The organism is Nitrosospira sp. TNL300 (genome assembly GCF_055385915.1).
In genome coordinates this window covers 1,210,308-1,325,650 of record NZ_AP041005.1, presented here as the reverse complement: position 1 = coordinate 1,325,650, position 115,343 = coordinate 1,210,308, and the positions used below count along the sequence as shown (strand labels likewise).

The 115,343-nt window shown below is 54.1% G+C and carries 108 protein-coding genes, 1 tRNA gene and 1 pseudogene (2 of these 110 cut by a window edge); 33 read left to right on the top strand and 77 right to left on the bottom strand.

Annotation, left to right across the window (positions count from 1 at the left end; all coding sequences use genetic code 11):
• The 6 genes from ACZ5BW_RS06045 to ACZ5BW_RS06020 form a co-directional block, all read right to left on the bottom strand.
• Nucleotides 1–644 carry the 5' portion of a Re/Si-specific NAD(P)(+) transhydrogenase subunit alpha gene (locus ACZ5BW_RS06045; RefSeq protein ID WP_464543365.1) on the bottom strand. Its footprint begins 484 nt before the window's first position, so the window shows 644 of its 1,128 coding nt (coding positions 1–644); its start codon is at nt 642–644; its stop codon lies beyond the left edge, outside the window.
• 379 nt (nt 645–1,023) lie between these two features.
• Nucleotides 1,024–4,602 carry an FAD-dependent oxidoreductase gene (locus ACZ5BW_RS06040; protein ID WP_464543364.1) on the bottom strand — a complete coding sequence of 1,193 codons (3,579 nt, stop codon included), beginning with the start codon at nt 4,600–4,602 and terminating at the stop codon, nt 1,024–1,026.
• A gap of 280 nt (nt 4,603–4,882) precedes the next feature.
• The gene (gene cysN / locus ACZ5BW_RS06035; protein ID WP_464543363.1) at nt 4,883–6,166 is read right to left on the bottom strand and encodes a sulfate adenylyltransferase subunit CysN; all 1,284 of its coding nucleotides are present in this window, start codon (nt 6,164–6,166) and stop codon (nt 4,883–4,885) included.
• A 142-nt stretch (nt 6,167–6,308) separates the two neighbouring features.
• The gene (cysD, locus tag ACZ5BW_RS06030; protein WP_464543663.1) at nt 6,309–7,244 is read right to left on the bottom strand and encodes a sulfate adenylyltransferase subunit CysD; all 936 of its coding nucleotides are present in this window, start codon (nt 7,242–7,244) and stop codon (nt 6,309–6,311) included.
• A 196-nt stretch (nt 7,245–7,440) separates the two neighbouring features.
• Nucleotides 7,441–8,175: a phosphoadenylyl-sulfate reductase gene (locus tag ACZ5BW_RS06025; protein ID WP_464543362.1), complete on the bottom strand. Its 735-nt coding sequence runs from the start codon at nt 8,173–8,175 to the stop codon at nt 7,441–7,443.
• Between the two features lie 42 nt (nt 8,176–8,217).
• A complete protein-coding gene (locus tag ACZ5BW_RS06020; RefSeq protein ID WP_464543361.1) occupies nt 8,218–10,311 on the bottom strand; it encodes a nitrite/sulfite reductase in 2,094 nt (697 codons plus the stop codon).
• A 185-nt stretch (nt 10,312–10,496) separates the two neighbouring features.
• Here ACZ5BW_RS06020 and cysB point away from each other — a divergent pair, with 185 nt between their 5' ends.
• The 8 genes from cysB to ACZ5BW_RS05980 all read left to right on the top strand — a co-directional run bounded on the left by cysB (nt 10,497) and on the right by ACZ5BW_RS05980 (nt 16,996).
• Complete coding sequence (gene cysB / locus ACZ5BW_RS06015; protein WP_464543360.1) at nt 10,497–11,423, top strand: HTH-type transcriptional regulator CysB; 927 nt, start codon at nt 10,497–10,499, stop codon at nt 11,421–11,423.
• Complete coding sequence (gene mutL / locus ACZ5BW_RS06010; protein WP_464543359.1) at nt 11,420–13,270, top strand: DNA mismatch repair endonuclease MutL; 1,851 nt, start codon at nt 11,420–11,422, stop codon at nt 13,268–13,270. The genes cysB and mutL overlap by 4 nt, the downstream gene beginning before the upstream one ends.
• Before the next feature lie 143 nt (nt 13,271–13,413).
• Nucleotides 13,414–14,550 carry a JmjC domain-containing protein gene (locus ACZ5BW_RS06005; protein WP_464543358.1) on the top strand — a complete coding sequence of 379 codons (1,137 nt, stop codon included), beginning with the start codon at nt 13,414–13,416 and terminating at the stop codon, nt 14,548–14,550.
• A 30-nt stretch (nt 14,551–14,580) separates the two neighbouring features.
• Complete coding sequence (locus ACZ5BW_RS06000; protein WP_464543357.1) at nt 14,581–15,129, top strand: efflux RND transporter permease subunit; 549 nt, start codon at nt 14,581–14,583, stop codon at nt 15,127–15,129.
• A 373-nt stretch (nt 15,130–15,502) separates the two neighbouring features.
• Nucleotides 15,503–15,727: a hypothetical protein gene (locus ACZ5BW_RS05995; RefSeq protein ID WP_074708697.1), complete on the top strand. Its 225-nt coding sequence runs from the start codon at nt 15,503–15,505 to the stop codon at nt 15,725–15,727.
• A 179-nt stretch (nt 15,728–15,906) separates the two neighbouring features.
• Entirely contained in the window at nt 15,907–16,116 is a 210-nt protein-coding gene (locus tag ACZ5BW_RS05990) for a hypothetical protein (protein WP_113066760.1), read from the top strand.
• A gap of 154 nt (nt 16,117–16,270) precedes the next feature.
• Nucleotides 16,271–16,585: a hypothetical protein gene (locus ACZ5BW_RS05985; protein ID WP_464543356.1), complete on the top strand. Its 315-nt coding sequence runs from the start codon at nt 16,271–16,273 to the stop codon at nt 16,583–16,585.
• Between the two features lie 228 nt (nt 16,586–16,813).
• On the top strand, nt 16,814–16,996 hold the full coding sequence (locus tag ACZ5BW_RS05980; RefSeq protein ID WP_464543355.1) for a hypothetical protein: 183 nt from the start codon (nt 16,814–16,816) through the stop codon (nt 16,994–16,996).
• A 108-nt stretch (nt 16,997–17,104) separates the two neighbouring features.
• Here the strand turns inward: ACZ5BW_RS05980 and ACZ5BW_RS05975 are convergent, their stop codons facing one another.
• A complete protein-coding gene (locus ACZ5BW_RS05975; protein WP_464543662.1) occupies nt 17,105–17,872 on the bottom strand; it encodes an MBL fold metallo-hydrolase in 768 nt (255 codons plus the stop codon).
• A 268-nt stretch (nt 17,873–18,140) separates the two neighbouring features.
• Complete coding sequence (locus tag ACZ5BW_RS05970) at nt 18,141–20,438, bottom strand: GGDEF/EAL domain-containing response regulator (RefSeq protein ID WP_464543354.1); 2,298 nt, start codon at nt 20,436–20,438, stop codon at nt 18,141–18,143.
• 468 nt (nt 20,439–20,906) lie between these two features.
• Here ACZ5BW_RS05970 and ACZ5BW_RS05965 point away from each other — a divergent pair, with 468 nt between their 5' ends.
• The gene (locus tag ACZ5BW_RS05965; protein WP_464543353.1) at nt 20,907–21,311 is read left to right on the top strand and encodes a phage holin family protein; all 405 of its coding nucleotides are present in this window, start codon (nt 20,907–20,909) and stop codon (nt 21,309–21,311) included.
• Between the two features lie 85 nt (nt 21,312–21,396).
• On the opposite strand, the gene bioD is transcribed toward ACZ5BW_RS05965, so the two are convergent.
• From bioD to bioB, 5 genes are all read right to left on the bottom strand, one after another.
• Entirely contained in the window at nt 21,397–22,080 is a 684-nt protein-coding gene (gene bioD / locus ACZ5BW_RS05960; protein ID WP_464543352.1) for a dethiobiotin synthase, read from the bottom strand.
• 14 nt (nt 22,081–22,094) lie between these two features.
• Nucleotides 22,095–23,018, bottom strand: a complete 924-nt coding sequence (gene bioC / locus ACZ5BW_RS05955; protein WP_464543351.1) for a malonyl-ACP O-methyltransferase BioC — start codon at nt 23,016–23,018, stop codon at nt 22,095–22,097.
• Nucleotides 23,005–23,805: a pimeloyl-ACP methyl ester esterase BioH gene (gene bioH / locus ACZ5BW_RS05950; protein WP_464543350.1), complete on the bottom strand. Its 801-nt coding sequence runs from the start codon at nt 23,803–23,805 to the stop codon at nt 23,005–23,007. The genes bioC and bioH overlap by 14 nt, the downstream gene beginning before the upstream one ends.
• An 84-nt stretch (nt 23,806–23,889) precedes the next feature.
• Nucleotides 23,890–25,080: an 8-amino-7-oxononanoate synthase gene (gene bioF / locus ACZ5BW_RS05945; protein WP_464543349.1), complete on the bottom strand. Its 1,191-nt coding sequence runs from the start codon at nt 25,078–25,080 to the stop codon at nt 23,890–23,892.
• Nucleotides 25,081–25,154: 74 nt separating this feature from the next.
• On the bottom strand, nt 25,155–26,183 hold the full coding sequence (gene bioB / locus ACZ5BW_RS05940; protein ID WP_464543348.1) for a biotin synthase BioB: 1,029 nt from the start codon (nt 26,181–26,183) through the stop codon (nt 25,155–25,157).
• Between the two features lie 178 nt (nt 26,184–26,361).
• Here bioB and ACZ5BW_RS05935 point away from each other — a divergent pair.
• From ACZ5BW_RS05935 to trmL, 3 genes and pseudogenes are all read left to right on the top strand, one after another.
• A pseudogene (locus ACZ5BW_RS05935) lies at nt 26,362–26,460 on the top strand (double zinc ribbon domain-containing protein); the annotation flags it as partial.
• Between the two features lie 96 nt (nt 26,461–26,556).
• On the top strand, nt 26,557–27,033 hold the full coding sequence (locus ACZ5BW_RS05930) for a ComF family protein (RefSeq protein WP_464543660.1): 477 nt from the start codon (nt 26,557–26,559) through the stop codon (nt 27,031–27,033).
• A gap of 22 nt (nt 27,034–27,055) precedes the next feature.
• Entirely contained in the window at nt 27,056–27,517 is a 462-nt protein-coding gene (gene trmL, locus ACZ5BW_RS05925) for a tRNA (uridine(34)/cytosine(34)/5-carboxymethylaminomethyluridine(34)-2'-O)-methyltransferase TrmL (RefSeq protein WP_464543347.1), read from the top strand.
• Between the two features lie 48 nt (nt 27,518–27,565).
• Here trmL and ACZ5BW_RS05920 read toward each other — a convergent pair whose 3' ends face one another.
• From ACZ5BW_RS05920 to ACZ5BW_RS05900, 5 genes are all read right to left on the bottom strand, one after another.
• Nucleotides 27,566–28,567 (bottom strand): NAD(P)H-dependent glycerol-3-phosphate dehydrogenase, encoded by a 1,002-nt coding sequence (locus ACZ5BW_RS05920; RefSeq protein WP_464543346.1) that lies wholly within the window; start codon nt 28,565–28,567, stop codon nt 27,566–27,568.
• Nucleotides 28,564–29,052, bottom strand: coding sequence for an SH3 domain-containing protein (locus ACZ5BW_RS05915; RefSeq protein WP_464543345.1), 489 nt, complete (start codon nt 29,050–29,052; stop codon nt 28,564–28,566). Before ACZ5BW_RS05915 ends, ACZ5BW_RS05920 begins: the two co-directional genes overlap by 4 nt.
• Nucleotides 29,053–29,059: 7 nt before the next feature.
• On the bottom strand, nt 29,060–29,539 hold the full coding sequence (gene secB, locus ACZ5BW_RS05910; protein ID WP_464543344.1) for a protein-export chaperone SecB: 480 nt from the start codon (nt 29,537–29,539) through the stop codon (nt 29,060–29,062).
• A gap of 153 nt (nt 29,540–29,692) precedes the next feature.
• Nucleotides 29,693–29,962: a glutaredoxin 3 gene (gene grxC, locus ACZ5BW_RS05905; RefSeq protein WP_464543343.1), complete on the bottom strand. Its 270-nt coding sequence runs from the start codon at nt 29,960–29,962 to the stop codon at nt 29,693–29,695.
• Nucleotides 29,959–30,390: a rhodanese-like domain-containing protein gene (locus tag ACZ5BW_RS05900; protein ID WP_464543342.1), complete on the bottom strand. Its 432-nt coding sequence runs from the start codon at nt 30,388–30,390 to the stop codon at nt 29,959–29,961. The genes grxC and ACZ5BW_RS05900 overlap by 4 nt, the downstream gene beginning before the upstream one ends.
• A gap of 380 nt (nt 30,391–30,770) precedes the next feature.
• Here ACZ5BW_RS05900 and gpmA point away from each other — a divergent pair, with 380 nt between their 5' ends.
• The 5 genes from gpmA to ACZ5BW_RS05875 all read left to right on the top strand — a co-directional run bounded on the left by gpmA (nt 30,771) and on the right by ACZ5BW_RS05875 (nt 35,866).
• The gene (gene gpmA / locus ACZ5BW_RS05895) at nt 30,771–31,526 is read left to right on the top strand and encodes a 2,3-diphosphoglycerate-dependent phosphoglycerate mutase (protein WP_464543341.1); all 756 of its coding nucleotides are present in this window, start codon (nt 30,771–30,773) and stop codon (nt 31,524–31,526) included.
• Nucleotides 31,527–31,669: 143 nt separating this feature from the next.
• Entirely contained in the window at nt 31,670–32,944 is a 1,275-nt protein-coding gene (locus ACZ5BW_RS05890) for a murein hydrolase activator EnvC family protein (RefSeq protein ID WP_464543340.1), read from the top strand.
• Between the two features lie 36 nt (nt 32,945–32,980).
• A complete protein-coding gene (locus ACZ5BW_RS05885; RefSeq protein ID WP_464543339.1) occupies nt 32,981–34,444 on the top strand; it encodes a S41 family peptidase in 1,464 nt (487 codons plus the stop codon).
• Nucleotides 34,445–34,760: 316 nt separating this feature from the next.
• The gene (locus ACZ5BW_RS05880) at nt 34,761–35,510 is read left to right on the top strand and encodes a HesA/MoeB/ThiF family protein (RefSeq protein ID WP_464543338.1); all 750 of its coding nucleotides are present in this window, start codon (nt 34,761–34,763) and stop codon (nt 35,508–35,510) included.
• Between the two features lie 155 nt (nt 35,511–35,665).
• The gene (locus ACZ5BW_RS05875; RefSeq protein WP_464543337.1) at nt 35,666–35,866 is read left to right on the top strand and encodes a type II toxin-antitoxin system mRNA interferase toxin, RelE/StbE family; all 201 of its coding nucleotides are present in this window, start codon (nt 35,666–35,668) and stop codon (nt 35,864–35,866) included.
• A gap of 38 nt (nt 35,867–35,904) precedes the next feature.
• Here ACZ5BW_RS05875 and slmA read toward each other — a convergent pair whose 3' ends face one another.
• The 5 genes from slmA to ACZ5BW_RS05850 form a co-directional block, all read right to left on the bottom strand.
• Nucleotides 35,905–36,507, bottom strand: coding sequence for a nucleoid occlusion factor SlmA (slmA, locus tag ACZ5BW_RS05870; protein ID WP_464543336.1), 603 nt, complete (start codon nt 36,505–36,507; stop codon nt 35,905–35,907).
• Nucleotides 36,508–36,712: 205 nt separating this feature from the next.
• Nucleotides 36,713–37,597, bottom strand: coding sequence for an acetylglutamate kinase (gene argB, locus ACZ5BW_RS05865; protein WP_464543659.1), 885 nt, complete (start codon nt 37,595–37,597; stop codon nt 36,713–36,715).
• 133 nt (nt 37,598–37,730) lie between these two features.
• Nucleotides 37,731–40,853 carry an efflux RND transporter permease subunit gene (locus ACZ5BW_RS05860; protein ID WP_464543335.1) on the bottom strand — a complete coding sequence of 1,041 codons (3,123 nt, stop codon included), beginning with the start codon at nt 40,851–40,853 and terminating at the stop codon, nt 37,731–37,733.
• Between the two features lie 4 nt (nt 40,854–40,857).
• A complete protein-coding gene (locus ACZ5BW_RS05855; RefSeq protein ID WP_464543334.1) occupies nt 40,858–42,009 on the bottom strand; it encodes an efflux RND transporter periplasmic adaptor subunit in 1,152 nt (383 codons plus the stop codon).
• Nucleotides 42,006–43,211 carry a TolC family protein gene (locus ACZ5BW_RS05850; protein ID WP_464543333.1) on the bottom strand — a complete coding sequence of 402 codons (1,206 nt, stop codon included), beginning with the start codon at nt 43,209–43,211 and terminating at the stop codon, nt 42,006–42,008. Before ACZ5BW_RS05850 ends, ACZ5BW_RS05855 begins: the two co-directional genes overlap by 4 nt.
• On the opposite strand from ACZ5BW_RS05850, the gene ACZ5BW_RS05845 reads away from it, so the two are divergent.
• On the top strand, nt 43,210–43,668 hold the full coding sequence (locus ACZ5BW_RS05845; protein WP_464543332.1) for a hypothetical protein: 459 nt from the start codon (nt 43,210–43,212) through the stop codon (nt 43,666–43,668). The two genes, ACZ5BW_RS05850 and ACZ5BW_RS05845, sit on opposite strands and share 2 nt — an antisense overlap.
• A gap of 92 nt (nt 43,669–43,760) precedes the next feature.
• Nucleotides 43,761–44,669: a transcriptional activator NhaR gene (gene nhaR / locus ACZ5BW_RS05840; RefSeq protein ID WP_464543331.1), complete on the top strand. Its 909-nt coding sequence runs from the start codon at nt 43,761–43,763 to the stop codon at nt 44,667–44,669.
• A gap of 54 nt (nt 44,670–44,723) precedes the next feature.
• On the opposite strand, the gene htpG is transcribed toward nhaR, so the two are convergent.
• On the bottom strand, nt 44,724–46,643 hold the full coding sequence (htpG, locus tag ACZ5BW_RS05835) for a molecular chaperone HtpG (RefSeq protein WP_464543330.1): 1,920 nt from the start codon (nt 46,641–46,643) through the stop codon (nt 44,724–44,726).
• A 174-nt stretch (nt 46,644–46,817) separates the two neighbouring features.
• On the opposite strand from htpG, the gene ACZ5BW_RS05830 reads away from it, so the two are divergent.
• Together ACZ5BW_RS05830 and ACZ5BW_RS05825 are read left to right on the top strand one after the other, a co-directional pair.
• Entirely contained in the window at nt 46,818–47,933 is a 1,116-nt protein-coding gene (locus ACZ5BW_RS05830; protein ID WP_464543329.1) for a PQQ-dependent sugar dehydrogenase, read from the top strand.
• A gap of 84 nt (nt 47,934–48,017) precedes the next feature.
• A complete protein-coding gene (locus ACZ5BW_RS05825) occupies nt 48,018–48,989 on the top strand; it encodes a serine/threonine protein kinase (protein ID WP_464543328.1) in 972 nt (323 codons plus the stop codon).
• 130 nt (nt 48,990–49,119) lie between these two features.
• Here the strand turns inward: ACZ5BW_RS05825 and ACZ5BW_RS05820 are convergent, their stop codons facing one another.
• The 39 genes from ACZ5BW_RS05820 to ACZ5BW_RS05630 form a co-directional block, all read right to left on the bottom strand.
• Entirely contained in the window at nt 49,120–49,383 is a 264-nt protein-coding gene (locus ACZ5BW_RS05820; RefSeq protein ID WP_464543327.1) for a hypothetical protein, read from the bottom strand.
• Nucleotides 49,384–49,453: 70 nt separating this feature from the next.
• Entirely contained in the window at nt 49,454–50,899 is a 1,446-nt protein-coding gene (gene nuoN / locus ACZ5BW_RS05815) for an NADH-quinone oxidoreductase subunit NuoN (protein WP_464543326.1), read from the bottom strand.
• 44 nt (nt 50,900–50,943) lie between these two features.
• Nucleotides 50,944–52,431 (bottom strand): NADH-quinone oxidoreductase subunit M, encoded by a 1,488-nt coding sequence (locus ACZ5BW_RS05810; RefSeq protein WP_464543325.1) that lies wholly within the window; start codon nt 52,429–52,431, stop codon nt 50,944–50,946.
• Nucleotides 52,432–52,515: 84 nt separating this feature from the next.
• Nucleotides 52,516–54,468 carry an NADH-quinone oxidoreductase subunit L gene (gene nuoL / locus ACZ5BW_RS05805; RefSeq protein ID WP_464543324.1) on the bottom strand — a complete coding sequence of 651 codons (1,953 nt, stop codon included), beginning with the start codon at nt 54,466–54,468 and terminating at the stop codon, nt 52,516–52,518.
• A gap of 66 nt (nt 54,469–54,534) precedes the next feature.
• A complete protein-coding gene (nuoK, locus tag ACZ5BW_RS05800; RefSeq protein WP_177171084.1) occupies nt 54,535–54,840 on the bottom strand; it encodes an NADH-quinone oxidoreductase subunit NuoK in 306 nt (101 codons plus the stop codon).
• 46 nt (nt 54,841–54,886) lie between these two features.
• Nucleotides 54,887–55,492 (bottom strand): NADH-quinone oxidoreductase subunit J, encoded by a 606-nt coding sequence (locus ACZ5BW_RS05795; protein ID WP_464543323.1) that lies wholly within the window; start codon nt 55,490–55,492, stop codon nt 54,887–54,889.
• A 10-nt stretch (nt 55,493–55,502) separates the two neighbouring features.
• Complete coding sequence (locus ACZ5BW_RS05790) at nt 55,503–55,688, bottom strand: hypothetical protein (RefSeq protein WP_464543322.1); 186 nt, start codon at nt 55,686–55,688, stop codon at nt 55,503–55,505.
• Nucleotides 55,685–56,173: an NADH-quinone oxidoreductase subunit NuoI gene (gene nuoI / locus ACZ5BW_RS05785; RefSeq protein WP_464543321.1), complete on the bottom strand. Its 489-nt coding sequence runs from the start codon at nt 56,171–56,173 to the stop codon at nt 55,685–55,687. The genes ACZ5BW_RS05790 and nuoI overlap by 4 nt, the downstream gene beginning before the upstream one ends.
• Before the next feature lie 14 nt (nt 56,174–56,187).
• A complete protein-coding gene (gene nuoH, locus ACZ5BW_RS05780) occupies nt 56,188–57,288 on the bottom strand; it encodes an NADH-quinone oxidoreductase subunit NuoH (RefSeq protein ID WP_464543320.1) in 1,101 nt (366 codons plus the stop codon).
• A 22-nt stretch (nt 57,289–57,310) separates the two neighbouring features.
• Nucleotides 57,311–59,740 carry an NADH-quinone oxidoreductase subunit NuoG gene (gene nuoG / locus ACZ5BW_RS05775; protein ID WP_464543319.1) on the bottom strand — a complete coding sequence of 810 codons (2,430 nt, stop codon included), beginning with the start codon at nt 59,738–59,740 and terminating at the stop codon, nt 57,311–57,313.
• A gap of 63 nt (nt 59,741–59,803) precedes the next feature.
• Entirely contained in the window at nt 59,804–61,081 is a 1,278-nt protein-coding gene (gene nuoF, locus ACZ5BW_RS05770) for an NADH-quinone oxidoreductase subunit NuoF (protein ID WP_464543318.1), read from the bottom strand.
• Nucleotides 61,078–61,554 carry an NADH-quinone oxidoreductase subunit NuoE gene (gene nuoE, locus ACZ5BW_RS05765; RefSeq protein WP_464543317.1) on the bottom strand — a complete coding sequence of 159 codons (477 nt, stop codon included), beginning with the start codon at nt 61,552–61,554 and terminating at the stop codon, nt 61,078–61,080. Before nuoE ends, nuoF begins: the two co-directional genes overlap by 4 nt.
• Nucleotides 61,555–61,581: 27 nt before the next feature.
• Nucleotides 61,582–62,835 carry an NADH-quinone oxidoreductase subunit D gene (locus ACZ5BW_RS05760; RefSeq protein ID WP_464543316.1) on the bottom strand — a complete coding sequence of 418 codons (1,254 nt, stop codon included), beginning with the start codon at nt 62,833–62,835 and terminating at the stop codon, nt 61,582–61,584.
• Between the two features lie 21 nt (nt 62,836–62,856).
• On the bottom strand, nt 62,857–63,474 hold the full coding sequence (locus tag ACZ5BW_RS05755; RefSeq protein WP_464543315.1) for an NADH-quinone oxidoreductase subunit C: 618 nt from the start codon (nt 63,472–63,474) through the stop codon (nt 62,857–62,859).
• An 8-nt stretch (nt 63,475–63,482) separates the two neighbouring features.
• On the bottom strand, nt 63,483–63,959 hold the full coding sequence (locus ACZ5BW_RS05750; RefSeq protein ID WP_011380436.1) for a NuoB/complex I 20 kDa subunit family protein: 477 nt from the start codon (nt 63,957–63,959) through the stop codon (nt 63,483–63,485).
• Between the two features lie 4 nt (nt 63,960–63,963).
• Complete coding sequence (locus tag ACZ5BW_RS05745) at nt 63,964–64,320, bottom strand: NADH-quinone oxidoreductase subunit A (RefSeq protein WP_074974391.1); 357 nt, start codon at nt 64,318–64,320, stop codon at nt 63,964–63,966.
• A 97-nt stretch (nt 64,321–64,417) separates the two neighbouring features.
• A tRNA-Leu gene (locus ACZ5BW_RS05740) sits at nt 64,418–64,502 on the bottom strand.
• Nucleotides 64,503–64,583: 81 nt separating this feature from the next.
• Nucleotides 64,584–64,937, bottom strand: coding sequence for a preprotein translocase subunit SecG (gene secG, locus ACZ5BW_RS05735; protein WP_464543314.1), 354 nt, complete (start codon nt 64,935–64,937; stop codon nt 64,584–64,586).
• Between the two features lie 17 nt (nt 64,938–64,954).
• Entirely contained in the window at nt 64,955–65,710 is a 756-nt protein-coding gene (gene tpiA / locus ACZ5BW_RS05730; protein ID WP_464543658.1) for a triose-phosphate isomerase, read from the bottom strand.
• 220 nt (nt 65,711–65,930) lie between these two features.
• The gene (gene pstB, locus ACZ5BW_RS05725; protein ID WP_464543313.1) at nt 65,931–66,713 is read right to left on the bottom strand and encodes a phosphate ABC transporter ATP-binding protein PstB; all 783 of its coding nucleotides are present in this window, start codon (nt 66,711–66,713) and stop codon (nt 65,931–65,933) included.
• On the bottom strand, nt 66,707–67,633 hold the full coding sequence (gene pstA, locus ACZ5BW_RS05720) for a phosphate ABC transporter permease PstA (RefSeq protein WP_464543312.1): 927 nt from the start codon (nt 67,631–67,633) through the stop codon (nt 66,707–66,709). Before pstA ends, pstB begins: the two co-directional genes overlap by 7 nt.
• Before the next feature lie 113 nt (nt 67,634–67,746).
• The gene (gene pstC / locus ACZ5BW_RS05715) at nt 67,747–68,679 is read right to left on the bottom strand and encodes a phosphate ABC transporter permease subunit PstC (protein ID WP_464543311.1); all 933 of its coding nucleotides are present in this window, start codon (nt 68,677–68,679) and stop codon (nt 67,747–67,749) included.
• A gap of 399 nt (nt 68,680–69,078) precedes the next feature.
• A complete protein-coding gene (locus ACZ5BW_RS05710) occupies nt 69,079–69,681 on the bottom strand; it encodes a NapC/NirT family cytochrome c (RefSeq protein WP_464541062.1) in 603 nt (200 codons plus the stop codon).
• Between the two features lies 1 nt (nt 69,682).
• Entirely contained in the window at nt 69,683–70,390 is a 708-nt protein-coding gene (gene cycA, locus ACZ5BW_RS05705) for a cytochrome c-550 CycA (protein ID WP_464541064.1), read from the bottom strand.
• Nucleotides 70,391–71,360: 970 nt separating this feature from the next.
• Nucleotides 71,361–72,464, bottom strand: a complete 1,104-nt coding sequence (haoB, locus tag ACZ5BW_RS05700) for a hydroxylamine oxidation protein HaoB (protein ID WP_464543310.1) — start codon at nt 72,462–72,464, stop codon at nt 71,361–71,363.
• Nucleotides 72,465–72,473: 9 nt separating this feature from the next.
• The gene (locus tag ACZ5BW_RS05695) at nt 72,474–74,189 is read right to left on the bottom strand and encodes a multiheme c-type cytochrome (protein ID WP_464541068.1); all 1,716 of its coding nucleotides are present in this window, start codon (nt 74,187–74,189) and stop codon (nt 72,474–72,476) included.
• A 298-nt stretch (nt 74,190–74,487) separates the two neighbouring features.
• Nucleotides 74,488–74,859, bottom strand: coding sequence for a hypothetical protein (locus ACZ5BW_RS05690; RefSeq protein WP_464543309.1), 372 nt, complete (start codon nt 74,857–74,859; stop codon nt 74,488–74,490).
• A gap of 61 nt (nt 74,860–74,920) precedes the next feature.
• Nucleotides 74,921–75,808 (bottom strand): succinate--CoA ligase subunit alpha, encoded by an 888-nt coding sequence (gene sucD / locus ACZ5BW_RS05685; RefSeq protein ID WP_464543308.1) that lies wholly within the window; start codon nt 75,806–75,808, stop codon nt 74,921–74,923.
• Nucleotides 75,809–76,999: a malate--CoA ligase subunit beta gene (locus tag ACZ5BW_RS05680; protein ID WP_464543307.1), complete on the bottom strand. Its 1,191-nt coding sequence runs from the start codon at nt 76,997–76,999 to the stop codon at nt 75,809–75,811.
• A gap of 228 nt (nt 77,000–77,227) precedes the next feature.
• On the bottom strand, nt 77,228–78,178 hold the full coding sequence (locus ACZ5BW_RS05675) for an HpcH/HpaI aldolase/citrate lyase family protein (RefSeq protein ID WP_464543306.1): 951 nt from the start codon (nt 78,176–78,178) through the stop codon (nt 77,228–77,230).
• A 247-nt stretch (nt 78,179–78,425) separates the two neighbouring features.
• Nucleotides 78,426–79,418: an endolytic transglycosylase MltG gene (gene mltG, locus ACZ5BW_RS05670; protein WP_464543305.1), complete on the bottom strand. Its 993-nt coding sequence runs from the start codon at nt 79,416–79,418 to the stop codon at nt 78,426–78,428.
• Nucleotides 79,419–79,428: 10 nt separating this feature from the next.
• On the bottom strand, nt 79,429–80,676 hold the full coding sequence (gene fabF, locus ACZ5BW_RS05665; RefSeq protein WP_464543304.1) for a beta-ketoacyl-ACP synthase II: 1,248 nt from the start codon (nt 80,674–80,676) through the stop codon (nt 79,429–79,431).
• Nucleotides 80,677–80,709: 33 nt separating this feature from the next.
• Nucleotides 80,710–80,946 carry an acyl carrier protein gene (gene acpP / locus ACZ5BW_RS05660; protein WP_074973287.1) on the bottom strand — a complete coding sequence of 79 codons (237 nt, stop codon included), beginning with the start codon at nt 80,944–80,946 and terminating at the stop codon, nt 80,710–80,712.
• Between the two features lie 171 nt (nt 80,947–81,117).
• On the bottom strand, nt 81,118–81,858 hold the full coding sequence (gene fabG / locus ACZ5BW_RS05655) for a 3-oxoacyl-ACP reductase FabG (RefSeq protein WP_464543303.1): 741 nt from the start codon (nt 81,856–81,858) through the stop codon (nt 81,118–81,120).
• A 63-nt stretch (nt 81,859–81,921) separates the two neighbouring features.
• The gene (gene fabD, locus ACZ5BW_RS05650; protein ID WP_464543302.1) at nt 81,922–82,872 is read right to left on the bottom strand and encodes an ACP S-malonyltransferase; all 951 of its coding nucleotides are present in this window, start codon (nt 82,870–82,872) and stop codon (nt 81,922–81,924) included.
• Between the two features lie 151 nt (nt 82,873–83,023).
• Nucleotides 83,024–83,983 carry a beta-ketoacyl-ACP synthase III gene (locus ACZ5BW_RS05645; RefSeq protein ID WP_464543301.1) on the bottom strand — a complete coding sequence of 320 codons (960 nt, stop codon included), beginning with the start codon at nt 83,981–83,983 and terminating at the stop codon, nt 83,024–83,026.
• Nucleotides 83,980–85,041 (bottom strand): phosphate acyltransferase PlsX, encoded by a 1,062-nt coding sequence (gene plsX, locus ACZ5BW_RS05640; RefSeq protein ID WP_464543300.1) that lies wholly within the window; start codon nt 85,039–85,041, stop codon nt 83,980–83,982. Before plsX ends, ACZ5BW_RS05645 begins: the two co-directional genes overlap by 4 nt.
• 54 nt (nt 85,042–85,095) lie before the next feature.
• A complete protein-coding gene (gene rpmF / locus ACZ5BW_RS05635) occupies nt 85,096–85,275 on the bottom strand; it encodes a 50S ribosomal protein L32 (protein ID WP_107762114.1) in 180 nt (59 codons plus the stop codon).
• A gap of 21 nt (nt 85,276–85,296) precedes the next feature.
• Nucleotides 85,297–85,797, bottom strand: a complete 501-nt coding sequence (locus ACZ5BW_RS05630; RefSeq protein WP_464543299.1) for a YceD family protein — start codon at nt 85,795–85,797, stop codon at nt 85,297–85,299.
• Nucleotides 85,798–86,051: 254 nt separating this feature from the next.
• On the opposite strand from ACZ5BW_RS05630, the gene ACZ5BW_RS05625 reads away from it, so the two are divergent.
• Both ACZ5BW_RS05625 and ACZ5BW_RS05620 read left to right on the top strand, forming a co-directional pair.
• A complete protein-coding gene (locus ACZ5BW_RS05625; RefSeq protein ID WP_464543298.1) occupies nt 86,052–86,648 on the top strand; it encodes a Maf family nucleotide pyrophosphatase in 597 nt (198 codons plus the stop codon).
• Nucleotides 86,645–87,367, top strand: a complete 723-nt coding sequence (locus ACZ5BW_RS05620) for an SAM-dependent methyltransferase (RefSeq protein ID WP_464543297.1) — start codon at nt 86,645–86,647, stop codon at nt 87,365–87,367. The genes ACZ5BW_RS05625 and ACZ5BW_RS05620 overlap by 4 nt, the downstream gene beginning before the upstream one ends.
• A gap of 656 nt (nt 87,368–88,023) precedes the next feature.
• On the opposite strand, the gene ACZ5BW_RS05615 is transcribed toward ACZ5BW_RS05620, so the two are convergent.
• Both ACZ5BW_RS05615 and ACZ5BW_RS05610 read right to left on the bottom strand, forming a co-directional pair.
• Nucleotides 88,024–88,974, bottom strand: a complete 951-nt coding sequence (locus ACZ5BW_RS05615; RefSeq protein ID WP_464543296.1) for a S49 family peptidase — start codon at nt 88,972–88,974, stop codon at nt 88,024–88,026.
• 156 nt (nt 88,975–89,130) lie between these two features.
• Nucleotides 89,131–90,183 carry an RluA family pseudouridine synthase gene (locus ACZ5BW_RS05610; RefSeq protein ID WP_464574218.1) on the bottom strand — a complete coding sequence of 351 codons (1,053 nt, stop codon included), beginning with the start codon at nt 90,181–90,183 and terminating at the stop codon, nt 89,131–89,133.
• A gap of 459 nt (nt 90,184–90,642) precedes the next feature.
• On the opposite strand from ACZ5BW_RS05610, the gene ACZ5BW_RS05605 reads away from it, so the two are divergent.
• The gene (locus ACZ5BW_RS05605; protein ID WP_464543294.1) at nt 90,643–93,585 is read left to right on the top strand and encodes an Rne/Rng family ribonuclease; all 2,943 of its coding nucleotides are present in this window, start codon (nt 90,643–90,645) and stop codon (nt 93,583–93,585) included.
• Between the two features lie 82 nt (nt 93,586–93,667).
• Here ACZ5BW_RS05605 and ACZ5BW_RS05600 read toward each other — a convergent pair whose 3' ends face one another.
• The 6 genes from ACZ5BW_RS05600 to glnE all read right to left on the bottom strand — a co-directional run bounded on the left by ACZ5BW_RS05600 (nt 93,668) and on the right by glnE (nt 101,529).
• Nucleotides 93,668–95,119: a tetratricopeptide repeat protein gene (locus ACZ5BW_RS05600; RefSeq protein WP_464543293.1), complete on the bottom strand. Its 1,452-nt coding sequence runs from the start codon at nt 95,117–95,119 to the stop codon at nt 93,668–93,670.
• 47 nt (nt 95,120–95,166) lie between these two features.
• Nucleotides 95,167–95,688, bottom strand: coding sequence for a low molecular weight protein-tyrosine-phosphatase (locus ACZ5BW_RS05595; RefSeq protein ID WP_464543292.1), 522 nt, complete (start codon nt 95,686–95,688; stop codon nt 95,167–95,169).
• A 91-nt stretch (nt 95,689–95,779) separates the two neighbouring features.
• Complete coding sequence (locus ACZ5BW_RS05590) at nt 95,780–97,189, bottom strand: phosphomannomutase/phosphoglucomutase (RefSeq protein WP_464543657.1); 1,410 nt, start codon at nt 97,187–97,189, stop codon at nt 95,780–95,782.
• Nucleotides 97,190–97,310: 121 nt separating this feature from the next.
• Nucleotides 97,311–97,514 (bottom strand): zinc-finger domain-containing protein, encoded by a 204-nt coding sequence (locus ACZ5BW_RS05585; RefSeq protein ID WP_464543291.1) that lies wholly within the window; start codon nt 97,512–97,514, stop codon nt 97,311–97,313.
• A gap of 54 nt (nt 97,515–97,568) precedes the next feature.
• The gene (locus ACZ5BW_RS05580) at nt 97,569–98,486 is read right to left on the bottom strand and encodes a branched-chain amino acid transaminase (RefSeq protein WP_464543290.1); all 918 of its coding nucleotides are present in this window, start codon (nt 98,484–98,486) and stop codon (nt 97,569–97,571) included.
• A gap of 262 nt (nt 98,487–98,748) precedes the next feature.
• Nucleotides 98,749–101,529 carry a bifunctional [glutamate--ammonia ligase]-adenylyl-L-tyrosine phosphorylase/[glutamate--ammonia-ligase] adenylyltransferase gene (glnE, locus tag ACZ5BW_RS05575; protein ID WP_464543289.1) on the bottom strand — a complete coding sequence of 927 codons (2,781 nt, stop codon included), beginning with the start codon at nt 101,527–101,529 and terminating at the stop codon, nt 98,749–98,751.
• 251 nt (nt 101,530–101,780) lie between these two features.
• Between glnE and ACZ5BW_RS05570 the strand changes: the two genes are divergently transcribed.
• From ACZ5BW_RS05570 to tldD, 3 genes are all read left to right on the top strand, one after another.
• The gene (locus tag ACZ5BW_RS05570) at nt 101,781–105,635 is read left to right on the top strand and encodes a YhdP family protein (RefSeq protein ID WP_464543288.1); all 3,855 of its coding nucleotides are present in this window, start codon (nt 101,781–101,783) and stop codon (nt 105,633–105,635) included.
• A gap of 183 nt (nt 105,636–105,818) precedes the next feature.
• Entirely contained in the window at nt 105,819–106,679 is an 861-nt protein-coding gene (locus ACZ5BW_RS05565) for a carbon-nitrogen hydrolase family protein (RefSeq protein WP_464543287.1), read from the top strand.
• 41 nt (nt 106,680–106,720) lie between these two features.
• On the top strand, nt 106,721–108,181 hold the full coding sequence (tldD, locus tag ACZ5BW_RS05560) for a metalloprotease TldD (protein WP_464543286.1): 1,461 nt from the start codon (nt 106,721–106,723) through the stop codon (nt 108,179–108,181).
• Between the two features lie 120 nt (nt 108,182–108,301).
• Here tldD and ACZ5BW_RS05555 read toward each other — a convergent pair whose 3' ends face one another.
• From ACZ5BW_RS05555 to ACZ5BW_RS05540, 4 genes are all read right to left on the bottom strand, one after another.
• Nucleotides 108,302–108,718, bottom strand: a complete 417-nt coding sequence (locus tag ACZ5BW_RS05555; protein WP_464543285.1) for an RDD family protein — start codon at nt 108,716–108,718, stop codon at nt 108,302–108,304.
• Between the two features lie 143 nt (nt 108,719–108,861).
• A complete protein-coding gene (locus tag ACZ5BW_RS05550; protein WP_464543284.1) occupies nt 108,862–109,227 on the bottom strand; it encodes a DUF3106 domain-containing protein in 366 nt (121 codons plus the stop codon).
• Nucleotides 109,209–109,586: a DUF3619 family protein gene (locus ACZ5BW_RS05545; protein WP_464543283.1), complete on the bottom strand. Its 378-nt coding sequence runs from the start codon at nt 109,584–109,586 to the stop codon at nt 109,209–109,211. Before ACZ5BW_RS05545 ends, ACZ5BW_RS05550 begins: the two co-directional genes overlap by 19 nt.
• Nucleotides 109,583–110,158, bottom strand: a complete 576-nt coding sequence (locus ACZ5BW_RS05540; protein WP_464543656.1) for an RNA polymerase sigma factor — start codon at nt 110,156–110,158, stop codon at nt 109,583–109,585. Before ACZ5BW_RS05540 ends, ACZ5BW_RS05545 begins: the two co-directional genes overlap by 4 nt.
• Nucleotides 110,159–110,712: 554 nt before the next feature.
• Here ACZ5BW_RS05540 and ACZ5BW_RS05535 point away from each other — a divergent pair.
• The 6 genes from ACZ5BW_RS05535 (at nt 110,713) to ACZ5BW_RS05510 (ending at nt 114,486) form a co-directional block, all read left to right on the top strand.
• Nucleotides 110,713–111,216 carry a thioredoxin domain-containing protein gene (locus ACZ5BW_RS05535; protein ID WP_464543282.1) on the top strand — a complete coding sequence of 168 codons (504 nt, stop codon included), beginning with the start codon at nt 110,713–110,715 and terminating at the stop codon, nt 111,214–111,216.
• Nucleotides 111,217–111,232: 16 nt separating this feature from the next.
• Complete coding sequence (locus ACZ5BW_RS05530; RefSeq protein WP_464543655.1) at nt 111,233–111,904, top strand: energy transducer TonB; 672 nt, start codon at nt 111,233–111,235, stop codon at nt 111,902–111,904.
• A 4-nt stretch (nt 111,905–111,908) separates the two neighbouring features.
• Entirely contained in the window at nt 111,909–112,673 is a 765-nt protein-coding gene (locus tag ACZ5BW_RS05525; RefSeq protein ID WP_464543281.1) for a MotA/TolQ/ExbB proton channel family protein, read from the top strand.
• Complete coding sequence (locus ACZ5BW_RS05520; protein WP_464543280.1) at nt 112,673–113,092, top strand: ExbD/TolR family protein; 420 nt, start codon at nt 112,673–112,675, stop codon at nt 113,090–113,092. The genes ACZ5BW_RS05525 and ACZ5BW_RS05520 overlap by 1 nt, the downstream gene beginning before the upstream one ends.
• A 101-nt stretch (nt 113,093–113,193) precedes the next feature.
• Complete coding sequence (locus tag ACZ5BW_RS05515) at nt 113,194–113,721, top strand: FecR family protein (RefSeq protein ID WP_464543279.1); 528 nt, start codon at nt 113,194–113,196, stop codon at nt 113,719–113,721.
• 60 nt (nt 113,722–113,781) lie between these two features.
• Nucleotides 113,782–114,486: a type 1 glutamine amidotransferase gene (locus ACZ5BW_RS05510; protein ID WP_464543278.1), complete on the top strand. Its 705-nt coding sequence runs from the start codon at nt 113,782–113,784 to the stop codon at nt 114,484–114,486.
• Here the strand turns inward: ACZ5BW_RS05510 and ACZ5BW_RS05505 are convergent, their stop codons facing one another.
• Together ACZ5BW_RS05505 and ACZ5BW_RS05500 are read right to left on the bottom strand one after the other, a co-directional pair.
• A complete protein-coding gene (locus ACZ5BW_RS05505) occupies nt 114,487–114,972 on the bottom strand; it encodes a YajQ family cyclic di-GMP-binding protein (protein WP_464543277.1) in 486 nt (161 codons plus the stop codon).
• A gap of 174 nt (nt 114,973–115,146) precedes the next feature.
• Nucleotides 115,147–115,343, bottom strand: the 3' portion of a protein-coding gene (locus ACZ5BW_RS05500; RefSeq protein ID WP_464543276.1) for an argininosuccinate synthase. 1,045 nt of this gene lie beyond the right edge of the window; 197 of the gene's 1,242 nt are visible here — the last part of the coding sequence; its start codon lies beyond the right edge, outside the window; it ends in the stop codon at nt 115,147–115,149.

The following is a 115,343-nucleotide window of genomic DNA, read 5'->3' as shown; positions in this document are numbered from 1 at the left end:
TCGACGAACTTGGCGCCCAGGCTTTCCACCTGCTCCTTGGCTGCGGGGCGCACATCGAATGCTTCGATTACCGCACCCAGCCGTTTGGCAGTCGCAACGGCCTGCAATCCCGCCACCCCTGCGCCCAGAACCAATACTCTCGCCGCCTTTACCGTACCGGCGGCTGTCATCAGCATAGGAAAAAATTTCTGGTAGATATTGGCTGCCATGATCACCGCCTTATATCCGGCGATGTTAGCCTGTGACGACAGTACGTCCATGCTCTGGGCACGCGAGATGCGCGGCAGTTTCTCCATCGAAAAAGCGGTTATGCCGTGAGCGGCGAGCGCCTCGATGCCCTCGGCCTGATGCGGAGAAAGCAGTCCAACCAATACGGCATCCTTGCGCATCAATGCGAGTTCAGACGCTTCGGGCGCGCGCACCTTGAGCACGATCTGAGACTGACCATACAGCTCGCCGGGATCGGTCACAATACTTGCGCCGGCAGCCTGGTATTCCTCGTCCGGTATGCTCGCACCCGCACCCGCACCAGACTGCACCAGAACGACATGCAAACCTTTGGCGGTTAATTTCTTGACCGTCTCCGGCGTGGCGGCAACCCGGGTCTCTTCCCCACGGGTCTCTGCCGGTATTCCTATATGCATGAATATCTCCCTTTATCTTTCTTGTATGCGCCACGTTCGGTGGCGAGGTGAAGAGCCTCTTGCAACTGTCGCGGAGGCCTGTTCCAACAAAAACTTTGAATTATAAATGAACCTGGGCATGATGCAGTGCTTCATCAAATGAAAACAGATTCTTTTCTACAACTTTCCGGCAGCCATTCCTGCAGAGGAGATCAGCGCGGGCATGAAATGATTCCGATTCCCCGATCCGAGCACTTCTGACTGTAACAATTCATGGAAGTGCAGAAGCGTAGGTGGGGAACTCTGCCCGATAACGTTTTCATCGTCCGGCAGAGCCGACCTACACTTATGCTGGTTTGGAAAAGGCCTGGATTCCCGCTTTCTTGAAAGGCGATGTTCCTTATTTAAGGACCGGCTCCGCAGAAGCTTCGAGTTCTGGCTGGCCCGTCTCTTTCAGGCAATGGCTGATCCAGCGGGTGGTCAGTTTCTCCTGCACGCTGTTCTGGCGTAAACGCGACGCCAGTCCACCGAAATCGACCTGATCGAGAGGTTGATCCTGGTTGAAGCACGAAAACACATACGTAATTTCTCCGGTCTTCGGATCCTTATGCGGTTGCAGGCATTGGGCACAGATTTCTTTCATCATGCACTGCATCGGCGAATTGATGGAGCCGATGGCGAAATGGTCCGTTTTCAGATAGGGTTTCAGCTTGGTATGGCGGGCAGCACCCACAGCCGCCATCATCCTGTCGGAACCAATGGCAATGATGCGGTCAGCGTCCGCCAGCCGGATTTTCTGCAGTCCCAGCGCACCCCTTCCATAAGCGGCCATTGCCTCGACGATATTCCCCACAAAACTGTAATCGCCCGGCCTGGAAGGCGTGAAGCCGGGTGCTTCGTCACAGCACCAGATCACCACGTCGGCCGCAGCCTCGATTTCGGCCACCTTGTAACGGTCGATCAGCTTCTTGTAACCGGCAAAATACAAAATTTTTGATCCCGCAGCGCGTGCTGCGGCGCCGATGGAGAACAGCACGGCGTTACCTAACCCTCCACCGACCAATACCACGGTCTCATCCGGCAGAATCTCTGTGGGCGTGCCGGTCGGGCCCATCAGAACGACAGGATCTCCCGGATTGAGCCTTGCGCATAAATCCGCGGACCCGCCCATCTCCAGTGCGATGAGCGAAACCAGGCCGCGGGAAACATCCACCGAAGCGCCGGTAAGCGCAATGCCCTCCATCGCCAGTTTGGTATCGCCTGCGGTTGTGGCAAGCGTTGCAAAATTCTGGAAGCGATAGAATTGCCCCGGATGAAAACGTTCCACTGCCATCGGCGCATGCACGACGACCTCCACGATGTTGGGCGTAAGGCGTTCGACCTTATGCACGGTTGCGCGCAGCCTGCCATTGATCTCTGCAAAAAACAGCCAGGCGGGCTTCGTCGAAGCGGGCGCCAGGCGTTCGAGCACGTGGCTGACCACGGGATAACCCTGCTTGGCACTGGACATCGCTTTCACCACGTTCCCCGAATAGGACGGATGCAGGTCGCCGAAGAAGCTGATGAAACGCCCATCCTCGTTACGGCTCAGCAGTACGGTGGGATGCTCAGGCTTGGGATTCCCGCGTGCCGGACTGGCCGGATCGCCGTTTTCATCGCATGCGGCAAAATAACGTCCATGCAGCTTGAAATGTTTATCGTCCTCCCGCGCAAGCACCGTATTGGGCTGCGTTCCCGCTGCGACCAGAACAGCGCGGGCAGGCAATACGGCTTGCCCGGTTTTCTGCCAGGAACCGGTTTCGTCGAGTGCCTGGACCGCAAAATGCACGGCCTTTGCATGCTCCCATCTATCGGTATCCACACGGAGGGGAGTGAGTCCTTCGGCAAACCATATACCCTCCTCCATGGCTTTTTCGACTTCTTCATGATTGAGCGTGTAGGAAGGGCTGTCGATGAGGCGTTTTCGATAGGCGATAGTCGCGCCTCCCCAGGATTGCAGTAGCTCCAGTATCCGCGGGACGCGTCCTTCCCTTTCCGCTTCCTTGCGCTCTGCCCGAATGGCGCGGGCATGGCTGAGAAACTCCTCGGCAATTTCGCTTTCTTCCTCATCCCAGGCTCCACGGATCGCTGCTTCGCCCTGGACGGCCGCAAGAATTTCATAGCGACGGAGGAACTTGTCCACTTGCACGGGATAGTATGCCAGTGCTTCGGTCGCAGTATCGATTGCCGTCAGCCCACCCCCGATGACTACCACCGGCAGGCGCAACTGCATGTTGGCAACCGAGTTGTTCTGAGCCGCCCCGGTCAGCTGCAATGCCATCAGGAAATCGGACGCGGCGCGAACGCCACGGGCCAGACCATTGGGCAAATCGAGCACGGTAGGACGACCTGCCCCCGCGGCGAGCGCCACATGATCGAATCCCATGGCGAAGGCATCGTCCGCAGTGAGGGTTCCGCCGAAGCGGACACCGCCAAAAAGCGCAAACTCCTCCCGCCGCTCCAGAAGCAGGCGGATCAGTTTGAGAAAGTTCTTGTCCCAGCGAACGGTGATGCCGTATTCCGCGACACCGCCGAAACCGCCAGGCATGCGCTCATCCAGATTCTCCGCCAGCTCATCGGTATTGTGGATGGCCCTGAACGGAACGTGCTCTCCCTGTTTGTTCACGCCGGAGAGTTCCGGTTCCAAAGGCTCGATCTTGAGACCATCGATTCCAACCACGGTATGGCCGTCATTCATCAAATGATGCGCCAGAGTATATCCTGCTGGCCCCATGCCCACCACCAGCACCTTGCGGCCCGTCGGTGCCTTCGGCACAGGGCGACGCAGATTGAGCGGATTCCAGCGAGTCAGGAGGCTGTAGATCTCGAATCCCCAGGGCAGTTCCAGGACATCCTTGAGGGTGCGCGTCTCGGCTTGCGGAATATCGACCGGTTCCTGCTTTTGGTAAATGCAGGATTTCATGCAGTCGTTGCAGATACGATGACCCGTGCCGGCACACATGGGATTATCGATGACAATCATCGCGAGGCCGCCTATCGCCACTCCCTGCGTCTTGAGTTTGTGAAATTCCGAGATGCGCTCTTCCAGAGGGCATCCTGTCAGCAGCACGCCAAGCTGGCTTTTTTTGAAGGTAACAGGCTCATCGGGTGCTTTTTGTTTTTCTTTCATTCCCTTGGAGCAGGAATCCTTCCCCTGTTCATGGCACCAGATGCAGTAATTTGCCTCATCCAGGGCTCCCACCAGGTCGGTTCCCCGGTCGGTGAGGGAAAATCCTTCCCGGCGGCGTATATGATGAAGCTTGTGAACGGTATAACCTGCCGACGTGTCCGTTTCCGTTGACAGCAGATGCAGGAAATCGAGCTTGGCCGGGGCCTTGAACAATACGCCAGTTGCGTTGCGCTCCCGTCCCGCAGGAGTCTTCAACGCCCAGGCGGCATACAGCAAGGCATCCTTGAGGCGGTCTTCATTCGCGCTCTCGTCCAGCAGCCACTCCGTCACTTTTGTTGCAAAAAGCAGCTCTGAGAAAGGAGTGCCGAATTCGGCCGCCAGTTTTGCTTCCAGTGCAACGCCATCCACTGCGGCAGCATCCGTCTCACTGACTTTGTTCATGGCGCGCCGCTGCACGAACAGCCTCTTGCAGGAATAAAGGGGTGCGAGCTGATGATGACGTGCGGCAAGCACTCCAGCTTCTTTCTCTATGCCGAACAGTTTGGCAATGAAATCCTCCATCCAGGGCGCGACTTCAATCAGCAACGCAGCTTCTTCCTTGCGATCGAGATGATCGGGTTGGATTCGCGCATGCTCCAGGCGAACACGTAGTCCCGGCTCTCCTTCGGAGAGAAAATCAAGGAATGCCTGATCCAGTCTCACCAGCCCTTCCCGACGATACAGGTCGGCAAAAGCCATGCCAAACCCCAGCGCCGGAGACGGAAGGTCATATGCCTGTGCCGGGTGAAGCGCCGATTGTAAACTTGTCATGATAAAGTCATTCAAAAGTTATAAGTGAATCAAAAAGAGGCAAAAATCATCAGCTATCAGAACTGATTATGTATGAAAAGTTTTATATCCCTTTTCAGTTTGTGTTTTTTCCCGCTTTAAAAACACAAAAGCGGCAAGGTCCTGTTCCCCTTATCCGCCCCTTGTCTGTCCCTGTCTGCCCACAGACCCTGTTGAGCTTTCCGGAATGCGTATTGCTGCCAGCCCTGCAGCACTAAACCGCCCGACTACTACCTGACAGCCCTCGGGCTTACCGTCAGCCCTAGCCTTTTGAAGGACAGATCATCCCTGCGGCCACAGTATTGTTCGTAACCTCATCAATCACGATGAAGCTCCCGGTCGCATGGTTACGCTGGTATGCATCCCATACCAGAGGTTGATGGACCTTGAGCGATACCCGCGCAATGTCATTCATTTTGAGAATATCGGTGGCTTCATGTTTCAGGGTATTGATATTCAGCCGATAATCTATGCGGGATATGACGGCTTTTACCAACCGTGTAGTGTGCTTGATCAGGTATTTGCGCCGGGAGTCGAGGCTCTGCTCAGACAACCAGCACAGCATCGCATCAAATTCTTTTGTAACCTGGGGAAGCTGGGAGGTTTTTACCAGCATGTCTCCCCTTGATATATCCAGATGATCTTCAATCGTCAGCGTTACTGACTGGGGCGCAATCGCATCCTCGACATTTCCTTCATAGGTAACAATCTCCCTGATGCGCGAAGTCAAGCCGGAAGGCAGAACCTGCACCTCGTCACCCACACTGATGGAACCGGATTCGATACGACCCATGTAGCCCCGGAAGTCATGCCATTCCCCCGTTTGCGGGCGGCACACCAATTGCACGGGAAAGCGAAAATCTTCAAGGTTGATGTCATGGTCAACCGGAACCTTTTCCAATAAATCCATCAACGTCATGCCTTCGTACCAGCCGAGGTTATTGCCGCGCTCGACCACCATATCGCCGTTCAGGGCAGACATCGGAATATAGGCGATGTTTTTCAGATTGAGTCCGGCAACGAAACGGTGAAATTCCTGGCAGATTCGTTCAAATACGTCTTTGGAGTAAGCCACCAGATCCATCTTGTTGACCGCCACCACCAGATGAGGAATACCGACGAGGCTGGCGAGGTAGGCATGACGGCGGGATTGCGTGAGCACACCCTTGCGCGCATCGATCAGGATAATGGCGAGGTTGGCGGTGGAAGCGCCGGTCACCATGTTGCGGGTATATTGCTCATGCCCCGGCGTGTCAGCAATGATGAACTTACGCTTGGGAGTGGCGAAGTAACGATAGGCCACATCGATGGTAATGCCTTGTTCGCGTTCTGCCTGGAGGCCATCGGTGAGCAGCGACAGATCGACAGCTTCCATCCCGCGCTTGCGCGAAGTATGAGTGATCGCACTCAACTGATCTTCAAAAATCGATTTTGAGTCGTGCAGCAAGCGGCCGATCAGTGTGCTTTTGCCGTCATCCACACTACCGGCGGTAATGAAACGCAACAACTCCGAATGATCGAAAGAAATATTTTCAATAGCTGACATTTAACACTCGTCTTGAAATTCTGCTTCTCCGTTACTTTATAAACTGAAACAAAGACGGAACAAGATTGGAGATTATCTGCTTTCCGAAGCTGTCATCTTAAAAAAGGAAAACCGGAGGCGCTCGGGAAATGGCAAAGCCGTCTCAGAAATATCCTTCTCTCTTGCGCAACTCCATGGAAGCCTCCGATGTCTGGTCGTCCATGCGCGTTGCACCCCGCTCAGTAATTCGCGTAATCGCCGTCTCTGCAATGATTTCCCCAATACCGACCGCTGCCGACTCCACCGGGCAGGTGCAGCTCATGTCACCCACCGTCCGGAAGCGCACCATGAGATTTTCAACCTTTTCCCCTTCCTTCGGCTGAACCAGGTGCGATATCGGCAAAAGACCACTGCCGCGCCGGATGACATCGCGCCTGTGGGCGAAATAGATGTGCGGCACCTCCAGTCCCTCGCGGGAAATGTATTCCCACACATCGAGTTCCGTCCAGTTGCTGATGGGAAATACGCGGATATTTTCTCCCGGATGAACTCTTGCGTTGTAAAGATCCCATAATTCCGGGCGCTGATTCTTCGGGTCCCATTGGCCGAATTCATCCCGGAAGGAAAATATGCGTTCCTTGGCCCGCGCTTTCTCCTCGTCGCGTCGCGCGCCGCCAATACAGGCATCGAAACCGTGTTCAGCGATGGCATCCAGCAGCGTTACGGATTGAAAGGGATTACGGCTCTGATTTTCAGAGCGCAGCACCACCCTTCCCTGCTTGATCGAGTCTTCCATGCTGGCAACAATTAAACGCTCACCGAGTTGTTTGACACGGCGGTCACGAAACTCGATCACTTCCGGAAAGTTATGGCCGGTATCGACATGCATCAAAGGAAATGGAAAACGTCCTGGACGGAAAGCCTTTTCCGCCAGACGCAGAAGAACAATCGAGTCCTTGCCACCGGAAAAGAGTAGAGCTGGATTGGCACACTCGGCCGCGACCTCGCGCATGATATGGATTGCTTCACTTTCCAGTGCTTCAAGGTGGCCAAGTTGCCGCGCAACACGCCGCTTGATGACCACCGGTTCATTCTTCATCACAAGACCTGCAACCGGCCCTGCAACAGGTGCAAACTCATCCATTTGATTCAAAATAACGTCCATCAAACAATCCCCATTCAGTTCAGGAGGCGCTCCATGCGATTCCCTTGTCTCTACTACTATCTGCTGTGCCCGCTGATGTCTTTTATTCCCGCTCTCCGGGCCCGCATTCAGTCTGAAACAGCCAGATCCTTTACTGCCGCGCCTGAACCGGCAATGGGGCGCTGGCGACATTATAGGTGCCGCGTTTTTTGCCGGGGTGCAAGCCACATTCCTTGATTTCCGGATCCTCCCACCACCAGCGGCCGGCGCGAACATCCTCACCAGGGGTAATAGCGCGAGTGCAAGGAGCGCAGCCGATGCTCGTGTAACCTTTGTCGTGCAGAGCGTTGTATGGCACATCGAACTGCTTGAGATACGCCCACACGTCAGCCTGGCTCCAGTCCAGCAAAGGACTGAATTTTTGCAGGCCATTCTCGGTATCGAACTCCGATTCGGCCAGATCCTGCCGGGTGGGCGCCTGATCCCGGCGCAAGCCGGTAATCCATGCGCGCTTGCCCCTCAAGGCGCGTTTCAACGGTTCGACCTTTCGGATGTGGCAGCATTTCTTGCGCAAATCCACGCTGTCGTAAAACGCATTGGGGCCGTTCTGCGCCACGTGCGCTTCCACTGCGGCAGCGTCCGGAAAATAGACTGGAATCCGGATGCCATATCGCTCGGTAACCTGCTGCATGAGGTCATAGGTTTCCTGCGGAAGCCGTCCGGTATCCAATGTGAACATTTCGATATCCGGATAATGCCGCGCAATGAGATCGGTCAGCACCATGTCCTCAGCGCCGAAACTGTTGGCGAAAGTGGCAGGCAAATAATCTTTCTGCACCTTTTCCAGCAATGTTCGCGCCTCTGCAATTTTTTGATCCAGGCTCATGTCCCCAACCAGTTATTCCCAGTCAATCATTCATCGAGTTAATCAGACAGTCGCCGATGACGGCGTCCGTCCCAGCGCGGCCTTGGCGGGAAGCGGCCTCGGCAGCGCACCCTCCAGATCGAGCCCGCGGTCGAAATCCAGGCAGAATTGCGCGATCTCCATCGTCCACGTATCCAGCTCGGCAAACCACTCGGTCAGGCGAGCATCATTCAACTCTTCCACCGGGCTCGCGAAATCCTCTGCAAATTTGGCCAATTGCCGACCCAACCGCGGCTTGGTAGGCAGCAAACGACGAAACTCCTCCGCTAAACCCGACAGGGCGTCGCGCTTCTCGCCGCCAATCAATTCCAGCGTGCCTTGTGCGAGCAAGCGTGCGATCTCCTCGGCGCACGCGACAGAATCGGCAAATTTCAGTTGAAACTTGAGCGCATCCCGATAATTGCGCTCGTGCGCCGCTTCGAAAAAGCTCGTACCGGTCCTTGTCTGGACCACGCCGGCACACTCGCCCCCGCCCAATTGCAACACCTTGAAATCAGCCTTCTGGCCATGATCGCGTAGAACAGATTCCACTTGTTCGGGTTTGACCTCCACCAGATCCGCCAGCAGATCATTGAAATAGGCTTTATCCTTCCGATGTGCCCAGGAAAAGAATGTCTCATCCGCTTCACGCGTGGCGGAAAAAGCCGATTGCACCCGTTTCACCGCCTCCTCGACGCGTGCCGTTGGCACCGATGGACCTTTGAACGCCAGCCCGCCACGCGCCATCCCGTTACCACCGAAATACATCTGGTAATGCGGCACGAGCTTGCCGTGCATGCGCTTGCCTTCACCGTAGATGCCGATATCCCCTGCCTCCGGCTGCGCGCAGCCGTTATGACATCCTGATACCCGTATCTTCAGGTCGTGTTCGCCCCCGCTCAGCTTGGGCCCCAGGATCGTGCTGGAAGTAATCCCCAAACGGCAGGTCGATGTTCCTGGACAGGCCACCACATCATCCCCTGCCTTCGGCACTCCCAGACCCAATGCAGCAAGGGCGGCGCGCAGGGGCTCGATTTTGGCTTCGGGCACGTCTGACAGGAACATGTTCTGATCCTGGCTGGTGCGGATATCGGGCAACTCGAAGGTGTCGCAGATATCGGCGAGGCCGCGCAATTGGCTTGCAGCCAGGTTGCCCATCGGCACACTGATGGGGAAAACAAAGTAGCCTGCCTGTTTCTGCGGGAAAATACAGCGCGGGGCGCCAATGCCCGGCGCTTCCCCATCCTTGCCGGGGCTCCATTCGCCTTTCGGGTAATCAATGTTTGCCAGTGCCGATTTGGTACGCACCAACTCTTCGCGATATTTTTCGACAAACCCTTCCGGACCGAATTTGTCCACCAGAAACTTGATTCGCGATTTCGCCCGTTTGGCACGATCCGAATAGCGGTTGTGCAATTGGATTACCGCTTCCATCACCGCCAGCAGGTCCTTCTCCTCGATGAATTCTTCTACGACGATAGCTTCGTGCGGCTTATGTCCGAGACCGCCACCCGCGACCACCTTGAAGCCGAAGCGGTCGCCATTGCGTACCGCGATGGCGCCGAGATCATGCATCATCCCCTGCGCGCAATCGGCCTCGCATGCCGACAGGCTGATCTTGAATTTGCGCGGCATCTGCTGCGTCAGGGGATTGCGCAGCATATGCCGCACCGTTCCCTCCAGGTGATGGGTGACGTCGGTATGCTGGCGAGGGCACACCCCGGAAAGCGGACAAGTCGTTATATTCCTTATCGTATTGCCGCAGGCTTCGCGGGTGGTCAAACCACCCTCCGCCAGGTGGCGCAAGGTTGCCGGCGTCTGCTCCAGGGGCACGTAATGCATCTGGATATCCTGGCGCGTGGTGATATGGACTACATCATGCCGGGAGAATTTCTCCAGGGCAGAGGCGATTGTTCGCAGTTTCGGAGCGGATACCCGTCCGCCGGGCAGCTTGATACGCACCATGTTGACTCCTTCCTGCCGCTGGCCGTAAATCCCCATCTGAAGGCGACCGGCAGTAAAGCGCGTAACATCCATTTTCAGATCGCGGTACTCCTGTACCGACTGATCGTACAAAGCTATTTCCCCGTCATTTGCGAGGTTATCCAGATAACCCATTTACATCCTCCACTATTCCACTATGTATGTCACATCCCATCACCTCTCCCCGCTTCGCCCACGCATGCGAGGAACAGGAAACCGCGCATAATGCATCGAAAACGCGATAATAGCAATGAACATATATATCGCGAAAGAATATTATGTTAGATTAACATAACCAAACATTATTTAGATCACGACTCATGAAATTGCAGCAATTGCGTTATCTATGCGAAGTCGCCAACCAGGGCTTGAACTTATCCAAGGCGGCGGAAATTCTCCATACCTCCCAGCCTGGCATCAGCAAGCAGATCCGCCTGCTGGAAAACGAACTGGGGGTGGATATTTTTGTACGGAACGGCAAGCGGGTGGTTGAAACCACCCCTCCCGGCCGGGCGATTCTCGAAATTGCCGAAAGAATGTTAAAAGACGCAAAAAACCTGAAGCAGGTGGGACAGGAATTTGCCAATGAAGCCAGCGGCTCTCTGACTATCGCTACGACCCATACACAGGCTCGGTATGCGCTGCCTTCCGCAATCCAGCATTTTACCGCACGCTACCCCAAGGTGCGACTGGTTTTACGCCAGGGCAATCCGACACAGATCGCTGAACTGGTCACGTCCGGAGTGGCCGATATAGCGATTGCCACGGAAGCGATCGAGCTGTTCAGCGAACTTGTCATGCTGCCCTGCTACCAGTGGAACCGCTGCATAATTGTTCCACCCAGGCATCCGCTGCTCAAACTCAAGGAATTGACACTGGAAGCGATCGCCGAGCACCCGATCATCACTTATGATTTTGCATTTACCGGCCGCTCGAAGATCAACCAGGCATTCGATGCTAAAGGCCTGGTTCCCAATGTCGTGCTCACGGCGATTGATGCAGATGTCATTAAAACTTATGTGGAACTGGGACTGGGAATCGGGATACTGGCGCAGATGGCGTTTGAGCCTTCACGCGACAGGCATTTGAGAGCCATCGACGCCAGCCACCTGTTCGAACCCAGCACGACACGCATTGGTATCAGCCGCAACAGTTATCTGCGCAAATACGTGTATGATTTCATCGAAATGTTTGCCCCACATCTTGATCGGGCAACAGTTGCGGCGGCCATGACGGAGCGGCCATGAATGCGATCCAACCCCTGCCCGATCTTCTCATCAGCCAGATTGCAGCGGGAGAAGTCGTCGAACGTCCCGCTTCGGCACTCAAGGAACTGCTGGAAAACAGCCTCGATGCAGGGGCAACCGAAGTAACGGTGCAGCTTTGCCAGGGCGGCGTCAAACTTGTGCGGGTGGCAGACAATGGAGCGGGAATTTCCGGAGAAGACCTACCCCTTGCACTTGCCCGCCATGCCACCAGCAAGATAAGGACTCTGGAGGATTTGCAGAATGTGCCAAGTCTGGGTTTTCGCGGCGAAGCGCTTGCAAGCATAGCTTCCGTTTCCCGGCTGGCTCTGGTAAGCCGCAGTGCGGGAGACAAGCACGCCTGGCGGATAGAGGCGGAAGCAGGACGACTCACCCTGCCTGAGCCTGCTGCATTCGCCAAGGGAACAGCCGTGGAAATGCGCGATCTCTACTTCAATACCCCTGCCCGGCGAAAATTTCTGAAAACAGAAGCCACCGAATTTGCGCATTGCGAGAGCGTGTTCAAGCGTATTGCCCTATCACGGCCGAGCATCGGTTTCACCTTGCAACATAACAATGTAGTACGCAGCCATTTGCGGACAACGGATGCAAGGTTGCGCATTGCGGCAGTGTTAGGAGATGAATTCAGTCAGGCCTCGGTATTCCTCGATGATCAGGCAGCAGATCTACGGTTATGGGGCATGGCCGCACTTCCTGCCTACAGCCGATCTTCCGGTGATGCCCAATATTTCTTCGTCAATGGGCGTTTCGTGCGTGACAAACTCGTTGCTCACGCCCTGCGCGAAGCCTATCGCGACATCCTCCATCTGGATCGGCATCCGGCATTTGTACTATTCCTGGAAATAAATGGCGGCGGTGTGGATGTTAACGTGCATCCAGGCAAAACAGAGGTGAGATTCCGCGATCCGCGTGCGCTCCATCAATTCATCTTCCACACGGTGGACAAGGCTCTGGCCATGCCGCACCTAACGAGTGGAGCGGCAGTAACTGTAGCCGGAAAACTTCCTGAATTCCCCCGGAAGGTAGCCGAAGAAGTGTCCGGTGCGCCTCCCGCTTATTCCCGGCAGGACGCGATTCCTTTTGCCTCGGCGCTGCCTCAGACAAAAGCGGCTCAACCGCAGGCGTTCTACCAGGTACTTTTCGGTTCCGGTTCCGAGGCCAGCGCTCGTCAAACGGGATATCAAGCTGGGTTCAATGAGCAATCTGCCTCCATGGAGCCGGAAGGGGCTATTCGGGAGCCGGAAATCCCACCATTGGGGTTCGCGCTGGCGCAGCTTCTCGGCGTCTACATCCTGTCGCAGAATGAAAGAGGCCTGCTTATCGTGGATATGCACGCTGCGCACGAGCGCATTCTGTACGAGAAACTCAAGTCGGCGCTCGACAACCATACACTCTCGATGCAGCCCTTGCTGATTCCGGCCACATTTCGGGCAGATAGCCAGGATATCGCCACGGCGGAAGAAAACAGCGCTGTTCTGCATGAGATCGGATTCGATATCTCCCCGTTCTCACCCGCAATGCTCGCTGTACGAGCTGTGCCTGCCGCGCTCAAGGATGCCGATGTGGTCACGCTCGCGCGTGACGTGTTGAACGAAATCCGGGAATTTGGAGGGAGCCATGTACTCACCGGCAGGCGAAACGAACTCCTCGCCACCATGGCCTGCCACGGAGCGGTTCGAGCCAACCGTACTCTGACCATTCCGGAAATGAATGCACTGCTGCGGGAAATGGAAATAACCGAACGTTCCGGTCAATGTAATCACGGCAGGCCGACATGGTTCGAGATCAGCCGTGTTGATCTGGACAAGATGTTCATGCGTGGCAGGTAAGAGAATGGCTTGCCTCCCGTTATCGCCTGGAAAACCGGGAAGCGTTGCACCCCATATCCCGCTGCACCTGCCTCTGCCTGTCGTGCAGTCATTGTCACCTTTACCCAGACGCTCACATCCGATCGCTCACACCCGATGATCCCATGACGAAAATCCAGCTTTTAGGCGGCCTCTTGCCAGGCGACTTCCTGCGGGATCATTGGCAGAAAAAACCTTTGCTGATACGCGAAGCCTTGCCGGATTTCAGAGGGCTGCTGGATGCGAATGAGCTTATCGACCTGGCCTGTCAGGAAGATGCGCAGTCGCGTCTGGTTACCCGCAGAAATGGCCGGTGGGAGGTGAGGCATGGCCCCTTCGCGACTCGCGCTTTTGCACGCTTGCCGAAGAAAGGCTGGACTCTGCTGGTACAGGACGTTAATCACTTCCTTCCGGCGGCGCGTGAACTGCTGCTGAAATTCAACTTCATTCCGCATTCCCGGCTCGACGATCTGATGGTCAGCTATGCCCCCGAAGACGGAGGCGTGGGACCGCACTTTGACTCCTACGACGTTTTTCTGCTGCAAGGGACAGGCCGCAGACGCTGGCGGATATCGGGCCAGAAGGACAGAACGCTGGTGGCCGCCGCGCCGCTCAAGATTCTGCAGGATTTCAGACCGGAGCAGGAATGGGTGCTGGAACCGGGCGATATGCTGTATCTGCCGCCCGGCTACGCGCACGACGGGGTGGCAGTAGAATCCTGCATGACCTACTCCATCGGCTTTCGCGCGCCAACCTATCAGGAGCTCGCGACACAGTTTCTCGTTCATCTCCAGGATAGCTGCGAAATAGCGGGTATGTACGAAGATCCGGATCTCAGAATTCAAACCCATCCGGGGCGAATCAGTTCCGCGATGCTGGACCAGGTCAGCGCGGCGCTCGACAAAATCGAGTGGGACAACGTTGAAGTGGAACGTTTTATCGGCATGTATTTAACCGAGCCCAAACCTCACGTTTTCTTTACACCTCCCCTGGAACCGATATCCGAACGGGAATTCGCGCGCCGGATGAGAAAGGGGAAACTGCAACTGGATCTGAAAAGCCGCATGCTCTTCAGGGAAAACAGGATTTTCCTGAACGGAGACGTATATGAAGTTGGAAAAACTGCACGACGGATATTAGGAGAGCTGGCCGATCGCCTTGCCTTATCCCCTGTGAGGGATATCGATGCCGAAGCACAGGCGCTGCTTTATCAGTGGTACCTCGATGGTTACGTTTATGTTGAAGATATCGAAGCAGATTGATCAGTACTGCCCTGCTGCTCTTCATTATCGGTGTTCTGTCTTTCGAGCGCCTGCCGCATTGATCGTGCCTTTTTCTCCGATTGGAGAGCTGGCGTTGCTGTTGACAGGCACTTAAGTGTATCGGCAGCGATTGGATTCATCGCTCTTTTCGGCATTGCCGTGCAAAATGGTGTTATTCCCCTATGGCAAATCAATCTGCTGGGACAGGAAGACGTTCCCATGCGGGATGCAATCCTGCAAGGTTCCCTCAGGCGGCTGCGCCCTGTGAGGATGACAGCCCTGATGGCGATGCTGGGTTTGTTGCCGGCGGCCCTGTCGACAGGCGTCGGTTCGGAGACGATCAAACCTTTTGCGGTGGTGATCATCGAGGGGACTGGTTACTGTGACACTTCTAACCTTGACCATGCTTCCCGCCCTTTATCGCACGATCGGGGAATGGCGTACGAATTGGTAAAAATTATATTTGATACCCTGATACAAGCAGCAAATACTCATCACTCCGATGCAGGAAAGGTCTATCTTATCGAGGTCAGCAAAAACGGGAGGATAAACGACGGGGCAAGCGGGAACTCGAGTTAATGCAAGAGCGGAGTCAAACGACTTTCACATCATCCGCATCATCTATGCGACCACCTCTGCCATGGATGCGGCTACCTCTGGGCATGGGGCATTTCTCCCAGGACAAAGAAATGCAATCTGCGGGCTCTCTGAGTTCCGTTCCAGTTAAAAATGGATATCTCAGCCAATCCCTTCAGTGAGAACCAAAACCATTACAGGGGAATGACGTAAGCACAACGACTAGACAATATTTCCTAATTCTGCTATTAAAGTAATGGCAATTCTGCTATTACGATAGGTGCTGCTAGATGGTGGTCCGCTCAGATTTGAATGGCCGAAACGCTCTTGTAACTTACCCATGATTTGTTATAAACCTTATAAGGAGATTAAAAAAATGAAGTACTCGCTCCTCGCTGCCGCGTTGGTAACACTGACATTTTCCGCATGTGATCAAATGAAGGAGCACAAAGCGGGAGAAGGAAAACCCGGCCAATATCCACCCAGCCTCTGGGAGAAACGTGAAGGGCAACTTAGCGATGCGGATATTGAAGCGGCCCAGAAAGAAGGTGCCGGGACGGAGACAAAGAAAGATGAACCACCGAAAGACGAGGCAAAGTAACAATACGCCTAACCAAGCGTTAAAAAAGGCCGTCCCCCGGGACGGCCTTTTTTTAATGACCTAGATCCAGGTTTCGTTGTATTTCCGTTCCAGGGAGAAAAGGATCGGAACAAGGGGATTTGAATCCTCAAACGCTTCTGTTAAACTATCGTTTTTGTACTCTATAGGATGATTGAATAATGAAATACTCACTCCTTGCCATTGTCTTGGCGGCAGTTATGCTGTCCGCTTGCGAATACAAAAAACATCCTATGGATAAACCGCCTCCCTCGGCAATGGCCGAACGCGACTCAGCGCCCGATTTCAGCGAACTTGATAAAGAAGAACCTGCTGGCAATGCACCAGCACCTGCCGGTGGTGATACCAAGCAGGAAGCTCCGGCACAATAACGGAAAATAAAAAGGCAATTTTCATCAGTCGTCGATAAGTGCAACCTGCGAACTCAGTGCTTCAAGAGGTAGGAAATTTCGATTGAATGGAAATTTTTTACTATATAATACGATTCTCGTCATACCTATTTCATTTTATTAAGGACGCTCGACAATGAAACTTTCACTTCTCGCCGCCGCTTTGATGGCAGCACTTGCTCTTTCTGCATGCAAAAGACCGGAACAGGCTTTGCCTGCGAATTCGACATCGTATGGAACCCGGACTCAAGAGGGTACTACTCTGGATCAAGAGCGTGGCGCTGGTGGCGACAAGACTTCAGCAGCTCCAGCCGGTGAGTCAACCGCTTCGGCCGCTGGCACAAGTCCGGATGATGAATATTCCGGCGAGGCTGTTCTCCCTGGGCATAAACTCGACGGCAACGGCAATCCTTTGCCAGAGGGACAAAGCGCAATACCGGCAGGGCACTAAGCCTAGATACCAGGCAAAAAAAACCATCCTTTCGGGTGGTTTTTTTTGCCCCAAATAGTCTATATCCCCGGATGACAGGAGCAGGCGAACAGCACTTGCCTGATGACCTGCTACCTCCCCGCACCGCTCATCAGCGATCCTATCCTCCTTATTCTCCTTGTCTCTTGAAGCACAAAAGCATTCCGATGTAGAATGTTGATTTCATAATCGACTATCAAGAAGGAATAAATGATAAGACTCTCGCTCCTGGCTGCCACAGTAGTGCTGACAATGACTGCTTGTGGCAAGCCGAACCAGGCGCTTCCTGAGCAGGAAAAGGAAAACCACGCGAAAATCATGTCGCAAGAATCCTCAACCCCGGATCAGCCTGTTGCCGGATCCGATACTTCTTCCGGCGAAGCTGACAAGTAAAGTAAAACGCTTTTTAACGTAATGAACAAAGCCGTCCCAGGACGGCTTTTTATTGTATTATTGGTTTTATTTTTGTTGTTTTGCTGCTTCTGATTTTTGCTGTTCCTGTCAGAACAACTGGCGCCATCCAAAGCCCTCGCTCTGGGTGGCTACGCCAATCCAGGCTGCTTCGCAGTTTAAAGCATCGCTCAGTATTCCCTGCACAAGCATAGGTGTATTGTTCTTCTGGCTCAAATGGGCTGCTATGATATGCTGCAGGCGGTTGCAATTGAGTCTGGCGAGAAGACTTGCCGAAGCAGCATTCTCAAGATGACCGAAACGCCCTCCCACCCTTCGCTTCAGGCTTTCCGGATAGTCGCTGTTTGCCAGCATCCGGGCATCATGGTTGCATTCCAGCACAAGAGCGTCACAGTCACTCAGGACCGCTTCGATATGGGGAGTCGAGCAACCTGTATCAGTCAATACGCCCAATCGCAGCGAACCGTTTCCAAACACGAATTGCGCAGGTTCCTGTGCATCATGGGGGACCGGGTAAGGTTCTACCCCAATGTCCCCGATGGAAAAACGCTGGTAACCCTCTATGATATTGACTCCTGGCAGTTTCCCGAACGCTTTCCCCGCACTGCGCAACGTGCCATGTGTCAACCAGACAGGGATGCCAAACTTGCGTGCAAACCGGGCAACACCGCAAATATGATCGCCATGCTCATGGGTTACGACAACCGCATCTATCGTGTCCGGTTCGAGACCAAGCCGGGCGAGGCGAATAACGGTTTCCCGGAGCGTAAAACCACAATCCAGCAACAACCGGGTGTTCCCTGCTTCGATTATCAGAGCGTTGCCCTGCGAACCACTTCCCAAGCAGGCAAAGCGCATGCTCATGAACAAGAGAAATTATGAGAGACAAAAAAAGTGACAGGAAGCAACAGGTACATATTTTACCCGTTCCAGAGTCCCAACAGTAATGCTCTCCGTCCTGATCCTGAATTTATTACTCCCCTTCTTCTTTTCTCCTTGCGCTCGGCTTGGGGGTGGCGGCGATCAGCGATCGTCACAGCACATTCAATGCAGATGAAGGAACTACTGAACAAATCATTTCAGGGGGAAGTGGTGGAAGAATCTGCCAGCCGCCCAGGTGTGGAGATCAAGGATTACAGGCAGATTCGCCGGCATTGGGCCGGCATGGAGCTGGTTTAAGCCGACGATTTCCGCTCAACAACAATTGGGATATTTCGTTTGCCGGGAGCGGAGGTGAAAAGTAGAAACCCTGCACTTCGTCGCAGCCTCTTTCTTTCAGAAAATCAAATTGTTCGGCAGTTTCCACACCCTCCGCTACCACTCTCACATGAAGGCTATGCGCCATATCGATGATTGCAGTCGTAATGGCGGCATCGGCGGAATTTGTAGTGATCTCCTGGATAAAAGAACGGTCGATCTTCAGCACATCTATTGGAAACCGTTTTACATATGACAGGCTTGAATAACCGGTTCCGAAATCGTCGATCGAGATCTGGATTCCGAGCACCTTCAACCTCTGCAGAATACTTACTGTCTTTTTTGCATGCGTCATCAAAGAGCTTTCCGTCAGTTCCAGTTCCAGCAGATCGGAATCGATGCTGTTTTCCCGCAATGCTCTTTCCGTCTGCAATTCGAATTCGAGCAATGCGGGCTGGATGCCGTTGGCCTGAGTTGCCCGAATAACATCCTGATTCAAGGTGCTCCGCGAAAATTGTCTTCCCGAGACATTAACCGAAACCGGGATTTCTCCTATCCCCGCATGCCGCCACTCCGCAATCTGCCTGCATACGCTCTCGATAACCCAGGCGCCCACCTGGGTTATCAACCCGGTCTGTTCGAGTGCCGGAATGAATTCCAGCGGCCCCACCACGCCATGTTCGGGCCGTTTCCATCTCAGGAGGGCTTCCATGCCGGTGACCCATCCGCTGGAAAGATCCACCTTCGGCTGATAATGCAAGACAAACTCATCCCGATCGAGCGCCTTCCGCAAAGCATTTTCCTGGTCGAGTTTCTCGATTGCGCGGACATTCATTTCCGGCGTAAAGAAGCGGTAGGTGTCTCTGCCTGCCGTCTTCGACCGGTACATCGCAGTATCTCCATTTTTTACGAGCGTATCGGCATCGATCGAATCTATCGGGTACACACTGATTCCAATGCTCGCTGTTACCGTGACCTGGTGACCCTGTAAATCGAAGGGTTGGCGCAATGCTTCCCTGATCTTGCTTGCAACCACGCCCGCATTCCCCAAACCGTCAGCGCTGACAAGAATGCAACCGAATTCATCTCCTCCGATGCGCGCGATGATATCAGTTACACGCAAGCATTCCAGCAAGCGAAGACTGAACTCACGCAGCAGTTCATCTCCCAGCACGAAACCCAGCGTGTCATTTATATTTTTGAAGTTATCAATATCGAGAAACAGTACTGAAACGATCCGGTGATTCATTTCAGATTGTTTGATTACCTTGCGGAGTGACTCATAGAACAGGACGCGGTTGGGAAGATGCGTGAGCGCGTCATAATGGGAAACCTGCAGCAACTGCTGATCAGTCTGCTTGCGCTGGGTGATGTCATCCATTACACCCACGATTCGATGCACGCCGGTTGAATCCTTGATCGGGAAAGTGCGCGAGTGGACCCAGCGTATCGACATGTCTGGTAATAGCAAGCGGTAATCATGGTCCACGCCCCCGAGCGGCAGATCTGCCGCTTCGCGCAGGACACGTTCCATGTCTTCCGGATGCACAGGTTCGAAAATCGTTTCCAGCTTATCTCCCTGGCTAACCTGCTGCCCCGTCATTTTCTCCCACTCAGGATTAATATAGCGAAAGGTTTTGTCATGGACATCCCAGATCCAGAAGACCTGGGGAAGATTGCCCGCAAGCTGATCAAACAAATCTCCAGTTTCCCAGGGAAAAATTTTCTCTCCTGGCACGACTTCACTGCGCACAGCAAATTTCTGCAGCTTTTTCTGCAATTGCCTGATTTCAAGCACGTCGTGAATATGGGTCAGCATTTGCAGACGGTCAAAAGGCTTGGTAATAAAACCTTTTGCGCCTGCCTGCAAGGCTCTCTCCTTATGCTGCGGCTGGGCAGTGATTACCAGGACGGGAAGAGCAGAACGCTCACCTTGAGATTCAACCTGAAACCCGCTTTCATATCCTGCTTCCGATTCTATTTGCGCTTCTATTTCTCTCAAACATTCCATCACCTGGAATCCATCCATTCCCGGCATCATCAGATCGAGGAGAATGAGATCGTACCGATTGGCGCGATGAAGATCGCACACTTCCCAGGGGTTCATGGTGCAGGCGATTGAAGTGTAGCCCGCGCTCGAAAGCATGCCGTGAAGGAGATCGACATTACCTTTCCGGTCGTCGACCACTAAAATCCGGGCATTAAGAATATCGGCAGAAGACGTCATCGAATTTTCCGTTTTAATACTTGTTTAACGCTGGCGCCGTCCATGGCTAATAAATTTTTGTTCCGATTCTCAACCCGATCTGTTGCTTTGCATATAGCATCGCTCGTCCGCTTGCACGCCGGATTGATTGCCCGGATTTAGCCCTTATGTGGGGCGAAGACGCCGCATCATAGTCCTGTTCACGCCACCCTACAACATCTGTGGAAGCTGGACCACAGGACAAATACCGCAGGACTCGCAATACATCAGAACCGACACCGAAATGCCGCACTTTAAAAATAAGCAGAATCTGTGCCATCCCCTTGGCCTCGCCTGACGAGCCGTTCTTTCCAAACGACAGTCAAATCGCTGTAAAATTTACCGATACCCCTGAAGGCAAATGTACTATCATGCCAAACTCCCTGCGCTCACCTGGCGGTAGCTGCTAATATACCAATTAAATATGACCCCGGAAATCAGGACTGAAAAATGCTGGATAACATGATGGCATTTCTGGCTCATTGGGGCGTCACATCGCTCTCGCTATGGATAGCGAGCCTGATGTTTCATGGGATTTCATTCAGCAGTAAAAAATCTCTGTTCATATCCGCTTTGCTGCTGGGCCTGGTCAATGCTGTCGTGAAACCAGTCATCATCATTCTGACCATCCCGCTGACATTGATCACCTTTGGCTTTTTTTTGCTGGTTATCAATGCCCTTATGATGATGCTGGTATCGGCACTCGTGTCCGGATTCAGGATTTCTGGATTCTGGACTGCCTTTTTTGCAAGTATCGTTGTCACGGTTGTCAGCCTGTTCATCGGCACGATGGTATTTCAATCCGAAAAGAATTATTTTGAGATGCCCACTCAGCAAAAAGGCGTGATGATCTGAGGGCAATAAACCAAAGTTCGCGCCTCACTCTCGTATATTGATAAAGACTCTGCGCAGATCCTCGTGGGATGCATTTTTGTATTAGTCAGGAGCCCATCATCCCGATTCTTGCAATATCCAGCAAGAGCGACAAATCCCTGGCATCATGACTCTGATCGTAAGGCAATACACCAAGCAATGGACAATCAAGCCGTCGCTCCAGGGCCAGTACGTTCTCCTCGAAAACCGCCATTTCGGGATCAATCCGGTTTGCCACCCATCCCGCCAGCGGAACTTGGGCTGCTCGAACGGCATGGGCCGTCAACAGTGCGTGGTTGATACAGCCAAGCCGCATCCCGACCACCAGCAGGACCGGTAGACCCAAAGCCTGCACCAGCGCGGCGCTGTCCTCATGGTCGTTCAATGGGACGAGAAATCCTCCTGCTCCTTCCACGATCACGACATCCGCTTTTTTTCTCAGCTCAAGGTGTGCCTGACGAATGACTTCGAGATCGATTTCAACGCCTGCCCTGCCTGCAGCAATGTGTGGAGCAATCGGAGGAACAAGCGCATAAGGATTGATATGCTCGCGTTCCACGGAAACGCTGCTTGCCGCAGCCAGTAATTCGACATCAGGCCACGTCCCGTTTTCGCATCCGGCTGCAACAGGCTTCATGCCCACCGCAGTTTTTCCCGCGGCAGCAAAGGCATGCAGCAGGGCGCAGCTCACGCGCGTTTTACCCACGCCGGTATCTGTCCCGGTGACGAAATACCCGTTTCCCATTCCCATAAAACGAAATATCCTTATTCCAAACCGATGTGGTGGCGTGTTTCCGGTGTAAGAATGGATGTTCGAGGGGCTGGCTTCCAAGCATGCCCATATACCACTTCAAAAGTCGCTGGCAATTTTCCCCCTGTACGTAGTGTCTCGTAATGGCCGATAGCTTTTTGCCACGCATTTTTTCCGGTCAGGCCGCGGAGCCGCGCTCCAGTGGCGTTATGGGCGCCGATGGCTTTGAGATCGCGCATCACATCGATTACTTCATCATAGGTCAGCGTAATATATTCCATATCCATAACCGGAGTTGCAAAGCCGCTATGCACCAGCATGTCGCCAATGTCGTGCATGTCCGTAAAGCGATTGACGTGACTGTAATCATCCGCCTGGCGAAAAGCCTGCCGCAACTCTTTCAGCGTATCGGGCCCGAAAGTGCTGAACATGAACAAGCCGCCGGTTTGCAGGATACGCCGTATCTCGTCAAAGGTTTTTTTGAGATCATTGCACCATTGCAGTGCCAGGTTGGACCAAGCGAGACCGGTGCAGGAATCTTTCAACGGTAGTTGTTCGATATCACCTGCGACATAGCGGATCCGGTTTGTCCCCTGTTTATGGCCCATCCCGAGCAGCTGGCGCCAGCGCGGGATTGTGGAATTCACTCGATGTCGAGCCTGCCAGTGCATTCCCGGTGCAATATCGATGGCAAGCATGGATGCATCCGGATAGCGTTCAAGCAGTTTACGCGTGCCATAGCCGGTGCCGCTTCCCGCATCGAGAACAACATCAGGCGTATATTTGATGTATTCAAGGCGGGACAACATCCGGTCGCACACTTCGCGCTGGAGAATTGCGGCCTGATCATATAAGGGTGCAGCCCGTTCGAACGCCTTACGCACCCGGCGCTTATCGATGAAATGGTCGTGATTCACTGCGGACTCATTTGAACTCATCTGTGAAGCGAACGATATTCGCAACGAATTTATCGGGATAGGACAGGAACGGCACATGACTGCAATCCGGTAGCATGACTAGCTCCGCATCCTGAAACTGCTGCTTCATCCATCCCGCTGCCTCGGGATAGGCAATGACGTCGTTCTCACCGTGTATCAGCAAAGCGGGTTGAACGACGTTTCGCAGCTTTCGGCGAAGGTCGTTCGCAAGCACGATCTGTAACCCCGCTTCCAATGCTTCCGGCTCCGGCACACTGCGCTCGAACAAAAGTCTTCGCATCTCGGGCAATACCTTCCCGGCATCTCCCCCTCCATTCACCTGCAGGGTAAGAAATCGCTTCATGGTGGTGCTGAAGTCTCGTTTGAGATTTTCTGCAAACGCCTTCAATGTCAATTCCTCCATTCCCCATTGCCAGTCCTCGCGTTTGACGAAGCTGGGCGTGGTGGAAGTTAATACGATTTTCTTCACGCGCGCCGGCTCGCGCAATGCGAGTTCGATTGCGAGTTGGCCGCCCAGCGACCATCCACAAATTACACAGTCGGGAGGCAGAACCTCCACCACCCTCTCGACCATGCACTCGCCGACATCGGTTTTTTCTCCCGTTTCATAAAGGGAGGCGGGCCGACTGAACCCATGGCCTGGCAAGTCGATGAGATGCACGCGGAAATGCTGCGCCAGAAATTGCGGGACTTCCCCCCACATTCCGCTATGCATGGCCCACCCATGCAGCAGAACGAGATCGGGGCCTTCACCAAGACATTCAACGTAAAGGCTCACCTGGCCCATCCACCATTCTGCACTGTATCCGCGAGCTCCGCCCTTACAAGGCGAGTGCCATATCCGGTGTAAAGGTGCTCAGTCATTCCATAGTCATTCCATATCCCGGTCGATTTCCCGCAATGCTGCGCCCAGTTGCACGACATCCTCTATATCATGTGAACTGGATAACGAGATGCGCAAGCGCGCTGTCCCCTCGGGCACGGTAGGCGGTCGAATGGCGGTTACCAGAATACCTTTCTGGCGCAACGCTTCGCTGACCTGCAGAGCCTTGGCATTCTCTCCCATGATCAGCGGCTGGATGGGAGTATCCGACGGAAGCAGTTTCCAGGGCAGGGAACGGCATTCCTGCTTGAGCAGCCTGATGAGCCGCGCCAGTTTTTCACGTCGCCACGCACCGCCTGCAATCAGTTCCAGGCTTTTCAGCAAGGCATGAGACAGGAACGGCGGAGTGGCAGTGGTATAGATGTAGCTTCGCGCACACTGAATGAGCATTTCGATGATTTCTCCCTGGGCGGCTACGAAAGCCCCAAATACACCTGCCGCTTTGCCGAGTGTTCCCATGTAGATAATGCGCGGCGAACTGATATTGAAGTGCGCCAGGATCCCCTTCCCCTGGTCGCCCAACACCCCGAACCCATGCGCATCATCGAGCAACAGCCAGGCGTCGTATCTTTCACACAACCCCAGCAAGCCTGGAAGCGGCACGACATCTCCATCCATGCTGAATACCGCATCCGATACCACGAGTTTCCGCCTGGCCTGAGATGCAGCAAGCTGCCGCTCCAGAACAGCCAGATCCAGATGTGGATAACGACTCAACCTCGCGTGCGAGAGAAGCGCCGCATCGTTGAGCGATGCATGATTGAGTTTGTCTGCGAATATGGCGTCACCCCGGTCGGTCAACGCTGTTACTACGCCTGCGTTTGCCATGTATCCCGTGGAAAACAACAATGCCCGGGGTAGCCGGGTAAAGGAGGCCAGCGCTTCCTCCAGCAGATGATGTGCCCGCGAATGGCCGCTGACGAGATGTGATGCACCTGCTCCAACACCATACTGCGTCGCGCCTTCGCAAAGCGCTGCAATCAGTTCGGGATGATTGGCAAGGCCGAGATAATCGTTACTGCAAAATGCCAGGTATTCACGACCGCTTACCGTAACCCGAGGGGCCTGAGGGCTCTCAAGTGTCAGGCGGTAACGATACAGGCTCCGGTTTTCACGGCTGCGCAGGTATTCGCGCAGGTCTTCACCCGGTTGATAGATTGAATCCGAGTCGTTGAGCATACGAGCAGAGGTTGCCCGATAAGATCATTTGCCACAGGATAGTGGAAAATAAAGGAGATCGAGGTGAAAAGCCGCTATATGGAATGCAGCCCCAGCTTGTCAAATAACGCTTTATCCCGTTCCGCTTCAGGATTGCCGGTAGTAAGCAGTTTATCGCCGTAAAAAATGGAATTGGCGCCAGCGAGAAAACACAGCGCCTGCACTACATCCGGCATTTCTCTCCTTCCGGCTGATAGCCTTACCATTGCCTTCGGCATTGTAATGCGCGCAGCTGCAATCGTGCGCACGAATTCCAGAGGATCCAGAGCTTCTGTCCCGTGAAGGGGCGTGCCTTCGACCTGCACCAGATGGTTGATGGGAACGGATTCCGGATAAGGATCGAGATTGGCCAACTGGGCGATTAGTCCGGCGCGGGCGCGGCGTGATTCACCCATGCCCACAATGCCTCCACAACACACATTGATACCCGCATGACGAACCTTTTGCAAGGTGTCGAGCCGGTCCTCGTAATCGCGGGTGGTAATGATCTCCCCGTAAAATTCGGGTGATGTATCGAGATTATGGTTGTAATAGTCCAGACCCGCCTCTTGAAGCTGTTCCGCCTGCCCTGGCTTCAACATGCCTAACGTCGTGCACGCCTCGAGTCCCAACGCTTTTACAGCCCTCACCATTTCCACCACGCTTTTCATATCCCGCTCCCTGGGACCGCGCCATGCTGCGCCCATGCAAAACCGCGTAGCCCCCTGCGCTTTGGCGGCTGCCGCTGCTGCTACCACATCTTCAACCGTTAGCATGTCCTGATTTTCCACATTCGTATGATAGCGCGCTGCCTGCGGACAATATCCGCAATCCTCGGGACAACCCCCGGTCTTGACAGAAATCAGTGTGGAAAGCTGGACCGCATTGGGATCGTGATGTTGACGGTGAACCTGTTGCGCCCGATGAATCAGATCGCTGAACGGCAGATCGAGCAGCGCTTCGATGCGACGAACGTCCCAGCGCCGAAAATCAGTGCCGATGCTGGAAAGTTTGTCAGCGAAATTGTCGACCGCTTCGCCCGAGGGCGTTTCCATGTCAACGACACCGGAAGCTGATTGGCTCATACCCTATCCTTCAATGTTTGGCAATCGATTTGTCTGAACCCCTGTTCACGACAGACGAAATGAAAGCCAAATGGCTCTCATTTTCCCGCCTCGTCTTCAGTAGCGAATGGCATAATCACAAATTGCGCCATTGTTGTCAATTTTTTCCTGGGTTTTTTTGAACTATCGATCAAAAATAGTGCAGTCGTTATTCGGGAGAAACTGCCTCCTCTGTGGAAGTGTCGCTACTGAAGACCTTTGCGCGCCTTGCCGGAACAGCCTGCCTCATCTTTCATCGCAGCATTGCCCGGCCTGTGCGTTACCGACGGAGAAAGCCCTCGTCTGCGGTGCTTGCCTTGCTCATCCTCCGGCCTTTGATCGTACGCTCGCCGCCGTGAATTATGCCTTTCCGATCGATGCGCTTCTCCACTCGCTCAAATACCGGACTAATCTTGCCCTGGCGCCGGTACTGGCAGATTTGCTTTTGGCGCAGATCGACAAGGCTGTATTACCGGATTTCATCATTCCGATGCCATTACACCCGGCACGATTGCGGGAACGCGGTTTCAACCAGGCCATTGAGATCGCCCGGCGGATATCGAAAAAATCGGGCGTTCCCCTGCTGCCCGCGCTATGCCGTCGCGTCAGGGATACAGCTTCCCAGACTGGACTTCCATGGAAGGAGCGGGAAAAAAATATTCGAGACGCATTTGACTGCGAGGGAAAATTAAACGGAAAGCGTATTGCCATCGTCGATGATGTAATGACCACGGGCGCAACGTTGAACGAACTGGCGAGGGTATTGCGTAAATGCGGCGCGGTTCATATCAGCGCGTGGGTAGTCGCACGCACGCTTCCCGGCACTCCATAAAAACATGTAAGACAGAATCGATATGTTCGATGTAATTCTGTATCAGCCCGAGATTCCACCCAATACCGGCAATATCATTCGCCTGTGCGCCAATACAGGCGCTCGCTTACATCTGGTCAAGCCCCTCGGCTTTACGCTGGAAGACAAACAACTGCTTCGTGCCGGACTGGATTACCACGAATTTGCCAGTATCAGCGTGCATGCAGACTGGGTGGAATGTATGGACGAACTCGGGGACAGGAGCAGACGCTTTTTTGCGATTTCCACCAAAGGAAAACAACGCTATGACCTTGTTACCTATTCGCCTGGCGATGCCTTTCTTTTCGGCCCTGAAAGCCGCGGCCTGCCAGCTGATCTGCTGGAAAATTTCCCTGAGCAGCACCGCCTTCGCGTACCGATGGCAGCGGGAAGCCGCAGTCTCAACCTGTCGAATGCCGTTGCGGTGATAGTCTATGAGGCGTGGCGCCAGATGGAATTCGCATAGTGCTGGATGAGTTGGGTGTACTGTCTTCTCTATTGGCTTTTGATCCGCTCAATAGATTTCTGATTTCGGTTCACGATTGAGCAGCGCTTCTACCGCCTGTCCAGCCGGAACACCGTCATCCAATATACTGCACACACCCTTTGTGATCGGCATTTCAATGCCCATCAGGTGACTTAATCGCAATACTTCCCGGGCTGTGTGGACGCCTTCGGCGATATGCCCCAGTTCCTGCAGAATGTCGGGCAGGGAGCGGCCCGCTGCAAGTGCCAGTCCAACCCGGCGATTGCGCGACAAATCCCCTGTGCAGGTCAGTATCAGATCACCCACCCCGGTCAAACCCAGGAAGGTTTCCATACGTCCCCCCAGTTTTAAACCCAATCGGGTAATTTCCGCCAGGCCCCGGGTGATCAAGGCCGCGCGGGCGTTGTACCCGAACCCCATACCGTCGCAAATACCTGCGGCAATCGATATGACGTTCTTGACTGCGCCACCCGTTTCCACACCCACTACATCGGTACAGGAATAAACGCGCAGCCGCGGAGCGTGCAATTGCGCGGCAACCTCTCGTGCGAATTCCTCATCCTCGGAGGCCAGAGTCAGGGCCGCGGGCAAGCCTTTCGCGACTTCAAGTGCAAAACTCGGTCCTGATAGGACGCCATATGGCGCTTCTCCGGCATATTCCTCCTCGGCCACCTGGTGAGGTAGCTTTGCCGATTGCGATTCAAATCCCTTGCATCCCCAAATTACAGGGACCTTTTTGCCGCTTGCTGCAATTTCCCGTAAAGTCTCGCGCAAACCCGAAACCGGCACAACGATCAGGGCGAGGTCGGCGTCCTCGACAGCCTCTTCGAGCCCTGCGGTCAACCGTAACGATGCCGGTAAAGGAAAAGCGGGAAAATAGCGGCGATTGATACGCTGTGAAACGAGATCAGCCAGATGCTGGCGCCTGCGGGTCCACAATGTCACCTGGTGGGAAGAGGCGGTGCTTGCACAAAGGCTGAGAGCCAGCGCGGTGCCCCATGCGCCGGCTCCCATCACCGCTATTCTCATGAGCCCCAGACCTGGCTGGTCCTGACGTACCCGGTTTGACCGTCACGGTGTCGCACCCTCACCCATCCGTTGGCCGGGGGCTCAAGCCACTCCAGGATTACACCTTGCTGTACCTGGAACATCAGGGGCGAATTGGTAGTTGCCACCTGATAGACGTCTGCCAGCGGCGAAGTAACGATGATATAGCGCTTCTCACTCAGGGCTTTTTCTTCTACCCAGGCAAGCGCTCCCTCACTGTCGCGAACCTTTACCCATCCGTCGACTTTTACAATAGCCTCAACTGGCAGATTCCGGCTGGCCACATATAACTTCCCCGCCTTGAGTGACGGCGCGTCATACATTATTGCGACGGTGTCATTGATCGAATAAAACTCCAGCGCCGCAATGGCGAGCGATGGAAACATCGACATCGCCATTCCGAGAATGACCAGCCCCCGGCCCAGCGAGGATGATATTTTCAGCGATGAAACGCGCACAAGCCCCATTTTTATTTTAATGCGTGATTTGCTGTGTCTCTGGAGTCTGCGGCGCTGCCGAATTCTCCGCCTGCTGCTTTCTCTGATAGTAAAGTGCCTCGAAGTTCACTGGATTCAAAATGACCGGATGAAATCCCGCGCGCGTCACAGTATCCGAAACCGCCTCGCGCAGGTAGGGGAAGAGAATATTTGGGCATGCAATACCGAGCACAAGCTCCATTTCAGCTTCCGGGACATGACGAATCTGAAAAACACCACCTTGCTGTATCTCCACCAGAAACATCGTCTTGTCCTTGACCTTTGCGGTGACGGTCGTTGTCAACACGACTTCATACAAGGTTTCATCGATGCGCTCGCTCTTGCTGTGCAGCTGGATGTTCACTTCAGGCGTCTCGCGCTCCAGGTATATTCTGGGCGCGTTTGGTATTTCAACAGAAAGATCCTTGACATAGACCTTTTCGATGCTGAAAACCGGTTGCTGCTGCTCGTTGCTCATGTCGAATTCCAAAGAATGATAAAACTGTGAATCAGGTGAACATTAATCCGAATCATAACCCCCGGAAATAAAAACTGTTCACAAAAAGGTGTTCCCATCCTGCTCAAACTTGCTGCACTCCTCCTCACTGCCCCGCCCTTTTCGAGAGGCAACTCACGTTGCGAGGAGCTTTGCCAGCCCTTCACTGCGGTCGAGCTTCGCCAGATCGTCGTAACCGCCTACATGCGTATCACCAATATAGATCTGGGGAACCGTGCGGCGTCCGGTTTTCTCCATCATCTCCACCCGGCGTGCGGGTTCAAGATCCACCCGTATCTTTTCTATTTCCTCCACGCCCCTGGCTCGCAACAACCGTTCCGCCATGACGCAATACGGGCAGAAACCGGTGGAGTACATCAATACCTTTGCAGGCCCCTCGCTCATTTTTTTACTACCGGCAAATTGGCCTGCTGCCAGGCATCGAAACCACCCGCAAGGTTGTACACGTGCTGAAAACCCTGGCCTCGCAGAAGGAAACCCGCCTTGCCGGTGGTATTAGCCCCCCCACGATGGATTAATATCACCGGCTTGTCCTTGAACTTATCCAACTCCTGCAATCGCTGCTCGAGCTTGTCGGCCGGAATATGCTTTGAATTGGAAACGTGCCCCGACTCATACTCACTGCCTTCGCGCACATCCAGGACCAGCGCGTCCTTATAATTGATGAGCTGCACCGCTGCCATCGTATCCACTTCTTTGCCGCGACGCGAAACCAGCGGCCATAACAGCAGGATACCGCTCGCCACCGCAGCAACAATCAACGTAATGTTATTCTGAAAAAATGCAATGTTATTCTGAAAGAATGATGACACACCAAGTCTCCTAAAAATCCCTTTAGTCTCTGGTTTCCGTCTCTGGTTTCCTTGACTTTCGTAACCGATTATTCTATCAGAGACAGAAGGTGTGCGGAATTCTCGCGCTTCACTCCTTTTTCAGTCTTTGTTTCGCGCGGCGGCTGCGCCCCAGAGCATGTGTGAAAGAATCCCGGGCAAGGCAAAGATGCGGGCGTCCTATAAAGCATCCTGCCGGTGGCCTGAATCAAGATATTCCGATGCGCCAACTACTTGCCCCAACCACTGCCCTAACCACTCCTTGTGGGATCTGGTCAGTTGGTCTGGCTGCTGCGGTAGTGTCGAAAATACGGTAAAATTTAAAGTTTTCCCATCGCGGAAAATATTATCTGCTCAAGAACATGAAAAAACTCGTTCTCCTGCGACATGGAGAAAGCACCTGGAACAAGGAGAATCGCTTTACGGGCTGGACGGACGTGGACTTGACTCCAAAAGGAGTGGAGGAGGCCCGCAATTCCGGACGCCTGTTGCGGGAAGCCGGATTCACTTTCGATATCGCCTACACTTCGGTACTGAAACGTGCCATTCGCACATTATGGATCGTGCTGGATGAAATGGATCAGATGTGGATTCCCGTCGAATTATCATGGCGGCTGAATGAACGTCATTATGGCGCGTTGCAAGGCCTGAACAAACTTGAAACAGCAGTTGAATATGGTGAAGAACAGGTATTGATCTGGCGGCGAAGTTACGATATTCGCCCGCCTGCGCTCACTCCCGATGATCCCCGTTATCCCGGATCCGACCCTCGCTACCGGAATTTGCCAAAGCAGGATATTCCCCTTACCGAGTGCCTGCAGGATACCGTGTCACGGTTTTTGCCCTACTGGTGTGAAAGCATTGCCCCCCAAGTCAAAAGTGACAAAAGCGTGCTCATCACCGCGCACGGAAATTCGCTGCGAGCCCTGGTCATGTATCTTGACAACCTTTCCGAACAGGAAATCATGGAGCTCAATATTCCGACCGGCATTCCGCTCGTATATGAGCTTGACGATAGCCTGAAACCGATCCGCAGCTATTACCTCGGAGACCAGGCAAAAATCGAGCAGGCCATGCAGGTTGTCGCAAATCAGGGAAAAATTCTGCCCAACCCTTAACTTTTGGTTTAATCTCTGTTTTTCCTGTTGTCGTGCTTGCCGTGCCCGTTCTTTATACGCATACTCTCTGACTTCTGATCCGGCTGCCTTTTCCTTCTCCTCCCACTGCTCGATGGCGTAGGATCTGCTCACGCTCGATACGTTTGAAAATTTCAGCCTCAATCCGTATTCATCCCTGGCTCAAGGTCTGCCGCACGCTTATCCCTGTCTGCGCGCTGTTAATCTGGCAAGCCCCTGTGGCTGCGGAGACATCCGATAGTGAAGAACTGAAACAACTGAGAAACAAGATCGAGACGCTGGAAAAGGAACTCACGGATACGGAAGGATACCGATCCGAAGCGGCGGGTGCGCTGCGTGAATCGGAAAAAGCGATCGACGCCGCTAACCGGCGGCTTACGGAACTCGCCAGGCAGCGGCGTGCGGCGAACAGCAAGCTTGGCCAACTGAAAGCACAGTCCGCCCAGATCAAGAAGGAAATAGCAGCGCAGCAATTGCAGTTGAGGAACCTGCTTTACGGGCTCTATATCGCCGGAGGTGGACGAAAAGAGTACTTGAGTCTCTTGCTGAGTCAGCGGAATCCCAATGAAATAGCCCGCAATCTCCACTACTACGAATATTTCTCACGCGCTCGCAAGGAAGGTATCGATGACCTGCGTGCGAATCTTCAGAGGCTCGAAACGCTCAGCCACGCCAGCCGGGAAAAAAGTGCGGAGATCTCGGGTGTGCACGCACGGCACGCCGAGCAGAAAGTACAGCTCGAACAACAAAAAGACGGTCATGCGAAGCTTCTGGCAGAAATATCACTGCAAGCCGAAGAGCAGCGGCGCGAAATCAACCGGCTCAGGCGCAATGAAGACCGTCTCACCAGGCTGGTGGAAAAACTTACCAGGATGCTTGCGAAGAAAAAGAAATTCGAAGCATCTGAAAAACCTTCCGAGCCAGGCGCCCCCCCTGCTCCTGCCAGCAACAGCAGTTCCCCCGATTCATCGGAGAATGCGATGCCATTCACGAATGGAACGTCCTTCTCCTCCCTCCGCGGCCACCTGAATTCACCAGTGCGCGGGGAACTTGCAAACCGCTTCGGGAGTCCACGTGCAGATGGTGGCGTTACCTGGAAAGGGTTGTTCATCCGCGCCGCTGGTGGCGAGAGTGTGAAGGCGGTTGCAAATGGACGCGTCGTATTCGCCGACTGGCTCAGAGGGTTCGGCAATCTGATGATTCTGGACCACGGCGACAGCTATATGAGTCTTTATGGAAATAATGAAGCGGTTCATAAGCGGGTGGGAGACGTGATCAATGCCGGAGAGACGATAGCCACAGTAGGCAATAGCAGTGGAAATTCCGATACCGGCCTATACTTTGAATTGCGCCATCAGGGCAAACCGTTTGACCCTTTGAACTGGGTCAGAATAAAATGATCTAAGCAACAATTTGACTTGTTTGGAGAATATTTAATGGGCGACAAAATGCGGCAGTTCGGCCTCGTCATTTTCGGTGCAATCGCCGGCGTGATGCTGAGCCTCAATTTTTCTGCTGTTGCCGATAAGGAACCGCAGGGGGTCCTGCATCCCCTTCCGGTGGAGGAACTTCGCGCCTTCACAGAAGTGTTCGGCCGGATAAAAAATGATTACGTCGAACCGGTAGAAGACAAGAAGCTCATCACCGAAGCCATCAATGGCATGCTGACAGGCCTTGATCCCCATTCCGCCTATCTGGATGCAGATGCGTTCAAGGAGCTGCAGATTGGCACGCAGGGTGAGTTCGGTGGTCTGGGCATCGAAGTGAGCATGGAAGACGGGTTTGTCAAGGTCATTTCTCCTATAGAGGATACACCTGCTTTCCGCGCCGGGATAAAACCGGGAGATCTTATCATCAAGCTGGACGATACGGCAGTCAAGGGGCTCTCGCTTACCGATGCCATCAAGCGCATGCGCGGCAAGCCTGATACTCCTATTACCCTTACCGTCGCACGCAAGGGTGAGACCAAGCCGATTGTGTTCCCGCTGGTTCGCGCCGTCATCAGGATACAAAGCGTGAAGTCGAAAATGATCGAGCCCGGCTATGGGTATATTCGTATCACCCAGTTTCAGGAACAGACAGGGGAAAATCTGGCAAAAGCGATAGATAAGCTTTTCAAGGAAAGCGCCGGATCGATGAAGGGACTGGTGCTGGACCTGCGTAATGACCCGGGCGGCCTGCTGAACGGAGCAGTGGCAGTATCTGCGGCCTTTTTACCGGAGGATTCTCTGGTTGTCTATACGGATGGCCGTAGCGAAGATGCGAAGATGAAACTCAAGGCCAGTCCTGAGTTCTATCTGCGCGATACGAAGAACAACTATGTCAAGCGGCTCCCACCGGGTATCAAGACAGTACCGATGGTGACACTCGTAAATGGCGGCTCGGCTTCAGCCTCGGAAATCGTCGCCGGCGCATTGCAGGATCATAAACGGTCGATCGTGATGGGAACGCAAACCTTCGGTAAAGGTTCGGTGCAAACCATTTTACCGCTGGGGAACAACACAGCCATCAAATTGACCACGGCGCGGTACTATACGCCAAATGGGCAATCCATCCAGGCCAAGGGAATTACGCCTGATGTCATGGACGAGTTGGCAAAGGATGAAGTCGAGCGCCTGCGTGAAGCTGATCTCGATCGTCATCTATCCAATGGCAAGGCGGAGGAGTCGAAACGGGAGACGGAAGCGAAGGTAGCGCCGGAAGCGAAGGTAGTGCCGGAAGCGAAGGTGGCGCCGAAGCCGGGAGTCAAGCCGGCCAAGCCCGAGAACGAAGAAGACAAGAGCAAGAAGCGTGAGTCACCTGCTGAATTCGGCTCCAGCGATGATCTGCTGCTGGTTCAGGCGATCAGCTATATTAAGGAAAACTCAGGCAAGCGGGCAACTGCAAAAGTAGAAAACTGAGGTAACTGCCTGAACATAAGGCAGCGAAAGAATCGAGGCGAAATGCCATAATTCTTCCGCTGCCTGCCTCCCTGCAAAGCCCACAGATGCTGTGCATAAAGTCGAGCGCGCTTCGTTTAGTGCATCGCCTCGCTTATTTGTTACGCTCCCCACCTTTCCCCTATCTCCGGGAAGTTCATATCGATACCCGCCCATCTGATTGTCTCGCATCAGTGTCCTTATGCCCCCGTATGCCTCATTTATGCCCGCTACTCCCATCTTCTGAAAAAGGGTGATATCCAGTAGCGCTCCCGGACGGCGGCGAACCATTTTCCAAATGAATGACGATCAGTTGCTGCGTTACAGCCGTCACATCCTGTTGCCAGAGATAGGAATACAGGGTCAGGAAGCCTTGATCCGGTCGCATGTACTGGTAGTCGGCGCAGGCGGCCTCGGCTCCCCTGCCGCCATGTACCTTGCTTCGAGCGGGGTGGGAAGACTCACCATCTGTGACAATGACAGAGTTGACCTGACGAACCTCCAGCGCCAGATCATTCATGGTACAGACGACATCGGCGCACCGAAAACACACTCTGCCAGAAAGACCCTTGCGAAAATTAATCCTGAAGTCGAAGTGATCGAACTGACCGAGCACATGGATGAAAAAAGATTGCTGCAACTGGTTGAGAACGCCGATGTGGTCGTGGACGCGAGCGATAACTTTCCCACCCGTTATGCCATCAACCATTCTTGCGTCCTTCGCCACAAGCCGCTCGTATCAGGCGCGGCCGTGCGTTTTGAGGGGCAAGTCGCAGTATTCGATCGCAGGCATTCGAACAGTCCGTGCTATCACTGCCTGTTTCCAGCAGGTGGCGAAGATCAGGACATGCGCTGTGCGGTGATGGGCGTGTTTGCGCCGTTGGTAGGAATCATTGGCTGCATGCAGGCTGCAGAAACACTGAAAATTCTCACCAACACCGGCCAAACCTTGAACGGCCGCCTGCTTACGCTGGACGGTCTTGCCATGAAATGGAAATCGTCCGAACTGAGAAAGGATCCAGCATGCGAGGTTTGCGGAAACCTGTAATCAGGTGTTTAGTCCCACAGTGTGATCATGGAAGCCAGCCCTGCCCGCTAGACTAGCATTCGCCTGAGCACTGGCATCTGGAGCAGCCAACCAGCCTGCACGATATCACCAGAGGGGGGAGTATCTTCCCTGCTGTGATTCCGGTTGGCTTGCTGATGCTGCCGTTTCAAACGATATTGGTAAGGGATGCGCTCTTACCGACTCGCTGTGTTGACCATGCAATAAAGGGAAGGGTAAATGGAAAGGGTACCGCGTACTGTCACATAAAACCCGACATGGTGCTCATTTACCGCAAGCGGGATGTTGATATTCTGGAACTGGTGCGTCTTGGTTCGCACAGTGAACTTGAAATTTGATGGGCTCTCCGAAAATCGAGCGTGAGCATGCTGCAGCGCTACGAAACCACCTGCCCGAAGGAATTGCTGGAAACTATCTCTCTGAACTGTGCTTCCCAATATTCCATCGGATCACGTTTGAAGCCGCTTTTGGCAAACTGGTGCCAGCGGCCCACAACATAGCATAGCAGCATATTTGCGTGAGCGGATACGTCCAGGTCCTCTACTATTTCCCGCTCGCTTACTGCAAAACGCAATGCCTGCTTGAGCGTCGCTTCCAGCCGGTCGTGCAGTTGGTTGACGCGATTTTGCAAACGCTCATTCTCGTTTATCAAGGCATCGCCGATCAACACCCTGGTCATTCCAGGATTTTTCTTTGCAAAACCAAGCAATAGGGCAAGGATGCATTCAATCTGCCTGATGCCACTTTTTTCTTCCGCTATCATCTTATTGATGAAGGTGAGCAGGGTTTTTTCTATGAATTCGATCAAATTGTCAAACATTTGTGCTTTGCTGGCAAAATGACGGTAAAGCGCGGCCTCGGAAACATCCAGTTTTGCCGCCAGCGCCGCTGTGGTAATTTTACCTGCCCTAGGCTCCTCCAGCATCTCTGCCAGAACCTGCAGAATCTGATCTTTTCTTTCACCAAGCCTGCCCGTCATTGATCCCTCGCTTCAATCCCGAATTTCAAGCTTTGCCACTTAATAACTAGCGCACGCGGCATACCAGGGGAGGCCGCAGCGCCTGAGATCATTCTGTAGAACAAGTGTATCTCCGGGATTACACTTGCTTCGTTCCGTGTACCTTGTCGGCATCTATTGATCCGGCCAGAAAACACTATGTATCTCGTCATTCAGGCCTGACCCGTCAGTTCGCCTTTATGAGTGTTCCAACTCCCTCATCCGTCAGCACTTCGAGCAATAATCCGTGCTCTACACGTCCATCGATGATGTGACACGATTTAACACCGCTTTTGACTGCATCCAGCGCAGAACTGATCTTGGGAATCATTCCTCCTGAGATGGTACCATCGGCAATTAATTCATCCACCCTCTGTGCAGTCAATCCTGTCAGCAGATTCTCTTCCCTATCCAGTACGCCTGGCGTGTTGGTAAGCAGTATGAGTTTTTCCGCGTTCAAAACCAGCGCCAGTTCCCCGGCGACCAGGTCGGCATTGATGTTATAGGATTCGCCGCGGCTGCCGACGCCGACCGGCGCGATTACCGGGATGAAATCCCGGGTTTCGAGCAACTCGATCAGGGCGGGATCGATGTCCTCTATTTCTCCAACCTGACCGAGATCGACCCATTCGTGCGCTTTCTCTTTGTCGCGCATCAGCATTTTTTTTGCGCGGATAAAGCTGCCGTCCTTGCCTGTCAGGCCGACTGCGCGGCCACCGTGCTGATTGATGAGATTGACGATTTCCTTATTGATCAACCCCAGCACCATCTCTACGACATCCATGGTTTCCGCATCGGTCACGCGCATTCCCTGAATGAAGGCGCCCTGCTTGCCGACCCGCTTCAACATATCGTTGATCTGAGGGCCTCCTCCATGAACGATTACCGGGTTCATGCCGACCACTTTCAGCAGCGCTACGTCATGAGCGAAACACTTTTTGAGATTCTCCTCAGTCATGGCGTTGCCACCATATTTGATGACAATGGTTTTCCCGTGAAAGCGCTGAATATAAGGCAACGCCTCAGCCAGAATTTTTGCTTTGTCTTTTGAGGAGGGTTGAGATGACAGCATGTCCCTATTTGAGAAAATTTTCTGCGCTATTTTACCTTGAGTAGCGTGTTGCCGGGCTTCAAAATTAGACATTCTCCGGCGACATGACAGGGCAAGAGGCCATGTCATCAGCAACAAGGGTCTTGATCCCTCCTCAGATTTCTACCGGTTTCTCGTCAAACCAGCGGTATAACGTCGGCAATACAACCAGTGTCAGCAGAGTTGAGGTGATCAATCCACCAATGACCACCACGGCGAGGGGACGCTGCACTTCCGAACCGGGACCGGTCGCGAAGAGAAACGGTATCAGGCCAAGCATCGCAACTGTTGCCGTCATCAGCACTGGACGGAAGCGTTGCTCACAGCCCTTGATGACAGATTCCGCAACGCTTGCTCCCTGCTCGCGCAGCTTCCGGATATAGGAAATCAGCACGACTCCATTGAGAACCGCAATACCCCATAACGCAATAAAACCGACGGAGGCCGGCACTGAAAGATATTCGCCGGTGACAAAAAGTCCAATGACTCCGCCGATGGAAGCAAATGGCAGCACGAGGATGATGAGCCCGGCGAGTTTGATCGAATTGAACAGCACAAACAGTAAGAAGAAAATCACAGCGATGGTAAGCGGGACTATTATTGAAAGTGTTTCCATTGCGCGTTCCATGTTCTCGAACTGCCCCCCCCAGACAAAGTAATAACCTGTCGGAAGCTGCACTTCCTTTGCGATGCGCTGCTGCACTTCTTCAACGAAGCCCCCGAGGTCGCGTTCATGCACGTTGACACCTACCACCACCCGCCGTTTCGCATATTCGCGCGATACCTGCGCCGGCCCATCGACAACGCGAATATCCGCAACGGCACTCAGCGGCACCAGGAGGCCTCCATTTGCCAGGACGCCATCCGGACCACGTACGCCCGGACGCCGCAGCAGAAGATCGCGAATCGACTCGACGTCGTCGCGAAACCGCTCCGGAAAGCGCAGAACGAGCGAGATGCGTCGTTCACGCTCGAATACGGTCGTCACCGCCTTTCCCCCGATGGCCGTCTGGATCAGTTCATTCACATCGGCAACGTTGAGGCCATGACGCGCAATCGCGTACCGGTTGATATCGATGGTCAGGGATTGCTGTCCCGACAAGCGCTCGATGCGAAGGTCGCGCGCGCCCCGTACAGACTTCAGGATGCGCGCCACCTGTTCAGACAGTTCGCGCAACTTTTCCAGATCATCGCCAAAAATTTTGACGGCAACCTCCGAACGTACACCGGTCACCATCTCGTCAACACGTTGCGCGATAGGTTGGGACAACACGATGGATACACCGGGTAAGACAGCCAGTGCCTTGCGAATGTCCTCCTCGACTTCCGCCTGGGTTCGACCGGATTCCGGATCCAGCGCAGCAATGGGATCAGACTCGTTCTGCGAAGCCGGGTCAGCAGGAGACTCCCCACGACCGAGCTTCGATACCACGGTCTTGACACCCGGCACTGCCGCAATCAGCGCCATTGCCTCCGATTCGATTTCGATAGCCTCATCCAGCGAGATCGAAGGCACCCGGATGATGACAGGCGTAATGGAGCCCTCCTGCATGGTCGGGATGAAGGATTTTCCGAGGAGCGGGAACAACGAAAACGATAATGCGAGCAGACCAATGGCAGTGACGATCGTGGTTTTCTCGTGCGCCAAGGCCGAATTCAGCAACCGATGATAAGTCGATTTGAGGAAGGCTATAATTCGAGTATCTTTATCGGCGCCCCCCTTGAGAATATAGGCACAGAGCACGGGTGAAAGCGTCAACGATACGACCAGCGACACCGCCAACGCGATCGCGATGGTGAATGCAAGCGGGCTGAAGGTCTTGCCCTCCATGCCCTGCAATGCCATGAGCGGAAGAAATACCAGAATGATAATACAGATACCGAAAATCACCGGAGTTCCTACCTCGACGACCGCATCGAGGATGGTTTGCAGTCTGGATTCGCGCGTGCCGCTCGCATGCCCGAGGCGATGATAGACATTTTCCACCACTACCACGGTAGAATCGACCATCAAACCAATGGCGATGGCAAGCCCTCCGAGCGACATCAGGTTGGCAGAAATCTCCTGCTGGTTCATCACCATAAAGGTGACCAGCGGTGTAATGATCAGCGTCGCGACAACGATCAGGCTGGAGCGGACATCTCCCAGAAAGATGAACAATACGACCACAACCAGAAAAATACCTTCCATCAGGACTTTGCTTACCGTCCACAATGCAGCATCTACCAGGTCGGTACGATCATAGAATGGAACGATCTGAAGACCGCCTGGTAACAGCTTGCGATCGTTGATTTCGGCAACTTTTGCCTTTACTCGCCCGACAATTTCCTTCGCGTTCCCACCGCGCAGCATCATCACAATACCTGCGACGGACTCGGTATATCCGCCCTTGATGCTTGCGCCCTGTCGTACTTCCGCCCCGAATTTAACCTCGGCAACGTCCCGTACGAACACAGGAACGCCGTCGACTTCTTTCATAACAATGTTTCTGATATCGTCCAGCGACTGGATCAGTCCGACGCCCCTGATCAGGTACTGCTCGGCATGAAGAGGCAATATGTTGCCACTCGAGTTGGCGTTATTGCTCGCAATCGCCCGATCCACCTGCGCCAAGGTCAGATCGTAGTGGCGCAGCCGGTTAGGGTTGACCAGCACATGGTATTGCTTGACGTAACCCCCCATCGAATTGATTTCGGCCACGCCCTGCACGGAACGCAACAATGGCCGTACTACCCAGTCCTGTATGGTGCGGCGCCGCGTCAATTCCTCCACTGAAAGCGCTTGCTTGCCGTCATCGGGATGCTCCAGGGTATATTGATAGACCTCCCCCAGGCCGGTAGTGACAGGTCCAAGTACCGGTGTAATACCAGGCGGCATCTTGCTTGCAACCCCAAGCAACCGCTCCATCACCAACTGGCGCGCAAAATAGACGTCCGTCTGGTCGGTGAAAACCAGCGTGATAAGCGATATTCCGCTTTTGTTCAGGGCACGCATTTCCACCAGTCCGGGCAGCCCGGTCATCGCAATTTCCACCGGTACAGTTACAATCCGCTCGATTTCTTCCGGGCTGCGGCCTGGCGCTTCCGTCGCGACAATTACCTGGACATTGGTCACGTCTGGAAAGGCATCCACCGACAACTTGGTTGAAGCACGCATGCCGGCAGCCACCAAACCGAGTGCCACTACCACCACTATCAGGCGTTGCTTGAGCATTGCACGAATGATTGATGCCAGCACGGGACTATTCCAGTTCGCCGAGCTTGCGCTCGTTTTCCAGGTGAAATGCGCCATCGACGACGACAGTCTGGTCGATGGAAAGTCCCTTCAGCACAGGACGCATATCGCCTACCTCCGCACCCAGTTCGACGGGAACGCGAAGGAACCGGTTGTCACCCTGGACAAGAAATACATAATCCCGATTGTTTTCGCGCACCACCCCTGTCTCCGGCACCACCAGGCTTTCAACCGGATTGTCGAGAATATGCATGCTCGCGAGCATGGCTGGCTTGAGCTTCCTCCGCGGGTTTTCTACAACGGTCCGCACCATCACTGTTCTTGTCAACGGATTCACGGTATCGGCGACAAAGATGATCAAACCGTCGAAGCTGATATTTCCCAGCGCTGGAACGTGAATCTCCACGTGCTGGCCAACCTGCACATGGCGCGCAATCTGCTCCGGTACGTCACCCACGACCCATACAGAAGAGAGATCGGCAACCTGAAACAACAGGTCAGAGGGTTGGACTACCTGCCCCATGGCGACATTCCGCTCGATAACGATACCCGGTTTGGAGCTCTTGATCGCCACTGAGGGCATGATGGTTCCGTCTTTTCCAAGCTTGTTCAGGGCTCTGCTGTCCATGCCCAACAGGCGCAATTGATCCGCCGCTGCGCCCAACTCTGCCCGCGAAACCTGCAGTTCGGACTCGCGCCGCTGCATTTCCGCAACACTGATGACGTCTGCGGCGAGCAAGTGGCGCGCACGCTCGGCCGCTTTTTCCGCCAGGGTTTCAAGGGAGAACGCCCGCAGGTAAGCCAGTTGCGCCTGAGTCAGTTCCGGACTGGAAATACGGGCGAGCTCGGCGCCCGCCTCGACGTTGTCGCCCAGCATGGCGTACACATCGATAATCCGGCCAGTGACGTTAGCCCCGACACGGACCAGCCTGTGCTCATCCACCTCGACCTGGCTCGGCGCCTGCAGCTTGTCGGCGATATTGATCAAGGTGGGTTTCCCAACCTTGACGTGATGCATCTTTTCGGGCTCCAGTGTGACGAGATTCACGTTTTCTGGCTCTTTTGCCACAACCTCCTCTTTGACTGCCGGCTTGCCGCCCCCGCACCCGGAAACAGACAATACAAGCAGGATGCCGATTAACGGCATGGTGATTTTCATTCTAAGTCTTCCTTGGGGTAATATGCCCGGAGGCGGTCAATCTCGGTAACCGCGGCCTGCAAATCGAATCGGGCCTGCAAGAAGTCCGAAAGCACTCCGCGCAGCATGCGCTGCGTATCGAGCACTTCGATCAGGCCACGTTCGCCAAAGCGGTAGGCTGCCTGCGCGATTTCCAGCGCCTTTTCAGCTTCCTTGACCAATCCGCCGTCGAACATGTCCACTCGGCGCTGGGCGATCTGCTTGGCTTGCCAGGCGGATTCCAGCAGCTGTCCTATTTCAAAGCGCCGAAACTCCAATATTCCGCGCGCCCGCTCCGAGTCCGCGACAGCCGCATTGATTTCGCCGCGTCGCTGATAGAACAATGGGATAGTCACATTCAGGCCGGCGAGATTCGAGGTGTACTGCGCCTCCTGGAAATTACTGAGCAATACCGTTAATGATGGCAGCACCGCGGCGCGTTCCTGGTCGATCCGCAGCCGCGCCCGCTTCCATTCGGCCTCCAGGCGCGTAATTTCCGGATTGACTGCCGGCACAGTTTCGCGCAACTCTTCCAGGGGAGGAAGGCTCACGGGCTGTGCGAGCGACCCCTGTATCTGGAAATCAGGCTGCAAGGCGCCAGCAGTGAGTTGCATCAGGGCAATACGCGCTCTTTGGGCATTCAAGTGCGCGGCTTCCCTACGCGAAGCCGCGGCCAGAACTTCCGTTTCGGCCCTGATCAGTTCGAAGCGTGGCGCCTCGCCCACATCCACACGCACCTTGACGCGGCGACGTATTTCCTCCATCAGATCGGAAACGCTTGCCTCCACTCGCGCCACTTCCTGACGCAGGATCAGTTCATAGGCAGCGACACGCAACTGCGCCGCTAAATCCGCCCTCACCTGTTCCAGGCCTGCATGACTGGCATTCACCCCTGCTTCTGCCGAGCCGATGCGCGCACTCCGGAGGAACGGATTCTCGATCGTCTGAGATATGGTAAATTGACGGTGGCTGTTTGAAGGTTGAGCCTGAGGAATACGGGCATGCTGGGGCCCAGCCATGAAGGTCAATTGCGGATTGGGAAAAGCGGACGCGCCAATGACGCCCGCTTCCGCAGCTTTTATTTGAAAATTCGCTGCCTGCACCAGACCATTGGCCTTCAATCCGAGCCGCTGCAACTCCTCAATGGTAAGGATCTGGGAAGGCGGTGTAGCTGACGTAGGCATGGTTGGACCAGGTGCAGCAGGAGCCAGCAAGCCAGGTAACCGTCCCGTTGCCGATCCCGGTACGGTTGGGCCGGGCGTAGTGGCCGGCGGCAGAGCGGGTGACCGGGGCGCAGGCATGACAGGTGGCGCAGGAGCAGGTGCTGGAGCCGGCGGAAGCGCCGGAGGTGCGGTAATGGCAGGAATCGTTGAAGGGTCCAAAGCCAAAGCCGGCAAAAGTGGCGAAACAAGGATCAGGGCCGGCAGAATACGGCAAAGACGTGATATAGGCATGTACTACCCGTTGATTTCTTCGAGGCGATGCCTGAGCGATCGCACCGGACGCATTAAGACTGCGGAAAAGAAGGTCTCAACAACAGCGACGGCAGCAGCTTTGCTGCCAGTTGGAACGGCGAAAGGAACAGCATATAAATATGAACGCGCGATACGCGAGACGGATGACACGGCAAAGCTCATCTAATTTAGTCTAGATGAGAAATTGCATCAAGAAAAGTAGTATCTCGCTGATGATATAATCGGTTTTCACGAAGTATCGAGTTTGTCTGCACACTGATGCTTAATTACAAGCAATTGCACTATTTTTGGGCAGTAGCCAAAGCGGGCAGCATTGTCCGCGCCAGCGAACGCTTGAACCTTACGCCCCAGACTCTGAGCGGCCAGATCGGATTGCTAGAAGATGCGCTGGGGGTAGCCCTTTTTTTACGGGTAGGAAGACGCCTCGAACTGACCGAGACGGGTCGCCACGCCCTATCGTATGCCGATGAAATCTTTCAGATTGGAAACGAACTGGAAGAAGCGCTGCGGACTCGTCCGGAACGTCACGCCCTTCCATTCCGGGTGGGCGTCGATGATGCGGTCCCCAAATCCATCGCCTACCGGTTGTTAACGCCTGCCATGGAGCTTGCTTCGCCGGTACGCATTGTCTGCCGCGAGGACAAACTGGTGCGGTTGCTGGTGGAACTGGCGATCCAGCGAGTCGATTTGATACTGGCCGACCGCCCCATGCCGGATGAAGCAAATGTGAAAGGCTACAGTCATAAGCTGGGAAACTGCGGCATTACATTTTTTGCCGCATCACGCCTTGCAAAAACGTTCAAAAAAAAGTGGCCCCATGTTCTCGATGCGGCCCCCTTGCTCATTCCCGGTAAAGACGCCGCCATACGGATACCATTGATGCGATGGTTCGACGTCCACCAACTCCGCCCCCACATCGTGGGAGAGTTCGACGACAGCGCACTGATGCAGGCATTCGGCCAGGCAGGTATCGGCATTTTCATTGCCCCATCCGTAATAGCCGACGAGGTGCGGCGTGAACATGGCGTTGTTGTTGTCGGCCGCACTGACGAGGTTACCGAACAGTTTTATGCCATCTCCCTGGAACGCCGTCTTACGCACCCTGCCGTCGTCGCCATCAACGATACAGCCCACCGGGAGCTATTCGCGACCCTGGTTGCTTCCTAGCGGGCTTCAAAGGCGTAGTCCACGCCACACATCGGATTTAAGCTGCCGGCCGTGTCATGCCGTGTTCCCGGTGCTCAGGAACAACTGATTGATACGCTTGACGAAACCAGCGGGATCATCCAGTTGCCCGCCCTCCGCCAACAGCGCCTGATCGAACAAAATGTGGCTCCAGTCGGCGAAATGAGTTTCCTCCGATTTCAGGCGCTCTACCATGGGATGATACGGATTGATTTCCAGGATAGGTTTGGTATGCGTGACCTTCTGCCCGGCAGACTTGAGCAAGCGCTCCAGGTTTCCGCTCATGTCATGGGTTTCCGCCACCAGGCAGGCGGGAGATTCGGTCAGACGCAAGGTGATCCGCACATCCTTTACCTGCTCACCGAGCACTTCTTTTATTTTCTCGGTAAGTTCCTTGTATTCACCCGCTTCTTTTTCCTGTTCCTTTTTCTCCGCCTCGTCCTCCAGTTTACCCAGATCGAGACTGCCCTTTGCTACGGACTGCAGGTGTTTGCCCTCGAACTCAGGCAGATTCGCAACCAGCCACTCGTCCACGCGATCGAACAGCAGAATGACTTCAATATCTTTCTTGCGGAAAATTTCGAGGTGCGGACTGCTTTTAGCCGCCGTGAGACTGTCGGCCGTGACATAGTAGATCTTTTCCTGCCCATCCTTCATGCGTCCTACATAATCGCTCAAGGAGACGTCCTGCTCTTCCGAATCGGAATGGGTAGAAACAAAGCGCAGCAGCTTGGCGATGCGCTCGCGGTTGGCATAGTCTTCCGCTACCCCCTCTTTCATCACCTGTCCGAATTCCTTCCAGAAGGTCTTGAATCTGGTCTTCTCGTCGTCGGTTTCGCTTTGGGCCAGGTCGTCGAGTAATCCCAGCACCTTTTTCACCGAGCCGGCGCGCATGGCTTCAATGTCCTTCGATTCCTGCAATATCTCGCGGGAAACATTCAGCGGCAGATCATTCGAATCTATTATTCCTCGTACGAAACGCAGGTAATTGGGCAGCAACTGTTTGGCATCATCCATGATGAATACTCTTCTGACATACAGTTTGATGCCGTGGCGGGATTCGCGATCATACAGATCGAACGGGGCACGGGAGGGGATATAAAGCAGTTGCGTATATTCCTGCTTGCCTTCTACCCTGGCGTGAACATACGCCAGCGGAGGTTCGAAGTCGTGCGCGACATGCTTGTAGAATTCGTTGTACTGCTCTTCGCTGATCTCGTTTTTCGGCCGCGCCCACAAGGCACTTGCCTGGTTGATGGTTTCGTCTTCCTCCGTGACGATGTTTTCATTTTTTTCCTGCGACCATTCCTCTTTTTTCATCACGATGGGAAGGGTGATATGGTCCGAGTACTTGCGGATGATGGAGCGCAGGCGCCAACCATTGAGCAGTTCATCCTCTCCTTCGCGCAAATGCAAGGTCACCTCGGTGCCGCGGCCGGGTTTCTCGACTGTCTCAAGAGTGTAATCCCCCTCACCGCCCGATTCCCAGCGCACACCATGTTCGTGCGTCAGGCCAGCGCGCCGCGTGGTAAGCGTCACTTTGTCAGCAACAATGAATGCGGAATAAAAACCCACCCCGAACTGGCCGATCAGGTGCGCATCCTTGGCCTGGTCGCCAGTTAGCGCGTCGAAGAATTCGCGTGTGCCGGACTTGGCGATAGTGCCGATATGGTCTATCACCTCCTGCCGCGACATGCCGATGCCATTGTCGGCAACAGTAATGGTGCGTTCCGCCTTATCGTAACTTACACGTATTTTCAGGTCCGAATCGGATTCGTACAGGGCCCCATCGGTCAAAGCTTCGAACCGCAGCTTGTCGGCAGCATCCGACGCGTTGGAAATCAGTTCGCGCAAGAAAATTTCCTTGTTACTATACAAGGAATGGATCATCAGCTTGAGGAGTTGCTTGACCTCGGTCTGAAAATTCAAATGTTCTTTTGTAGCTGTTGCTTCCATTGTTTTCCTCCAAAAAAATGCAATAAAGTAAATAAGGGCAAATCCGGGATTTTCAAGTTGAAAAGCTTCATACCGATAATTTTCCGCGCCATCTCTCTGTCTCTGTCCTACTCCTTCATTTGCCGCACACGCACCCGATTTGATTTCTGAATATCGTTAAACCGGAGTCTGACCATGCACATCACAAAAATTCTCATACGTTTCATGGCCGCTTACCTGCTCTTTTATGGCTTACCTGCGATGGCGGAAAGCAAAACCGGCAAGCTGCCCCTGGACAAGATCAAATTACCGGCTGGATTTTCGATCGAAGTGTGGGCCGAAGCGCCGAACGCGCGCGGACTGGCGCTGGGAAAAAACGGTACGGTGTTCGCAGGCTCGATGGATGAGGGCAATATCTACGCCATCAGGGACAAGGGGGGGGAACGTGAGGTAAAAACCATCGCCAGAGGGCTTAATCTTCCCATAGGTGTCGCCTTTCGCGATGGCGCGTTATATGCTTCATCGGTCGACCGCATCCTGCGTTTTGACGATATTGAGGAAAAACTCGATCAGCCCGGAAAACCCTACGTTGTCACCGAACGATTTCCCAACGAGAGACACCATGGGGGCAGATATATAGGTTTTGGCCCGGATGGTCTTCTGTATGTCGCGGTGGGCGCCCCATGCAATATCTGCGAAACGGAGCCGGAGAAGTTTTCGCTGATTTCCCGCATCAATCCGGATGGCTCAAATTATGAGGTCTTCGCGTACGGGGTACGAAACTCGGTAGGATTCGATTGGCATCCCGAAACAAAGGAACTGTGGTTTACCGATAACGGCCGGGACTGGATGGGCGACAACTTGCCGCCGGACGAGCTCAACCGTGCACCAAAAAAGGGAATGCATTTCGGCTACCCTTACTGCCATTCCGACGACATCCTTGACCCGAAGTACGGTGCAAAGCGGGATTGCCGCAAGCTCGTTTCACCCGCAGCAAAACTTCCCCCGCACGCAGGCACCCTGGGGATGCGCTTCTATACAGGGACCATGTTTCCTCCTCAATATCGCAATAGCGTCTTTATAGCCGAACATGGCTCATGGAACCGGCGCAATAAAATCGGCTACCGCATCGAACTCGCGAAGATAAAGAACAACAAGGTGGTAAAGCAGGAAGTGTTTGCCGAAGGTTGGCTGGAAAATGAAAAAAATTGGGGAAGGCCCGTGGATGTGCTGGTGATGCCGGACGGGGCACTGCTCGTGTCGGATGATTTTGCCGGGGTAATTTATCGGATCAGTTATAAGAAACCTTGAGCAGACTGAGCGATGCAAAACGAGCGCAACCAACAATTCAGGAGCAGCCTTCATTTAAGTGACCGGTGTGGGAACAGCGATAATTTGACTTCAATTGATTTTTCCACGCTTTCCCCTGAACGCGTGTTGGACGCTCTGGAAAGCTTGGGTTTCCGCAGCGACGGCCGGCTGCTGGCACTCAACAGCTACGAGAACCGCGTCTACCAAATCGGCCTCGAAAACGGTGCGCCAGTCGTAGCAAAATTCTACCGCCCGGAACGCTGGACGAACAATGCCATTCTTGAGGAACACGCGTTCGTGCAGGAACTGGCCAAACACGAAATTCCTGTCGTACCCCCGTTGGTGCTGCAAGGAACATCGCTGCATTATTTTGAGGGATTTCGTTTCACTGTTTTTCCAAGGCACGGCGGCCGCGCGCCGGAACTGGAAGATCACCACACGCTGGAATGGATGGGTCGCTTCCTTGCACGTATCCATGCTGTTGGTGCGCTCAACCCCTTTCATGAACGCCCCGAACTGAATATCGCCAGCTTCGGCGAACAACCGCGCGACTATCTGCTGGGGCATGGATTCGTTCCACCTGATCTTGAGGCTGCTTATCGCAGCGCTGTGAATCAGGCATTGGAGGGTGCGCGGCACTGTTTTGCGCGTGCAGGGGAAGTGCGCGCGTTACGCCTGCACGGCGACTGCCATGCAGGCAATGTTTTGTGGACTGACGATGGTCCGCATTTCGTCGATTTTGACGACAGCCGCATGGGACCAGCAGTACAGGACTTGTGGATGCTGTTATCCGGCGAACGGGCCGACATGAGGAAGCAGTTGGACAGCGTGCTGGCCGGGTATGAGAACTTCTTCGATTTCGACGAGAGGGAATTGCATCTGGTCGAGGCATTACGCACTCTGCGCTTGATCCACTACGCGGCATGGCTTGCGCAGCGGTGGGACGATCCTGCTTTCAGGCGAGCCTTTCCCTGGTTCAACACCCAACGCTACTGGCAGGATCGCGTTCTCGAATTGCGGGAACAGATCGCCCTCATGGATGAACCGCCGCTATGACAGGATTAACAGGCATATTGATATCCTCCCCGGCATGAATGCCGGAGATTCCTACGGCGCTCAGGCGCGGCATTGGGCCACTCCTGAATCGCTTCGGTGAGTTCTTGGGCTGAGTGCCTTACTGTGCGACTCATGTCTCCGCAAGCGTTACTTTCCGCCTATCCTCTTCCTGCGGAAGAGACTGCTCCGCCCTTTGCCCGGCGCCCCATAGCACTACAATAAAGCCTGAGCAGGTAGACAACAGTGTCGGTGGTATCAACAAGAGGTGGGCGCCGTCAGCCTGCTTCGGGGTCGCATCTTCCTGCGGAAGAAACTGCTCCGCCCTTTGCCCGGCGCCCCATAGCGCTACAATAAAGCCTGAGCAGGTAGACAACAGTGTCGGTGGTATCAACAAGAGGTGGGCGCCGTCAGCCTGCTTCGGGGTCGCATCTTCCTGCGGAAGAGACTGCTCCGCCCTTTGCAGGCTAAGTCGAGTGTTGTATCGCGTAGGAGCAGAGGGCGATAAGTGATTGGGGGAAGATGCCGAATGCGAGTATTGCGATTCCGTTGGCGCTCAACAATACTTTTACGTCGCCTTTCGGCGCGATGACCACATCGGTTTCAGATTCGTCGAAATACATGAGCTTGACGATACGCAGGTAATAGAATACCCCGATCAGCGAAAGGAGCACAGCCAGCACGGCGAGCCAGGTGTACCCTGCGTTCAGCACGGCCTGAAGCACTGACAGCTTGGCATAAATGCCCACAGTGGGTGGTATGCCGGCCATGGAGAACATCAGCAGCAGCATGATAAAAGCATACCATGGATTGCGCCGGTTGAGCCCTTTGTAATCATCCAGTCTATCCGCTTCAAAGCCCGCGCGTGAGAGAAGCATGATAATGCCGAATGTACCCATTGTCATGAGTACGTAGACCACCACGTAAAACATTGCGGCACTGTAGCCGTTTTCATTCGCGCCGATAATGCCAAGCAGCATGAACCCCATGTGCGAGATGGTGGAATAGGCCAGCATGCGCTTGATGTTGCTCTGGGCGATAGCGGCAATATTGCCGATCACCATTGACGTGATTGCAAGTATGATCAGCATGCCCTGCCAATCGCCGGACATCGCACCCAGACCCTCCACCAGCAGGCGCATGACAAAACCGAATGCCGCGAGTTTCGGCGCCGAACCGATAAACAGCACCACTGCTGAAGACGCCCCTTCATAAACATCGGGCGCCCACATATGGAAAGGCGCCGCACTCAGCTTGAAACTGATGCCGGCCACAATGAAAACCAGGCCGACAACCAGCACACCCTGGCTGATTACTCCACCTTCGATCACTTCCGTCACACTGGCGATATGGAGCGAGCCGGTGGCGCCATAAATCATTGACATGCCATACAGCAGAAAGCCGGACGCCAGGGCACCCAGGACAAAAAACTTTATTGCCGCCTCGGTGGCTCCTGCCGAGTCGCGCCTCAACGCAACCATCGCATAGAGGGACAAGGAAAGGAGTTCCAGCCCCAGGTAGAGTGTCATGAAGTGGCTGGCGGAAATCATGACCATCATTCCGAGGGTCGCGAACAGCGCGAGGCTGAAGAATTCTCCGCTGAGTATTCCCCGATCCGAAATATAAGTACGGGAATAAACCAGCACTACGGATACGGTGACATAAACCAGCATCTTGAGAATGTCGGCTAGCGTGTCATCGACAAACATGCCGGAAAACGTATGGACGGCGTCAGGCCCCGCGGTACCGAAGGTGATCAGCATACAGCCGAACAGCGTCAGTTGGGCTAAAAGATAGGCAGTGCCGGGCTTCTTGTCGCCCCATGCAAGATCAGCCATTAATACTCCGCACACCATTACCAGAAGGAATATTTCCGGATAGGCTGGCGCGAAATCAGGCAGCATAAAATTCATTTATCATCCTTAGCCGAGTCGGGGCGCGCTTCGCTCACTGCAATTCACTGCAATTTGCTGCGAGCAACATGCGCAAGTAAATCATCAACGGTGGTATGCATGACTTCCGTCAAGGGGAGCGGATACAGCCCCATCCCCAATACTGCCGCCGCGAGTACGGCCAATACAAGAATCTCGCGTACGCCGATATCTTTCATTTCCTCCACTGCCGGGTGCACAACGGCACCGAATATCACGCGCTTATACATCCAGAGGGTATAAGCGGCGCCTGTGATGAGTGTCGTGGCGGCCAGAAACGCGTACCAGAAATTCACCTTCATTGAGGCCATGATGACCATGAATTCGCCGACGAAACCGCTGGTTCCGGGCAATCCGGAGTTGGCCATGGCAAACAGCATGAAAAAAGCGGCAAAGACAGGCATACGGTGCGCCACCCCCCCATAGTCCACGATCTGACGGGAATGCAGTCTGTCATACATGACGCCGATGCAAAGAAACATTGCAGCCGAAATAAAGCCATGTGAAATCATCTGGACCATGGCGCCTTCAAGGCCGTAATTATTGAACAGGAAAAAACCGAGGGTGACAAAACCCATATGCGCCACCGATGAGTAGGCAATCAGCTTTTTCATGTCCGCCTGCACCAGAGCAACCAGGCCGATATAGACGACCGCGATCAGCGACAATGCGATCATCATGCCCGCGAGCTGATGGCTTGCGTCCGGCAGGATCGGCAGCGAAAACCGCAGGAACCCGTAGCCTCCCATTTTCAGCAGGATGGCGGCAAGTACTACGGAACCCCCGGTCGGCGCTTCCACGTGTGCGTCGGGCAGCCACGTATGGACGGGCCACATGGGAACCTTGACTGCGAAAGCCAGCAGGAAGGCGATGAATATCAGGACCTGCGATGCCATCGACAAAGGCAGTTTATGATATTCAAGTATCGAGAAGCTGCCTTCGGAAACCTGGTAAAGATAGATGAATGCCACCAGCATCAGCAGTGAACCGAGCAGCGTATAAAGGAAAAACTTGATTGCCGCATAAACCCGGTTGGGTCCACCCCAGATGCCAATGATGAGAAACATCGGAATGAGCGAAGCTTCCCAGAAGACATAGAAGAGAATTGCATCCAGCGACGAAAAAACACCGTTGACGATGCCGGACATGATGAGAAAGGCGCCCATGTACTGCGATACGCGCCTGGTAATCACTTCCCATCCCGCGATCACTACCAGGGGGGTGGTAAAAGCATTCAGCAGTATCAGGGGCATGGCGATTCCATCCACCCCGAGGTGATAGTGAACGTTGAAGCGTTCGATCCACACATGTTTCTCGACGAACTGCATGGTGCTCGCCAACGGATCGAAGCTGGTATAAAGCGGAATCGCCACCAGAAAACCCGCAACCGATCCGACGAGTGCGATCATGCGCGCCAGCGGAGCATTACGATCGCCACCGGTAGCGAGTACAGCAACACCGGCAAGAATAGGCAGCCAGATAACCAGACTTAACAGGGGGAAACCAAACAACATGTCTATTCCATTTTTTTCATTAGCGTGCAGCGGATGCGGGATAGTCCCACAACTAACATTTTTATTATATTTTTCGTTGTCCCATTACCAGAACAACCACAAACTCATCAATATAAACACGCCAACGATCATGGTGAACGCGTAGTGATAGATGTAGCCCGTCTGGAAGCGGCGCATCAATGTGGAGGCTCCGGCTACTAACCCCGCCGTGCCATTCACAAAGAATCCGTCAATTACCTTGACATCCCCGAACTTCCACAATACCCGGCCAAGCAGGCGTGCGCCGCCCGCAAACAGCCAGGAATAGAGTTCGTCTATGAAGTATTTGCGCTCGAGCAGCGTTGCAAACGGTCCGGCCGCCCACTTGATTTTTGCGGGCAGATCGGGTTTTGCGATATAGAGATACCAGGCGGCAAAGATACTGGCAACGGATAACCAGAAAGGAACAGTGGAAAGCGCATGGCTCATCATTCCTGGGATGCCGTGAAACTCCGCTGCCATTTTCGCCATTGCTTCGTGTTGAGGCGCAATCTGTATCGTATTGGCAAAGTAATCGCCAAACAGCATCGGACCTATCAGCCAGCCTGCGCCAATGCTCGGTATGGCGAGGGCAACCAGGGGCAGGGTCACTACCCAGGGAGATTCATGCAAATGCTCTTCGGTGTGATGATCCATGCGCGGCTGGCCGTGGAACGTCATGAACAACAGGCGAAAGGTATAAAACCCTGTTACCAGGACAGTAGCCACGGTACAGAAATAGGCAAAGCCGGCACCGGGAATATCGGCAAAATGCACCGCTTCTATGATCGCATCCTTCGAGAAGAAACCTGAAAAGCCGAGGACGCCGGCATTGGCGAGTGCTGCAACAAACATGGTCCAGTAGGTAATGGGCATGTACTTCTTGAGTCCACCCATCTTGCGCATGTCCTGTTCATGATGCATGGCAATAATCACGGAACCTGCGCCAAGGAACAGCACTGCCTTGAAAAAGGCATGCGTCATGAGGTGAAAAATTGCGGCCGGATAAGCGGATGCGCCGAGCGCCACCGTCATGTAGCCGAGTTGCGACAGGGTCGAGTATGCCACGACGCGCTTGATGTCGTACTGGACGATCGCCACCAGCGCCATGAACAGGGTCGTGATGCTGCCTATCACCAGAACCACGGAGAGCGCGGTCTCGGTCAGTTCGAACAGGGGTGACATGCGCGCCACCATGAAAATACCGGCAGTGACCATGGTTGCAGCATGGATCAGTGCTGAAATGGGCGTGGGGCCTTCCATCGAATCCGGCAGCCATACATGTAGCGGAAACTGGGCCGATTTACCCATGGCGCCGACGAAAAGCAGGATACAGATGACGGTCAGCACTGCCCAGGGCGAACCGGAAGTGATTTCGATCGTCTCAGCCGCGACGTTGGGGGCCTGGGCGAACACGGCAGCATAATCCAGCGTGCCGAAATACGCCAATACCAGACCAATGCCGAGGAGAAAACCGAAGTCACCGACGCGATTGACCATGAACGCCTTCAGGTTCGCGTAAATGGCCGTCGGACGCGTGTACCAGAAGCCGATCAGGAGATATGAAACCAGCCCTACCGCCTCCCATCCGAAGAACAACTGGAGAAAATTGTTGGACATCACCAGCATCAGCATGGAGAAGGTAAAAAGCGAGATATAGCTGAAAAAACGCTGGTAACCAGGGTCGTCATGCATATAGCCGATGGTATAGATATGCACCATCAGCGATACGAAACTCACCACGACCATCGTGGTCGCGGAAAGCTGATCGATCAGAAATCCTACTTCGAAACGCACGCCACCCGATGTCAGCCAGGTATAAACCGTGCCGTTGTATACGTTCCCTTTCAGCACATCGAGGAACACGGCAATCGACGCTGCCACGCAGACGAACATAAGGGCAATGGTGACGCGATGGCTTGCTGCAGCACCAATCACACGTCCAAGCAGGCCGGCTATAAGCGCCCCCGCCAGCGGTGCCAGGGGCACCAACAGGTATAGATTTTGCATCTCAGTCATGAAATTCAGCTTTTTGTTTTTGAACCAGCGATACCGACTCCGAACTATTGAACCTGGCGATTAGCCTCAGCCTTTGAGCCTGTCCAGGTCATCGACATCGATGGTGCGCAGGCTGCGAAACAGCACAACCAGTATCGCAAGCCCGATGGCAGACTCCGCTGCAGCAACGGTAAGGATGAAAAACACGAACACTTGACCGGATGCGTCCTGGAGATAATGCGAAAAAGCAACAAAATTCATGTTTACCGCCAATAGCATCAGCTCAATGGCCATCAACAGGATGATCACGTTCTTTCTGTTGAGGAAGATACCGACAATGCTGATGGCAAACAGAATCGCACCGATAACAAGATAATGGGATAACGAAACCACTACGCCCCCTTTCATGGCGGCGTAAAAACGCCGCAATATATTACTTTTATTCTTTCTTCTCGGATGCCATCGACACGATGCGGATGCGGTCTTCACGCTTCACCGCTACCTGCTTGGCGACGTCCATGGATTTGCTCCCGCTGCGCTGGCGCAAGGTCAGCGCGATTGCAGCCACAATCGCGACCAGCAGAATCACCGCAGCGAGTTCAAAGGCATAAACGTATTCGGTGTAGATCAGGCGCCCCAGTTCCTTGGTGTTGCTGTAGTCGGCCGCCCGCGCCGCCGGGGCGGGGAGCTCGCCGGCACCGAACTGCTTGCCCGTCAGGACCATGGCCATCTCGATCGACATCAGCAGGCCGAGCAGTAATCCGAATGGAAACCATTTCCAGAAGCCTTCCCTGAGCCGGGCAAGATTGATGTCGAGCATCATCACGACGAACAGGAACAGCACCATCACTGCTCCCACGTAGACCAGCACCAGGGTAATGGCAAGAAATTCCGCCTCCAGCAGCAGCCATAATCCGGCGGAGGCAAAAAAGGCCAGCACCAGCAACAATGCCGAGTGCACCGGATTGCGCGCGGTGATGACCCCGAGGGCCGAGGCTACCAGTACCGCGGAAAAAAAGTAGAAGATTATATCTGCAAAACTCATATGGGTACTTCTAGAAATCCGGGAGTCTGGAAGGGTTCACGTAAGATAAAAATGAGCTCATGAAAATGTCTTCCGCTTGTTTCTGCGGGTAAGCGTGACGAGCGCGATAATCCAGCGCTCCCGTAACGAAGGCAGTGGATGCCTCGACCTGATGAAAATATCCACTGCCAATATTGACGAGCCAGGCGCGATTCATCGGTAACCTGCATCGGCTGCCCGATCCTGTGCTATCTGTTCCTCATACCGATCCCCCACCGCCAGCAGCATCTGCTTGGTATAGATGAGGTCGCCACGCTTCTCCCCGTGGTATTCCAGGATGCGGGTCTCCACAATCGAGTCCACCGGACAGGATTCCTCGCAAAAACCGCAAAATATGCACTTTGTCAGATCGATGTCATATCGCGTGGTACGCCGCGTTCCATCCTCGCGCTGCTCGGATTCGATGGTAATCGCCAATGCCGGACATACCGCTTCGCACAGCTTGCAGGCTATGCAGCGCTCTTCTCCGTTAGGGTATCTGCGCAAGGCATGCAAACCTCTGAAGCGAGGAGATTGCGGCGTCTTTTCTTCAGGAAAATACACCGTGATCTTCCGAGCGAACATATTTCTCCCCGTGAGCATCATTCCTTTGATGAGCTCGAACAGCAGGAAAGTGCGGAAAAAATCCTTGATTCGGTTCATGGCTTCCTCCTGTGTCAGTGAAACCACAAGTTAAGCGGGAATGCGCTCCGAATCGACGCCGGAAGCTGCATCACCAGGCCGAGCACCACTATCCAGACGAGCGTGATCGGAATGAACACCTTCCAGCCAAGACGCATGATCTGGTCGTAGCGATAACGTGGAAACGTGGCGCGGAACCAGAGAAAACAGAACAATAGAAATGATGCTTTCAGGACCAGCCAGATGAAGCCGGGAACCAGGGTAAACGGCGCAACGTTGACAGGAGGCAGCCATCCACCCAGGAATATGATGCTTGCAAGCATGGCCACCAAGATCATGTTGGAATATTCCGCCAGGAAAAACACCGTGAACGCCATGCCCGAATACTCGACATGAAAGCCCGCCACGATTTCGGATTCACCCTCGGCGACATCGAATGGAGCACGATTGGTTTCCGCGACGCCGGAAATAAAATAAACCAGGAACATGGGAAACAGCGGTATCAGATACCAGTTCAGCATGCTGGCGCCTTGCTGGCCCTTGACGATGTCACCCAGGTTCAGGCTCTGGGACATCATGAGAACGCACACCAGCGCAAAACCCATGGCCAGTTCGTAAGAAACTACTTGAGCCGCCGAACGCATTGCTCCCAGGAATGCGTATTTGGAGTTGGAAGCCCACCCCGCAATGATGATGCCATAGACCCCCATCGAGGTCATGGCCAGAATATAAAGCAGGCCGGCGTTGATGTCCGCCAGGACCACATCCGGAGAAAAGGGAATGACTGCCCAGGCCGCCAGCGCCGGTGCGAACGTCAGTATGGGCGCAAGCACGAACAGGACTTTGTTCGCTCCACTCGGGATGATGATTTCTTTCATCACCGCCTTTACCGCATCGGCAATGGGTTGCGCCCATCCCCCCAGCCAGGGGATGCCAAAGAAGGTTACCCGATTGGGACCCACGCGCAGTTGCATATAGCCAATGATTTTGCGTTCGGCGAATGTGAGATAGGCGACTGCCAGCATCAGTGGCAGCACGATGGCCACAATCAGAAGGACATTCTTCGCCAGCAGGAAAAGAGCAGGTCCCCACTCAGGACCAAAAAAATCCCCGAACAGTTGTTGCGCGTATCCCATCAGATAATCCGAGTACCGTTCGTCACGATTTTTCTACCGTGATCTGATCAAACATTCCGCCCAGGGCCGCAGTCGAAGGGTGGGCGGAGGCAATCCTTATGCAGTTGGCTGGCAAGCTGTCATCCTGCGCGACAGGCAGCCGCACCTCACCTTCTCCCTGCTTCAGCCGTATGACTTCGTCGGTCTGCAGGCCCAATTGCGCCATGAGGCTCCCCGGCATCCACGCTAAAGGGGCAGCCGCATCGCGCGTGCGCTGCAACGACTCCGCCCGGCGCACGATGAGGTCGGCCTGATAAATCGGAACCTCACCGATACGTTGCAACCCTTCGCCTCCCTTATTTTCCTTACTGGCTTCAATGGGACTCACAGCAAGACTTCCCAGACTGTTATTCAACCAGGCGCTGACGTCGTTTCCGACCGGAAGAACGTCCGCTCGCACCTGCTCCGGCGTTTCATAATCAAAGCCATCGAGTTGCAGAATATTACCCAGCACCCGCAATACCTTCCATGTGGGACGCGCTTCCCCGAGCGGCGCAACCACACCGTTGAAGCTTTGCACCCGCCCTTCCGTGCTGATGAAAGTACCCGAGGTTTCTGTGAAGGGCGCAATCGGCAGCAATACATCCGCATAATTGTCCTGAATGGCGGCGTGGCTCTTGTATGCATTCATCATTACAACCAGATCAGCTGCTGCCAGTGTTTTGACTGCGCGCTGGGGGTTGTAGCCGTCCAGCTCCGGCTCCAGGTTCAACAGGACGTATGCCTTGCATCCGGTCCCGCTCGCCGGGCCGTCCATGCCGAGCATTTGTGAGGCATTGGCGCCCTGCCCTCCATGCCTGCCTCCAGCAGTATCTGCGTTACGGTTACCAAAGGGAACCGCACCGGCAATATAAGCTCCGACGCTGTTGGCAGCCTCTCCCAGCACTCCGAAGCGAACATCGGAAATTTGTGCGATATGCTGGGCCAGCTTGCAGATATCCGCGTAGCGGGGATGATGTTGCGCGAGATTTCCGATGAAAACCGCAGCGGGTTTGTTGTCGTTGAGACTGGCCGCCATCGCACGGGCAGTATCGCCCGCACTGATAGTGCTCAGGGCGTTTTTAGCGTCATCGGGAATCTCCACGCCCTTCAACTCGGCAATGGCTTTCAACACCTCTGCCAGCATGGATACCATTTTGTCGGGCGCAACAATAGCACGATTTCTTACCTTGGTCAGCAGGTCATCGTCGATCGGGTTGATCACATTCAATTGCGCGCCATGCTTCACGGCCTGGCGGATACGATGCGCAAGGAGAGGATGGTCCTTTCGCAAGGTGCTGCCTATGACGAGCAGTGACTTCAACTGCGAAATTTCGGCAATGGGCATTCCCAGCCAGGGAGCGCCCTGCATCTGCGAGTCCGCACGGAAATCGCTCTGGCGCACGCGATGATCCACACTTGCGCTGCCTAATCCCCTTACAAGTTTCTGCAACAGGTAAAGTTCTTCAAGCGTGCTGTGAGCAGAACCCAGCGCCCCGATGCTTTCCGCTCCATACTTTTCTTTTACATCTTTGAGGCCATTGGCCACAAACTCCAGCGCAGTTTGCCAGTCGCATTCCTGCCACACGCCTCCCTGCTTTATCATCGGCCTGGTAAGACGCTCCTCGGAGTTCAATCCCTCGTAGGAAAAACGGTCTTTGTCCGATAGCCAGCACTCATTGATTTCCTCATTCTCGCGGGGCAGCACGCGCATCACGCGATTCTGCTTTATCTGGACGATGAGATTGGAGCCAAGACCGCAATGCGGGCTTATGGATTTTCGGCGTGACAGTTCCCAAGTGCGCGCGGAATAGCGAAAGGGCTTGCTGACAAGAGCGCCCACCGGGCACAGATCGATCACGTTACCGGATAACTCCGAATCCACGGTTTTACCGACAAACGCGAGGATTTCCGCGTGCTCGCCACGTCCCGCCATGCCCAATTCCATGATCCCTGCGATTTCCTGCCCGAAGCGCACGCAACGCGTGCAATGAATACAACGGGTCATGTCGGTGGAAATCAGCGGACCGAGATTCTTGTTAGCCACCACACGCTTGGCTTCGGTATAACGCGACGAACTCGCTCCGTAGCCCACGGCCAGATCCTGCAACTGGCACTCCCCACCCTGATCGCAAATCGGACAGTCCAGCGGATGATTGATGAGCAGAAATTCCATCACACCTTTCTGGGCTGTTACTGCCTGCCCGGAATGGGTGAAAACTTTCATGCCCTCCATCGCAGGCGTGGCACACGCAGGCAGCGGCTTGGGCGCTTTCTCCACCTGCACGAGGCACATGCGGCAGTTGGCGGCAATGGAGAGTTTCTTGTGATAGCAGAAATGAGGGATGTATATGCCGAGCTGATTGGCACCATCCATGACCGTGCCATTCTTGGGCACGGACACCGGTTTACCATCGATTTCGAAATTGATCATTACGTATTTGCTCCGGGGCAACAAGCAGCCGCAAACAAGAAAAGACTCATGACTTCATCCGTTTTACACCAGGCATTTCTTGTGTTCGACGTGGTACGCAAATTCATCACGGAAATGCTGAATCATGGCGCGCACCGGCATGGCGGCCGCGTCACCCAATGCGCAGATCGTGCGTCCCTGAATGTTGTCAGCGAGATTATTGAGCAGATCCAGGTCTTCCAGGCGACCTTTTCCTGTTTCGATCCGATGAACGATACGGTAAAGCCATCCCGTGCCTTCACGGCAGGGCGTGCACTGGCCGCAGGATTCTTCATAGTAAAAATAGGATAAACGTTCCAGTGCCCTGACCATGCAGGTCGTATCATCCATGATAATGACCGCGCCTGAACCGAGAAATGATCCCGCCTTGGCAATCGAGTCATAGTCCATATCGGTCTGCATCATGACATCGCCCGGCAATACCGGCATGGATGAACCACCCGGAATGCAGCCTTTCAGCTTGCGCCCGCCGCGCATGCCGCCAGCCATCTCCAACAGGGTTGCAAACGGTGTACCCAGCGGCACTTCATAATTACCAGGCTTGTTCACATGGCCAGAAACGGAAAAAATCTTGGTTCCACCGTTGTTTGGCTTACCCAGTTGCAGAAACTTGTCACCGCCATGGCGGATAATCCACGGTACCGCCGCAAATGTCTCCGTGTTGTTGATGGTAGTCGGTTTACCATAGAGACCGAAGCTTGCCGGAAAAGGCGGCTTGAAGCGCGGTTGACCTTTTTTACCTTCCAGCGACTCAAGCAGCGCTGTTTCCTCGCCGCAGATATAGGCGCCATAGCCATGATGGTTGTATAACTGGAAGCTGAAATCGGAACCGAGGATGTTATCCCCGAGATAGCCTGCCGCGCGGGCTTCATCCACTGCCTCTTCCATGCGCTCGTAGACGTCCCAGATTTCGCCGTGCACGTAGTTGTAGCCCGCCCTGATACCCATCGCATAGGCTCCGATCAGCATGCCCTCGATCAGCATATGCGGGTTGTGACGCATGATGTCGCGATCCTTGAAGGTACCAGGTTCACCTTCATCCGAATTGCATACCAGGTATTTGTCGCCTTCGTACTGCTTGGGCATGAAGCTCCATTTCAGTCCGGTCGGAAAACCGGCGCCCCCGCGACCCCGCAAGGCGGATTTCTTTACCTCCTCGATGACCTTTTCCGGGGGAATTCTCTCGCTCAGGATTTTTCTGAGCGCAACATATCCTTCACGCTGTTCATAATTCTTCAGCCGCCAATCGTTGGGGTCCGATGGATTCAAGCCGGCCAGCAGTATTTGCGCAGACTGGTTCATTTGCTTAAATCCTCCAGTAACTGGTCGATCTTGTCATTGGACATGAAGCTGCACATGCGTTTGTTATTGACCAGGAGAACCGGGGCATCTCCACATGCACCCATACATTCCCCTTCTTTCAAGGTAAATTTTCCGTCCGCAGTGGTCTCGTTGAAGCCTATTCCCAACCTTTCCCTGAAATGGGCGACTGCCTCGTTCGCGCCGGACAGCGCACATGGAAGATTCGTGCAGACCGTGATCTTGTATTTTCCGATTGGCTGCAAATTGTACATGTTGTAGAAAGTAGCCACTTCGTATACGGCGATCGACGGCATGTCCAGGTACTCCGCCACAAAATCCATCGTTTCGGTGGTCAGCCACCCTTTCTCATCCTGGGCGATGGCGAGCGCCGACATTACCGCGGATTGTTTCTGGTCTGCGGGATATTTGGTCAACTCGTAGTCGATTTTTTTCAGAGACTCTGTGCTTAGCATGTTGATAGCCGTTTCACCTTCAGTGCGTCATCTGTCTATTTCACCAAACACAATGTCCTGGGTACCAATGATGGCAACCACATCGGCAATCATATGGCCGCGCGACATTTCGTCCAGCGCTGCCAGATGGGCAAAGCCCGGAGCGCGAATTTTCATGCGGTAAGGCATGTTGGCGCCATCCGATATCAGATAAATGCCGAATTCCCCTTTCGGGTGCTCGACTGCCGCGTAGGTTTCACCAGGCGGCACGTGAAATCCTTCAGTGAAAAGCTTGAAATGATGGATCAGTTCCTCCATGTTCTGCTTCATGTTCACACGGGAAGGCGGCGCGACCTTGTGGTTATCCGTTATGACCGGACCCGGATTCTTGCGCAACCAATCGATACATTGCCTGATGATGCGATTGGATTGCCGGAATTCTTCGATCCGGACCAGATACCGGTCGTAGCAATCTCCATTGACGCCGACAGGTATATCGAAATCGAGTTGATCGTAGACCTCATAGGGCTGCTTCTTCCGCAGATCCCACTCGACGCCGGATCCGCGCAGCATGGGACCTGTGAATCCCAGGGCCATTGCCCGTTCGGGAGAAACCGTTCCGATGCCTACCAGCCGCTGTTTCCAGATACGATTGTCGGTAAGCAAGGTCTCGTACTCATCGACGTACGTTGGAAACCGGTTGGTGAAGTCTTCGATGAAATCGAGCAGCGAACCCTGGCGGTTCTCGTTGCGCGCCTTGATTGTTTTTTCGTCGTGAATTTTTGACGCCTTGTATTGCGGTATCGAATCCGGCAAATCCCGGTAAACGCCGCCCGGCCGGTAGTAGGCTGCGTGCATCCTTGAGCCCGAAACCGCTTCATAGACATCCATCAGGTCTTCCCGGTCGCGGAATGCGTAAAGGAATACCGTCATCGCGCCCACGTCCAGCGCGTGTGCTCCCAGCCACAGAAGATGATTGAGTATCCGCGTGATTTCGTCGAACATCACCCGGATATACTGCGCGCGTATTGGCACTTCGAGCTGAAGCAGCTTCTCGATCGCCATTACATACGCGTGCTCGTTGGACATCATGGAGACGTAGTCCAATCTGTCCATGTAAGGGACTGACTGGATATATGTCTTGTATTCGGCAAGCTTTTCCGTTGCACGATGCAGCAGCCCGATGTGCGGATCGGCGCGTTGTATGACTTCTCCGTCGAGCTCCAGCACCAGTCGCAAGACACCATGGGCGGCCGGATGCTGCGGGCCGAAGTTCATCGTGTAGTTACGTATCTCAGCCATCGTTGACAGACCACAAAAATCTCATTCAGAGTCTCCATAATGCTCTTCCCGGATAACACGAGGCGTGATCTGGCGCGGTTCTATGGTGACCGGCTGATAGATGACCCGCTGTTGGTCGGGATCGTAGCGCATCTCCACATTGCCGCTGAGCGGAAAATCCTTGCGGAATGGACTGCCGATAAATCCGTAATCCGTGAGGATACGGCGCAGGTCGGGGTGACCGGTGAACACGATGCCAAAAAGATCGAATGCTTCGCGTTCAAACCAGTTGGCGGAGGGCCATATATCTATTACCGAATCCACGACCGGAAATTGGTCATCCTCGGGGAATGCCTTTACACGCACTCTGCGGTTATGCCGGATCGAAAGCAGGTGATAAACGACAGCGAAGCGTTGGCCCTCACGTCCTTGCTCCGAAGTGGGCTCTACCCCATAGATGGAGTAATCCACTCCACACAGGTCGATGAGCATCTCGAAACCCAGTTCGGGATGGTCGCGCAAGGCTCTCATTACCGGCACCAGGTTAGCCGGAGGCACCGTAATGATGAGCTGATCCAGTTGCTGATTGATGTTGGCAAGTTTATCCGCCAACACATTCTGAAGGCAAAGCGCGAGCGTTTCCAGACGAGTGGACGACATAGATGAGCCTAGCGAGCGATGGTATTGGTGCGGTGGATCTTGTTCTGGAGCTGGATAATGCCGTACAGAAGAGCTTCCGCGGTAGGCGGGCAACCGGGGACATAAATATCGACCGGGACGATACGATCACATCCGCGCACCACCGAGTAGGAGTAATGATAATAACCGCCGCCATTGGCGCAGGAGCCCATGGATATCACCCAGCGCGGCTCTGCCATCTGGTCATATACCTTGCGGAGTGCAGGCGCCATTTTATTGCAAAGGGTTCCGGCAACAATCATGACGTCCGACTGACGCGGACTGGGACGAAACACAATTCCAAAGCGGTCAAGATCGTAACGGGATGCGCCTGCCTGCATCATTTCGACGGCGCAGCACGCCAGGCCAAAAGTCATCGGCCACATCGAACCGGTACGCCCCCAGTTGATGACCGAGTCGAGGCTTGTAGTGACAAAGCCTTTTTCCATTACTCCGTTCGTACTCATGGCCTCAATCCCACTCCAGAGCGCCCTTCGTCCACTCGTAAATGAAGCCGACGACAAGGATGCCGAGAAAAACCATCATGGCAATAAAACCGAACAGGCCGATTTCATTCAATACCACTGCCCATGGGAACAGGAACGCTATCTCCAGATCGAACAGAATAAACAGAATGGCTACCAGATAGTAGCGCACGTCGAATTTCATGCGGGCGTCTTCAAACGCCTCAAACCCGCATTCATATGGAGACAGTTTCTCGCTATCTGGACGATTGGGACCGAACAGCCAGCCAAATCCCATTGCCAGAGCCCCTATGACAAGGCCAAGCAGGATAAACAACAGAATAGGAAAATAGTTTTCGAGCATGTGATGTGTTAGCTATCGAACAAATATAAGGACTCGTTTCCAGATAACATTTATACCTTATCGGTATCTCCGTTGGCCTGATGCTCGGTCCTACAAATGGTGCCGACGGCGAGACTCGAACTCGCACAGCTTTCGCCACCGCCCCCTCAAGACGGCGTGTCTACCAATTCCACCACGTCGGCAGTTTAATTTGAACGCCGATCCGGAACGTAATCTGGTTAGAACACAATTCCAGTCGGTTGTTCAATTAACTCAGCATTAACTTACTCAGGTATTTCTGTTGCCTTGGAAGGCCCCTCTTCTGCCGCAGGCGCTGCCGGAGCGGGCTCTGCGGGTTTGATAGATTGGATCGGCACAGCTTTGTCCATCACTCCTCCACTCTCGTTCCTGTTGGTGGAAAGATAGGTCAGGCCAAGGCTGGTCATGAAAAATACGGCAGCCAGCACGCCCGTCGTTCGGCTGAGGAAGTTCGCGGAACCACTGGCGCCAAACAAACTTCCTGACGAGCCACTGCCAAAAGCCGCGCCCATATCCGCACCTTTGCCGTGCTGCAGCAGAACCAGGACGATTACGCCCGCTGCGGACAAGACATGTAGTATCCAAATCAGTGTTTCCAAAGTTGCTCCAATAAGAATTAATCTTTCGCGGCCCGGGCAATGGCGATAAATTCTTCAGCAACGAGCGAAGCGCCGCCAATCAATCCGCCGTCGATGTCTGGCATAGCGAATAGTTCAGTGGCGTTGGCCCCTTTGACACTGCCGCCATAAAGAATTTTCAATCCCTCAGCCACTTCCGCTGCGTCGGCAGCAATTCTGCCGCGAATAAACGAATGCACCTCCTGAGCCTGATCGGGGCTCGCGGTCTTGCCGGTGCCAATGGCCCACACCGGTTCATAAGCCAGCACCGCCGTATTCAAGGCATTTATTCCCGCCGACTTCACCACCGCATCCAGTTGCTCTGCCACAACCTGCTCCGTAATCCCGGCCTCCCGCTGCTCGAGAGTTTCACCAACACATAAAACAGGGACCAGGCCAGCGCCTTGAGCCGCCTTGAATTTGAGCGCTACGGTATGGCTATCCTCCCCATAGAGCGCCCGCCGCTCGGAGTGGCCGACAATCACGTAGCGACAGCCAAAATCCAGCAGCATGGATGCTGAAATTTCACCGGTATAGGCGCCTTTTTCGTGCTGACTTACGTTCTGGGCACCCCAGGAAACGTGCGTACCTTCCAAAATCGATTGCGCTTGGGGTAAGTAAGGATAAGGTACACATACCGCCAACTCGACTCCGCTCAGGTCTGCCGTGGCAGCAAGAACTGCATTCAGCAAATCCCGGTTCTGCAGCGTTCCGCCGTGCATTTTCCAGTTACCCGCAACCAGCTTGGAACGTATAGCCATGAAGGATTCGCCTTTTAACTTGAAAGCTGCGAATGTTACCTGTGAATGGATACCGGGTCAATCGGGGGCTGCGTCGAAGCTTTGAACCGCTGACAAGGCAAGTATTATTACCTGCAGCCAGGATCTTTCAGGCAGCAAAGCCTTACGGCTGAATGAATAACAATTTCCTGGCAACCGAAAAGGGGAAAGAGGGAAAAGTTGGCTGAAGCACTCCTTATCCGAAGCGCCCGGTAATGTAATCTTCCGTCTGTTTGTTTTTAGGTTTGATGAAAATCGTATCCGTCACCCCAAACTCGATCACTTCGCCCAGATACATGTAGGCGGTGTAATCCGACACACGGGCAGCTTGCTGCATGTTATGTGTGACGATCAGGATTGTTACCTTGTCTTTCAGATCGGCTATAAGTTCCTCTATGCTGGCTGTGGCAATGGGGTCGAGTGCAGAAGTGGGTTCATCGAACAGGAGAATCTCAGGGTCGGTTGCAAGTGCGCGCGCGATGCACAACCGCTGTTGCTGTCCGCCCGAAAGATTGTAAGCAAGCTGATGCAGGCGATCCTTCACTTCATCCCACAGGGCGGCACCCCTGAGTGCGTCTTCCACTTTTTCATCCAGTATCGCGCGGCGTCTGACACCCCGGACCCGTAAACCATAAGCAACGTTCTCATAAATGGATTTCGGAAAAGGATTGGGTTTCTGAAACACCATGCTGATGCGCATGCGTACTTCAATGGGATCCACGCTCCGGGAAAGAATATTGACATTATCCGGGTGAAGGATAATGTCCCCCATGTAGCGATTCCCCGGATAGAGATCATGCATGCGGTTGAAGCAGCGCAGGAACGTCGATTTGCCGCATCCCGAGGGGCCGATCAAGGCGGTCACCTTTTTTTCATGCAGCATCATGTTGATGTTCTTGAGCGCCGAAAATGAACCGTAGTAGAAACTCAGATTCCTGACTTCGGACTTGTATTGGGACGACGAAAAATCTTCTACCATTTGAGGTTCTTGCGCATCCGGTAGCGGAGATAGATCGCGAGCGCATTCATGGTGAGAGTCATTACCACCAGTACCAGGCCAGCCGCGGCTGCGTTCACCTGAAACGCTTCTTCCGGCCGCGATACCCAGTTGAACATCTGGATAGGCATGACAGTAAATGGCGCCATCAGCCATTCGAAGGAAATATAAGGAAACTCCTCCTTGAAGGGAGATGGCGGTAGAAAAGCAATAAAGGTCAAGGCACCGATGGTGATAATCGGAGCCGTTTCTCCAATTGCACGCGCAAGGCCGATTATGATGCCGGTGAGAATCCCGGCTGCGGAATAAGGCAGAAGATGGTCAGAAACAGTTTGCCATTTGGTTGCACCCAGCGCATAGGCGCCTTCACGTATGGTGACCGGAATGGCGCGTATTGCCTCCCGGGTGGCAACGATAACGATCGGAAGAATGAGCAAAGCCAGCGCAAGTCCCGCGGAGAGAATGCTCTGGCCGAATCCAAGTTGGTGAACAAACAGGCTCAGCGCCAGAAGCCCGTAGATGATTGATGGCACGCCGGCAAGGTTGGTCACATTGATCTCGATGATCTCGGTAAGAATATTTTTAGGGGCATATTCTTCCAGATAGATGCCTGCTCCAACCCCCAGAGGCACCGCTGCCGCGGCTGTCACTATCATTACAAGAGTGGTCCCCACCCAGGCGGAGAGTATGCCTGCCGATCCTGGACGCCGCGAGGGGAAGGATGTAAAGAAATCCCAGGACAAGCGAGGAAGGCCGTCAATGAGCATGTGCGAGAACAAGGCGATGAACGTAAGTACGGCAATCATCAGCACAAGCAAACCGGTAACAAGGAAAATCAGGTCCCCCAGCTTGTGCCGGGCGATGATAGCGCGAATCTCCCTCAGATTTCGAGCGTCACTCATGGGTACCTTCTCGCAAAGGGAATGGAAACCGGGGAGCTTGATTCAACAGGAACCACCTACGGAATTTTAGAAATGAAACGAGCTGGTCATGGAAACAGGGTTCGAAACATGCTTCAATATACCTCGCGGAAGCGCTTGCGCAGAAGATGCCCGATAATATTGAATACCAGCGTTATAAGCAGCAGGGTCAATCCCGCTGCAAAGATAGTCTGGTATCCGATACTGCCATGCGGCAGATCGCCCAGGCTTACCTGAACGATATAAGCGGTGATGGTAGCGGCAGGTTCCATCGGATTCCACGTGAGGTTTGGCTGCATTCCCGCTGCTATCGCAACCACCATCGTTTCCCCCACTGCCCGGGAAATACCCAGAATATAAGCTGCGGCAATGCCGGAGAATGCTCCTGGCATTACCACGCGAACAGCCGTCTGGAACCGGGTCGCACCCATTGCATAAGAACCTTCCCGCAGATGCATGGGTACCGCGCGCATCGCATCTTCCGCCATGGAGCTTACGTAGGGAATGATCATGATACCCATCACCAGCCCTGCCGAAAGAAGACTGAAACCGGGCAATTCCGGAAAAATTTTCTGCAATAGAGGCGTAACAAACAGCAATGCAAAGTAACCGTATACGACTGTTGGAACACCCCCCAGCAGTTCGAGAAAGGGCTTGGCCACCTCACGGACGGTAAAAGGCGCGAACTCGGATAGATAAATGGCAGTGATGGTGCCCATCGGGATAGCAACGAGCAAGGCCACAGCAGAGCTTACTACGGTACCGGAAACGAGTGGAAGTATACCGTAATGCGCATTATCGAAAAGGGGTGTCCACTGCGTGTCGGTAAGAAATTCCCAGAGAGATACATGCTCGAAAAATGAAAGGGATTCCGTGACCAGCATCACGACGATCGCAAGGGTAATGGCGACGGAAACGAATGCCGTCAAAAAAAGCAAGGCCTCAATAAAACGCTCACTCAGATGACGGCGATAGTTATATCCAAGTGCACTGGAGTCGGAAGTATTATCGGAGCGGCGCGCTGTCACCGGGAACTGCACCTTGAAGTGAGACCATTGGGAGGGCCTAAATAGTATGATGGAAATATTACAGTTTCGTGACAACCATTCACACAAAAGAAATCCGGCTCTCCCTACGGCGAGCCAGAAGATCATTCAGTGATTAGGCTATCGAGGGTAAATCCCGGACACTCTCACATGCAATATAAGTGCAGCGTCCTGAGAATAAACCGTAACGACAGAAATCGAATTCTCGATCAGGAAATTCAGGCTGAACTGATTAAGCGTGAAGCATAGCAGACAGCAGGGTGTTTTCGCTGGATTCAGCCTGGAATCCAGCGAAAACAGCAGAAGCAAGGAGATAGTATAAACCGGATCGGTAATTACAGTAGCAAAGAACGTACTGCAGTTCTTTCTGCCGATTCCGGCTTACTCCTCGTCTTCCTCTTCCTCGTCGTCCTCATCCTTCTTTTCGGGCTTGAGCACCATCTTGCCCTGCTTGATGCTCTCGTTCAGGTCGGTTTCTGCAACCTCCTTGTGCACCAGGTTCTGGTGACAGTCGATGCAGGTGGCCCCTTCCGTCTCCATCTTCTTGTGCGCAGCCTTGGCATCCGCTCCGGGAGGCTGCGGATTCCGGTGGCAGGCGCGGCAGGTGCGGCTGTCCCACTTCTTGAGATTCATGCGCGCATCGTGCGCCATGATCAATCGACGCTCGTTGAATTTCTCCAGCGTGGAGTAGTCATTGACCGTCTCGAGATAGAGCTCGCGCGCCCCATCCACCACGTGGGTCGCCACCGCCAGATGGAAGTTCTGCAATCCCTGCGGGATGTGGCAATCCTTGCAGCCAGGGTTGGCGCCAAGAGCGCCATAGTGCGAGGATTCCTTCAACTCCTCGGCCGGATAAGTCATGGAGTGGCAACTGGTGCAGAATTCGGTGGTGGAGACGGCCGCTTCGCCGCCCAATACCACCGCCACCATCACCACCCCCAAGAGTGTGCCTACCAGGAGGGCACTGCCTGTCTTCATCGCCATGTCAGTCGTCCGAACCTTTCTCGCCTACCTTGGCGCTGGCCTGGAATTCATCGTGGTACTTGAACTTCGGATCGCCAGTGAAGACGCCATCGAGCTTGAAGTGTTCGTGCATGGCCTTGGTGTCCTTCACGTACTTGTCAAAGTCGAAGGTGTATTTCTTGTCCACTTCCGGGGTGAAGGGGGTGTAGGGTTCCTTCGCGCCCTTCCACGGGCTGCCCTTGTAGTTCATGTGGCAGGCATTGCAGCTTTCCTCGAAGCTGAAGTCCTGACCGGCATCGGCCAGTACCTGGCGGGAGGCGGTCTTCTTCGATTTCTCGAAAGCGGCACCGGCTTTGCGGTGGATGCCGCGATACTTGGAGCCGGGTCCATGGCAGGATTCGCAGCCTACTCCGGTTAAGAACTTGCTCGGGTCTTCAATCGTATAGCCGCCTTCCTTGCCCCAGCCATCCACATGACAGCCGACACAGTCCTTGTCCTTGGTGTAGTCCTTGGCAGGATCGAGCTTGGCCTTCTTCTTGGCTTCGGCCTTGTTGTTGGGCTTCAACGAGTCCATGGCCTTGGCGTGCGCCGTGCTGCCGAAGGATTCGGCCTGGCTCTTGTGACAGGAACTGCATTTCTTGCGGCCTTCAAACGATTGGGCAGACGCGCTGCCTGCCATGACCGCAAACAGCGCTGCCGCGGTCAGGGCGAGTGTCATGCGATGGTTCATCCTTCCTCCTTTTTTCTTTCGGCAAGTATATCCGTTGTTTCCGTTATATCCCTGGATTTTTGTATCTCTTCCAGCTTCATGCGACTACAACTGATCCGTATTTTGTTATTCCCTGTTCTTGTTCTTCTGTTTGTCTTCCCTGTCATTGTAATGATAGCGCAATGATCGCAACTTCAGGACACACCTTTTATTGTACCCATACTGTATCTCCCGTTTATAGGGACGGGTAGCACCAGTACTATCACTCTTTCTGGTACCACTGGTACCGGTAGCGCACGGAGCGCAGCACGGGGGACCCGCGAAGCGGGGTCGGGCAGCGGAGGGGCGCTGCGACCGTGCTTTAATGCAGGTGTACTGAGTAAAGTGATGTATCAGCAACCGGAGTGTTTTTTTTCCATGCACGGTCGCTTTGCAGGTTACACCAATAATGGTATTGAGACTTACTCCTTGGAGGAAATGATACCGAAGCGCAGCACGGGGGACCCGCGTAGCGGGGTCGGGCAGCGGAGGGGCGCTGCGACCCGACCGTGCTGAATACAAGGTACAAGGTGTACGCTCCAGAGCAGTTTATCACGCTTAGAATACTTGCTCCCGTGCACGGTCGCCTTGGAAGTTCAATCGCGTAGAGGTGTACGCGACCGTGCTGAATATAGGTGTATGCACAGGGCCGATTCGCTACAGCGAAAATCCCTGGTCCCGTGCACGGTCGCTTTGTGGATTTACATCGATACTGATGCTCAAAGGCTCAAAGACACATAGGTCAGACGGAGCATCCGAAGTCAAGCTCAGGAATCAATAGTCTGTCAGGCAGAGCCTGACCTGCTTCAGGTAAAGAAGGCATGCCCGGGCTTTGCCCGGGCTACCTTACTTCTTGCTTTATAGCTGATTTGACAGGTGGTGCGGTTAGCAATGCGGCTGCCGGCAGAAGTGGGTGGTTATTAACTTCTGCTGCCGGCTGCCAGATATCGGTTTACTCAGAGGCTGGAGGCAGACTGGGAGCTGGGAAAGATGCGGCATCCTCCGGGGTTGCGCCGGAAGATGCAGGCTCCCGCCCGCCCGGTAGCCTGTACACCCAGTAGCCCCCGGTCTGGTAGATGAGTTGCACCGCAGCCAGGTCAAGCGGCATCGATTCGGTGAACGGCAGCATCTGCGCAATCAGCGTCCGGTCGCTTTTGTCATCCTTGAGGAAGTAGCCGCGCATCAGCCTGTCCGACAGGGATTGCAGGGTATAGGTCTTGTAGTTGTTGTCCTGTACCCATCTCTTGAGATAGTCGACCATGCCATGCATGTTGCCTTCCATCGGGAAGTTGCGATAGGCAACGTCGAACTGGCCCGGACGCATGATGCCAAGCTTGTACAGGTCGGTGACATGAATGGCGACATAGGCTTCGCGATCGCCCGCCAGTTCGCGCAGGATGGCAGCACCCGCTTCAGGTTCGGCCAGCAGAGCATCGGCAAAGCGCTCGAATCTCTGCTCCTCTTCCCGTCCTGCCTTGCCGCCCCAGAAGTCGTCTTCGTATTTGCGGATGGCGTCAGCCTGCTTCTGCCACGGAGCGGGTATGACCAGGTACTCGGAGAACTGCCCGCTAAACAGGGTGTCGCGCTTCGAGAGAAGCTTCAGCTGGCGCGAGGTGTCCCACCAGCCAAGCACCAGCGCATCCTTGCCGGCGTACTTGTCGATGGCGGCAGCCAGGGTGGCCAGTTCATTGAGTTTGAGATCGGTGGTGAGCAGCAGCTCACTCGTGCGGTTTTCCCAGTCGAGCCTCACCGGGGCGTCATTGCCGCGCCTAGCCGCATGCAGCACCGCCAGCGGCTGGGGAATGTCTTCGGCAAAGACTTCGTACCGGGCAATGGAAAGGTCCGGCCACTTGCCCAGTCCAAGTTGCGGGAATTTGTCTGCGCTGCCTTCTTCCACCAGCTGGTAGCGGTAGGGGGCAGGCCCGGGATTGAACCACGCCCAGGCAAACCACAGGAGTAAAAGAATTCCTCCCGCCACCAGGAGAATGCCCAGTGAGGGGAGGAGTTTGGAGCCAGGCCGCGCCAGGATGGCGCGGCTAGAGGTACTTGCGGTCAAAACAGGATATCAGTCCTTGCGGACGCCCTCGTTCTTCTCGCGCCGGCGCCAGCCTGCCAGGGCAAGCGTGCCAGCAAGCAGCATGCCGCCACCCAGACCGCCAAGCGAGAGCTTCTCGCTGCTGTCAAGGTCGAACAGGCTTGTCTTGCGCTTGGCATCGAGCTTGGCTACTTTCGCCTGCAACGCCGCCATTTCACGGATCTTGGTGTTCTCGTCCATGACTTCGACGTAGTCGCGGTTCATCGGGCCCCAGCCTTCGGTATAGGTCCAGCCACCCGGATTGACGTGCGCCAACCCTACGTGCAGTTTGGGAAGGTTGTTCTCTCCCATTTCCAGCACCTTGAGCTCGATTGCAGCAGGGTTGTTGTCCTTGCTCCAGTAGAGCTGGGTGAAGCCTGCGAACATTTCCTTGTCAGGCGGCAGCGGGGTCGGACGGTTGGTCTTCTGCCCGGTCAGCATCCCTTCCTTGTAGAGCTTCTCGGCCACGGCGTGCGCTTCCTTGTACTTGGCTATGCCGTGCAGCGTGCCCTTGTCCATGAATTCAAGATAGGAGCGGGCAAAACGCTCGGAGTGGCATTGCGTGCAGGTCTTGACCCAGGAGTCAAGCCGCGCTTCCGACCATTCGCTGTTGATGTTCTCGGCAATGCCGGGAACCGCGGGGTAGTTGGCCCAGCGTATCTTGCGCACGACGTTGTGGCTGTACTTGCCTTCATATTCGAAGTGGCAGCCGGCACAGGTGGGCGCTGTCTGCCCGCCCTTGGTGTAGGCGTCCTTCAGGGGTGCGTTCCAGTTCCACTTGTCGCCCATGATCGATACCGTCTTGCCGTGCTTGCTCATGGAGTAGGCTTCCCAGTTGTTGTGGTCTACTCCGCTGTGGCAGGTGGCGCAGGCTTCAGGATGACGCGATTCGGCAGCAGAGAATTCGTGCCGCGTGTGGCAGGAGTCGCATTTGTTCTGGTTGGTGTGGCACATGCTGCAGCCTTCGGCAATCTCGCGCTGTGGCATGGAGGCAAATACCGCTACTTCGACGTTGGCCTTCCAGTCCAGTGCGTGCGAGGGGCGCCCCTGCGGCCATTGCTTGTTCGGCCATATCAGGGTGTCACGCTCGGATTCGCGTTCGGCAAATTCCTGCAGGTGGCAGGTGCCGCACACGTCCGCCGTCGGCATGCGCAAATCCTTCATGTGGTCTGCCTTGTCTTTCTTGTTGATGTCGACGTGGCAGTCGATACACCCTACTTCCTTGAGCTTGTCGTTGGCCCCAAGCTTGCCCATCGAGCGAAGATTCTTCTCCACATCTTCAAGCTTCGCCTTCTTGTAGTACGTCGGGTCTTCAGGCTTCAGGTTCCGGACCTTGTCCAGGTTCGCGTGCGTGCTCCTCTTCCAGGCACTCACCCATACCGGCGATTCGTCCGTGTGGCATTTGACGCATTCCTCACGCGCCGCAACTTCCTTCATCGAGGTCGGCGGCTTGTAATACGAGGCAGGGTCAAAGTACATGCTCATCGGGATCGGCTCCCAGTACTTCGCCAGCGTGCCACGTCCCGCTCCCTGCGCAGGATCCTTGTAACGCTTCACCAGCGCTGAATGCAGATCCTTCGGCGAGGCCGACTGCTCCAGCTTCAGTGCCTTATACGTCTCTTTGGGAACGCTGGGAAAGTTAGCCCACGTGGCGCCCGCAAACAGCACCCCACACGCAAGCGTAACCAGCCTCAGCCAAGGCTTCATTAACATCTGCTTCTCTCCTTTACTCCGTAATGATGTTGTTGTTTATCAGGAACGTTGAACAAGTCCTTGCAAAGGACGTTGCAGAGTAAAATTAAAATCGGGATAACCGGAAGACGCAAGAAATGCTGCAATCCCGTGAAATCATTCAACGTTCCCCGGATATCTGCATCACCGCATCCATATTGAATACGGCCTCCCCTGCACATATCCGCTGCGCCGGAAAAACCCGCGTCACCGGGCCAGACCAAAACAGCGCGTAGCCTAACCGGACACACATCCCCTGTCAAGAAAATTGAGATCAGACCACGAACCTGAATATGACAGCTGCAAGTCCTCCCAGCAGCAGGATACAAACAGTAAGCAGCATTTTCACACGAACCCGAAAAACCTCGATCGCTTCGACCATCAGGGCGTTCTGCTCAGCAAGCGATTTTATCAATTCGGCAGAAGACCTCTGCTCATCGCTCAACTCGATGAGTTTCGCCTCCAGGAAACGAACACGTTTGTCCAGGCTGCCCGAGGTATCTCCTGTCTGCCAATCTGTCGAGAAATCGGCTGTTTCCTTCTTTGTGGCAGAAAAAAGGTGCTTGGCTGCCTTTACGATATGCGGTGCGGATTCCACCACATTCCCCCAGGGAATGATTTTTAACGCTGTCATCCAGATTGACATATCCAAGCCTCCACGTTCATTCATCGCCATTAAAAAGTGTGTGGCAAAATCTCTTGCGCGCTTACATCCTGGCCAAGACCTTTGCGACTGTCTCCCCTATGGCCGAAGGGGTGGGGGAAATGGTGACGCCCAGTTCTTTCAAGATGGCAACTTTTTCCGCAGCACTTTCACCCACCGCGGAGATAATCGCACCCGCATGTCCCATGCGGCGGCCTTCCGGCGCTGTCAGGCCTGCAATATACGCCACGAGGGGTTTACTCATGTGGTCTCTGGAGAAAATGCCTGCCTCGACTTCCTGAGGTCCTCCGATTTCTCCAATCATGACCACTACTTTTGTTTCCGGGTCCTCTTCGAATCTCTCCAGAATATCGCGATGCGAACTGCCGATAATCGGGTCCCCGCCAATACCAACCGATGTCGATATGCCGATGCCCAGCGTCCGCATTTGATCCGCGGCTTCGTACCCCAGCGTTCCGGAACGGCCAACGACGCCCACATCTCCCTGCATGTAGATATGGCCCGGCATGATTCCCAGCATCGACCTGCCCGGGCTGATCGTACCAGCACAATTCGGGCCGGTAAGCACCATGCGTTCTTCGATAGGAAAGCGGCGTAAAAAGTTCTTGACCGTCATCATATCCTGCGTAGGAATACCGTCAGTAATGGCAACGCAGTATTTGATGCCTGCGTCGGCTGCTTCCATGATTGAATCCGCTGCAAATGCCGGAGGCACAAACACGATGCTTGCATTCGCACCGACTTGCTGAACAGCCTCTTTCACCGTATTGAAAACCGGTCGCCCCAGATGCTGCTGCTCCCCTTTGCCAGGGGTTACGCCGCCGACAATGTTGGAACCGTAATTGATCATATCCTGTGCATGAAAAGTACCGATCTTGCCGGTGAAGCCCTGAACTATGATCCGTGTGCTCTCATCAATTAAAATCGCCATTTATATCCCTTTGCACTCTTCTGCAACCGCACCATTGCGCGCCTGCACAACCTTCTCGGCCGCCTCCGCCAGCGTTCCCGCTGTGATGATCGGCAAGCCGCTTTCAGCAATGATCCGCTGGCCCTCCTCGACATTGGTACCGGACAAGCGCACGACCAGCGGGATTTTCATATCGATATTTCTTACCGCCTGCACGACGCCTTGCGCAATCCAGTCGCAGCGGTTAATACCTGCAAAGATATTGACCAGCATCGCCTTGACTCCTTTATCAGCCAGCACCAGGCGAAATGCCTTTTCCGTACGTTCAGCCGACGCGCCACCTCCCACGTCAAGGAAATTTGCCGGCTCCCCGCCCGCGAGCTTGATCATATCCATCGTTGCCATGGCGAGTCCGGCACCGTTTATCATGCATCCGATATCACCGTTCAATCCGATGTAGCTCAACCCATGATCGGAGGCTGCCATCTCCCGAGGATCGGCTTGTGTTTTATCACGCAGTTCGGCAACCTCGTGCCGGCGAAACAAGGCGTTTTCGTCGAAGCTCATTTTCGCGTCAAGAGCAATGAGTTCACCGCTCCCGGTGATCACGAGGGGGTTGATTTCCACCATGTTCGCATCCAGATCACGCAAGGCGCGATAGCAGCCCCGGATGGTTTTAACGGCATGAGGCAGTTGTGCCGCTTCCACGCCTAGCGCAAAAGCCATCTCTCTCGCCTGAAAATCCTGCAACCCAACTGCGGGTTCGATAAAAATCTTCTTGATGGCCTGGGGATTTGTGTGAGCCAACTCTTCGATTTCCATCCCACCCTGCCCCGAGCCTATCATGACGATGCGCTCCGAACTTCTGTCTATCAGAAAGCAGAGATACATCTCTCTGGCAATGTGCGTACCCGCTTCCACATATACCCGTGTACACACCTTTCCCACAGATCCGGTCTGACGAGTCACCAGAATCTTTCCCAGCAACTCCTCAGCGGCCGCCCGGACTTCGTCATGAGTCCTGCATACCTTGATGCCGCCCGCCTTGCCGCGCCCTCCCGAATGGATCTGCGCCTTCACCACCCATACATTGCCATCGATTTCCCTGGCACGCTGCACACTTTCTTCTATCGTGTATGCCAATCCCCCTTCCGCTGTCTTGACCCCATATCTCATTAAAATTTCTTTTGCCTGATACTCATGTATATCCAATGCGTCACCTTATTTACTTATTTATCAACAATAATTTTCACTATTCTCCGGGGTCACAGCTCTCGCAATCCAGGAAGCTTCATGGATTCCTTGAATTGCTCAAGCACAAAGCGAACCTGCCTGATGGAAACGGCGTCACACTTCACAGTAATGTATCCGTCAACTTGAGTATCCCCACCGGCAGGATCAGGAGAAAAAGAAAGACCGCTTGATGCGGTCGGAAGTACGCTATGTCGCGGTTGCGCCTATCGCCTCTGCCATTTTTACCACGTTATTGGCCATTCTTGCCGATGCGGCATCGATCAGTCGCCCGTCCAGCGCAGCCGCCCCTTTCCCTTGAGCTGCCGCCTCCTGCAATGCCGCGAGGATACGTTGTGCTTTTTCAACTTCGGATGGAGGTGGTGTGAAAACCTCATTGGCAAGATCGATTTGCGACGGATGGATAGCCCATTTACCTTCACAGCCCAAAGCGGCAGCTCGTCTTGCCGCCGCTTTATAGCCTTCCGGATCCTTGATATCGCCGAAAGGACCGTCTATCGGCCTCAAGCCATAAGCACGGCAGGCGACAGTCATCCGACTGATGGCAGCGTGCCACTGGTCTCCCGGATAGTCGGGATTGAGGCCGCCGATGTTTGTCGTTCTGGCGCGATTGCTGGCGGCGTAATCCGCTACGCCGAAATGGAGCGCCTCGAGCCGTCCACGCACGCCATTGCGTGCAATGTCTTCCACATTCGCCATACCCAGGGCCGTTTCAATCAATGCTTCAATGCCTATCCGGTTTTTCAGTCCCTGCTGCATCTCCAGCTGGTTGAGCATGGCTTCAACCATATAGACATCCGAATATATCCCCACCTTCGGGATCAGTATGGTATCCAGTTTGTGACCTGCTTTTTCGACCACGTCAACCACATCACGAACCATGAACTGGGTATCCAGACCGTTTATCCGTACCGAAACAGTCACCCCGTGACCTTTCCAATCCAGGTCATTGAGTGCCTCGATAACGTTTTTTCGTGCAGTCAGCTTGTCATCCGGGGCAACGGCGTCTTCGAGATCGAGAAAAACAAAATCCACACCGCTTTTCAGGGCTTTCTCGAACATGCCAGGATTCGAACCGGGAACAGCCAGTTCGCATCGTTGCACACGAATGACAGAGGCTTCATATAGTGTATGGCTCATTTGCTCCTTCCTGATTGAGTTATTTAATTTTGGAGACGTGATTGGGAGGGGAATTGGCGTGGCCCGGATTGCTGAAGTGCATCCTGGCTCAGTTCTGCTTATCGTTGTGATAAATAACGCACTATTTTACTTTTGAAGCAGGTAATGTTCAATTTAACTTTTGTGAAGGGATCGAAATCAGGATCAAACAGTGGAAAAAGCGCGCCCTTTGCGCGGGTGCCCAAGTACACATGTCATGGGGCGGATGCTACCGTTTCTGGTATTTGGAAACGGCCTGGTTATGGTCAGACAGATTGCTGGAAAAATGAGACTCTCCGTTCCCCTTCGCAACAAAATACAGCGCATCGGTCGTTGCGGGATTGAGCGCGGCGCGGATTGAAGCCAGACCAGGCAAGGCAATGGGAGTTGGCGGCAGGCCAGGACGTGTGTAAGTATTATATTCCTGGTCGCTCAAGAGATCTTTTTTACGCAGGTTGCCATCGAATTTATCGCCCAGACCATAAATGACTGTCGGATCTGTCTGTAGCAACATGCGTGACCGCAGGCGGTTGATAAACACGGCGGCAACCATTCTGCGATCATCCTCCCGACCTGTTTCCTTTTCAATGATCGATGCCAGGATCAGGGCCTCGTACGGATCTTTCAGAGGAAGGTTTACTGCCCGCTGTGCCCAGGCGATATCCATGTGGTTGCGCATGGCGCGGTAGGCGCGTTTCAATACTGCCACATCGCTGCTCCCGCGCGCAAAGAAATAGGTATCCGGAAAAAACAACCCCTCTGCCGCAGTCTCGGTTGCTCCGATCAGCCGCAGAATCTCCCCGTTGCTCAGGTGAGTGGTCTGGTGGCGGAGAGCGGGATGCTCATCCAGCATTCGCCTGAGCTGGGAAAAAGTCCAGCCCTCGATGAATCTGATTTCACTCTGGCTGCTATCACCCCTGGTTATCCGCTGTAGCAACTGAAATGGCGAAATGCTCGCAGTGATCTCATAGTCTCCCGCCTTGAGTGATGTAGCGACACCCATCAAGCGCGACAACAGGACAAAAGACCAGGCATCAGGCAAAACACCGGCATTCGCCAGTTGACTGGCGATGGTTTTTACACTGCTGCCTTGCTCGATCGAAAACTCATAAGGAACAATGGGAAGCTCAACGGGTTTGCTGACCCTATACCCCACCCATGCGGAAAAGAGCGCCCCTCCCAGAAAAACGACGCGGATGAAGCGCTTCAGTAGTTTCGCCACAAAGCAGAAATCAGGTTCTTCGGAAAATCAAGGTGCCATTCGTACCGCCAAAACCAAATGAGTTCGACATTGCAACATCGATCTTCATTTCTCGCGCATGGTTGGGAACATAATCCAGATCGCACTCCGGGTCCTGATCGAAAATATTGATCGTGGGAGGTGAAACCTGGTGGTGTACGGCCAGCGCGCTGAATATTGCTTCTACCCCGCCTGCTGCGCCGAGCAGATGACCCGTCATGGATTTTGTAGAATTCACCACGAGCTGCTTTGCATGCTCTCCAAAGCATCGCTTTACTGCAACGGTTTCTGCAACATCCCCTAGCGGTGTCGATGTACCGTGGGCATTGATGTAGTCGACGTCATCCGCGTTCAGTCCGGCATTTCGGAGCGCATTCGTCATGCAACGCGCAGCGCCCTCTCCGTCTTCAGAGGGTGCAGTCATGTGGTACGCATCGGCGCTCATGCCAAAACCGGCAAGCTCAGCATAGATCCTGGCTCCGCGGCGCATGGCATGCTCCATCTCTTCCAGCACCAGAACACCAGCCCCCTCGCCCAAGACGAAACCATCGCGGCCCTTATCCCATGGGCGACTGGCAGTGGCAGGGTCGTCATTGCGGGTGGAAAGCGCTCGCGCTGCCGCAAATCCACCTATTGCAAGGGGTGTTACGCAGGATTCGGCTCCACCCGCGATCATCACATCCACATCGCCATATTCTATCAGCCGGGCTGAATCCCCCACACAGTGGGTAGCGGTGGTGCAAGCGGTAACAATGGCCAGATTCGGCCCTTGAAAACCATACATGATGGACAGATTACCTGCGATCATGTTGATGATGGTGCTGGGAATGAAAAATGGGGAAATCTTGCGCACGCCACCGGCGTGATAGGCGTCGTACGTTCCCTCGATCATGGACAGCCCCCCAATACCGGAGCCGATATTGACGCCGATTCGTTCAGGATCGAGATTGCTGGCGGCTATGTCTTCAATACCCGCATCCTTTACCGCCTGAATTCCTGCAGCCATGCCGTAATGAATGAACACATCCATTCGACGCGCGTCCCTGGCGGTAAGATAATTCGTGATATCAAAACCTTTCACTTCTCCGGCTATCTGAGAAGCGAATGCGGAAGAGTCGAAACGGTTGATTCGAGTAACCCCGGATTTTCCGGCAAGAATATTGGCCCAGGCATCTGAAACCGAATTACCGACCGGCGAAATTATGCCTAGTCCGGTGATCACTACCCTACGTTTCGACAAAATGACTCCGATATGGATTTACTGGAAACAAAATCAGTTGCTGTGAGAATTGATATAGTCGATTGCCTGTTGAACAGTATTTATTTTCTCAGCCTGTTCGTCAGGAATTTCGCACTCGAACTCCTCTTCCAGCGCCATAACAAGCTCCACCGTATCGAGCGAATCGGCGCCCAGATCATCCACAAAGGAAGATTCGTTTTTGACATCAGCCTCGTTCACGCCCAACTGCTCCGCTACAATTTTTTTTATACGTTGTTCCACGTTTTCCATCTAGATAACCTCTCTCCGTAAGAAAAAACGCCGCCATTCTAGCAAGTTTTCCATATTAGTAAAATCGACGCATTCCAGACACCAAAACCCCATCTCCCATTCTGACAGCCATACAGCCACCTGCCGCGACTGGATGAGGCGGAATCCATTTTTGGCGCGCCGTTCCCATTGCTAATCCATATACATTCCGCCATTCACGTGAAGGGTGGCGCCCGTTATGTATGCGGCAGCGGGTGAGGCAATAAAAGCCACTGCTGTCGCCACATCCTCGGGACATCCAAGCCTTCCGACTGGAATCTGCTGAAATAATACCTGCTGTTGTTTTTCTGTAAGGGATTGAGTCATGTCTGTTGCAATGAACCCGGGCGCGATACAATTAACCGTGATATTGCGACTGGCTACCTCCCGGGCAAGGGACTTGCTGAAACCGAATATTCCAGCCTTTGCAGCGGCATAATTGGCCTGCCCGATATTTCCGGTAGCGCCGACTATCGAGGAAATATTGATTATGCGCCCGTAACGCACTCTCATCATTGACCTCAGCACGGCGCGGCTCAAGCGAAACACCGATTTGAGATCCGTTTCCATGATCTCATCCCATTCCTCATCCTTCATGCGGAGAAGCAGGTTGTCGCGGGTGATGCCGGCATTGTTCACCAGGATTGCGATCTCGCCAAATTCCTCTTGTACTCTCTTGATAACGCTTTCGACCTGTGCGGGGTTATTCACGTTCAATGCCATCCCCGTGCCCCTGAAGCCTGCTTCTTTCAGGAAGTGATCGATATTTCGGGCGCCATCCTCTGTTGTCGCTGTACCGATAACGGTAATCCCCTGTTTGCCGAGTTCAAGGGCAATGGCTTGTCCGATTCCCCGGCTGGCGCCGGTTACAAGTGCTATCTGATTTTGCAGCATGATCTTCCAATACGTCGTTCAATGATGAGCAATGCTGCCACGCTGAATATGTCCGCTTGACCTTTATCCTGCCAAAGCTGCCGCATGGCCAAGCGCCGCATCATCGGTCAATGCGAGGCTCTGCAAATTTGCATCTATACGTTTGTTGAGTCCTGACAGAACCTTGCCCGGCCCGCATTCCACCACATGATGGATCCCGGCGCCAGAAATAAAACGTACGATCTCCGTCCAGCGGACAGGATTGAACAACTGTCGGACCAGAATTTCCTTGATGCTCTCAGCATTCTCGTGCTGTTCCACATCCGCATTGTGCAATAATGGGATCTTGGGTGAACGAAGCATGACTTGCGCCAGTTGCTGGCGCATTTTTTCCGCTGCGGGTTTCATCAGGGAGCAGTGCGAAGGAATGCTCATGGGCAATATGACGGTCCGCTTTGCGCCTTTAGACCTTGCCGCTTCCATGCCGCGAACCACCGCGTCTTTGTGACCCGCAACCACGACCTGCCCGGGTGAATTGAAATTTGCCGGTTCCAGCGATTCCCCATCCGATGCTTCTGTAACCTCCTGGCAGATCGACCGCACAACGTCATCATCGAGTCCGAGAATCGCCGCCATCGCGCCCACTCCCTCAGGCACAGCCTGCTGCATTATCTCCGCGCGAAAGCGTACCAATGGCAAGGCATCAGCAAAAGACAATGCCTCGGACGCTACTAACGCTGTATATTCCCCGAGGCTGTGGCCCGCCATGAAGGCCGGCCTGACTTCACCCAAGGTCTGCCACGCCCGATAAACCGCTACTCCAGCAGCCAGCATCAGCGGCTGGGTATTAATGGTCAGGTTGAGGGTATCGGCCGGACCGTCGCACACCATCCCCCACAAATCCTGCTTCAATACATCGGATGCTTCAGCAAAAGTCTGCCGTACCACCGGAAAATTGCCGTATCCGGTCATCATCCCTATGGACTGAGACCCCTGACCCGGGAAAACACATGCAAATTTAACCTGTGCGCTCATCAGTATCAGTACCAACCCTTGGACAGTTCCATCTGCGGCAGGCAACGAAAAAAGCCTTCGAGCCGAGGAAAGAAAAGTTTTTAAAACCCCTCTGAAAAGGGAACTGAAACAAGAACAATTAAAATACGGAAGTCCAGCAGCAGGAGCTGGCTTACCAGCGGATCAATGCCGCTCCCCAGGTAAAACCTCCCCCCACGCCTTCCAGAAGCACATGCTGGCCAGATTTGATGCGCCCATCGCGGGCAGCGATATCGATGGCCAATGGAATTGAGGCAGCGGAAGTGTTACCGTGCTTATCCACGGTGGCGACGACCTTATCCATGGGAATACCGAGTTTTTTTGCGGTCGAAGCAATAATACGGATATTGGCCTGATGCGGAATCAGCCAATCGATATCCGACGACTCCAGATTGTTTTCAGTCAAAGCCTCGTGTACGACTTCTTCCAGAACCTTTACCGCAAACTTGAAAACTGTATTACCCTCCATCACAACAAAGGGTTTACCTTGCACTTTGCCGCCACAGATATTAGCCGGCGCGGAAAGAATCTTGCTCTGGCTCCCGTCCGCATGCAAATGCGTTGAAAGGATTCCGGGCTGTTCATCGCCCGTCAACAGCACAGCGCCCGCGCCGTCACCGAACAGTACGCAAGTGCTGCGGTCGCTCCAGTCCAGTATGCGTGAATAGACTTCTGCGCCGACAACCAGCGCCGTCCGGCATTTCCCGGTTCGAATGAACATATCTGCAGTGGCAAGTGCGTAGATAAAACCGCTGCATACCGCCTGTACATCAAATGCGGCGCAATCCCCGATACCGAGCTTATCCTGCAGGATGCACGCCGTGCTGGGAAATATCATGTCGGGTGTGGTGGTGGCGACAATCACCAGTTCGATCTCCCGCGCATCGATCCCACCCGCCTTTATTGCTTCACGGCTCGCATTCAAAGCGAGATCGCTTGCCATTTCCGAGTCGGCGGCGATATGCCGTTGCGCAATGCCGGTACGAGTCCGGATCCACTCGTCGCTCGTGTCGACCATGCGCTCCAGGTCATGATTGGTGAGAATTTTATCGGGCAAATAACTGCCGGTTCCAATGACTCTGGCGTACTTCATACCGGACTCTCTTCCGGCAGCGACCGGCTGTATGAGGAGGATTGCATGGCTTGATGCGGTAATTGCGCCACCCGCTCGCTTATATGGCGCAACATCCCGCCCCGTACTTCATCCACGGCGCGCGCAATCGCAAAGCCGAATGCGCGCCTGTCAGCCGAACCATGGCTCTTGATGACGATGCCGCGGAGTCCGAGCAGACTAGCCCCGTTGTAGCGCCGGTGATCGACGCGGCGCTTGAAGGCTCTGATCACAGGCATGGCGATAAGCCCCGCAAGTTTAGTGAGAAGGTTCCGCCTGAATTCTTCGCGCAGGTAATGCGAGAGCATTTGCGCTACGCCTTCCGAGGTTTTCAGCGCAACATTGCCGACGAAGCCATCGCACACAACCACATCGGTCGTTCCTTTATAGATGTCGTTTCCCTCGATATTTCCGTAGAAATTAAGCCCACTGTCACGTAGCAGTTCCGCCGCGCGCTTCACCACATCATTTCCTTTGATCTCTTCCTCGCCGATATTCAACAAACCGATGCTCGGTTTTTCCTTGTTCTCGATACTCGAGACAAGGGTGGCGCCCATCACACCGAATTGAAGCAGATGCTCCGCAGTGCAATCCACGTTTGCGCCGAGATCAAGCACATAGGTGTGCCCTTTCATGGTGGGCAATACCACGGCAAGAGCCGGCCGATCGATGCCGGGGAGCGTCTTCAACACAAACCGGGAAGTCGCTAACAATGCTCCAGTGTTACCGGCGCTGATGCAGGCCTGCGCTTCACCGCTCTTGACCAGGTCGAGCGCAACGCGCATCGAAGAATTTTTTTTACCCCGCAACGCCGTGGCTGGAGATTCATCCATGCCGACGACCTCACTTGCAGCATGAATCCTGAGCCGAGGGCTCTGCATACACCTCATGGCACGCAACTCGGATTCGATAACATCGGACAATCCTACCAGAACCACGTCGATCGCAGGGTTGCGCTGGAGATAGTCGACGACTGCGGGAACCGTCACATGAGGGCCGTGATCGCCGCCCATGCAGTCTACAGCTACGGTTATAGTCAATTTCTGCCCTTGAGGCCGGAATAAACTTCGGACCGAAAAATCAACGGGCGAAATTCAATCTTCTTTTGTTTTGACGACCTTTTTACCGCGATAATAGCCGGTGGGACTGATGTGATGACGCAAATGCACCTCACCCGTGCCGGAGTCAACCGACAGGGAGGTCGTCCTCAGAAAATCATGCGACCGGTGCATGCCCCGCTTGGAGGGGGACTTCTTGTTTTGTTGCACTGCCATAAATTCAACTCCTCAATAAATTCAATGCGTTTTTTTCAGTGCCGCCAGAGCGGCAAAGGGAGACACTTCCCTTGTTGCCTTCCCGTCCTCCCGTCCGCCAGACGTGCATTCGCCCTGTTCGTGGCGTGGAGATACGGGCAGACCCAGAATGATTTCATCCTCGATAAGCAACAGAACATCCATATCAGGCTGAGCCAGAATGCAGTCCACGGACTCGTCCTCATCAAAGCTCTGGAACTCTTGCTCATTTTGCGCCAGTAGCAACTCTGTATGGATGTCGAGCACATGTTCGAGTTCCTCCAGGCAACGCTGGCATTGGAGGGTTACGACACCTTGAATGTCTAAGCGCAAAACTGGCCTTCCGTTTGCATTCAGCATTCCAATAATCGCATATCCCAACTCACCGGAGTTGTTAACCAGATAATCCTGCAGACGCTGAAATCCGGAAATCGCGATCTTACCACGGCGCACTTCCGCCTTACACACGAAATCCAGGGAATCTATGACGAGCGGGACAGCCATAACGTTGCGCTCTTGTCTTCTACCGGCTTCAAAATCTCGCTGCTTTTCGGGAAATGCCCCATATTGCGGTTACCCGGACATAAGACATAACTTCTTATATGCTTTATATCCGCAAGCCGCGCCTGGTACTCAATTGATGTCGGCGCGCACTTGGTATTACAATCCTGGTCAATTTGCAGCGTTACACGGCGCGCATGATATATTTTTTACCCTTGAGTGTCAAAAAAGCTCCTTCCCCTCCAAAATAATAAACATTGAAAACAAAGCAGATTGCGCAACAGCTTATATTAGGGTCCAGTTCCATTTATCGCCGGGATCTTCTCCAGCGCCTGCAGATCCCCTTCGACGTCAGTAATCCGGATATCGATGAAACGCCTCTGCCCGGTGAAAGTCCGGACGCTACTGCCGTTCGCCTGGCTGCTGCGAAAACCCGTGCAGTTGCAGCAACTCATCCCGGCGCTTTAATTATTGGCGCCGACCAGGTGGCGGTTTTAGAAGGTATCCAGCTCGGAAAACCACTGAACCATCACAACGCAATCCAGCAGTTGCAGCTTGTCCGTGGAAAAGAAGTTCTGTTTTATACTGCACTTTGCCTTTTCAACAGCGATCAAGGCAACATGCAGGCACGCCTCGTGCCCTCTCGCATCAAATTCCGTCTGTTAAGCGACCATCAGATAGAAAATTATCTCGATAAGGAACAACCGTATCACTGTGCCGGCAGTGCGAAGCTCGAAGGACTGGGGATCGCGCTGATAGAGCATATGGAAAGCGAGGATCCCACCGCATTAATCGGTTTACCGCTCATTGCGCTTGTTGAAATGCTGACGCTTGAAGGTGTCGAGATAGTTTGAGTACAGGAACGCTCTATCTCATCCCTGCACTATTAGGCAACAGCGATATTGGCTGGATATTGCCTCCCGCGGTTCGTGAATGTATTGCCCGGCTCGATCATTATATTGTCGAGCATCCGAAAACAGCCAGGCAATTCCTGAAACAGGTGGGCAGCGCGCTCCCTCTGCAGCAGATTACCATGGAGGTATTGGACGAACACACTCAGGCCAGGGAATTTGAGAACCTGCTTGCGCCGTTGCTCACGGGAATAGATACAGGATTGTTATCGGAAGCTGGCTGCCCTGCAATAGCCGATCCGGGAACTGGATTGGTACGTCTGGCTCACCAGAAAAACATCCCGGTAGTTCCTCTCGTCGGCCCCTCCTCCATTCTTCTCGCGCTGATGTCCTCCGGATTGAATGGCCAGCGCTTTGCGTTTCATGGCTACCTGCCGGTTGAAAATAGCAAGCGTATAAAAAAAATCATTGAACTGGAAAAGAGTTCAATAACCAGCGATCAAACGCAAATATTCATCGAAACGCCTTATCGCAATCAGAAGCTGCTGGAGGCGATCATTGCCACCTGCCGCGAAAGAACAGCTCTCTGCGTTGCCTGCAACCTTACTCTTCCCGGCGAATTCATCGCAACCAGGACCATCGAGGAATGGAAACTCGCCTTGCCCGATCTTGTTAACAAACCCACAGTCTTTTTGTTGCATGGGGGACGCCCGAGAGCGTAGCCCGAGGGGCCCCGCAAAGCGGGGATCGGGCAGCGAAGGGCGCCGCGACCGCGCCCTATGTCAGGGTGTACGCTCAGGGGAGGCGTATCGTCATACAGAGTACTTTTTCCCCGCGCGGTCGCTTTTGCGGTCCAGACCCAACCGGTAATGATGTTTGAGCATGCTTGGTAATCGGGAACCCTCGAAAGCGTAGCCCGAGGGGCCCCGCAAAGCGGGGATCGGGCAGCGAAGGGCGCCGCGACCGCGCCCTATGTCAGGGTGTACGCTTAGGGGAAGCGTATCGTCATACAGAGTACTTTTCCCCGCGCGGTCGCTTTTGCGGTCCAGATCCAGCCGATAATGATGTTTGGGCATGCTAGTAATCGGGAACGCCGAGAGCGTAGCCCGAGGGGCCCCGCAAAGCGGGGATCGGGCAGCGAAGGGCGCCGCGACTGCACCCTATGTCAGGTGTACGCTTAGGGGAAGCGTATCGTCACCCAGAGTACTTTTCCCCCGCGCGGTCGCTTTGCAGTTCAATCGCGGGGGAGGAGTATCGCTACTATGCTCTAACGCGAAAGTCGCTTTGCACTTTCCCGTTTCGGGGTCGCATCTTCCTTAGGAAGACACTACTCCACCCGCCACGGTCGCCCTGAGAGTGATCCGGCGAAATATCCAGATTAGTGGAGTCCCGCACTCATTCCCAAACCACTCAGCGTTTCCGCCAGCACTCCCCCAAAGCGCTTGGCGAGGCGTTCGGCAACTCCTTCCCGGGTTGTATAGTCGACAATGTGTTCCGCCTTGATAATTTCGCGCGCCACGTACTCGGCGCTGCCCATTCCGTCAGCAAGCCCCAGTTCGACACTTTTTTGACCTGTCCACACCTTGCCGCTGAATATTTCCGGCCTTTCTTTCAGTCGTTCGCCCCGGCCTTGCTGAACTACCTGAATGAATTGCTCATGGATATCACCCAGCATTTTCTTTGCATATTCCTCCTGCTCGCGATTGTTGGGAGAAAATGGATCGAGAAAGGCCTTGCTTTCCCCTGCCGTGATCAACCGCCGTTCGATGCCAAGCTTTTCCATTGCTTTCGTGAAACCGAACCCGTTTATCAGGACGCCGATGGAACCAATGATACTTGCCTTGTCCACATATATCTTGTCGGCGGCAACCGCTACATAATAGCCACCCGAAGCGCAGATATCTTCCACGACCGCGTAGAGGGGTATTTCAGGATATTCTGCCCGCAGGCGGCGTATCTCATCGTTGATGTACCCTGCCTGGACGGGACTTCCTCCAGGACTGTTGATGCGCAGGATCACACCCTGCGTTTTTGCGTCCTTGAATGCCTGCTGTAAACCGGCGGTAATGTTTTCCGCGCTGCTGATGCTGTCGGGAGAGATTACACCGCGCAAATCGACGAGAGCGGTATGCTTGCCGGAAATGGACATACTGCTGTCCTCAAACCAGCCAAGACCGAAAAATAGCAGGATAAACAGCCAGGTAAAAGTAATAGACTTGAAAAATATCCCCCACTGCCGCGTGCGGCGCTGTTCCTGCAAAGTAGAGAACACCAGCTTTTCCAGCACCTGCCTGTCCCAATCTTCATTTCGATTCTGTGAATCAGACATAATTATTTCGATCCTTCAAGTCAAATAAAGCGCCCTGCCGCAGCGACAGGCCACAAACATAAAACTGCCAAAACTGCTCATTGGCTTCCCTCCGGCTACCGTACCTGTAGCGGTCTCTATTGAATAAGATACTTGAGCTGCTGCGAGGGAAGAAAGTCAGGAGAACGTCCTTTCCGCCGGAAGCTTCGGTGGTTTATCGTGGCTATCCATCGCATCCAGAAATTTTTGCAGATCGTCCGGCAGCGGCGCTTCGAGACGAAGTTTTTCATGCGTAACGGGATGCATGAATTCAACCGCCCAGGCATGGAGAAACATGCGTCCCAAACCAGGAACACGCCGGGCAATATCCTTATTCAAGGCAAAATTACCGTACTTGTCATCTCCCGCTATAGGAAACCCGAGATAAGCAAGATGCACACGAATCTGATGGGTGCGCCCGGTTTTCAGTTCAGCCTCCAGCAGACTGAAGCTCTGCCACGATTTTCGCAGGATGAAAACAGTATGGGCGCTCATTCCGCCTTTTTTCTCATCTCCACCTTTTTTTTCATCTGCACCCTTTTCCACCGCTACACGCCGCTCGCCGGCGGGTGTCAGATATTTTCTGAGCGACAGCCTGACACTCTGTCGCGCATTACGCCACCGCCCCTTGACCAGGGTCAGGTAGTGCTTTTCCACCTCTCCAACACGAAGTTGCCGATGCAACTCTACAAGTGCCGGCCGGTTCTTGGCAAGGAGCAATACGCCGGAAGTTTCCCTGTCCAGTCGATGCACGAGTTCCAGAAATCTCCAGTCAGGATGCTGAGCGCGCAATTGCTCTATCACTCCGAAACTTATGCCGCTTCCTCCATGCACGGCAACTCCAGGAGGCTTGTTGACGGCAATCAATGCATCATCCTCGAACAAAACCTGGAATGCAATAAAACCCGGTTTGCTCAATCTCTTCAGGGGCGGCACCGATTTTTCCCCCATTCTCACCGGAGGTATGCGAACGGTATCTCCGGCCTGGAGATGGTAGTCCGGAGCGGCTCGCTTGCTGTTAATCCGCACCTGCCCGCTACGCAACAACTGGTAGATGTGACTTTTGGGCACGTTTTTCAAGCGTTTGATTAAAAAATTATCAATACGCTGCCCTTTGCTGTCCTCCCCTATGATTTCCTTCACCGCAGGACTTGGAGGAAATTCTTTGCGTAAATCTTTAACTCTACTTATACTTGTCAAGTCAGGGTTCCAGCCTATCCTTTATCCGGTGCACGAGGTGGTACTGTTGATGGGATTTTATCCGAGGGAAAAGAGCTGACCCCAAGATATGGTTAATGTCGCTCACCAATAAAGTAGCGATAGTAATGGATTTACGCGCTCAAAGCACACGTCGATTTCAGTTTTCAGTTTCGAAGCGCCTGGTTACGGGCAGCCCTAGTCGAAGCCTGATTGAACTAATTTCCCGGTTCTGCTTGCAAAATAAAGCAGGGCCAAAGTGACAAGCCAGAGAATAAGCCAGAGAAGTGGCCATTTTTGACAAGCAGCTACCTAGCTACCTAGCTATCTAATAAGCAGCTACCACGCCATGATCAAGTTGTCTGACTAAAAGCTCTCGTATACGCCGCGCAGGACATGTTTTCCTGCGCGCGTAGGCTGTCTGCCCGTGACTAGAGCGCGGGAGGCATAAAAATGAAACGCATGTTATTTAATGCGACACAGCCGGAGGAATTGCGTGTCGCTATTGTCGACGGTCAAAAACTCATCGATCTCGACATTGAATCTGCCGGCAAGGAACAACGCAAGAGCAATATCTACAAGGCTGTTATCACCCGTCTTGAACCAAGCCTCGAAGCCGCCTTCGTCGAGTACGGCGGTGAACGGCATGGTTTTCTGCCGTTCAAGGAAATTTCCCGCTCTTATTTGAAAGAGAGCCCGGACCCAGGCCGGGTTCGAGTCCAGGACGCGCTTCATGAAGGCCAGGAGCTCATCGTCCAAGTGGACAAGGACGAACGGGGAACAAAAGGAGCCGCACTTACCACCTATATCTCACTCGCGGGTCGTTATCTGGTGCTGATGCCCAATAACCCGCGCGGAGGAGGTGTCTCGCGTCGCATAGAGGGCGAAGATCGCGCTGAATTGCGCGATGTCATGTCGCATTTGAATATTCCCCAGGGCATGAGCATCATAGCCCGGACGGCAGGGATAGGACGCAGCGAAGAAGAGTTGCAGTGGGACCTCAACTACCTGCTGCAGTTGTGGCGCGCTATTGAAGATGCTTCCAAAGGCCAGAGCGGCGCTTTCCTGATTTATCAGGAAAGCAGCCTCGTCATCAGAGCAATCCGGGATTACTTCAATCAGGAAATCGGTGAAATCCTGATTGACACGGAAAGCATCTATGAGCAGGCATGCCAGTTCATGGGGCATGTCATGCCAGGCAATGTAGCGCGAGTCAAGCTCTATCGGGACGACGTGCCCCTGTTTTCCCGCTTTCAAATCGAACACCAGATCGAAACCGCATATTCGCGGCAGGTTACCCTTCCTTCAGGTGGAGCGATCGTGATCGATCATACGGAAGCTCTGGTATCGGTGGACGTAAATTCAGCTCGTGCCACCCGTGGTTCCGACATCGAACAGACGGCCCTGGCTACCAATCTGGAGGCGGCAGACGAAATTGCGCGGCAACTGCGCCTGCGGGACCTCGGCGGCCTTGTGGTCATCGACTTTATCGACATGGAAGTCTCGCGCAACCAGCGCGAGGTGGAAAACCGGTTGCACGACGCGTTGCGCTACGATCGGGCACGCGTGCAGATGGGCAAGATTTCCCGATTCGGTTTGCTCGAATTATCGCGCCAGCGGCTGCGGCCTTCCCTGGGTGAAAGCAGCTACATTTCCTGTCCGCGCTGCCACGGCACCGGTCACATCCGGGGCACCGATTCCTCGGCGTTGCATATCCTCAGAATCATTCAGGAAGAAGCGATGAAGGAAAATACGGCAGTGCTGCATGCTCAGGTGCCGGTAGATGTAGCAACCTACCTGCTGAACGAAAAACGCGCGGAAATTCATGCAATCGAAGCACGCCTGAAAGTAAGTGTCGTTCTGATTCCCAACATCCATCTCGAGACGCCCAATTACAGCATCACGCGCCTGCGTCATGACGACGTAAAACTCGGTGAAGTTCAGACGAGTTACCAACTGGTGGAAAAACCGCCCCAGGAGATCCCCCTGCCTTCTAGCGGACAGGAAGCCAAGCCTGTGCGGCAACAGGCAGCAGTAAGAGGCATTACCCCGTCCCAACCTGCGCCGGTGCGCGAGCAAAAACCGCAGCATGAACCGGAACCGCTTTCCCTGCTCGATAAAATATTCGGCTGGTTTAAACAGGTGGGGGTCGGCGAAAAGACCGTTCGGCACGAACCGGCTGCCGCTGCTGCACATCGTGAGGAACGGGGCCAGGGACGCCGCGACCGCCGGGAAGAGCGCAACGGTGAAAGTGAAAAGACAGCACGAACCCCCCAACGTCCGCGTGACGAGCGCGCGGCGCGCGGGAGCGAAGTCGGCGCAGGCGGCGCCTCAGGGTCGATGCGCGAAGCTGTGCCGCAGCGCCAGGAACGCAGCGAAGCAAAAACCCAGGGCGAAAAAGCTGCTGCAAAAAAGCATCCCCGGTCGCAGCGTGAAGAAAAACCGCAGACCGAACTCAAGCCCTCTTCCGAGCAACCGCCTGCCGCGGAAGAAGTCGTACAGCCGAGTGAGGAAGGCAGCCGCCGCAGACGACGTGGTGGGAGGCAACGCGACCGGAGCGAGCGCCTGGATCGCGCAGCGCGTGAAGCCAGGCAGACAATTGCAAAGGATTCTCCTCTCCAGCAATCTGCCGATCAGGTAGCGCATGAGGAAAATCCTGCGGCAGATATCATTTCGAGCCCGATAAATGGAACACCGTCGCTTGTCCTGGCTTCTACCCTCCCGGACGAAAAAGAGGCATTGATGGAATCCCCTGCAGGAGCAAGGGATGACATCCATTCCGAACCTGTGCGTGCGGATAGAACTCTGCCGGTAATTGTGCCCGAAGCTGTGCCTAAAGTGGCTGCTGTGGAATCTGCCCCTGCTCCGACAGCTACGATAACCGAAAAAGTGGCTCCAGCGAATGAACAGCAGATTGCTTATGAGCCATCCAACAAACTTTCTGAGGACCGGAGGGAGGCAGCAACCGAAGCAGCGGTTATGGGTGCGTCGATTTTAATGGCATCAGAACCGCCGGCATCAGAACCGCCGGTATCAGAGCCGCCGGTTGAAGTTGAAGCAGCAAGGGGCGTTCCCCAGGACGACACCTCCAGGGTTTCCGTGAGCGCCCTGGAAATGGCCATGCCCCGTGCAGAAACCGCAGAAATCGAACAGGAAGAAGTTCCTGCACAAGAGGGACAGCAGGCTGAGCCTCCTCAGCAACCAGGGGCTACGCAATCCCTCGATTTAAGTGCAGCCGGTCTGATCATGATCGAGACCCTTCCTGAAAAGATAAGACCTGCTGAAACCGAAGCAGAAGGAGAAGCAATGAAAGCGCAGCCTCGACGTAAAAGAACGCCTCCTCCACCGGTAATCGAGCAGCACGAATCGTTGGTACAGGTCGAGACCCATAAGTAAAAGAACGGTTCAACCTGATTCACAAAAAAAGGCGGGATAGACTCTCCCGCCTTTATACACATCACTATCGCGGCATCGACACTCATTTGGCCGCACTGCGCGCCACCTCATCCAACAGCTTGATGAAATTCCGCTTGGGCTTGAACTGCATGCGCAACTCCGCCAAGTAGTCACCAAATTGCCGTGACAGGCCTTGCGCTTTCATCAATTCACCCGCCTTGCGAATCAGACTGATAGCCTCATTGTAGGCGGCATTGCCGGTCTGCTCGACGATAGGCGGAACCACACGGCAATAAAGGCTGACGGCGTCACTGGGACGTGAAGACTCGAGCTTCCCAGCCAATGTGATCAGCAGGTTTCGATCGCAAGCGCCTTCGTGAGCGGACTCCCAGGCAGCATCAAGATCCTTCTCCCACAACGCGATTTCAACGCGCAGGGAGTGATCCGGTACTGATGGTTTCGGCTTCCAGCGACTCGTTGTGCCCGTCTCGCAAGCAATTACTTCGGCCACCTTGGCCAGCGCCCGGCTACGCTGCTCAGGCCAGATGCCGAGCTTCCCGGCGACATCATGCAACTTCTTGTAGCATTCGAGAACTGGCATCTCCTCGAACTGTATCCACGTCAGCTGCAGTGCTTCACTGTTACGCTTGCGCTTGAGGTAGGCCTCCACCAGAAAATCCCGTAATCGATTGTCCAGTCGATCAGGAAAAGCCTTCAGGCCGCGTTCGGCCCACTCTAACGCCTTGTCCGGCTGTTCAGCCTTGATCCATATCTCGGCAATATCGAGGTAACGATAGCTGGATGAAAGATCCTGTGACTTGATCGCCACCAGTTCCTCGACATCTCCGCTGGCCTCTGCCAGGCCCTCCATGATACGGGTGATAGATGCGCGGTGAGCATCATAGACGTCGTTCACATCCCGCGGCTTGAGCTTGCGCCATTCAGCTTCCGCCAGTTCCCGATAGCGGCGCAGGCCTTCCTCACCGAGAGCATTGCGATAGATGGTGGCATCGAAACTGTACAGACCAACCGGCAGCGTCGTCTCGAGCCAAAATAAACGCTCGGCCAGCCCTACCGGATCCGGCTGCGCCATCGTGCAAGCCTTCAAATGCAACTCACCCAGGCGATAGACGATATCGCCCATCTCGCCGTCCGAGTCGTCAACGTGCTCCAGCGAATTCTCGACTCGCTCGATAGCATACTCGGCCAGATCAATCAACATCGCCGCAGTATCAGGCTTGAGCAGCTCAGTCAATTGATCCACCACCTGGTCGATATTGCCGGCGAAGAAGCCCGCCTCCCGCCAATCGACAAAGCCGTGAATCCTGGTCGTACTGTCGATCGCACGGCGAAATGCAGCGGCTGTGTCCCCGCCACCGCTAGCCCGCCCTGAGTTGAGCACTAGCGACTGGTAGAGCCGATCGTCGTACTGAGCTGTGTTGAGCAAGAGATCGATGAGGACTTCTGATGGTTGTGTGATCAGATACTCCTTGATATCGCGCCATGGATCACGCCGCTTTCGCTCGCCAGACATGACACTACCTCGTCTTGATCAAGAAACCCTTTACAGTCCTCTGTCGGTTATTCAGCGCAACCCATTTCCAATTTTCCGTTACGAATCCGGTTGAGCAACCCCCGCCCGGCATCCTCCACCAGGTTGAGTACATGCTCGAAGCCCTGGCTCCCCCCAAAATAAGGGTCCGGCACTTCCTGTACTCCTTCGGAGAACTTTTCACTGTACTGCATCAGTAATCCGAGTTTATGACTGTATTCCGCTGGACATTCTCTCTGAAGGACAGCCAGGTTCGATCTGTCCATCGCCAGAATATAGTGAAAAAACTCGAAATCCTTTTCATCTACCATGCGAGCACGCAATGCTTTTGTGTCATAGCCCCTTCTTCCCGCTGCTCTTTGCGCCCTTTCATCCGGCGGCTCGCCGATGTGGTAATCATGTGTACCGGCAGAGTCGATGTAGATTTCTTCCTCCACACCAGCCGCGATGACCTGGTGCCGAAAAACTGCCTCAGCAGTGGGCGAGCGGCAGATGTTGCCCATGCAAACGAACAAAACGTTGGTCCTGGCGCTCTCTCTCCTGTTCATCATATTCAGTTATATCTCAGTTTGACTTCCCGCTCGGGACATTTCCATTCCTGTAACTTGCTGGCAACGTCCTTCAGAACATTCCAGCAGCTCATCAGCATGTAGCGGAAAGAAGATTTCCCCTCAGTTGATGAGGCAGTTCCGCGTCCGGTTTGATTTTCAAGATCGCTCTGCAAAAATCGTTCTGGATACGCCTCAAAGCTACCTCGCTGTCTGCCTCGAAGCGCAGCACGATTACTGGCATGGTATTGGATGAGCGCGCGAGGCCGAAACCATCTTCATATTCGACTCGCATTCCATCGGTAGTAATGATGCGTTCAGCCCGGTCAAAGCGGGCTGTTTTCTGCAGTTGCGCGATAATCGCGTAGTTTTCCCCTTCCTTCAACCTGATCTGCAACTCTGGCGTGCTAACCGCGTCCGGAATCGAGTTGAATGCAGCATCAATATCCACCCTGGAACTGAGCAACTCCAGCAAACGCGCTCCGGCATAGAGCCCGTCGTCGAAGCCATACCAGCGCTCCTTGAAAAAGATATGGCCACTCATCTCTCCCGCCAGCAGCGCCCCGGTTTCCTTCAGTTTACCCTTGATGAAGGAGTGACCAGTTTTCCACATGATCGGCTCGCCTCCGTGCTGCACGATCCACGGCGCCAGATTACGCGTACATTTCACATCGAAAATGACCCGACCACCCGGATTCCGCGACAACACATCTGCTGCAAACAGCATTAATTGCCGATCCGGATAAATGATCGTTCCACTTTTGGTAACCACGCCCACCCGGTCACCATCTCCATCGAACGCCAGCCCTATCTCGGCGTCGGTCGTTTCAAGCGCCTGCACTACATCCCGCAGATTCTCGGGTACCGAGGGATCCGGATGATGATTGGGAAAATTGCCGTCGACCTCGCAAAACAGCTCCGTTACGTCGCATCCGAGCCTGCGGTACAACTCTGGAGCGTATAAACCGGGTATCCCATTGCCACAATCGATAATAATCTTCATGGGCCGCGCCAGCTTTATGTCCGCGGTTATGCGTCGGAGATATCCTTCCGCAATGTCCTGCTTGTGGTAGCTGCCATTGCCGTGAGCAAGGTCTTCATTTTCGATGCGCGCACGCAAGGCCTGTATTGATTCCGCAGCAAGCGTTTCTCCCCCCAGTACCATTTTAAAGCCGTTGTATTCCGGCGGATTATGACTCCCGGTTACCATCACGCCGGAATAACCGGACAACTCATGCGCCGCGTAGTAGAGCATCGGGGTCGCGACAGCACCGACATCGATTACGTTGACGCCGCTTTTTTGCAGACCCCTGGCCAGGGCTTGCACCAAATCGGGACCCGACAACCTTCCGTCGCGCCCTATGGTGATGGCAGCAAGTCCGCGTGCACGCCCCTCAGAGCCGATGGCGTGACCAATCGCTTCGGCACCTTCAACGGTCAGTGTTTTTCCGAAAATCCCTCGGATGTCATAGGCTTTGAAGATTTCTGGTGGAAGTTGGCGCATGGATGATGGTGGATAGTAGATGAACTTCAGCTGTATCAATGGTCTCAATGGTATCTTCAGTGCAGTATTCACACTGTTTACGGCTGTGCTGCTCGTATTCGGGTTTTAAGATGTGTTCCGATCAATGGTGGCCTGCAACTGCGCCGCCCTTGAGTACATAATGGGTGCCGCAGTAGGGACACAGCGCTTCCCCTGTATCTTCTATGGGCAGAAAAACGCGGGGATGCGAATTCCATAACAGCATGGAAGGCGTGGGACAATGAAGCGGCAGATCATCGGACGTCACCTCGATCTGGCGCTGGGTATTGGAGGCAAGCTTCTGCATCAGATTTTCCTAAGACGTATCGCTTAAATGGATCGATGAGGATATAAAGTTTTATCAGACATAAGTGAGCCAGTCGGCATGTTTGCCATTTCCCCTGGCGCATTCAAAAAAGAGGGTCTGGAGCTTTTCCGTGACAGGGCCGCGCCTGCCGCTGCCGATCGTGCGATTATCCAGTTCCCTGATCGGCGTTACCTCGGCTGCCGTGCCGGTAAAAAAGGCTTCATCCGCACAATAGACTTCATCGCGGGTGATACGCTTCTCGATAACCGGAATTCCGATTTCTCCAGCAAGCTCTATGAGAGACGCGCGCGTAATGCCTTCCAGGCAGGAAGTCATGTCGGGGGTATACAATTTGCCCCGTTTCACGATGAATATGTTTTCACCAGCCCCTTCGGCAACATAGCCGTCCACATCGAGAAGCAGTGCCTCATCATAGCCGTCATGCGCTACCTCCTGATGAGCGAGGATAGAATTTGCATAGGTGGTGACCGATTTGGCGCGGCACATATTGATATTCACATGATGCCGCGTAAATGACGAAGTCTTGACACGAATACCTTTTTCGAGACCATCAGGGCCGAGATACGTGCCCCATGCCCAGGCTGCAATAGCCACATGCACGGAAAGTGTTTTGGCTGAGATGCCCATTGCTTCCGAACCATAAAATACGATGGGGCGGATATAGCCCGACTTGAGATCGTTCTGCCTTACGACATCGCACTGCGCCTGCATCAATGTAGCCTTGTCATAGGGCATCTTCATCATGAAGATGTGCGCGGAATTGAATAAACGATCGGTGTGTTCTTTCAGACGGAAAATTGCAGGTCCGCGGGGCGTTTCGTAGGCACGCAATCCTTCGAATACCCCCATCCCGTAGTGCAGGGTGTGGGTGAGTACATGGGTGGTAGCCTCACGCCACGGGATCATCTTTCCATCACTCCAGATCACACCGTCGCGATCAGCTATTGACATTCATAGACTCCGGAGAGAATTTAAGTTCGTATATTCTAACGTATTTCCTGATCCTCCGGATTCCCTTTCAAGAGAAGGGATGCAGGAAAGCAAACTGTTTGCACCGGACTTGCAACCGTTCCACATCCCTATCCCGGCTCGTCCGTTAGTGCCTGGAATTATTCTGGAATTGCTATCAAAGGGGAATTTATCCTGAATGCCAGACGCGTAGGCATTCATTCGTATCGAACCGCTGATCAGATGTGCATGAATCCAGGGAGGGCTAAACCGCGGATGCGCCGAAGACTTCGCTCCACAACCCGGAAACTGCGGCGATTTCATTCTCAAAATAATCTGCTTCAACACGCGCAAACTTTTGCGATTTGCCGTTCGCGGAAGACGAACCAGCGAGGTCGGAGTAACCGCTCAATCTCAGCCAGTGTTGCGTCCGCCGGAATTCCCGATAGGCATTAAGGGCCGGCTCTGCGACTTCATTCCTGATCAATCCCAGTTTTGCCGCCAGCTTCAACAACGCGATATTACCGATATTGCCGGTCAGCTCCTTGTGATGGCAGGCGTGTCCAAGGACCAGGTACTGCACGATGAACTCGACATCGATAAGGCCTCCACGATCATGCTTGATATCGAACAACCCGCTGGTATTGGGGTGAGCGTTGAGCATTTTTTGTCGCATTACCAATACTTCCCGTTTCAGATCCGGCAATTCCCGCGGGTGACGCAGCACTTCCCTTCGAATACGCTCGAATGCCTCTCCTATCTGTGCATCTCCGGCTACGAATCGGGCTCGGGTCAACGCCTGATGCTCCCAGACCCACGCATGATGATGCTGGTATTCAGCAAATGCCTGAATCGAACTCACCAGCAGGCCGCTGCTGCCATTGGGGCGCAAACGCAGGTCTGTCTGGTAGAGCAATCCCGCGGAAGTGTAACTGGTGAGCCATGAGTTGATACGCTGGCTCAGCCGGGCATAGCTTTCTGGAGCGTCGGCATGGGGATCGTCATAGAGAAAAATGATATCGAGGTCAGAGGCATAACCTAGTTCCTTGCCGCCGAGCTTGCCATAGCCGATGATGGCAAAAGCGGGTATATCTCTATGCCTCCTCCTCAACCCCGACCAGGCAAGGTGCAATACGGTATCGAGCAACAAGTCGGCAAGATCGGAAAGATGATCACTCAAGGTCTCAAGGGGCAGCAATCCTTCCACATCCCGCGCCAGCAACTGAAATACCTGGGCATGGTGGAAATGCCGCAATATATCCATTTGCTGTTCGACATCAGTGCCGCCGGAACCCTCCGCATCCTGCAATTGGCGCATCAGCCTTTCCCCGGCACGAGACCAATCGAGCGGATTTCGAAACTGCCCCGGGAGCAGTTCGTCCAGCAGGATCGGATGCCTGTTCAGGTATTCACTGGCCCAGTGGCTCGCGCTGACGAGCTTGGCTACCCGTCCCAACGCGTGAGGATGCTCGCGCAGCAGGGCCAGATAAGCTGAACGCCTGCTGACGGTCTCCAGCAACTGTATCAGTCGTTCCAGCGTGAGGTCTGCGGAAGGAAACCTTGCAGCCACTTCGATCAGGGCAGGAACAAGCGCATCGATGCGTTTTTTGCTCGTTTGCGGCAGTTGCCTGTAGCGGGTGCCCGAGCGAAATTCCTCCACACACTCAAGAACTTTCTCCGGATTGGAAAACCCCAGTTTAGCGAGTTGCGTCTGTGCGCCTTCGGCTTGAACGCCGTCTTCTCCAGCCTTCCACAGGTCGGCAAGCGCATTGGAGGCCTCCGAAGTGCGCGGCGTGGCGAAGATAGCCTCAAAATGTCGTGTTACATTCGAGCGATGATCGTTGAGCTTCTTTAAAAATCCGTCATAGGACGCAAAACCCATCGAAGCTGCAATCAGCGACTGGTCCGGTGAGCTTTCAGGCAGAACGTGGGTCTGTTGATCGTCAAGATACTGCAGGCGATGCTCAAGGTTGCGTAAAAAAGCGTATGCCTCTACCAGTTCTGCCACCGTTTCCCCCGGTAACTGCTGCTTTTCCCCCAGCAAGCGCAGTACAGCGAGCGTGGGCCGGATGCGGAAATCTGGATCGCGTCCGCCCCGGATCAGTTGGAATACCTGGGCAATGAACTCGATTTCGCGAATACCGCCCGACCCAAGCTTGATATTTCCGTACATTTCCCGGCGCTGAACCTCCCGGCGAATTTGGGCATGAAGCGCGCGCATGGATTCATAGGCGCCAAAGTCCAGGTACTTGCGAAACACGAAGGGTTGCGTGATCTGTTCTACAAGTGCCGATTTTTCTTCGCGCGGACCTGCTACGACCCGGCTTTTGATCCATGCATAACGCTCCCATTCCCGTCCCTGGGTGATCAGATATTCTTCCAGCATGGTAAAGCTCATCGTCAAGGGCCCGCTTTCCCCATACGGCCGCAACCGCATATCCACTCGGAAAACGAAACCGTCTGCGGTAATGTCATTAAGACTTGTAATCAGTTTCCGCCCCAGCCGAACGAAAAAATCCTGATTGGAAATTGACCGGTGCCCATCGGTCTCGCCATCTTCCGGATATACGAAAATAAGATCCACGTCAGAGGAAACATTGAGTTCGCCACCGCCAAGCTTTCCCATCCCGATGACCAGCATCTGCTGAACCCGGTTATCGGCGCTTTTCGGTTGACCATAACGCCCTGGCTCAGACAGCCAGGTGTACAAGCGCTCCAGCGCGAAACCGATGGTAAGCTCCGCCAGAGCTGTCATGGATGACATCACTTCGGCCAGATCAGCCAGTCCTGCCAAGTCCCGCGACGCTACCCGCAGCAGCACCTGTTTACGCAAGCCGCGCAGGACCGCGTGCAGTCCTTCCTCATCATTTATTCCTTGGGCGGATGCCTGCAGAAATGCCTGCATTTCCTCTCCCACAAAAGGGCGCTCCAGGTTTTGCTCCAGCTCAGCCAGCAGGCCGGCGTTGCTTGCCAGCTGACCCTGGACGTAACGGCTCAGCGGCAGGATAGATTGCACTAGTTCTCTGGCGGGACTATCGGAAGGCATGGTTGAATTCAGGTTAAAATAAAACGGGAGGATAATGAGTGGAGTAGATAATTCCTGCACAACCTGTGCCCCAGCTTCTATTGAAGGATTGAACAAAGAACCTGTTGCGGCATCTAATCCGCTTTGTCACGTCTCCCCTCGGCATTCACCTCCGGATCAGGTTCCTTCCCGTGAGTATGATTTAACGAATAATCAACAACGGTCCGAATGTTCCTGAGTCCTTCCCCCAGTACCCGTACCGGAACAATTTATTGAACCTGTCAGCAATTTCACCTTTTGTGCTACGGAGCTTCCTGTTCCGGCTTTCCATGTGGGTGCTGATCGCAGTTGCAGCCGTCTTTTCGGTTCTGCTGTTGTCTCTCCGCTATTGGCTGTTGCCGAATATCGAACAGTACCGTGAAAACATCGCTTCCGCCATCAGCCATGCTTCCGGCCAATATGTAACGCTGGGCGAGATCAGCGCGAATTGGGACGGGTTCCGTCCTCACATGATGCTGCGTGATGTGCGTGTGCATGATAACGAGGGTGTCACCTTGCTGCTGAACCGCCTTGAAGGCACGTTTTCATGGCGTTCGATATTGCATGGCGAATTGCTTTTTCGTGAAATCGCAATCGATCAGCCTGATTTGATCGTACGTCGAGACGCTGCCGGCGTCATTCATGTCGCCGGATTCGCACTGAAGCAGGAATTTGCCGGAAGTGAAGATGGCTTTTTCGACTGGCTCCTTAACCAGAGGCAAGTCATCATAAACAATGCCAATATCCTCTGGCAGGATGACCAGCGCGCTGCCCCGCAACTGGAACTGCTGGTCAATCTGCGCCTTGAGAACCGAGGCAGACATCATCGCTTCGGCATCCGTGCCGTACCCCCCGCGCGGCTTGCCTCCCACCTCGATATGCGCGGAGATTTCATGGGAGAGTCGCTCGCAAATCCCGGATTGTGGCGGGGCCGGCTTTTCATGCAGATAACCCGCGCCGATATAGCGGCCTGGCGTGCCTGGCTGCCCTTCCCCGAGGAAATAAAGTTGAATCGGGGTGTTGGGGCGCTGCGTATCTGGGCGGGTATCGACGGAGCAGATATGAACAAAGTTACGGCAGACATGCGCCTGCAGAATGTAAAGGCGCGGCTCGCGCCGACTCTGCCCGAATTGAACCTGACCAGGCTGGCAGGCAGGATCGGGTGGCACAAGATAGATGATAAAGGCAGCAACGGCAGTCAACTTTTCGCACGTCGGCTCACCGCTGCGTTTTATGGCAAACCGCCCTTGCCTTTGCTGAATTTTTCGTTGCAGCAGCTTCACCACGATGCCGGCAAACCGGATAGCAACACATTAAGCGTCCAGAATCTGAGACTGGATAAACTGGAGGAGTTGACGAAATACCTGCCGATGAGCGAGCCGCTCCGGACTAAAATCCGCGCCGTTTCCCCCCGCGGTAAACTGCATTCGATGTTGATAAAATGGACGGGCGAATGGCCGACACCCTCTTCTTTCCATGCCATGGGGAGATTTACCAGACTGGGAATGAAAAGGTCCAATAGCATGCCTGCCTTCACTGGTGTCAGCGGGAATATTGACATTACCGAACAGGGGGGCACGCTGAATCTGGATTCCCAAAACACCGTGCTGCAACCGCCGGATACACCCGTTGAACCGATAACGCTGAATATACTTACCGGACAGATAAGATGGAACCTGACCAGCAACGGTTCAAAGTCGATAAAGTTCAGCAATATCTCCTTCTCCAGTGCATATGCAGCCGGGTCAGCCTATGGAAATTACCAGACAGTGCTTGGCAGCCCGGGTATCCTCGACTTGACAACTCATCTCACCCGCGCTGACGTGCCTTCTCTGCTGCGTCTCCTGCCTGCCAAGGGGAGGGTGAAAGGGAGCGAGTATTTTCCTGACTGGCTGGGCGAATCCATTGTTGCGGGGAATATTTCGAATGCCCGGCTTCACCTAAAGGGGAATCTGGCTCGATCCCTCTTCGCCTCAAGCAATCCCGGCGTCTTCGAATTTGCCGCAAAGATATCGGGCGTGTTGCTCGATCATCTTCCCGGCTGGCCCCGGATAGAGAATCTCGCAGGCAACGTGCACCTTAACGATAATCGCATGGAGATCAATGTTTCTAAAGGAGATATTCTTGGGGCACGCCTGGGGAAGGCAAGATTGATCATTCCTGACATGACTGCCGCCGAGGCGAGACTCAAAACCGAACTGGAAGCGACCGGCGCCACCCATCAGTTTCTGGCATTCGCTGCCGCAAAAACACTGGACACCTACGATAACTGGCTGGTGGACAATACCCGTATTTCTGGCGACGGAAGATTGCTGCTCAAACTTGATACTCCTCTGCGCGGTTCAGGGGAAATCAAACTGTGGGGCAACTACCGATTCATGAACAACCGGATCGATCCGGGTCCACATATTCCCGAGCTGGAGCAATTGAACGGCGCACTGACCTTTACTGGTTCTGAAATAAGAACGAAAAACCTGAGCGGCCGTCTTCTCGGCGGTCCCGTGCTGATCACTTCCTCTGATATGCCAGGCGGTGGCGTACGTTTTTCCGCTATCGGCAAGGTCAATTTCGACAACCTGAATGAAGCCTCCCAAGCCAGCACGTCACGCAGCGCCCCTTTCTGGACTCGGCACGTACATGGCAGCAGCGATTGGCAAGCAGCGGTGCTCGTAGACAACCGGTCCACAGATGTGATCGTTGAATCATCCTTGAAGGGAATTTCATCGGATCTGCCCGAGCCGTTGTCGAAGGCCGCGCATGATGCAATACCAGTGAAATTCGAAAGAAAGGCAACGGATATGCAGAGCGAGGAACTGCACCTGAGCTATGGCGAGCGCATCAAGGCAAAGATCAGCCGCGGCCGGGACGATGCCGGTCATTTTTACATGGAGCGCGGTTCCGTCGTTTTCGGTCCCTCAACCGTTTTTCTTCCTGAAGAGCCCGGTATCGTGATAAAGGGTGCATTGCCCGTATTGAATCTCGACCGCTGGCGCCTCTTGCTCAAGCAACTCGAAATCCAATCTGCCGCCCCTTCCAGTTTGAGCGGCTTAAACCTGGATATAGGATCGCTTGGCTTTCTAGGCAGGCAGTTCGATGATGTCAGGCTGGATGCTAACAAAAAAGACGGTCTGTGGTATTGCATGATTGCAAGTGAGGAGGTCAATGGAGGCATCACCTGGAATCCATCCGGCATCGGCAAGATAGTGGCGCGACTGAACAGGCTGATCATTCCTGCAATCCCTCCTTCCGGGCCAGGTACCGTATCCAGGAGCAGGCAACAGGAAAAGGATCTGCCGGCGCTCGATGTAATCGCGGACGACTTTGTTTTTGGCGAGAAACAACTGGGTAAGCTGGAATTGGTTGCAAATCAGGAAGAACGGAACTGGTATATCGACAAACTGCACATTGTCAACCCGGACAGCTCGATAACAATGCGAGGTCTATGGAAAAACCGGGCCGCAACTTCGCAGACGCAGGCTACGGTCAGGCTGGAAGCAAATGACATTGGGAGATTTCTGGAGCGGCTCGGCCTTCCTGATCGCGTAACCAGTGGAAGCGGCACGCTTGAGGGCATCCTGTCCTGGCAGGGGGATCCCCTGTCGATAGATTACTCCACCTTGTATGGCAAGTTTAAGCTTGGCGCAAGACGTGGACAGTTTCCCGGGTTTGAGCCAGGAATTGGCAGGCTCTTTGGCATTTTCAATCTCCGTTCTCTGCCGCGGCGAATCACCCTGGACTTTCGCGATGTGTTCAGTGAAGGTTTCGGATTTGACGACATCTCCGGCAACATATATATCGCGAGTGGTATTGCATCGACGGATGAGCTTAATATAAACGGGCCGGCTGCAAGGGTTACTATGAATGGACAGATGAATCTCGAGGCGGAAACACAAAAACTTCACATCAAGGTTACCCCTTCCTATGGGCTCGCGTCTCCCGTAGTCGGGATGGCATCGGTAATTGCAAACACAGCCATGCAGAAAACACCTGCTCCATCAAGAGACTACAATATTACCGGCACCTGGGCAGATCCTGTCGTAATCCAAATAGGGCAACCCGCTCCGGAACTGGCGGGACCTCAACCATGACCAGAGTCTGCTCACGCAAGGTTATACGACACCCGCCAAACCAGTCCGTGCATTAAATCCAGACATGGTAGCCCGCGGGCGATCTGTGGACAATGCCGGAAGCGGTATCAGTCCCAATACTTTATAAAGACAATCTTTTAAGTTACTCTGTATTCCCCGCTGCCCGGAAAATACACTTTAAATATGCAAGACTCCGTAGCCTGTAACTCACTTCCTCCTGAAACAGCCCACAGGGGGCCGATTCGTGTTGCCGCCATTCAAATGGCGGCAGGTCCAAATATCTACGCCAATCTGGAAGAAGCCGGGCGGCTTCTGGAGATGGCTGCATCACGCGGCGCGAAGCTGGCGGCGCTCCCCGAGTATTTCTGTCTGATGGGAATGGAGGATGCTGATAGAGTAGCGGCACGTGAGCAGGATAATCAGGGGCCGATACAGGAATTCCTGGGCAATACTGCCAGGCGTCTCGGCCTGTGGCTCGTAGGCGGCTCGGTACCCCTGGTTTCTTCCCGCCCTGACAAGGTGCGAAACAGTTGCCTGGTATACAACGACAACGGTGAGCAGGTCGCACGGTACGACAAAATACATTTGTTCGGTCTGGAGCTGGGGGCTGAACGCTATGCCGAAGAAGAAACCATTGAGGCAGGCCAGGGTGTCGTTGCCCTGGAATCCCCCTTTGGCCGCATCGGCCTTTCCATCTGCTACGATATCCGCTTTCCCGAGCTTTACCGTTCCATGGGACAGGTAGACATTATCTTCGCCCCGGCGGCTTTTACCGCCACCACGGGCAAGGCGCACTGGGAAACCTTGATTCGCGCCCGCGCCATCGAAAATCTGGCATACGTCGTTGCGCCTGCTCAGGGGGGATACCATATCAATGGGCGGGAAACCCATGGGGACAGCATGATAGTCGATCCCTGGGGCGTGGTGCTGGACCGCCTCCCGCGCGGACCAGGAGTCGTCATCGCGGATATCGATCCGGAATACCAGGCGAGCTTGCGCAGCAGCCTGCCTGCCTTGAATCACCGCACGCTGCGTCACTGCTGAATTCCATTGAACCTTGTTCTCCTTCTCCACCACTAACTACCATGATTACAGAACAGACTATCCAGGTTAACGATCTTTTCGCGACAGCCAACAGTTGTCTGCTTGCACCTCATGAATTGGATGCAACCGGGTTGCAGAACGTGTTCGGCCAGATGCTTGCGCACCGCGTTGATTATGCCGACCTGTATTTTCAGTATAGCCGGGCCGAGGGCTGGGCTCTGGAAGAAGGCATAGTCAAATCCGGCAGCTTTAATATCGATCAGGGCGTGGGTGTACGGGCAGTCAGCGGAGACAAGACCGCTTTTGCGTATTCGGACGACATCAGCATGCCTGCGCTGGTGTCCGCTGCACAGGCCACGCGAGCCATCGCCCGCCATGGCGTCACGCAATCGGTGCAGGCCGTCAAGCGCAGCAAGGGGCGCGAGCTTTATCTGCCGGAGGATCCGATTGCCAGCCTCAAGGATACGGACAAGGTGGCTTTGCTCGAAAAGCTCGAGAGTTATGCGCGGGCGCTGGACAAACGTGTTATCCAGGTCATGGCCTCCCTCTCAGGGGAATACGAAGTGGTTCTCGTTGCCCGCAGTGATGGTCTTCTGGCAGCTGATGTGCGCCCGCTTGTACGTCTCTCGCTGCAGGTTATCGCCGAGGAAAACGGCAACCGTGAGCAAGGAGTTGCAGGAGGAGGAGGACGCTTCGACTATGCATACTTCACGGATGACGTGCTGCGCGACTATGCTGCAAAAGCGGTTCACCAGGCGGTCGTGAACCTGCATGCAAAACCGGCGCCTGCCGGAACCATGACCGTGGTGCTCGGTGCGGGCTGGCCGGGAATACTGTTGCATGAGGCCATCGGCCACGGGCTGGAAGGAGACTTCAACCGCAAGGGGAGTTCCGCGTTTGCGGGCCGAATCGGCGAACGCGTGGCTGCACCGGGAGTGACGGTGGTGGATGACGGCACTATTGCACGCCGGCGGGGCTCGCTCAATGTCGATGATGAAGGGAATCCCACGCAGTGCACAGTGCTGATCGAAAACGGAATACTCAAGGGTTATTTGCAGGACAGCCTGAATGCACGACTGATGAACGTTCCCGTCACTGGAAATGCAAGACGCGAATCGTTTGCGCACATTCCCATGCCGCGCATGACGAATACGTATATGCTGAATGGGAACAAAACCCCGGAAGAAATCATCGCTTCCGTGAAGCACGGATTATATGCGGTCAATTTCGGCGGGGGACAGGTGGATATCACCAGCGGGAAATTCGTATTTTCGGCTGCGGAAGCCTACATGATCGAAAACGGAAAAATTTCGTATCCGGTGAAAGGCGCCACCCTGATCGGCAACGGTCCCGATATACTCACCCGCGTTTCGATGATCGGTAACGATCTGTCGCTTGATCCCGGTGTGGGCACCTGTGGCAAGGAAGGCCAGAGCGTGCCGGTAGGCGTGGGTCAGCCAACCCTTCGCATAGATGGGTTGACAGTGGGAGGAACGGCGTAGCCTCAATGCCTGATCCAGATATGCCGCAGTTCCAGGTCTGATCGGGGACGACCCTGGAACTGCGACTTCGGTCGCGTCCCAGCCCCAGCCCCATAATACGTTCGATCCTGCCAGGTATTCTCACTGCTCGATCCTCACGATCCGGGTACCCGCAAGCCGGTCATGCAGGAACAATCCATCCCGGTCGAATAACGCCCACAATATCCCGCAACCGAACAAAAAGATGCCGATGACGGCAAAGAGATAGCGTGCGAGCGCCTGCTTCAGATTAAGGTGACCTCCGTCGGCACTGACTACACGCAACTTCCAGGTTTGCATGGGTAATGTTTGTCCACCGTGGGTCCAGAACCAGGTGAAATAAATACCTGCAACCACGAGCAGGTAAAGCTGGAATGCGGGTCGGAAAAAAACGGAACTGGTATCCCGGAAGACAAGATGAAAAACGAAACTGGCGATAAACAGAACCGCAACCAGAATCAGCGATTCATACAGCATACTCAGTAATCTCCGCCCCAGTCCCGGCGCGGAAATTTTCATGGTGTCGGGAAATCCATTCAGGAAGGCTTTCGTATTGGTCTTATTACAGTGCAATATTGAGAAAAAACAGAAAACAACTCAGAAAACCGGGAGACGCCTCTGCCTGTCTGCCTGTGTTGAATCGCCTGCCACAGTGGGATGCTTCATTGCTGATGCTCATGCTCACGCCATTTGCGCTTTATTTCCTGGCGCTTTTCCGGCGGTAATTTCTTGATGGTTTTATACTTCTCACGTACCAGTTCCCGCTGTTCAGGGGTCAGCGAATACCAATCCCGCATCTGCAACTGGGTTCGGTGCTGCTCTTCGGGTGTCATATGCGGATAGCGTCTGGCAATGCCCAGCCATTTCTTCTTCTTTACAGGGTCCATCCCGTTCCACTCCTGTGCGAGCGGAGCCAACGCCTCCTTTTGCTGCGGCTTCAATTCTTCCCAGACAGGTTGACCTGCTTCAACCGGGACCGAAAGTAACAGGCACAGCGCCGATGTGATGGCTATGACTGATTTAACCATTCACCCAACTCATCGTCCAGATAGGCATCTATCGGCAGATCATCCACGAGCAGCATTATCTCGATTTCCTCATTCTCATCACTCTGCTGCAAATTCTGCCAATAAATGGCCCCCGCCAAAGCCAGCAACAATGTTATCACCGATAACAATTTGCCAACCCGTGAATGACCATGGTGCCCCCCTCGCGATGAAGCGACCTGCCCGCTCTGGCCAAGCCGGACGACTGTTTCCGCCACATGGTAATTTTCCAGAGAAGCCCGGCGCGCAGACTGGAGACGATTCAATGTGCCCTGCTTGATGTCATCGAGTCCGCGATCCAGCAACCGCGCCACTTCCCTCCCTATATCAGTTTCACTCATAGTCCGATTCCATGTTTTTTCAACATTGCGGCAAGTGCATGGGCTGCACGGGAACAGTGCGTTTTTACGCTCCCTTCAGAGCACCCCATGATTTTCGCAGTTTCCATAACATCCATTTCCTCCCAGTAACGCAGTAGAAAAGCCTCGCGTTGACGTGCCGGCAGGGTTTCAATAGCCCTCTCGAGCAGATTGATAAGTTGCGACTGCTCGAGCTGTTGGTGGGGATCATTAACCTTAGATGATGACGCATCGGATTGCAAAGTTTCCAGCAGATCGAAATCTTCACTTTCCTTTTCATGATCGGAAGGAATGAATGCTGAAAACAGCGTCGTCCACAGTGAGCGCGTTTTCTGTCGACGATAAAAATCCCGGATGGTATTTTGCAGGATGCGTTGAAACAGGAGAGGTAATTCTTCCAGGGGTTTGGCCGAATATTTCTCGACAAGCTTCATCATCGAGTCCTGAACAATATCCAGGGCAAGATGTTCATCGCGTATGGCAAACAAAGCTTGCTTATAGGCGCGCCGTTCGATTTCAGCCAGAAAATTCGAAAATTCCTGTTTTGTAGCCAGGACGATTCGCCTCTCGGAAGATGACAGAACAGGAGCAAACTCCTCACCGGCGGCAATGTTAGCAAACTTTTGGCGGGTTACTATAGCTGTTTTAACAAAGCAGGTAATGCCAGGTGAAGTTTATTCGTATGCCTCTCCAGGGTCGGGCTTGAGCAAGGTATGAAGAAATACAGTCTTCATGATCCCATGCCCGATATTCGAAAAGCGCGAGAGCGGGACAGTCGCATTTGAGTCCCAATGAGGTTTTTTCGAAGGAGGCTGTTCTGCTCCTGCGACAATTTGTCGCATTGTAGTAATCCTTTTTCTTGCCTATCATGGACGCGGGGTCGTCGGAGATATCTAAAATTCCTTCCCAAAGTTGCCTAAATTTACCCAGAAAAAACCGAAACTGCATCCCGAATATTTGTGCAGTCGCCTGTTAGTGGTACAATTCCGCCTTGAATTGCAAGTGATTCTTAATTAGATTTACATTACCAATGTCAGGTACTCTGAAATTCCGATTCACCTCATCGCCCCGCGGTTTGATCGGTAGCTCTGGCAGTTCCCTGCTTCGGATGGCATTCGTACTGATGTTCTTCATCAATGCTGTCGGCGTTGCCAGTGCGGTGGAAAGCATTCGTCCCTTTACATCGGGAAGCCTCGAGCAAGTGCTTGCATCCCGACCGAACAAACCTTTCATTCTCGTCCTCTGGTCCCTCGATTGCCAGTATTGCCCCACTGAACTCAAAATGCTGAGCGAGCTTGAAAAGAGTCACCCCGGACTGGATGTGGTACTGATTGCTACCGATACGATCGATGATATGCCTCAACTCGCTGACCGGGCGGCAAACTATGGAACCGCCAAGTTCGAACAATGGGTTTTCGCAGAGGATATGCCGGAACGCCTGCGCCAGGAAATCGACGGTCGTTGGTACGGCGAAGTACCGCGGACTTATTTCTATGATCAGAAACATCAGCGCACGGTCAGGATGGGCCTGATCAACAAGTCGCTCGTCGAGGAATGGCTGGCGCGAAATACTGTCGATACCGCCAATGGAAAGCAGAATGGAAAGCATTGAGATGACAGGGCAGGCAATGAACTTGAAGCACAACAGCATATCCTTGTCTGGCTTGATGTTCGTCGTTGTGATCCACGCCGGTTTGCTTTATTTCCTGTTCAAACAACAGCTGATTCCCCCACCGGAACAACTAGCGACACTGATAGTAAATTTCATTCCTTCGCCCCAACCGAAGGAAGAGGCCAAGCCTGAAACGCCACCTCCTCCGCCGAAGCCTAAACCTAAACCTGTAAAGAAACCGCAACCTCAGCAACTCGTTGCAAAGGCGCCGCCACTGACTGAAAGCGAGCCGGTCGCGCCACCTCCTCCACCGGAACCGGCACCCGAAGCCGAGCCTGAAGCCGAACCCGAGCCGGTAGTGGAAGCAGCCCCTGCGCCGCAAATGCCGGCTGGCCCGGTTTCGCTTTCCTCGGAATTATCGGTCGCGTGCCCTCACTTGAATGCGCCGACTTATCCGGCGCTTTCGAAACGGCTCGGCGAGGAAGGAAAGCTCGTATTAAGAGTGGAACTGGATGAAAAAGGATACGTCAATGTGGCACACGTAGTGAACAGCAGTGGTTTCAAACGGCTGGACGAAGCTGCCATGACCGCTGTCAAAACCTGGCGCTGCACACCCACCGTACGCAATGGTCAACCGGTGCGGGCTGTTGCCCTGCAACCCTTCAACTTTGTACTCCAAGGAGATTAACCTAATGCAAACAGGTCTCGGATTTTCAAATTTTCTGGCGCAGCTCGACGGCGTCGGTATGACGGTGCTCATACTGCTGCTTGCGCTCTCTGTAGCAAGCTGGTATCTCATACTGACCAAGGGTATCTCCAATATCATGGCGGGAAAGCAGGCTGATACCTTTCTCAAGCGTTTCTGGAGCGCGGGTTCGTTGCAGGAAGTAAATTCGACGCTGAAAGAGGATTCGGATGACAACGCCTTTGCGCAACTTGCCAGGTTGGCAATGAACGCAGCCGCCGATTCGGAGAAACATGGATTGCAAAATCTCGCGGCAGCGGGCGGCGCGAGCGAATTCATCACCCGCATACTGCGCAATGGCCTCGACCAGGAAGCAGCGCAGGTGGAAAATGGTCTCACCGTGATTGCATCCGCAGGTTCGGCTGCCCCCTATATCGGCTTGTTTGGCACGGTATGGGGCATCTATCACGCCTTGATCCAAATCGGATTATCCGGCCAGGGTACGCTGGACAAGGTAGCAGGTCCCGTGGGAGAAGCGTTGATCATGACAGCGCTCGGGCTGGCGGTGGCAATTCCCGCGGTTTTGGCCTATAACACGTTTGTACGGCGCAATCGCATCTGGCTGGCGCGACTCGATGCCTTTGCCCATGATCTTTTCGTCCTGATCACGGTTGGAACAAAAACAGGCGGATCTCCCGGCGATGAGCGTTCCTTGCGGGTGGTTACTCCGTTGGTTTCCCCCGCGGCGGCACCCGGCGAAAGGAGGTTGTAATGGCATTCGGCAGCATGAACAGCAGTAACCGGCAGCTACCGATGGCTGAAATCAACGTCGTACCATTGGTGGACGTGATGCTGGTACTGCTGGTGATTTTTATCATTACGGCGCCGCTGCTTACGCATTCCGTTAAAATCGATCTGCCGAAGGCATCGAGCAGCCCAAACATCACTCAACCGGAACACGTGGAATTCGCACTGCGTGACGACTCCAGTCTTTACTGGAACGGTGAATCGGTTACAATGGATCAACTGGCGCCGCGGTTCACTGAGGCGGTAGGACAAAATCCAAATATCGAGCTTCATATCCGCGCCGACAAACATGTCCACTACGAGCAGGTAGCGCAGGTGATGTCCATTGCAGCAAAGGCGGGACTGGTGCGAATAGGTTTCGTTACCGACCCTTCAAAAAAATAACAGTTGCCGAAGCACGACTGCAGAAGGAATATCAATCACGGTCAATTCAAGCACTGACAGACACACCGGCAAACGCTTCGTCATTGCGAGGATATAGTTGCATGCCTGACATAATCCGCGACCGGTGGTGGCTACCGTTCGTGGTGCATGGCTCCATCGTAACCACCGCCGTGGGGCTCGGCCTGTTATCCTGGTTCATTGCCGCGCCGATAAAGACGCGTCTCCATGAAACCATTCCCGGCCAGCGGCTCACTGTTCTTGCAACGCCCGATATCGCGATCAGTCTCGATGCCGACAGCAGTGTTGCTGTCACCAATACGGAACCCAGCGGGATTGAACTGTTGCGGGGCAACGCCTTTTTTGATGTCAGGGGTAACCAGCCCGGAAAACTGAATCTGAAGGTGGGAACCACCTACATCAGGGACATTGGCACCCGTTTCAGTGTCAGCAAGCGCATCGGTGGCGGTAGCGTCGCAGTGGCGAATGGACAGGTGGAGATCCTGGTTAAGACCGGAACTTACCTCGTGGGCGCACACGAACGCGCAGATTTTGATGGCATCCAGGTTACCGGCCAGAGGGTGATTGCGGATACCGAGATAGCCCCTTGGCGCCACGCTGACCGGTACTAAATATCTGGATTCCCTTTCCTCCCATTCCTACTCGCCAGCGAGCGGAGTGCAAACCTGTCCATGAAGCCGGTCGCAATCTTCAGGCATTTTCCAATCGAAGGGCCGGGCTATTTCGCCACGTTTCTCGATCGCCATGCCATTCCCTGGCAACTCATAAAAATCGATGCCGGTGAAAGTGTACCTGCCGACGCGGGTCAATTTAGCGGCTTGGTATTCATGGGTGGCCCGATGAGCGTAAATGATGATTTGCCCTGGATCAGAAATGAACTCTCGTTGATCCGCCAGGCAGTGACAAACGATATTCCTGTATTGGGGCACTGTCTCGGCGGTCAATTAATGGCGAAGGCGCTGGGAGGAGTGGTTTCCAAAAGCCCGATCAAGGAAATCGGCTGGGGTGAGGCGAGCACTGCCGATAATCAGTCAGCCCGGGAGTGGTTCGGGAATCTGTCAAAGTGCGAGGTGTTCCACTGGCATGGCGAGATTTTTACTATCCCGGATAACACCACACTGTTGCTTTCCAGCCCCTGGTGTAAAAATCAGGCATTCGCACTGGATAAACACTTGGGATTGCAGTGCCATGTGGAAATGACCGAAGAAATGGTGAAAGACTGGTGCAGCCACGGTGCGGAGGAAATTGCTTCGAGCCCAGGCCCTGCGGTGCAACCTGCAGAGGCAATGCAAGCGGATTTGTCCAGCCGGATATTGGCGTTAAATCAGGTGGCCGAGCGCTTGTATGCAAAATGGATCAACGGAATCGCTCGTTGATCAATCGCGGAAATTCTGAAATTGCAGGGGAAAATCCGTGACCGATTTCTTGACCAGCTGGATGGCGTCTTGCAAAGTGTCCCGCTTTGCGCCTGAAACACGCACGGTATCCCCCTGAATGCTGCCTTGCACCTTGAGTTTGCTGTCCTTGATGAGCCTGATAATTTTTTTAGCCAGCTCGCTTTCCACGCCGGTTTTAACCGTGACGAGCTGCTTCACCTTGTTGCCGCTGATTTTTTCCACCTGACCTTTGTCCAGGGAGCGCACATCGACATTCCGCTTGGCCAGTTTGGCAGTCAGGATGTCGAACACCTGGTCCAGCTTGAATTCATCGTCGGCAAAAACAGTAAGCGTGTAATCCGCCTGCTCCACGCGGGCGTCAGAACCCTTGAAGTCGAAGCGCGTGCCCACTTCCTTATTCACCTGGTCAACTGCGTTTCTAACTTCCTGCTTGTCGACTTCGGAAACGATATCGAATGATGGCATATCAATCTTCTCAAAAGAATCTCATGCAGCTTTCATAAAGCGGGCCTTCCACCTCACGCTGGCGCTGCTCTGTTCATGCATCATCAGAGATGTACAGGTTTCGCCCTCGATTGCATGATACTTGCATCACTTTCAACACCTTTGGTTCCATTGCTGCTGGTAATTCCAGCGCTATTATTTGCGATTTCTCAAATTGGCGGCAATCCGCATCCTGAGTGCATTCAACTTGATGAAACCGGCAGCGTCCGTCTGATTGTACGCACCCTGGTCATCCTCGAAGGTCGCAATATGAGGATCAAACAGCGAATCTGTTTTCGAATCTCTCCCCACGACAATCACATTACCCTTGTAGAGCTTCACCCGCACCCAGC

Bases quoted from the DNA above. Each gene is read 5' to 3' on its own strand.
- ACZ5BW_RS05790 (WP_464543322.1), bottom strand. From the start codon at position 55,688: ATGAATCGCGCCTGGCTCGTCAATATTGGCAGTGGATATTTTCATCAG.
- ACZ5BW_RS05810 (WP_464543325.1), bottom strand. From the start codon at position 52,431: ATGTTGTTTGGTTTCCCCCTGTTAAGTCTGGTTATCTGGCTGCCTATT.
- nuoI (WP_464543321.1), bottom strand. From the start codon at position 56,173: ATGAACCGAATCAAGGATTTTTTCCGCACTTTCCTGCTGTTCGAGCTC.
- argB (WP_464543659.1), bottom strand. From the start codon at position 37,597: ATGCTGTCATCTCAACCCTCCTCAAAAGACAAAGCAAAAATTCTGGCT.
- ACZ5BW_RS05965 (WP_464543353.1), top strand. From the start codon at position 20,907: ATGCTGGATAACATGATGGCATTTCTGGCTCATTGGGGCGTCACATCG.
- sucD (WP_464543308.1), bottom strand. From the start codon at position 75,808: ATGGCGATTTTAATTGATGAGAGCACACGGATCATAGTTCAGGGCTTC.
- ACZ5BW_RS05990 (WP_113066760.1), top strand. From the start codon at position 15,907: ATGAAATACTCACTCCTTGCCATTGTCTTGGCGGCAGTTATGCTGTCC.
- ACZ5BW_RS05580 (WP_464543290.1), bottom strand. From the start codon at position 98,486: ATGTCAATAGCTGATCGCGACGGTGTGATCTGGAGTGATGGAAAGATG.
- nuoH (WP_464543320.1), bottom strand. From the start codon at position 57,288: ATGGGATACGCGCAACAACTGTTCGGGGATTTTTTTGGTCCTGAGTGG.
- ACZ5BW_RS05555 (WP_464543285.1), bottom strand. From the start codon at position 108,718: ATGAAAATTTCCGCGCCGGGACTGGGGCGGAGATTACTGAGTATGCTG.
- htpG (WP_464543330.1), bottom strand. From the start codon at position 46,643: ATGGAAGCAACAGCTACAAAAGAACATTTGAATTTTCAGACCGAGGTC.
- ACZ5BW_RS05885 (WP_464543339.1), top strand. From the start codon at position 32,981: ATGGGCGACAAAATGCGGCAGTTCGGCCTCGTCATTTTCGGTGCAATC.
- ACZ5BW_RS05880 (WP_464543338.1), top strand. From the start codon at position 34,761: ATGAATGACGATCAGTTGCTGCGTTACAGCCGTCACATCCTGTTGCCA.
- ACZ5BW_RS05615 (WP_464543296.1), bottom strand. From the start codon at position 88,974: ATGTCTGATTCACAGAATCGAAATGAAGATTGGGACAGGCAGGTGCTG.
- cysB (WP_464543360.1), top strand. From the start codon at position 10,497: ATGAAATTGCAGCAATTGCGTTATCTATGCGAAGTCGCCAACCAGGGC.
- ACZ5BW_RS05995 (WP_074708697.1), top strand. From the start codon at position 15,503: ATGAAGTACTCGCTCCTCGCTGCCGCGTTGGTAACACTGACATTTTCC.
- nuoL (WP_464543324.1), bottom strand. From the start codon at position 54,468: ATGACTGAGATGCAAAATCTATACCTGTTGGTGCCCCTGGCACCGCTG.
- ACZ5BW_RS05760 (WP_464543316.1), bottom strand. From the start codon at position 62,835: ATGGCTGAGATACGTAACTACACGATGAACTTCGGCCCGCAGCATCCG.
- nhaR (WP_464543331.1), top strand. From the start codon at position 43,761: ATGCTTAATTACAAGCAATTGCACTATTTTTGGGCAGTAGCCAAAGCG.
- bioC (WP_464543351.1), bottom strand. From the start codon at position 23,018: ATGAGTTCAAATGAGTCCGCAGTGAATCACGACCATTTCATCGATAAG.
- ACZ5BW_RS05600 (WP_464543293.1), bottom strand. From the start codon at position 95,119: ATGTCTGGCGAGCGAAAGCGGCGTGATCCATGGCGCGATATCAAGGAG.
- ACZ5BW_RS05970 (WP_464543354.1), bottom strand. From the start codon at position 20,438: ATGACGTCTTCTGCCGATATTCTTAATGCCCGGATTTTAGTGGTCGAC.
- ACZ5BW_RS05590 (WP_464543657.1), bottom strand. From the start codon at position 97,189: ATGCGCCAACTTCCACCAGAAATCTTCAAAGCCTATGACATCCGAGGG.
- nuoN (WP_464543326.1), bottom strand. From the start codon at position 50,899: ATGAATTTTATGCTGCCTGATTTCGCGCCAGCCTATCCGGAAATATTC.
- ACZ5BW_RS05795 (WP_464543323.1), bottom strand. From the start codon at position 55,492: ATGAGTTTTGCAGATATAATCTTCTACTTTTTTTCCGCGGTACTGGTA.
- ACZ5BW_RS06005 (WP_464543358.1), top strand. From the start codon at position 13,414: ATGACGAAAATCCAGCTTTTAGGCGGCCTCTTGCCAGGCGACTTCCTG.
- ACZ5BW_RS05980 (WP_464543355.1), top strand. From the start codon at position 16,814: ATGATAAGACTCTCGCTCCTGGCTGCCACAGTAGTGCTGACAATGACT.
- ACZ5BW_RS05520 (WP_464543280.1), top strand. From the start codon at position 112,673: ATGGCATTCGGCAGCATGAACAGCAGTAACCGGCAGCTACCGATGGCT.
- fabG (WP_464543303.1), bottom strand. From the start codon at position 81,858: ATGCTGCAAAATCAGATAGCACTTGTAACCGGCGCCAGCCGGGGAATC.
- ACZ5BW_RS05745 (WP_074974391.1), bottom strand. From the start codon at position 64,320: ATGCTCGAAAACTATTTTCCTATTCTGTTGTTTATCCTGCTTGGCCTT.
- bioB (WP_464543348.1), bottom strand. From the start codon at position 26,183: ATGAGCCAATCAGCTTCCGGTGTCGTTGACATGGAAACGCCCTCGGGC.
- trmL (WP_464543347.1), top strand. From the start codon at position 27,056: ATGTTCGATGTAATTCTGTATCAGCCCGAGATTCCACCCAATACCGGC.
- nuoG (WP_464543319.1), bottom strand. From the start codon at position 59,740: ATGATCAATTTCGAAATCGATGGTAAACCGGTGTCCGTGCCCAAGAAT.
- nuoF (WP_464543318.1), bottom strand. From the start codon at position 61,081: ATGAACCAGTCTGCGCAAATACTGCTGGCCGGCTTGAATCCATCGGAC.
- bioF (WP_464543349.1), bottom strand. From the start codon at position 25,080: ATGCTCAACGACTCGGATTCAATCTATCAACCGGGTGAAGACCTGCGC.
- ACZ5BW_RS05985 (WP_464543356.1), top strand. From the start codon at position 16,271: ATGAAACTTTCACTTCTCGCCGCCGCTTTGATGGCAGCACTTGCTCTT.
- glnE (WP_464543289.1), bottom strand. From the start codon at position 101,529: ATGCCTTCCGATAGTCCCGCCAGAGAACTAGTGCAATCTATCCTGCCG.
- bioH (WP_464543350.1), bottom strand. From the start codon at position 23,805: ATGGGCCAGGTGAGCCTTTACGTTGAATGTCTTGGTGAAGGCCCCGAT.
- ACZ5BW_RS05850 (WP_464543333.1), bottom strand. From the start codon at position 43,211: ATGCCTACGTCAGCTACACCGCCTTCCCAGATCCTTACCATTGAGGAG.
- nuoE (WP_464543317.1), bottom strand. From the start codon at position 61,554: ATGCTAAGCACAGAGTCTCTGAAAAAAATCGACTACGAGTTGACCAAA.
- bioD (WP_464543352.1), bottom strand. From the start codon at position 22,080: ATGGGAATGGGAAACGGGTATTTCGTCACCGGGACAGATACCGGCGTG.
- ACZ5BW_RS05755 (WP_464543315.1), bottom strand. From the start codon at position 63,474: ATGTCGTCCACTCGTCTGGAAACGCTCGCGCTTTGCCTTCAGAATGTG.
- ACZ5BW_RS05545 (WP_464543283.1), bottom strand. From the start codon at position 109,586: ATGAGTGAAACTGATATAGGGAGGGAAGTGGCGCGGTTGCTGGATCGC.
- ACZ5BW_RS05630 (WP_464543299.1), bottom strand. From the start codon at position 85,797: ATGGCTGTCCCGCTCGTCATAGATTCCCTGGATTTCGTGTGTAAGGCG.
- ACZ5BW_RS05515 (WP_464543279.1), top strand. From the start codon at position 113,194: ATGCCTGACATAATCCGCGACCGGTGGTGGCTACCGTTCGTGGTGCAT.
- ACZ5BW_RS06025 (WP_464543362.1), bottom strand. From the start codon at position 8,175: ATGAGCCTGGATCAAAAAATTGCAGAGGCGCGAACATTGCTGGAAAAG.
- fabD (WP_464543302.1), bottom strand. From the start codon at position 82,872: ATGAGCGCACAGGTTAAATTTGCATGTGTTTTCCCGGGTCAGGGGTCT.
- mutL (WP_464543359.1), top strand. From the start codon at position 11,420: ATGAATGCGATCCAACCCCTGCCCGATCTTCTCATCAGCCAGATTGCA.
- ACZ5BW_RS05855 (WP_464543334.1), bottom strand. From the start codon at position 42,009: ATGAAAATCACCATGCCGTTAATCGGCATCCTGCTTGTATTGTCTGTT.
- ACZ5BW_RS05915 (WP_464543345.1), bottom strand. From the start codon at position 29,052: ATGGGGCTTGTGCGCGTTTCATCGCTGAAAATATCATCCTCGCTGGGC.
- cysD (WP_464543663.1), bottom strand. From the start codon at position 7,244: ATGAAGAATGAACCGGTGGTCATCAAGCGGCGTGTTGCGCGGCAACTT.
- ACZ5BW_RS05875 (WP_464543337.1), top strand. From the start codon at position 35,666: ATGCTGCCGTTTCAAACGATATTGGTAAGGGATGCGCTCTTACCGACT.
- ACZ5BW_RS05595 (WP_464543292.1), bottom strand. From the start codon at position 95,688: ATGATGAACAGGAGAGAGAGCGCCAGGACCAACGTTTTGTTCGTTTGC.
- slmA (WP_464543336.1), bottom strand. From the start codon at position 36,507: ATGACGGGCAGGCTTGGTGAAAGAAAAGATCAGATTCTGCAGGTTCTG.
- gpmA (WP_464543341.1), top strand. From the start codon at position 30,771: ATGAAAAAACTCGTTCTCCTGCGACATGGAGAAAGCACCTGGAACAAG.
- pstA (WP_464543312.1), bottom strand. From the start codon at position 67,633: ATGAGTGACGCTCGAAATCTGAGGGAGATTCGCGCTATCATCGCCCGG.
- ACZ5BW_RS06040 (WP_464543364.1), bottom strand. From the start codon at position 4,602: ATGACAAGTTTACAATCGGCGCTTCACCCGGCACAGGCATATGACCTT.
- ACZ5BW_RS05750 (WP_011380436.1), bottom strand. From the start codon at position 63,959: ATGAGTACGAACGGAGTAATGGAAAAAGGCTTTGTCACTACAAGCCTC.
- ACZ5BW_RS05525 (WP_464543281.1), top strand. From the start codon at position 111,909: ATGCAAACAGGTCTCGGATTTTCAAATTTTCTGGCGCAGCTCGACGGC.
- ACZ5BW_RS05505 (WP_464543277.1), bottom strand. From the start codon at position 114,972: ATGCCATCATTCGATATCGTTTCCGAAGTCGACAAGCAGGAAGTTAGA.
- rpmF (WP_107762114.1), bottom strand. From the start codon at position 85,275: ATGGCAGTGCAACAAAACAAGAAGTCCCCCTCCAAGCGGGGCATGCAC.
- ACZ5BW_RS05975 (WP_464543662.1), bottom strand. From the start codon at position 17,872: ATGCGCTTTGCCTGCTTGGGAAGTGGTTCGCAGGGCAACGCTCTGATA.
- ACZ5BW_RS05920 (WP_464543346.1), bottom strand. From the start codon at position 28,567: ATGAGAATAGCGGTGATGGGAGCCGGCGCATGGGGCACCGCGCTGGCT.
- ACZ5BW_RS05645 (WP_464543301.1), bottom strand. From the start codon at position 83,983: ATGAAGTACGCCAGAGTCATTGGAACCGGCAGTTATTTGCCCGATAAA.
- tldD (WP_464543286.1), top strand. From the start codon at position 106,721: ATGATTACAGAACAGACTATCCAGGTTAACGATCTTTTCGCGACAGCC.
- ACZ5BW_RS05830 (WP_464543329.1), top strand. From the start codon at position 46,818: ATGCACATCACAAAAATTCTCATACGTTTCATGGCCGCTTACCTGCTC.
- acpP (WP_074973287.1), bottom strand. From the start codon at position 80,946: ATGGAAAACGTGGAACAACGTATAAAAAAAATTGTAGCGGAGCAGTTG.
- ACZ5BW_RS05585 (WP_464543291.1), bottom strand. From the start codon at position 97,514: ATGCAGAAGCTTGCCTCCAATACCCAGCGCCAGATCGAGGTGACGTCC.
- ACZ5BW_RS06020 (WP_464543361.1), bottom strand. From the start codon at position 10,311: ATGGGTTATCTGGATAACCTCGCAAATGACGGGGAAATAGCTTTGTAC.
- ACZ5BW_RS05510 (WP_464543278.1), top strand. From the start codon at position 113,782: ATGAAGCCGGTCGCAATCTTCAGGCATTTTCCAATCGAAGGGCCGGGC.
- ACZ5BW_RS05710 (WP_464541062.1), bottom strand. From the start codon at position 69,681: ATGGCGATGAAGACAGGCAGTGCCCTCCTGGTAGGCACACTCTTGGGG.
- ACZ5BW_RS05695 (WP_464541068.1), bottom strand. From the start codon at position 74,189: ATGAAGCCTTGGCTGAGGCTGGTTACGCTTGCGTGTGGGGTGCTGTTT.
- ACZ5BW_RS05675 (WP_464543306.1), bottom strand. From the start codon at position 78,178: ATGAGCCATACACTATATGAAGCCTCTGTCATTCGTGTGCAACGATGC.
- pstB (WP_464543313.1), bottom strand. From the start codon at position 66,713: ATGGTAGAAGATTTTTCGTCGTCCCAATACAAGTCCGAAGTCAGGAAT.
- ACZ5BW_RS05845 (WP_464543332.1), top strand. From the start codon at position 43,210: ATGGTTGGACCAGGTGCAGCAGGAGCCAGCAAGCCAGGTAACCGTCCC.
- ACZ5BW_RS05565 (WP_464543287.1), top strand. From the start codon at position 105,819: ATGCAAGACTCCGTAGCCTGTAACTCACTTCCTCCTGAAACAGCCCAC.
- cycA (WP_464541064.1), bottom strand. From the start codon at position 70,390: ATGAACCATCGCATGACACTCGCCCTGACCGCGGCAGCGCTGTTTGCG.
- ACZ5BW_RS05535 (WP_464543282.1), top strand. From the start codon at position 110,713: ATGGCATTCGTACTGATGTTCTTCATCAATGCTGTCGGCGTTGCCAGT.
- ACZ5BW_RS05550 (WP_464543284.1), bottom strand. From the start codon at position 109,227: ATGGTTAAATCAGTCATAGCCATCACATCGGCGCTGTGCCTGTTACTT.
- grxC (WP_464543343.1), bottom strand. From the start codon at position 29,962: ATGAGCGAGGGGCCTGCAAAGGTATTGATGTACTCCACCGGTTTCTGC.
- ACZ5BW_RS05690 (WP_464543309.1), bottom strand. From the start codon at position 74,859: ATGTCAATCTGGATGACAGCGTTAAAAATCATTCCCTGGGGGAATGTG.
- cysN (WP_464543363.1), bottom strand. From the start codon at position 6,166: ATGTCAGCTATTGAAAATATTTCTTTCGATCATTCGGAGTTGTTGCGT.
- secB (WP_464543344.1), bottom strand. From the start codon at position 29,539: ATGAGCAACGAGCAGCAGCAACCGGTTTTCAGCATCGAAAAGGTCTAT.
- ACZ5BW_RS05605 (WP_464543294.1), top strand. From the start codon at position 90,643: ATGAAACGCATGTTATTTAATGCGACACAGCCGGAGGAATTGCGTGTC.
- ACZ5BW_RS05530 (WP_464543655.1), top strand. From the start codon at position 111,233: ATGAACTTGAAGCACAACAGCATATCCTTGTCTGGCTTGATGTTCGTC.